The 114330-nt window shown below is 62.2% G+C and carries 106 protein-coding genes and 8 pseudogenes (1 of these 114 only partly in view); 60 read left to right on the forward strand and 54 right to left on the reverse strand.

Annotation, left to right across the window (positions count from 1 at the left end; translation table 11 throughout):
* Positions 1-59: 59 nt before the first annotated feature.
* Positions 60-245 (reverse strand): LysR family transcriptional regulator, encoded by a 186-nt coding sequence (locus tag FHW92_RS18280; RefSeq protein ID WP_168604730.1) that lies wholly within the window; start codon positions 243-245, stop codon positions 60-62.
* A 127-nt stretch (positions 246-372) separates the two neighbouring features.
* On the opposite strand from FHW92_RS18280, the gene FHW92_RS18285 reads away from it, so the two are divergent.
* Together FHW92_RS18285 and FHW92_RS18290 are read left to right on the forward strand one after the other, a co-directional pair.
* The gene (locus FHW92_RS18285; RefSeq protein ID WP_168604731.1) at positions 373-1710 is read left to right on the forward strand and encodes an aromatic ring-hydroxylating dioxygenase subunit alpha; all 1338 of its coding nucleotides are present in this window, start codon (positions 373-375) and stop codon (positions 1708-1710) included.
* Entirely contained in the window at positions 1707-2207 is a 501-nt protein-coding gene (locus FHW92_RS18290) for an aromatic-ring-hydroxylating dioxygenase subunit beta (protein WP_168604732.1), read from the forward strand. Before FHW92_RS18285 ends, FHW92_RS18290 begins: the two co-directional genes overlap by 4 nt.
* Before the next feature lie 39 nt (positions 2208-2246).
* On the opposite strand, the gene FHW92_RS18295 is transcribed toward FHW92_RS18290, so the two are convergent.
* The gene (locus tag FHW92_RS18295; protein ID WP_168604733.1) at positions 2247-2588 is read right to left on the reverse strand and encodes a MarR family transcriptional regulator; all 342 of its coding nucleotides are present in this window, start codon (positions 2586-2588) and stop codon (positions 2247-2249) included.
* Positions 2589-2644: 56 nt separating this feature from the next.
* On the opposite strand from FHW92_RS18295, the gene FHW92_RS18300 reads away from it, so the two are divergent.
* On the forward strand, positions 2645-2785 hold the full coding sequence (locus FHW92_RS18300; protein WP_168604734.1) for a hypothetical protein: 141 nt from the start codon (positions 2645-2647) through the stop codon (positions 2783-2785).
* A 77-nt stretch (positions 2786-2862) separates the two neighbouring features.
* On the opposite strand, the gene FHW92_RS18305 is transcribed toward FHW92_RS18300, so the two are convergent.
* The 7 genes and pseudogenes from FHW92_RS18305 to FHW92_RS18330 form a co-directional block, all read right to left on the reverse strand.
* Positions 2863-4191: an MFS transporter gene (locus FHW92_RS18305; RefSeq protein ID WP_168604735.1), complete on the reverse strand. Its 1329-nt coding sequence runs from the start codon at positions 4189-4191 to the stop codon at positions 2863-2865.
* Positions 4191-5435, reverse strand: coding sequence for an acetolactate synthase (locus FHW92_RS18310; RefSeq protein ID WP_349237708.1), 1245 nt, complete (start codon positions 5433-5435; stop codon positions 4191-4193). The genes FHW92_RS18305 and FHW92_RS18310 overlap by 1 nt, the downstream gene beginning before the upstream one ends.
* On the reverse strand, positions 5429-5728 hold the full coding sequence (locus FHW92_RS25840; protein ID WP_246870267.1) for a thiamine pyrophosphate-binding protein: 300 nt from the start codon (positions 5726-5728) through the stop codon (positions 5429-5431). Before FHW92_RS25840 ends, FHW92_RS18310 begins: the two co-directional genes overlap by 7 nt.
* Positions 5728-6639, reverse strand: coding sequence for a 2-dehydropantoate 2-reductase (locus FHW92_RS18315; protein WP_168604736.1), 912 nt, complete (start codon positions 6637-6639; stop codon positions 5728-5730). Before FHW92_RS18315 ends, FHW92_RS25840 begins: the two co-directional genes overlap by 1 nt.
* 25 nt (positions 6640-6664) lie before the next feature.
* A complete protein-coding gene (locus FHW92_RS18320; RefSeq protein WP_210428586.1) occupies positions 6665-6994 on the reverse strand; it encodes a hypothetical protein in 330 nt (109 codons plus the stop codon).
* Between the two features lie 381 nt (positions 6995-7375).
* Positions 7376-7489: pseudogene (locus FHW92_RS18325) on the reverse strand (pyruvate, phosphate dikinase); the annotation flags it as partial.
* Between the two features lie 71 nt (positions 7490-7560).
* Positions 7561-7862 (reverse strand): annotated as a pseudogene (locus FHW92_RS18330) (IS3 family transposase); the annotation flags it as partial.
* A gap of 43 nt (positions 7863-7905) precedes the next feature.
* On the opposite strand from FHW92_RS18330, the gene FHW92_RS18335 reads away from it, so the two are divergent.
* The gene (locus tag FHW92_RS18335; protein WP_168604739.1) at positions 7906-8961 is read left to right on the forward strand and encodes an IS110 family transposase; all 1056 of its coding nucleotides are present in this window, start codon (positions 7906-7908) and stop codon (positions 8959-8961) included.
* Between the two features lie 79 nt (positions 8962-9040).
* Here the strand turns inward: FHW92_RS18335 and FHW92_RS25845 are convergent, their stop codons facing one another.
* Entirely contained in the window at positions 9041-9289 is a 249-nt protein-coding gene (locus tag FHW92_RS25845) for a hypothetical protein (protein WP_168604729.1), read from the reverse strand.
* Positions 9290-9786: 497 nt separating this feature from the next.
* Here FHW92_RS25845 and FHW92_RS25850 point away from each other — a divergent pair.
* Both FHW92_RS25850 and FHW92_RS18355 read left to right on the forward strand, forming a co-directional pair.
* Positions 9787-10626 (forward strand): annotated as a pseudogene (locus FHW92_RS25850) (IS110 family transposase).
* A 280-nt stretch (positions 10627-10906) separates the two neighbouring features.
* Complete coding sequence (locus tag FHW92_RS18355) at positions 10907-11587, forward strand: plasmid pRiA4b ORF-3 family protein (RefSeq protein WP_246870268.1); 681 nt, start codon at positions 10907-10909, stop codon at positions 11585-11587.
* A 3-nt stretch (positions 11588-11590) separates the two neighbouring features.
* On the opposite strand, the pseudogene FHW92_RS18360 reads toward FHW92_RS18355, so the two are convergent.
* A pseudogene (locus tag FHW92_RS18360) lies at positions 11591-12437 on the reverse strand (IS630 family transposase); the annotation flags it as partial.
* Between the two features lie 157 nt (positions 12438-12594).
* Positions 12595-13974 (reverse strand): PLP-dependent aminotransferase family protein, encoded by a 1380-nt coding sequence (locus FHW92_RS18365; RefSeq protein WP_168604740.1) that lies wholly within the window; start codon positions 13972-13974, stop codon positions 12595-12597.
* Positions 13975-14321: 347 nt separating this feature from the next.
* Here FHW92_RS18365 and FHW92_RS18370 point away from each other — a divergent pair, with 347 nt between their 5' ends.
* The 9 genes from FHW92_RS18370 (at position 14322) to FHW92_RS18410 (ending at position 21824) form a co-directional block, all read left to right on the forward strand.
* On the forward strand, positions 14322-14804 hold the full coding sequence (locus FHW92_RS18370) for an MSMEG_0572/Sll0783 family nitrogen starvation response protein (RefSeq protein ID WP_168604741.1): 483 nt from the start codon (positions 14322-14324) through the stop codon (positions 14802-14804).
* A 14-nt stretch (positions 14805-14818) separates the two neighbouring features.
* Entirely contained in the window at positions 14819-15841 is a 1023-nt protein-coding gene (locus FHW92_RS18375) for a Nit6803 family nitrilase (protein WP_168604742.1), read from the forward strand.
* Entirely contained in the window at positions 15777-16901 is a 1125-nt protein-coding gene (locus FHW92_RS18380; RefSeq protein WP_246870269.1) for an MSMEG_0568 family radical SAM protein, read from the forward strand. The genes FHW92_RS18375 and FHW92_RS18380 overlap by 65 nt, the downstream gene beginning before the upstream one ends.
* A complete protein-coding gene (locus FHW92_RS18385; RefSeq protein ID WP_168604743.1) occupies positions 16901-17443 on the forward strand; it encodes an MSMEG_0567/Sll0786 family nitrogen starvation N-acetyltransferase in 543 nt (180 codons plus the stop codon). The genes FHW92_RS18380 and FHW92_RS18385 overlap by 1 nt, the downstream gene beginning before the upstream one ends.
* On the forward strand, positions 17440-18414 hold the full coding sequence (locus tag FHW92_RS18390) for a sll0787 family AIR synthase-like protein (protein WP_168604744.1): 975 nt from the start codon (positions 17440-17442) through the stop codon (positions 18412-18414). Before FHW92_RS18385 ends, FHW92_RS18390 begins: the two co-directional genes overlap by 4 nt.
* Entirely contained in the window at positions 18407-18694 is a 288-nt protein-coding gene (locus tag FHW92_RS18395; RefSeq protein WP_168604745.1) for an MSMEG_0570 family nitrogen starvation response protein, read from the forward strand. The genes FHW92_RS18390 and FHW92_RS18395 overlap by 8 nt, the downstream gene beginning before the upstream one ends.
* Before the next feature lie 23 nt (positions 18695-18717).
* Positions 18718-20007: an MSMEG_0569 family flavin-dependent oxidoreductase gene (locus tag FHW92_RS18400; protein ID WP_168604746.1), complete on the forward strand. Its 1290-nt coding sequence runs from the start codon at positions 18718-18720 to the stop codon at positions 20005-20007.
* An 88-nt stretch (positions 20008-20095) separates the two neighbouring features.
* Positions 20096-20944: a hypothetical protein gene (locus FHW92_RS18405; protein ID WP_168604747.1), complete on the forward strand. Its 849-nt coding sequence runs from the start codon at positions 20096-20098 to the stop codon at positions 20942-20944.
* Positions 20945-20948: 4 nt separating this feature from the next.
* On the forward strand, positions 20949-21824 hold the full coding sequence (locus tag FHW92_RS18410; RefSeq protein WP_168604748.1) for a Pnap_2097 family protein: 876 nt from the start codon (positions 20949-20951) through the stop codon (positions 21822-21824).
* A 17-nt stretch (positions 21825-21841) separates the two neighbouring features.
* On the opposite strand, the gene ccoG is transcribed toward FHW92_RS18410, so the two are convergent.
* The 6 genes from ccoG to hemA form a co-directional block, all read right to left on the reverse strand.
* Entirely contained in the window at positions 21842-23296 is a 1455-nt protein-coding gene (gene ccoG / locus FHW92_RS18415; RefSeq protein WP_168604749.1) for a cytochrome c oxidase accessory protein CcoG, read from the reverse strand.
* A 56-nt stretch (positions 23297-23352) separates the two neighbouring features.
* On the reverse strand, positions 23353-23700 hold the full coding sequence (gene cyoD / locus FHW92_RS18420; protein WP_168604750.1) for a cytochrome o ubiquinol oxidase subunit IV: 348 nt from the start codon (positions 23698-23700) through the stop codon (positions 23353-23355).
* A complete protein-coding gene (gene cyoC, locus FHW92_RS18425) occupies positions 23700-24275 on the reverse strand; it encodes a cytochrome o ubiquinol oxidase subunit III (RefSeq protein ID WP_168604751.1) in 576 nt (191 codons plus the stop codon). The genes cyoD and cyoC overlap by 1 nt, the downstream gene beginning before the upstream one ends.
* Positions 24272-26254, reverse strand: coding sequence for a cytochrome o ubiquinol oxidase subunit I (gene cyoB / locus FHW92_RS18430; RefSeq protein WP_168604752.1), 1983 nt, complete (start codon positions 26252-26254; stop codon positions 24272-24274). The genes cyoC and cyoB overlap by 4 nt, the downstream gene beginning before the upstream one ends.
* Positions 26255-26257: 3 nt before the next feature.
* Positions 26258-27142: a ubiquinol oxidase subunit II gene (gene cyoA / locus FHW92_RS18435; RefSeq protein ID WP_246870270.1), complete on the reverse strand. Its 885-nt coding sequence runs from the start codon at positions 27140-27142 to the stop codon at positions 26258-26260.
* A 165-nt stretch (positions 27143-27307) separates the two neighbouring features.
* The gene (hemA, locus tag FHW92_RS18440) at positions 27308-28531 is read right to left on the reverse strand and encodes a 5-aminolevulinate synthase (protein WP_168604753.1); all 1224 of its coding nucleotides are present in this window, start codon (positions 28529-28531) and stop codon (positions 27308-27310) included.
* Positions 28532-28630: 99 nt separating this feature from the next.
* On the opposite strand from hemA, the gene FHW92_RS18445 reads away from it, so the two are divergent.
* From FHW92_RS18445 to hisC, 3 genes are read left to right on the forward strand one after another with little or no spacing between them, the layout of a single operon-like run.
* Entirely contained in the window at positions 28631-30061 is a 1431-nt protein-coding gene (locus tag FHW92_RS18445; protein WP_168604754.1) for a PLP-dependent aminotransferase family protein, read from the forward strand.
* 11 nt (positions 30062-30072) lie between these two features.
* Positions 30073-30288: a hypothetical protein gene (locus FHW92_RS18450; protein ID WP_168604755.1), complete on the forward strand. Its 216-nt coding sequence runs from the start codon at positions 30073-30075 to the stop codon at positions 30286-30288.
* Between the two features lie 6 nt (positions 30289-30294).
* Entirely contained in the window at positions 30295-31356 is a 1062-nt protein-coding gene (hisC, locus tag FHW92_RS18455) for a histidinol-phosphate transaminase (protein WP_168604756.1), read from the forward strand.
* On the opposite strand, the gene FHW92_RS18460 is transcribed toward hisC, so the two are convergent.
* Positions 31340-32278 (reverse strand): LysR family transcriptional regulator, encoded by a 939-nt coding sequence (locus FHW92_RS18460; protein WP_172249396.1) that lies wholly within the window; start codon positions 32276-32278, stop codon positions 31340-31342. The two genes, hisC and FHW92_RS18460, sit on opposite strands and share 17 nt — an antisense overlap.
* 67 nt (positions 32279-32345) lie before the next feature.
* Between FHW92_RS18460 and FHW92_RS18465 the strand changes: the two genes are divergently transcribed.
* On the forward strand, positions 32346-33281 hold the full coding sequence (locus FHW92_RS18465) for a carbon-nitrogen hydrolase family protein (RefSeq protein WP_168604757.1): 936 nt from the start codon (positions 32346-32348) through the stop codon (positions 33279-33281).
* A 224-nt stretch (positions 33282-33505) separates the two neighbouring features.
* On the opposite strand, the gene FHW92_RS18470 is transcribed toward FHW92_RS18465, so the two are convergent.
* Positions 33506-33688: a hypothetical protein gene (locus FHW92_RS18470; RefSeq protein ID WP_210428589.1), complete on the reverse strand. Its 183-nt coding sequence runs from the start codon at positions 33686-33688 to the stop codon at positions 33506-33508.
* 90 nt (positions 33689-33778) lie between these two features.
* Here FHW92_RS18470 and FHW92_RS18475 point away from each other — a divergent pair, with 90 nt between their 5' ends.
* Positions 33779-35179, forward strand: coding sequence for an aldehyde dehydrogenase (locus tag FHW92_RS18475; protein ID WP_168604758.1), 1401 nt, complete (start codon positions 33779-33781; stop codon positions 35177-35179).
* Between the two features lie 243 nt (positions 35180-35422).
* On the opposite strand, the gene FHW92_RS18480 is transcribed toward FHW92_RS18475, so the two are convergent.
* Entirely contained in the window at positions 35423-37897 is a 2475-nt protein-coding gene (locus tag FHW92_RS18480) for a TonB-dependent receptor (RefSeq protein WP_349237709.1), read from the reverse strand.
* Positions 37898-38236: 339 nt separating this feature from the next.
* Between FHW92_RS18480 and FHW92_RS18485 the strand changes: the two genes are divergently transcribed.
* From FHW92_RS18485 to FHW92_RS18495, 3 genes are all read left to right on the forward strand, one after another.
* A complete protein-coding gene (locus FHW92_RS18485; protein WP_168604760.1) occupies positions 38237-38395 on the forward strand; it encodes a hypothetical protein in 159 nt (52 codons plus the stop codon).
* Between the two features lie 90 nt (positions 38396-38485).
* The gene (locus tag FHW92_RS18490) at positions 38486-40198 is read left to right on the forward strand and encodes a thiamine pyrophosphate-requiring protein (protein WP_168604761.1); all 1713 of its coding nucleotides are present in this window, start codon (positions 38486-38488) and stop codon (positions 40196-40198) included.
* Position 40199: 1 nt separating this feature from the next.
* On the forward strand, positions 40200-41327 hold the full coding sequence (locus tag FHW92_RS18495; protein ID WP_168604923.1) for an alpha-hydroxy-acid oxidizing protein: 1128 nt from the start codon (positions 40200-40202) through the stop codon (positions 41325-41327).
* A gap of 6 nt (positions 41328-41333) precedes the next feature.
* Here the strand turns inward: FHW92_RS18495 and FHW92_RS18500 are convergent, their stop codons facing one another.
* The gene (locus FHW92_RS18500; RefSeq protein WP_168604762.1) at positions 41334-42290 is read right to left on the reverse strand and encodes a helix-turn-helix domain-containing protein; all 957 of its coding nucleotides are present in this window, start codon (positions 42288-42290) and stop codon (positions 41334-41336) included.
* 475 nt (positions 42291-42765) lie between these two features.
* Between FHW92_RS18500 and FHW92_RS18505 the strand changes: the two genes are divergently transcribed.
* The 6 genes from FHW92_RS18505 (at position 42766) to FHW92_RS18530 (ending at position 50744) form a co-directional block, all read left to right on the forward strand.
* Entirely contained in the window at positions 42766-45558 is a 2793-nt protein-coding gene (locus FHW92_RS18505) for a TonB-dependent receptor (protein WP_168604763.1), read from the forward strand.
* A 79-nt stretch (positions 45559-45637) separates the two neighbouring features.
* The gene (locus FHW92_RS18510) at positions 45638-46552 is read left to right on the forward strand and encodes a hypothetical protein (protein WP_168604764.1); all 915 of its coding nucleotides are present in this window, start codon (positions 45638-45640) and stop codon (positions 46550-46552) included.
* Between the two features lie 68 nt (positions 46553-46620).
* Positions 46621-47637: a carbon-nitrogen hydrolase family protein gene (locus FHW92_RS18515; RefSeq protein WP_168604765.1), complete on the forward strand. Its 1017-nt coding sequence runs from the start codon at positions 46621-46623 to the stop codon at positions 47635-47637.
* A gap of 111 nt (positions 47638-47748) precedes the next feature.
* Positions 47749-48987, forward strand: a complete 1239-nt coding sequence (locus FHW92_RS18520; protein ID WP_168604766.1) for an MFS transporter — start codon at positions 47749-47751, stop codon at positions 48985-48987.
* Positions 48988-49043: 56 nt separating this feature from the next.
* Positions 49044-49697 (forward strand): MarR family transcriptional regulator, encoded by a 654-nt coding sequence (locus FHW92_RS18525; RefSeq protein ID WP_210428590.1) that lies wholly within the window; start codon positions 49044-49046, stop codon positions 49695-49697.
* A 222-nt stretch (positions 49698-49919) separates the two neighbouring features.
* Positions 49920-50744 carry an IS5 family transposase gene (locus FHW92_RS18530; RefSeq protein WP_168604767.1) on the forward strand — a complete coding sequence of 275 codons (825 nt, stop codon included), beginning with the start codon at positions 49920-49922 and terminating at the stop codon, positions 50742-50744.
* A 16-nt stretch (positions 50745-50760) separates the two neighbouring features.
* Here FHW92_RS18530 and FHW92_RS18535 read toward each other — a convergent pair.
* The 4 pseudogenes from FHW92_RS18535 to FHW92_RS18550 form a co-directional block, all read right to left on the reverse strand.
* A pseudogene (locus tag FHW92_RS18535) lies at positions 50761-51753 on the reverse strand (IS481 family transposase).
* Between the two features lie 339 nt (positions 51754-52092).
* A pseudogene (locus FHW92_RS18540) lies at positions 52093-52323 on the reverse strand (AAA family ATPase); the annotation flags it as partial.
* Positions 52324-52406: 83 nt separating this feature from the next.
* A pseudogene (locus FHW92_RS18545) lies at positions 52407-53596 on the reverse strand (helix-turn-helix domain-containing protein).
* A 350-nt stretch (positions 53597-53946) separates the two neighbouring features.
* Positions 53947-54054, reverse strand: a pseudogene (locus FHW92_RS18550) (IS5/IS1182 family transposase); the annotation flags it as partial.
* Positions 54055-54339: 285 nt separating this feature from the next.
* Between FHW92_RS18550 and FHW92_RS18555 the strand changes: the two are divergent.
* From FHW92_RS18555 to FHW92_RS18590, 8 genes are all read left to right on the forward strand, one after another.
* A complete protein-coding gene (locus tag FHW92_RS18555; protein WP_349237710.1) occupies positions 54340-54843 on the forward strand; it encodes a sigma-70 family RNA polymerase sigma factor in 504 nt (167 codons plus the stop codon).
* Positions 54844-55809: a FecR domain-containing protein gene (locus FHW92_RS18560; protein ID WP_349237711.1), complete on the forward strand. Its 966-nt coding sequence runs from the start codon at positions 54844-54846 to the stop codon at positions 55807-55809.
* A 79-nt stretch (positions 55810-55888) separates the two neighbouring features.
* Positions 55889-58333 carry a TonB-dependent siderophore receptor gene (locus FHW92_RS18565; RefSeq protein WP_168604768.1) on the forward strand — a complete coding sequence of 815 codons (2445 nt, stop codon included), beginning with the start codon at positions 55889-55891 and terminating at the stop codon, positions 58331-58333.
* Positions 58321-58611 (forward strand): hypothetical protein, encoded by a 291-nt coding sequence (locus tag FHW92_RS18570; protein WP_210428592.1) that lies wholly within the window; start codon positions 58321-58323, stop codon positions 58609-58611. The genes FHW92_RS18565 and FHW92_RS18570 overlap by 13 nt, the downstream gene beginning before the upstream one ends.
* The gene (locus FHW92_RS18575) at positions 58608-60113 is read left to right on the forward strand and encodes a PepSY-associated TM helix domain-containing protein (protein ID WP_168604769.1); all 1506 of its coding nucleotides are present in this window, start codon (positions 58608-58610) and stop codon (positions 60111-60113) included. Before FHW92_RS18570 ends, FHW92_RS18575 begins: the two co-directional genes overlap by 4 nt.
* Complete coding sequence (locus FHW92_RS18580) at positions 60110-60382, forward strand: DUF3325 domain-containing protein (RefSeq protein WP_168604770.1); 273 nt, start codon at positions 60110-60112, stop codon at positions 60380-60382. Before FHW92_RS18575 ends, FHW92_RS18580 begins: the two co-directional genes overlap by 4 nt.
* Before the next feature lie 539 nt (positions 60383-60921).
* A complete protein-coding gene (locus FHW92_RS18585; RefSeq protein WP_168604771.1) occupies positions 60922-61173 on the forward strand; it encodes a helix-turn-helix domain-containing protein in 252 nt (83 codons plus the stop codon).
* Positions 61173-62501: a type II toxin-antitoxin system HipA family toxin gene (locus FHW92_RS18590; protein WP_168604772.1), complete on the forward strand. Its 1329-nt coding sequence runs from the start codon at positions 61173-61175 to the stop codon at positions 62499-62501. Before FHW92_RS18585 ends, FHW92_RS18590 begins: the two co-directional genes overlap by 1 nt.
* 314 nt (positions 62502-62815) lie before the next feature.
* Here the strand turns inward: FHW92_RS18590 and FHW92_RS18595 are convergent, their stop codons facing one another.
* From FHW92_RS18595 to FHW92_RS18605, 3 genes are all read right to left on the reverse strand, one after another.
* A complete protein-coding gene (locus FHW92_RS18595; protein ID WP_168604773.1) occupies positions 62816-63139 on the reverse strand; it encodes a UrcA family protein in 324 nt (107 codons plus the stop codon).
* Positions 63140-63569: 430 nt separating this feature from the next.
* Positions 63570-64478, reverse strand: a complete 909-nt coding sequence (locus FHW92_RS18600; RefSeq protein ID WP_168604774.1) for a hypothetical protein — start codon at positions 64476-64478, stop codon at positions 63570-63572.
* A gap of 315 nt (positions 64479-64793) precedes the next feature.
* Positions 64794-66794, reverse strand: coding sequence for a TonB-dependent receptor (locus tag FHW92_RS18605; protein WP_168604775.1), 2001 nt, complete (start codon positions 66792-66794; stop codon positions 64794-64796).
* A gap of 385 nt (positions 66795-67179) precedes the next feature.
* Here FHW92_RS18605 and FHW92_RS18610 point away from each other — a divergent pair, with 385 nt between their 5' ends.
* Positions 67180-67986 carry a nickel permease gene (locus tag FHW92_RS18610; RefSeq protein ID WP_246870272.1) on the forward strand — a complete coding sequence of 269 codons (807 nt, stop codon included), beginning with the start codon at positions 67180-67182 and terminating at the stop codon, positions 67984-67986.
* Positions 67987-68226: 240 nt separating this feature from the next.
* On the forward strand, positions 68227-69057 hold the full coding sequence (locus FHW92_RS18615) for an aldo/keto reductase (protein ID WP_210428593.1): 831 nt from the start codon (positions 68227-68229) through the stop codon (positions 69055-69057).
* Between the two features lie 17 nt (positions 69058-69074).
* Here FHW92_RS18615 and FHW92_RS18620 read toward each other — a convergent pair whose 3' ends face one another.
* Entirely contained in the window at positions 69075-69902 is an 828-nt protein-coding gene (locus FHW92_RS18620; RefSeq protein ID WP_168604777.1) for a class I SAM-dependent methyltransferase, read from the reverse strand.
* A 65-nt stretch (positions 69903-69967) separates the two neighbouring features.
* On the opposite strand from FHW92_RS18620, the gene FHW92_RS18625 reads away from it, so the two are divergent.
* The gene (locus FHW92_RS18625) at positions 69968-70384 is read left to right on the forward strand and encodes a helix-turn-helix domain-containing protein (protein WP_168604778.1); all 417 of its coding nucleotides are present in this window, start codon (positions 69968-69970) and stop codon (positions 70382-70384) included.
* 364 nt (positions 70385-70748) lie between these two features.
* Here FHW92_RS18625 and FHW92_RS18630 read toward each other — a convergent pair whose 3' ends face one another.
* From FHW92_RS18630 to FHW92_RS18640, 3 genes are read right to left on the reverse strand one after another with little or no spacing between them, the layout of a single operon-like run.
* Positions 70749-72071, reverse strand: coding sequence for a nitrate/sulfonate/bicarbonate ABC transporter ATP-binding protein (locus FHW92_RS18630; protein WP_168604779.1), 1323 nt, complete (start codon positions 72069-72071; stop codon positions 70749-70751).
* Positions 72072-72088: 17 nt separating this feature from the next.
* Positions 72089-73834 (reverse strand): ABC transporter permease subunit, encoded by a 1746-nt coding sequence (locus tag FHW92_RS18635; protein ID WP_168604780.1) that lies wholly within the window; start codon positions 73832-73834, stop codon positions 72089-72091.
* Positions 73835-73856: 22 nt separating this feature from the next.
* On the reverse strand, positions 73857-75176 hold the full coding sequence (locus tag FHW92_RS18640) for a carbohydrate porin (protein ID WP_168604781.1): 1320 nt from the start codon (positions 75174-75176) through the stop codon (positions 73857-73859).
* A 275-nt stretch (positions 75177-75451) separates the two neighbouring features.
* Between FHW92_RS18640 and FHW92_RS18645 the strand changes: the two genes are divergently transcribed.
* The 3 genes from FHW92_RS18645 to FHW92_RS18655 all read left to right on the forward strand — a co-directional run bounded on the left by FHW92_RS18645 (position 75452) and on the right by FHW92_RS18655 (position 77679).
* Positions 75452-75730: a metal/formaldehyde-sensitive transcriptional repressor gene (locus FHW92_RS18645; protein WP_168604782.1), complete on the forward strand. Its 279-nt coding sequence runs from the start codon at positions 75452-75454 to the stop codon at positions 75728-75730.
* Positions 75731-75831: 101 nt separating this feature from the next.
* Positions 75832-76482: a DUF998 domain-containing protein gene (locus FHW92_RS18650; protein ID WP_168604783.1), complete on the forward strand. Its 651-nt coding sequence runs from the start codon at positions 75832-75834 to the stop codon at positions 76480-76482.
* Between the two features lie 33 nt (positions 76483-76515).
* Positions 76516-77679 carry a crosslink repair DNA glycosylase YcaQ family protein gene (locus FHW92_RS18655; RefSeq protein WP_168604784.1) on the forward strand — a complete coding sequence of 388 codons (1164 nt, stop codon included), beginning with the start codon at positions 76516-76518 and terminating at the stop codon, positions 77677-77679.
* A 37-nt stretch (positions 77680-77716) separates the two neighbouring features.
* On the opposite strand, the gene FHW92_RS18660 is transcribed toward FHW92_RS18655, so the two are convergent.
* The 3 genes from FHW92_RS18660 to FHW92_RS18670 all read right to left on the reverse strand — a co-directional run bounded on the left by FHW92_RS18660 (position 77717) and on the right by FHW92_RS18670 (position 79665).
* Entirely contained in the window at positions 77717-78604 is an 888-nt protein-coding gene (locus FHW92_RS18660; protein ID WP_210428594.1) for an AraC family transcriptional regulator, read from the reverse strand.
* A gap of 84 nt (positions 78605-78688) precedes the next feature.
* Positions 78689-79348 carry an SdpI family protein gene (locus FHW92_RS18665; RefSeq protein WP_168604785.1) on the reverse strand — a complete coding sequence of 220 codons (660 nt, stop codon included), beginning with the start codon at positions 79346-79348 and terminating at the stop codon, positions 78689-78691.
* On the reverse strand, positions 79345-79665 hold the full coding sequence (locus FHW92_RS18670; RefSeq protein WP_168604786.1) for a metalloregulator ArsR/SmtB family transcription factor: 321 nt from the start codon (positions 79663-79665) through the stop codon (positions 79345-79347). The genes FHW92_RS18665 and FHW92_RS18670 overlap by 4 nt, the downstream gene beginning before the upstream one ends.
* A 197-nt stretch (positions 79666-79862) precedes the next feature.
* Here FHW92_RS18670 and FHW92_RS18675 point away from each other — a divergent pair, with 197 nt between their 5' ends.
* Positions 79863-80273, forward strand: a complete 411-nt coding sequence (locus FHW92_RS18675; RefSeq protein ID WP_168604787.1) for a VOC family protein — start codon at positions 79863-79865, stop codon at positions 80271-80273.
* A 26-nt stretch (positions 80274-80299) separates the two neighbouring features.
* Here FHW92_RS18675 and FHW92_RS18680 read toward each other — a convergent pair whose 3' ends face one another.
* On the reverse strand, positions 80300-80893 hold the full coding sequence (locus tag FHW92_RS18680; protein WP_168604788.1) for a hypothetical protein: 594 nt from the start codon (positions 80891-80893) through the stop codon (positions 80300-80302).
* 96 nt (positions 80894-80989) lie between these two features.
* Between FHW92_RS18680 and FHW92_RS18685 the strand changes: the two genes are divergently transcribed.
* The 3 genes from FHW92_RS18685 to FHW92_RS18695 all read left to right on the forward strand — a co-directional run bounded on the left by FHW92_RS18685 (position 80990) and on the right by FHW92_RS18695 (position 84940).
* On the forward strand, positions 80990-81565 hold the full coding sequence (locus tag FHW92_RS18685; protein WP_168604789.1) for a TetR/AcrR family transcriptional regulator: 576 nt from the start codon (positions 80990-80992) through the stop codon (positions 81563-81565).
* 65 nt (positions 81566-81630) lie between these two features.
* Positions 81631-83523: a molecular chaperone HtpG gene (gene htpG, locus FHW92_RS18690; protein ID WP_168604790.1), complete on the forward strand. Its 1893-nt coding sequence runs from the start codon at positions 81631-81633 to the stop codon at positions 83521-83523.
* Positions 83524-83668: 145 nt separating this feature from the next.
* The gene (locus FHW92_RS18695) at positions 83669-84940 is read left to right on the forward strand and encodes a chloride channel protein (RefSeq protein WP_168604791.1); all 1272 of its coding nucleotides are present in this window, start codon (positions 83669-83671) and stop codon (positions 84938-84940) included.
* Here the strand turns inward: FHW92_RS18695 and FHW92_RS18700 are convergent.
* The 3 genes from FHW92_RS18700 to FHW92_RS18710 all read right to left on the reverse strand — a co-directional run bounded on the left by FHW92_RS18700 (position 84937) and on the right by FHW92_RS18710 (position 89777).
* Complete coding sequence (locus tag FHW92_RS18700) at positions 84937-88020, reverse strand: efflux RND transporter permease subunit (RefSeq protein WP_168604792.1); 3084 nt, start codon at positions 88018-88020, stop codon at positions 84937-84939. The two genes, FHW92_RS18695 and FHW92_RS18700, sit on opposite strands and share 4 nt — an antisense overlap.
* Positions 88017-89090, reverse strand: coding sequence for an efflux RND transporter periplasmic adaptor subunit (locus FHW92_RS18705; RefSeq protein ID WP_349237712.1), 1074 nt, complete (start codon positions 89088-89090; stop codon positions 88017-88019). Before FHW92_RS18705 ends, FHW92_RS18700 begins: the two co-directional genes overlap by 4 nt.
* Positions 89091-89162: 72 nt before the next feature.
* Complete coding sequence (locus FHW92_RS18710) at positions 89163-89777, reverse strand: TetR/AcrR family transcriptional regulator (protein WP_168604794.1); 615 nt, start codon at positions 89775-89777, stop codon at positions 89163-89165.
* Between the two features lie 106 nt (positions 89778-89883).
* Between FHW92_RS18710 and FHW92_RS18715 the strand changes: the two genes are divergently transcribed.
* Together FHW92_RS18715 and FHW92_RS18720 are read left to right on the forward strand one after the other, a co-directional pair.
* Positions 89884-91335 (forward strand): efflux transporter outer membrane subunit, encoded by a 1452-nt coding sequence (locus tag FHW92_RS18715; RefSeq protein ID WP_246870273.1) that lies wholly within the window; start codon positions 89884-89886, stop codon positions 91333-91335.
* Between the two features lie 23 nt (positions 91336-91358).
* On the forward strand, positions 91359-91793 hold the full coding sequence (locus FHW92_RS18720; protein ID WP_168604796.1) for a PaaI family thioesterase: 435 nt from the start codon (positions 91359-91361) through the stop codon (positions 91791-91793).
* Between the two features lie 74 nt (positions 91794-91867).
* On the opposite strand, the gene FHW92_RS18725 is transcribed toward FHW92_RS18720, so the two are convergent.
* Positions 91868-92512, reverse strand: a complete 645-nt coding sequence (locus FHW92_RS18725) for a hypothetical protein (RefSeq protein WP_168604797.1) — start codon at positions 92510-92512, stop codon at positions 91868-91870.
* Between the two features lie 35 nt (positions 92513-92547).
* On the reverse strand, positions 92548-92883 hold the full coding sequence (locus FHW92_RS18730) for a PepSY domain-containing protein (RefSeq protein WP_168604798.1): 336 nt from the start codon (positions 92881-92883) through the stop codon (positions 92548-92550).
* Between the two features lie 243 nt (positions 92884-93126).
* On the opposite strand from FHW92_RS18730, the gene FHW92_RS18735 reads away from it, so the two are divergent.
* From FHW92_RS18735 to FHW92_RS18750, 4 genes are all read left to right on the forward strand, one after another.
* Complete coding sequence (locus tag FHW92_RS18735) at positions 93127-93690, forward strand: NADPH-dependent FMN reductase (protein ID WP_168604799.1); 564 nt, start codon at positions 93127-93129, stop codon at positions 93688-93690.
* Between the two features lie 127 nt (positions 93691-93817).
* Positions 93818-93994, forward strand: a complete 177-nt coding sequence (locus FHW92_RS18740; protein ID WP_168604800.1) for a CsbD family protein — start codon at positions 93818-93820, stop codon at positions 93992-93994.
* 554 nt (positions 93995-94548) lie between these two features.
* Positions 94549-95094, forward strand: a complete 546-nt coding sequence (locus tag FHW92_RS18745) for an Hsp20/alpha crystallin family protein (protein ID WP_168604801.1) — start codon at positions 94549-94551, stop codon at positions 95092-95094.
* Positions 95091-95537: a CBS domain-containing protein gene (locus FHW92_RS18750; protein WP_168604802.1), complete on the forward strand. Its 447-nt coding sequence runs from the start codon at positions 95091-95093 to the stop codon at positions 95535-95537. Before FHW92_RS18745 ends, FHW92_RS18750 begins: the two co-directional genes overlap by 4 nt.
* A 42-nt stretch (positions 95538-95579) precedes the next feature.
* On the opposite strand, the gene FHW92_RS18755 is transcribed toward FHW92_RS18750, so the two are convergent.
* From FHW92_RS18755 to FHW92_RS18765, 3 genes are all read right to left on the reverse strand, one after another.
* Positions 95580-96899 (reverse strand): glycoside hydrolase family 130 protein, encoded by a 1320-nt coding sequence (locus FHW92_RS18755; protein WP_246870274.1) that lies wholly within the window; start codon positions 96897-96899, stop codon positions 95580-95582.
* Entirely contained in the window at positions 96880-99207 is a 2328-nt protein-coding gene (locus FHW92_RS18760) for a glycosyltransferase family 4 protein (protein WP_168604804.1), read from the reverse strand. Before FHW92_RS18760 ends, FHW92_RS18755 begins: the two co-directional genes overlap by 20 nt.
* Before the next feature lie 117 nt (positions 99208-99324).
* Entirely contained in the window at positions 99325-99471 is a 147-nt protein-coding gene (locus tag FHW92_RS18765; RefSeq protein WP_168604805.1) for a hypothetical protein, read from the reverse strand.
* 256 nt (positions 99472-99727) lie between these two features.
* Here FHW92_RS18765 and FHW92_RS18770 point away from each other — a divergent pair, with 256 nt between their 5' ends.
* Positions 99728-99967 carry a hypothetical protein gene (locus FHW92_RS18770; RefSeq protein ID WP_168604806.1) on the forward strand — a complete coding sequence of 80 codons (240 nt, stop codon included), beginning with the start codon at positions 99728-99730 and terminating at the stop codon, positions 99965-99967.
* Positions 99968-100139: 172 nt separating this feature from the next.
* Here FHW92_RS18770 and FHW92_RS18775 read toward each other — a convergent pair whose 3' ends face one another.
* Positions 100140-101600, reverse strand: coding sequence for a hemerythrin domain-containing protein (locus FHW92_RS18775; RefSeq protein ID WP_168604807.1), 1461 nt, complete (start codon positions 101598-101600; stop codon positions 100140-100142).
* A gap of 435 nt (positions 101601-102035) precedes the next feature.
* Here FHW92_RS18775 and FHW92_RS18780 point away from each other — a divergent pair, with 435 nt between their 5' ends.
* On the forward strand, positions 102036-102686 hold the full coding sequence (locus FHW92_RS18780; RefSeq protein WP_168604808.1) for a Crp/Fnr family transcriptional regulator: 651 nt from the start codon (positions 102036-102038) through the stop codon (positions 102684-102686).
* 4 nt (positions 102687-102690) lie between these two features.
* On the opposite strand, the gene FHW92_RS18785 is transcribed toward FHW92_RS18780, so the two are convergent.
* The 5 genes from FHW92_RS18785 to FHW92_RS18805 form a co-directional block, all read right to left on the reverse strand.
* Positions 102691-103404, reverse strand: a complete 714-nt coding sequence (locus FHW92_RS18785) for a Crp/Fnr family transcriptional regulator (protein WP_168604809.1) — start codon at positions 103402-103404, stop codon at positions 102691-102693.
* A 106-nt stretch (positions 103405-103510) separates the two neighbouring features.
* The gene (locus FHW92_RS18790) at positions 103511-103873 is read right to left on the reverse strand and encodes a DUF2171 domain-containing protein (RefSeq protein ID WP_168604810.1); all 363 of its coding nucleotides are present in this window, start codon (positions 103871-103873) and stop codon (positions 103511-103513) included.
* A gap of 29 nt (positions 103874-103902) precedes the next feature.
* Positions 103903-104448, reverse strand: a complete 546-nt coding sequence (locus FHW92_RS18795; protein ID WP_168604811.1) for an SRPBCC family protein — start codon at positions 104446-104448, stop codon at positions 103903-103905.
* On the reverse strand, positions 104445-105029 hold the full coding sequence (locus FHW92_RS18800; RefSeq protein WP_168604812.1) for a DUF4142 domain-containing protein: 585 nt from the start codon (positions 105027-105029) through the stop codon (positions 104445-104447). Before FHW92_RS18800 ends, FHW92_RS18795 begins: the two co-directional genes overlap by 4 nt.
* 104 nt (positions 105030-105133) lie before the next feature.
* The gene (locus tag FHW92_RS18805) at positions 105134-106321 is read right to left on the reverse strand and encodes a zinc-dependent alcohol dehydrogenase (RefSeq protein ID WP_168604813.1); all 1188 of its coding nucleotides are present in this window, start codon (positions 106319-106321) and stop codon (positions 105134-105136) included.
* Between the two features lie 307 nt (positions 106322-106628).
* On the opposite strand from FHW92_RS18805, the gene FHW92_RS18810 reads away from it, so the two are divergent.
* The 3 genes from FHW92_RS18810 to FHW92_RS18820 all read left to right on the forward strand — a co-directional run bounded on the left by FHW92_RS18810 (position 106629) and on the right by FHW92_RS18820 (position 109363).
* Positions 106629-106994: a PRC-barrel domain-containing protein gene (locus FHW92_RS18810; protein ID WP_168604814.1), complete on the forward strand. Its 366-nt coding sequence runs from the start codon at positions 106629-106631 to the stop codon at positions 106992-106994.
* A gap of 187 nt (positions 106995-107181) precedes the next feature.
* Entirely contained in the window at positions 107182-108432 is a 1251-nt protein-coding gene (locus tag FHW92_RS18815; RefSeq protein ID WP_168604815.1) for a divalent metal cation transporter, read from the forward strand.
* Between the two features lie 79 nt (positions 108433-108511).
* The gene (locus FHW92_RS18820) at positions 108512-109363 is read left to right on the forward strand and encodes an SDR family oxidoreductase (protein ID WP_168604816.1); all 852 of its coding nucleotides are present in this window, start codon (positions 108512-108514) and stop codon (positions 109361-109363) included.
* A 12-nt stretch (positions 109364-109375) separates the two neighbouring features.
* On the opposite strand, the gene FHW92_RS18825 is transcribed toward FHW92_RS18820, so the two are convergent.
* Entirely contained in the window at positions 109376-110794 is a 1419-nt protein-coding gene (locus FHW92_RS18825; protein ID WP_168604817.1) for a class II fumarate hydratase, read from the reverse strand.
* 198 nt (positions 110795-110992) lie between these two features.
* Positions 110993-111202 (reverse strand): hypothetical protein, encoded by a 210-nt coding sequence (locus FHW92_RS18830; RefSeq protein ID WP_168604818.1) that lies wholly within the window; start codon positions 111200-111202, stop codon positions 110993-110995.
* 364 nt (positions 111203-111566) lie between these two features.
* Here FHW92_RS18830 and FHW92_RS18835 point away from each other — a divergent pair, with 364 nt between their 5' ends.
* Entirely contained in the window at positions 111567-112226 is a 660-nt protein-coding gene (locus tag FHW92_RS18835) for a sigma-70 family RNA polymerase sigma factor (protein WP_168604819.1), read from the forward strand.
* A gap of 151 nt (positions 112227-112377) precedes the next feature.
* On the opposite strand, the gene FHW92_RS18840 is transcribed toward FHW92_RS18835, so the two are convergent.
* On the reverse strand, positions 112378-112818 hold the full coding sequence (locus FHW92_RS18840) for a response regulator (protein ID WP_168604820.1): 441 nt from the start codon (positions 112816-112818) through the stop codon (positions 112378-112380).
* A gap of 449 nt (positions 112819-113267) precedes the next feature.
* Here FHW92_RS18840 and FHW92_RS18845 point away from each other — a divergent pair, with 449 nt between their 5' ends.
* Positions 113268-114330 carry the 5' portion of a catalase gene (locus tag FHW92_RS18845; RefSeq protein WP_168604821.1) on the forward strand. The gene runs 1049 nt beyond the window's last position, so 1063 of the gene's 2112 nt are visible here — the first part of the coding sequence; its start codon is at positions 113268-113270; the stop codon falls past the right edge of the window.

Raw genomic sequence — 114330 nt, forward strand, 5'->3', positions numbered from 1 at the left:
CTGAAATGCCGCATTCAAAGGCCTGACAGAAGACCGCACTCGATCACAAACCCACCGGATCAGAAACTTCTTGCCTCACGGGCGGCAACCACAGAAAACAGGGGTTGGCCCGATTGCGCTTCCATGCGCTGCACGAGGCGGCTGAGTGAAGGTTGCGCGAGGTGGACATGCGCCGCCGCCCGCCCAAGACTGCCTGTTTCGGCAACCGCGACAAAGCACTGCATTTCGCGTTCGGAAAAAGTCATGCATAAAGTGTATGACTTTTGATAAAATATGCAATTGCGTTGATGCTCCGTCATGCCATCCATGCGGCCAGTAAAATGCCAATGACGCCCGATCAACCCGGCAGTATGGTGCTTTGGGGAGAGAAACATGGCACTCACTGACTATATCGATGACCGTCCGACTGACGGCGTGTTTCGCGTAAACCCGGCGATCTTCACCGATCAGTCTGTCTTCGATGCCGAGATCAAGGCGATTTTCGAAGGCGGCTGGGTTTTTCTGGGCCTCTCGTCACAGGCCGAACAGCCGCATGATTATTTCACCACCCAGATCGGTCGCTTTCCGGTGTTGGTCCAGCGCGATGGGCAAGGAGAACTTGGCGCTTTCATCAATGCGTGCCCGCACAAGGGCGCGCGATTGGCCCAGCTTCGCCAAGGTCACGCGCCGCTACATGTTTGCCCCTATCACAGCTGGAGCTTTGATAGTGCGGGCCGAAACAAGGCCATCAAGAGCAAGCGGGCCGGTTGCTATTCAGCCGCTTTCGATCAGGATGACCACGGTCTGGCTCGCCTGCCGCACTTTGGGCAATACCGCGACTTTCTGTTTGGCAGCCTGACTGCGGATGTGCCCCCGCTGGCCGAATATCTGGGCGGGGCGGTCCAATTGCTCGATCTGGTGGCCGATCAGGGTGAAGCGGGGATGGAACTGGTGCCCGGACAAGTCACCTTCACCTATGCCGCCAACTGGAAACTGCAGCTGGAAAACTGCTCCGATGCCTATCATTTCACCTCCACCCACCCATCCTATATCCGCGTGCTGGAGCGGCGCCAGCAGACCTTCAGCCAAGACGTGGTCGCCTCGGTCTGGGAAAACAGCGATTATTGGAAGGATGATGCCACCGGCATCGGCGGGGGCAGCTTCAGCTTCGCCAACGGGCACGTGTTGAATTGGGGCGTATTCGGGGTGACGCCAGCCTCGCCGCTGTTTGAACAGGCCGGTCCGCTCGCCGAGCGCCATGGCGAGGCAAAGCGCGACTGGATGTTCAACATGCGCAACCTCACCATCTTTCCCAATCTGCAAATCGCGGAAAACGCATCGAGCCAATTGCGCATAATCCGCCCCCTGGCCCCCAACCTGACCGAAATGAGAACATGGTGTCTGGCCCCCAAGGGCGAAAGCGCCGCCGCTCGCCGCCAGCGCATCCGGCAATATGAAGATTTCTTCAACCCGACCGGCATGGCAACGCCAGATGACACTGTGTCCTACGAAAACTGTCAAATGGGCTACGGTGGAGGCATGTCGAGATGGCTCCAAGGCTATGCGCGCGGCATGACCGCCAGCATCGCGGGGGGCAATCGGTTTGGCGATCTCATCGGCCTAGGGCCAGAGCGCAGCGTGCTGGCCGATCCCCAGCTTTGTGACGAGACGCTTTATCACAGCTATTACCGCGCATGGGCAAACCGCATCGCGCAGGAGTTGCAGGCATGACCACGACCATCACGCTCGACGCGGCACAAGACCTGCTCCACCGCGAGGCCCATCTGCTCGATACGTGGCAGTTTGACGCTTGGCTCGATCTCTATCTGCCGGATGCCGAATTCTGGATGCCCGCCTGGCGCGACGAAGTCTCGACCACGCAAGACCCGGACCGTGAACTCTCCCTGATCTACTACAGGGGACGGCGTAATCTGGAAGACCGGGTGATGCGCCTGACCTCAGGCCATTCCACCGCCTCTTGGCCGCCTGCACGGGTTCTGCACCTGATCAGCAATGTGCGCATAGCCCGCAGCGAGGGACAGATTGCCGATGTCTGTTCAGCCTTCGTATGCCACCGTCATGACACGCGGATGAACCGCACCGATTACGTGTTTGGCCGGTATGAGCATCGGTTGAGCTTTGAGAATGGCAACATCCGCATCGCCCGAAAGAAGATCATCCTGTTGAACGATGTCATCGCGACATCATCGGACATCTATTCGGTTTGATCCATCTGCCAAAGTCGACCAAAGCGCGGGGGCCGCCGTTCATAATTTCGCGGACAGTTCCTTCAGAATTGCCAGAACTATATCCCGATACTCCGGCCCCACGATGTCATCGATCCTGGCGTTGTGCGCATTGGCCTTGGCACCCAGCTCGGCCAGCAGCGCCTCGCCCGCAGCGGTCAGTGCCAGACGGAAGTTGCGCCTGTTCATTTCGTCGCGTTCGCGCAGCACCAGATCGGCCTTGCCCAATTCGCGCAAGGATGCCGTCAGCGTCGATTTGTCGCGCCCGCTGGCCGCGCTCAGTTCGGTCTGGTTGATGCCGGGGTTGTCATGGATGATGCGCAACAGCGCATACCCGCCCGGCCAGATATGAATTTCGCCCAAGCTGCGCGAATAGGCGGCAAACGAGGCCTTCCTGTGCCCGGCGCAAATGATAGGCGATGACGTCATTGAACCCGCGCGTCCAGTTGGGCGCTTCGACCGAAGCGGACGCGCCGCTACGCCGCTTCTTAGCGGCCATGGACCGCCCCTTGCCCCCGGCCAGCGCCAAGCATGTGATCAACCTGATAACGGCGGCATAGGGGCATCAAGGGTTCCAGATCAGCGAAAAGCCCGGATCGGTTGCTCAGGCAACCAGTTGAAAGCAAGCGGCGAACAATCAGCGGCGGGGCACATGCCTTGTCAACAGGCTCAGGCAGAGCACCACCACCGCCATCCCAACGCCAATCGCTCCATGAAAACCGGGCAGGCCCAACCGGCCTATCACCATCGCGCCCAGCAGCGCGCTGGCCATGGCGCCCAGCCGCCCGATGCCGGTGGCCAGCCCCACGCCGCGCGCGCGCAAGGCGGCAGGATAGACGTTTGCCGCCAGTGCATAGAGGCTGGTTTGCACCCCATTCACACAGCCGCCTTCCAACGCAATCAGGGCAAAAAGGCCCGCCGGCGGCAGCGCTGTATGCGCCAGCATCGCCAGCAAGGCCGCCACGCCCACCGCCAACAGCGCCATCCCCCCCATCACTCGAAGCGAGCCATAGCGTCCCATCAGGGCGCCACAAACCAGCGCCGTGATAACGCCGCCCATATTGAAGGCCGCCAACCCCTGCGCGGCCTGAGCCACGTCGAGCCCGTTTTCGGCCAGCAGTGTGGGCAGCCAGTTGAACGCCGCATAAACCGAGATCAGTGAGAAGAAGAAAGCGGTCCACAGCAGAAGGCTGTCTGCCCGCCATCCGGGCGCCAAGACGGTGGAGAGCGGCATTGAGCGCTCCTCTCCCGTACCGGTGGAAGGCGGGAGCAAGCTGGCTCCATCATCCAGCCCCATACGGCGCAGGCTGCGCGCGATCTGAACCGAATCTGCCCCGCGCGCGATCAAAAAGGTCAACGATTCCGGCAAGATCAGCGCCAAGACTACCGCCAGCGCCAGCGTGCAGCCCCCCGCCAGCACAAACAAGGCCTGCCAGCCCATCACGGGCAATACCGCCGCGGCCGCCATGCCGCCCACCACGCCGCCCAACGGCACGCAGACGATCGAGAGAATGACCGCAAGGCTGCGATAGCGCGTAGGCGTGAATTCCGCCGCCAAGGCCGCCACATTGGGGAAAGCCGCCCCCAGCCCAAGACCCGCAGCAAAGCGCAAGCCTGCCAGTTGCATCGGCGTATGGACAAACCCGATCAGCAAGGTGCCGACACCAAACAGCACGACGCTGGCGACCAGAGCCAGCTTGCGGCCGAACCTGTCGCCCACCATGCCGCCGCTGATCGCACCGATCAGCATACCGAACTGCGCGGCCGCCAGCGCCCCGCCCAGCGCCGCCTTGGCGACCCCCCAGTCCTTCATCAGCACAGGCAAGGCAAAGCCAAGCGATTGGTTATCAAACCCATCCAGCAGGATGGCCAGCGACACCAGCGCCAGCAGCAGCTTTTGCCGCAGGCCCCAAGAGCGCTCATCGATCAAAGTGGCAACAGCCGATGGTTCCTCTGCAAACGCCATTAGCCCAACCTCGCCTCAACAACCACGGTTCGATGCTCATTCGTCAACACGGCGAAAGCTTGGCTCAACACCGCATCAAGATCGCTGTCGTGGTCAACCACAAAGGTCGCCGCGCCGCCTGACGCAGCCGCGATCGCGCCATAATCGGGCGCCGGCGAAAAGCTGAGGTCAAGGTCATTGGCCTTGCTGGCATAGCCGTCGGGATGAACGGCCAAAGCGGAATGGCGCGGCGCGTTCCAGCCCAGCGAACCGCCGCCGCTGGCAAACATGCTGCCGGCGCGGGCGGTGGCCAGATGGTCGAACACCGGCCGATAGTTGGTGATCCCCTCGTCCATCACGATGGTCTGATCATCAAACTGGCCGCGCAAAGCCGCAATCGGGCAGGCAGTGGTCAAACCCGGGCCCTGCGTTTCTTCCTGCGCCACGCGGGCGCGGCGTGCGGCGCCGCGTGCGGCGTAGTGACCAGTCTTTTCCGCCAGCGCATCGGCATCGGGCGCCAGCGCGGCCAGCGCCTCGCCAATCGCCTGCAAGGCCTGAGCGGCATCGGCACGAAAACTGCGATGCGGCTCGATATACCACAATGGCATCTGCTCCTTCAGCGGGTCGTTGGCGATGTCATAGATCTCTGCGCTGTCTGACGGCTTGCTCTTGATCGGTATCCACGGCACGTCGCTGTCCACCACCAGCACCAGATCGGCGGCGGCAAGGTCTGCGTTTTGCTCAGGATTGTTCCAGTAATTGCCAAGATAAAACAGGCTGTCATGCGGCAGGTCGACGTAGCTGGGCACCGATTCCACCACGCCCAAGCCCGCTTGCGTACAAAGCACTTCCAGGGCCGCGACCGCCGCCGTGTTGCGCCCCCAATAGGAGGTGACGATCAGCGGTCGCTTGGCCGCAGCCAATCGTTCGGCCAGAAAACGTACATCCTGCGCTGCAAGCGCGGGCGGCGTCACCGGCTGCCAGCGATGTATATCGACGCTCACCGGCTCGCAAGGCGCTTCGAGCACTTCGCGCGGGGCCATCAGATAGACCGGGCCCTTGGGGTCCGACTTGGCGTATTGCATGGCGCGGTGCACCACTTGCTTCACGTTGGCGCCGGTGCGGATTTCATTGTCATAGCGCATATAGCCGCGCACCAGTCCTCGCTGGTCATGCACGTACTGAATCCGCTGGATGAATTCATTGCGGCTGCCCAACATCTCGCCTTGCTGCGTAAAAGGCGAGGAGCCTGCGAAGATCAGCACGGGAAGCGCGCCATGGCGGCATTGTGCACCACGCACGCCAGCGCCTGTGTGCCGCATTCAACGTGGATGATCACCGCCTGCGGCTGGCTTCTGATCTGGGTGTGGCCATGGGCGATGGTCAGCGCCACCATCTCGTTGGGGCAGGTGATCATGGTGGGCACCGGGCGCCCGTTGGCTCGCGCTTCTGCGATTGCCTCGACCAGTCCGGGATGGTCGCTGCCCAGATTGACGAAAGCGTGGGTGATGGCTTGCTCGACAAGGGCTTCGAGAAAGGCGGTGGCGGTGTTATACATCAAGAACTCCGGACGACGTGGTCGAGGCTGCGCAACAGCGCGGTGCAATGGGCAAGGGCAGGCGATGCCACGCCATGGCGATCGGCCGCAGCCAGCAAGCCGCCTTGAATGGCATCAACTTCGGTAGGACGGCTTGCCTCGACATCCTGAAGCATTGAGGGCTTGTGAGCGCGGTGGTTAGCCATGGCGAATTCAACGGATTGGCGCACCCTGTCACCATCGACAGCCACACCATTGGCTAGCGCGGTGGCGATCCCTTCCTCCACCACCTGCGATGCGAGATCGCGGGCGGGGAGGAAGTCGCCGACCTGCCCAACCGTCATCCGCGTCAGGGCGCAGATGCCGTTGAGAGCGGCGTTGAAAATCACCTTTTCCCAGATGGCAACGGTGACCGATGGCTCAGCCATCGCGCCAAGGTCGGCTTGGGCCAATGCCTCCGCAATGGTGTGGATCACCGGGATATCCTCACCGATGAGGCTCCACAGCTTGACCATGCCGTGGCCCGCCACATGGATGCGGCCATGACCGAGCAGATCGGCGGGCCAGTTGGTGATGCCCACCAGCACCCGGTCGCTCCCTACCACGCTGGCAATCGCCGCATCATTGCCAAGGCCATTTTGCAGCGTCAGCACCATGCCATCGGGCCGCAAAGCTCCCGCATTCTGCGCCATGGCGGCGGCGGTATGTTGGGCCTTGGTGAACAGGATCAGCAGGTCGGCCTCGCCCTGCACCACGCCGGGCAAGGCTGCCTCGCAGAGGGCGGGGCTGTCGTTTTCCCACACCCCATCGACGGCAATGGCGGCAACGCGGGCCGGATCGGTGTCCACAAACACCACCTGATGCCCGGCCCGTGCAAGACGCCCTCCAAACAGGGTGCCCATCGCCCCTGCACCCACAACCACGACCTTCATGCCGTTGCCTTTCGGGTCAGAACTGTCACAAGCCACTGGCCCACTGGCATGGCATGTCTTGACGGACCACGTTGATCTCAAGGATAAATGTTTTGTGCGTGCAGTTGGACTGCGATATCTTGGTATACTGGCCGCTGAATGAGGTGCCCTTGATCGCGGATTTGGCCTCACACGTCGCGCCAATATGCTGCGTCGGGATCGGGGAGTGGACTTCAAGATGCTTGAGGTTGGGGATTATTTCCAGGCCGCACCTCTCTCCGCAAAGTCCCCTCAGGCTCGCCTTCGCGCCAATTTTCTTAAGTGAGCGCATGCATTTGAGGCAGAGCCATTGCAGCAAACCAAGTGCCGTCACCATATGCAATGCACCTTGAAAACTAACGGCCGCTATCGATTTGACTGGCATGAGTTTGACTGTGTTGTGGGCAGCACCACGTGGAGCGATCGTTATCAGGCCCCGCAATGTAGAAGCGCCTTCCACATCCGTTACATTGCGTTGAGCCGAACCAACACAAGCCATGGCTCATTCACACCCATCGCAGACAGATTCATCGAGATTTGCCACCATCCCTGCAAGCCTCATTTCCCCAAACTCCTTATCGCCGGCGCTATTATAGCCTTAGCCCATCAATACGGCATTTTTGTTTTATAGCAAACTATTTTTATGTCTGTCGCCGAAACATTTGGCGCAAAATGGGCAGCACTGTAACGGAGAGCAGGCCTCGTCTGGGGTTGTCTTTCAGGCGGCGAGTTTGCGGTGCTGCAAGCGCCGATGTTCGATGGTCTGCTTCTTGCTGGCGGCGCGTTGGGCGTGGACCTGCCGATCGCGGCCGAAGTAGACATCGGCGGGCGTCCATTACCCCCGCACAGGATGCGGAAGCGCAGACCGCAGATCAGGCTGTCGGAGACGAAGTCGAACGATCACCGCTGGCTCGCCCATCTGGCAGCACCATCGACCTGCACGTACCCAGCGCCAGCTTGCGGCCGCCAAGACGTCGCACGCGCAATCCTCCCTCGCGGTAGATGCGCAGCAGTTTCTTGTGATTGGGCGTCATGCCCCTTCGCGCCAGCAGATAGCCCAGACGGCGACAACCGAACCGGCGACGTTCAGCCGCCAGTTCGCGCAACCGCTGTCTCAAGGGCCCATCGTCCGGTCTGGTGGAGCGATACCGAACCACTCTGCGGCTCACACCGCCCAGTTGGCACACCCGACGCTCGCTTAACCCGTGATGCTCACAGGCAGGGGCGACGGACTTCTGAAGTGATGCGATGGCTGGGCGAGACGGGGAGGTTCGCCTTATCGGCGTTATCCCCAACGAACCTGACGCGATTGCCAAATTGGCTCGGAAGCTGACGGGTCGCCATAATCGGATGGAATTTGTGTACGAGGCTGGCCCATGCGGGTACGGCGTATATCGCCAACTTGCGGATCTGGGTTTCGACTGTCGGATTGTTGCTCCCAGCCATACTCCCGTTCGTCCGGGCAATCGCCAAAAGAACGATACGCGTGACGCGATGATGCTTGCCCGTCTTCTTCGGGCTGGCGAACTGACGTACGTTTGGGTGCCCGACCCCACTCATGAGGCCATGCGCGACCTGGTTAGAGCTCGGCATTTAGCATCTCATGATGCCCGGAAGGCCCGTGCCCAGATTCAGATGTTTTTACTCAAACATGGCCTGCGTTACAAAGGGAAGCCGTGGTCCTGTCGCCACAGATCTTGGCTTGCAGATCGGCGTTTTGAGCACAGGGGCCAGCAAATCGCATTCCAGAGCTATCTGAATCGCCTTGCCCAGGCTGACTCACGCAAAAAAGAACTGGAAGATCAAATCGCGGCCATCATACCTGACTGGTCTCTGGGACCTGTGGTCCCTGCATTGCAGGGACTAAAGGGGGTCGGGATGGTTATCGCGGCGACTATCGTGGCGGAGGTCGGTGAGTTCTCCCGCTTTGCCAGCCCGCGCAAACTCATGGCGTATCTGGGGCTGGTTCCCGGCGAGCACTCTAGCGGTGGCTCCATTCGGCCCCGCGGAATCACAAAGGCAGGCAACACGGATATGCGGGCGCTGCTGTTCGAAGCCGCTCGGTGCTACCGAACGACGCCAAAGGTCGGCCAGTTCATGGAAAAGCAAAAGACAGACGTGCCGCAAGAAGCCAAAGACATAGCATGGAAAGCCCAGCTTCGCCTCAACTGCCGGTATCGAAAGCTGGTCGGCCGCGGGAAGAAGAGCAACCTCGCGGTCACAGCTGTCGCCCGAGAGCTCGTCGGCTTCATCTGGGATCTTGCGCGCCGGTACGAGCCGGCGCCGGGAGCGGCGCCCGCCTGAAAACGGGTGCATGCCGCCTTCGGCAGAGGAAGATGGTAAGGGAGCGGTGAAGGAGTCCTCGGGCAAGAATTTGGACGGGCTACTCCCATGTCCGCAGCCAGAACGAGGCAGCCTCGATAGCGTAAAGGTCGAGCAGCGCCGTGGTGAGCGGCATCGGGCTGGTCTGATGGTTCTCGAATATCTTGCGCCGGAAATGCGCCTTATGTCGAACTCGACATAAGGCGCATTTCCGGCGCAAGTTTACCGATATCCTGGCCAAGAACCCGTCGCCGGTCGCGGCAGAGGCCGTCGTGAGGATCGGCGAGTTGTTTGCGATCGAGCGCGACATCAAGGGCGCGCCACCGGACGAACGGCGGGGGGGGGGGGGGCGCCAGCAACTGGCCGCCCCGAAGCTGACTGCCTTGCGGCCATGGCTCGAAGCACAGATGCGCGGGTTGTCGTCAGACAGCGCGCTGGCGAAGGCATGCCGCTATCCGCTCAATCGTTGGGTGGCGATGACCCGCTATTGCGACAATGGCCTGCTCGAGATCTGCAACAACCTTGTCGAGAATGCCCTGCGTGGTGTTGCCCTCGGCCGCCGCAACTGGATGTTCGTGGGCTCGACCAAGGGCGGAGACGCCTCGGCGCTGTTCTATTCCCTCGTCGAGACCTGTCGCCTTAACGGTGTGGAGCCCGAGGCCTGGTTCACCGACGTCATCGCGCGTATCGGCAATCATCCCATCAACCGGATCGACGAATTGCTCCCTTGTTGGGGTGGACGGCTCCCAACGGCATCGCAATGTGCCAGAGTGAGTGCGTTGCAAGACTCAATCGAGGGAGCCGCCCGTGGAGCAAATTACCCGCATAGGCATGGATACATCAAAGAACGTTTTTCAACTGCATGGCGTCGATGCAGCGGATGCAGAAGCTCTCTGCGAAGCGGTAAGCCGCCCAACAATGCGCTTCGTTCCCGTCAAGACTGCAGAACAACAGGCGACGCTCATGTTGGTCGGGGTGCGCGAAAGGCTCATCCAGAAGGGCACCCAGCTCGTCAACGCTATACGAGGGTATGGCGCGGAGTTCGGCATCACCGCAGCGACGGATGCATGTCGCGTCGTACCGCTTCTTGACCGCATTGCGGCAGATGAAGCGATACCCGAATTGGCGCGCGAACTTTTTGCGCTGCAGGCAAAGGAATACGCGCAGCTCCAGCGCGAGATCGAACGGATCGACGCGAAGCTGATGGAATGGCACCGCAACGACGAATGCAGTCAGCGACTGGCCAAAATTCCCGGCGTTGGGCCTATCGGCGCGACCTTGCTCATGATGAAAACGCCCGATCCGCATCTATTCTAATCCGGTCGGGATTTTGCGGCATGGATGGGCCTCACTCCCAAAGATCACTCGACCGCCGGCAAGACAAGACACGGCGTTATCACGCGCGCTGGTGACGAGCTTCTCAGAAGCACGCTCGTGGTCGGAGCCACCGCAGTCGTTCAGCACGCCCGCAATGGGCGAGGCAGGAATCTCACACCATGGCTTATCGGCTTGATTGCACGAAAATCGCCTAAGCTCGTTGCGGTTGCCGTTGCTAACAAAGCCGCACGTGTCGCGTGGAAACTCATGGTGAGCGGCGAGCGATACCAGTGCGTCGCGTCGCCCGCGCTAACTGCGGTAGCAGCATAAGAATTAGCCAGGGACGATGAGCAAAATATCAATGCTATCGTACTGAGCTGATCCGTGATCTTGCATGAAGAGAGCAGATGGTGCGATCGATCGATCCGAGGCGTGTGACACTCCGTCAGTTCCAGTGGCCATCACAGGCCGCTGCCTTGTTGGGAACACACACCGCGGAAACCATCTTGGCCAGCGGTCACGTGCGACCGCACCGAAAGGCCGGACATATGGAAGCAAGCGATCCGATCAAATTTTCCGTTCAGCCCTTGCAAGAGGGAGCCGTCCACATATGGAACTGGCAGGCGGCAAACGGGATCCAGAACCTGGAGCAGGCCGCTTGAGCAACGCCTTCGTCGCACGGATGACGATCACGCTGGATGATGTGACGCCGGTGGTGAGCCGCGTCATCGAAGTGCCGTTGGGCATCCGCCTCGACCGGCTGCACAGCGTCTTCCAGGCAGCGCTGGCGTGGACGGACAGCCACCTGTGGAAATTGACCTTTGGCCATACGGGCTTCGGGATCCCCGATCCGTCTTACGGCTTTGACGGCCCGCTTAATGCCCACAAAACGACCTTGGCTCAGGCACTCGAGGGCATGCGAGGCAAGACCTTCCGTTACCTCTATGACTTTGGCGATACGTGGGAGCACAGCGTCAAGATCCAGGGCATCGCCCCTGCCGATCCCCATGGCAGCTATCCGCGTTTGATCGCCGCCACGGGCATGCGGCCACCAGAGGATTCAGGCGGTCCCTGGGGTTACGCCGAGAAGCTGGAAGCGCTTGCAGATCCGGCCCATGAGCATCACGAAGAGGTTCTCGATGCCCTGGGCGACGACCATGATCCAAATGCTAAGCCCAACATCGATATGATCCACGACAGCTTTGCGGCACTGGCAAAGAAATGGGCGCCTCGCACACGAAAGGCCAAAAAGGCCACGTCAACGCCGCATTCCATCGGCGCTTACCGTTGATCGGTGGACGCCTCGCTGCAATTGCTTGCGCGTCAGTTCGGCGAACCAGCGTTCGACCTGATTGATCCAGGATGCCGATGTCGGCGTGAAGTGCACGTGCCAGTGCGGACGACGCGCGAGTCAGGCCTTGATCCGGGGCGTCTTGTGGGTGGCATAGTTGTCCATCACGAGGTGGACCTCGGGACCTTCGGGCATTGCCGCATCGATCTGCTTGAGAAAGTCGAGGAACTCGGTCGCGTGATGCCGCTTGTAACATTTTTCGATCACGGCACCCGTGGCAATGTCGAGCGCGGCGAACAGCGATGTCGTGCCGTTGCGGATGTAGGTATGGGTGCGCCGCTCCGGGACGCCAAGCGCCATGGGCAGCAGCGGCTGTTCGCGATCAAGCGCCTGGATCTGCGATTTCTCGTCCACGCACAGTACCACCGCACGGTTCGGAGGCGACAGGTAAAGACCGACAATGTCCTGCACCTTGTCGACGAACAGCGGATCGCTCGACAGCTTGAACGTCTCCGACCGATGTGGCTGCAGGCCGAATGCGCCCCAAATCCGACGGATTGTTGTGTGCGACAGCGCGGCCTCGGCCGCCATCGACCGGATCGACCAGTGCGTGGTATTCTTGGGCGTGGTGTTCAGCGTGCGCTCAATCAATTGCGCCACTTGCTGACCGTGTGTTCGTGAACCACGAGTGACTCGGCAACCTCCTTGCTTTGCAACCCGTCCGCGCACAGCAGGATCATCCGGCAGCGGTCTGATAACAGCGCGGGGCTTTGTGACGCCGCACCTGCGTTTCAAGGAACGCACGATCGCCTGCACTCAACGCCAACACATCCGCCGGACGACCAACCATCCATGCCTCCTGCTACCACCAGAAAGCATATGCAATGTAGCTTGCTTCAGTTCCAGGTGACTAGCTTCAGGACCTGTCATTGCAGAGCTTGACCGTGCCAATCCTTGGAATGGAGGTGAAGTGCAGCAGCACCGTATCCAACCTCCTGCGCAGACGATCAGGCGAAGTCTACGCCTCCTTGCGTTTCATGCTCCAAAACATGGCTGACGAATTGCAGTGCGGTGCTCAATTCAGCCCGGCTTAGGACACCGCCGAGTGAGATTCGCACCGCTTCGACCGGCATATCGGCAACGGTGAAGGCATCGCTGACAACTACACTCAGATCCGAGGTCCGCATCCGCGCGGCGAAAGCTGAGCGTTGCCATGGTTCAGGCAAAGCCATCCATAGATGGAAGCCTTCCCGATTGGTAACATATGTGCCGGCGGGAAGAATCTCAGCAACGAGCTTCTGCCTTGCCGCACATTCCCTGCGTAAGGCATGAACTACTTGCCACGCCGTCCCGTCCTCGATCCACTGGGTCGAAAGCGCGGTGGTCAACGGCGAGGCCATGACGGCGGCGGTGCGCAGGATCGCGCTGACCGGCCAGAGCTGGCGCTGATCGGGCGCGACCAGATGGGCGATGCGCAACCCCGCCCCGATGCATTTCGACAAACTGGCCACATACCACGTGATATCAGGCGCCAGCTTGGCAAAAGCGGGCGGCGGGCGCAGCAAAAGCGAACTATAGGCATCGTCCTCGATGATCGTCACATGATGGCGCCGCGCCACCTCGATTATGGCCAGACGGCGCTCCTGCCCACAGGTCGAGGTGGTGGGGTTGAGCAGGGTGGGGTTGAGATAAAGCACCCGCGCGCTGCGCATCCGGCAGGCTTCCTCGAAAGCGTCCGGCTCGATCCCCTCATCGTCTATCGGCAGGCCGATCAGCTGCAGCCCCAGCCGCCCCGCCACCGCCTTGATGCCGGGATAGGTCAGCGCCTCGCACATCAGCCCATCACCCGGCTGGGTCAGCGTCTGGAGGATCGCCTGAAAGGCCAGATGCGTGCCGGGACAGATCACCAGTCTTTCCGGCGGGATCGTTAATCCGCGCTCCGCCAGAAAATGCCCGGCGACCTCGCGCTGAACATAGGTGCCACCAAAGGCCTGATAACGCAGCAGAGTGGGCAGATCGCGGGAAATCTTGACGAACCCGGCCTGCATTCGGTCCACCAGAGCGCGATCCTCAGGCTCCGGCGCAAGGTTCATGGTCAGGTCGGCCACCGAGGGGCGCTGGGCCGGACGCAACCTGCGGGGCTGACCAGCCACGAAAGTGCCCTGCCCAGTGCGCGATTCGATCAGGCCGCGCTTCTGCGCCTCGACATAGCCGCGCGCGACGGTGGTGAAATTGATCCCCAGCCTTTTGGCCAGATCGCGCTGGGGCGGCAGGCGATCAGACACGCGCAGGCGCCCCTCCTGCATGTCATGGGCGATGGCATCGGCAATGGCCTTGTAATGCGGTTTGCCAAAGCGTTCGAGATCGGGCGTCCAGGAATCGGGCATGGTCCCTCCTTGGGTGGAGACCCCTCATAACTTGCAGTCAAAATGCAGTCAATCCGCGAATCACGGACGATCGATGATTTCGCAACATATGCCCCATATTTATGCAGCCAGCTGTAGCGGGTGCCTATAAATTCAGCATTTTTCAACGAATTCGTCCTCTCATTCGCGATTTTATATTTCCACCAATTTCCATTCACCGCCCAAATAGAACTCTTTGCCGCGCAACAAAAGCGATATTGAATGCATTTTATGACTGCATTCACTTCGGCCAATTGACTGTAAAACTTCCTTTCGACAGCCTGTATCCATCCCGAACGGGACCCCGAAACAGAATCTGGAGAAAGACCATGCCCACCGTCACTGTCGCCCCCAACCAAAAGGGTGATTTCCTTGTCGATTACGAGGAGAAGGTCTTTGAGGACGTCAAGGCCGAGCCCGGTGAAAAGGCGCTGGTTACCTTCCACACCGTCGCGTTTGAAGGATCGGTCGGCCTTGTGAACCTGCTTCAGGCCACCCGCCTGCAGCGCAAAGGTTTCGAAACCAGCGTGCTGCTCTATGGCCCGGGCGTCACGCTGGGTATCCAGCGCGGCTTTCCCAAGCTGGGCGATGAAGCGTTTCCCGGCCATCTGGCCATAAACAACCAGATCGAAAAATTCATGAAGGAAGGCGGCAAGGTCTATGCCTGCCGCTTTAGCCTTCAGGCGCTCTATGGCCACGGCGAAGGCGCGCTGATCCCCGGCATCCGCCCCATCGCGCCGCAGGACGTGCTGGACCTCATCCTGCTCCACCGCCGCGACAACGCCTTCATCCTCGACACCTGGACGCTTTAAGGGAGATCGGGTCGATGGAGGAGAATGGCTACGACAAGCGGGTCGTCCGCGCCGCCGCGGTTCAGATCGCCCCGGTGCTGGACCACGCAGGGGGCACATTGGAACGCGTGCTGAACGCCATCGCCGAGGGCGCGGGCAAGGACGTGCAATTCATGGTCTTTCCCGAGACCTTCCTGCCCTATTACCCCTATTTCTCCTTCATCGATCCGCCCTATCGCATGGGCGCCAAACATCTGGTGCTCTACGATCAGGCCGTAACGGTCCCCGGCCCGGTCACACAGGCCCTATCCGCCGCCGCACGGCGCCATGCGATGGTGCTGGTGATGGGCGTGAACGAGCGCGATGGCGGATCGCTCTACAATACCCAACTGATCTTCGATGCCGATGGCACGCTGGCGCTTAAACGCCGCAAGATCACCCCCACCTATCACGAACGCATGGTCTGGGGACAAGGTGATGGATCGGGCCTGCGGGCTGTCGATACATCCGTGGGCCGGGTTGGCGCGCTGGCCTGCTGGGAACATTACAATCCGCTGGCCCGCTATGCGCTGATGGCCGATGGCGAACAGATCCACGCCAGCCAGTTTCCCGGCTCGCTGGTCGGTCCGATCTTTCACGATCAGATCGAGGCCGCCATCCGCCACCATGCCGCCGAAAGCGCCTGTTTCGTGGTCAATGCCACAGGCTGGCTGACCGAGGAACAGCGCACGGCCATCGACCCCACCGGCGCCCATCACAAGGCGCTCTCGGGTGGCTGCTGCACCGCCATCATCTCGCCCGAAGGGCAGCATGTTGTGCCCCCCATGACGCAGGGCGAAGGGCTACTGATCGCCGATTGCGACCTTGCTCTGGTGATGAAGCGCAAGCGGATGATGGACAGCGTGGGCCATTACGCCCGCCCCGAATTGCTCCGCCTGCATCTCGACAACCGCCCCGCCCCAGCCCTGCACCTTGCCACCACGGAGAACCAAGATGACACCGACGAAAACAGCAACGATGATCGCGCAGTTGCAGTCCTTCGGCATTCGGCTGTCTGATCCACGCGCAGGCGCATCGAGCCGTCGCGGCGGCGCCGGGCCATCGGATCATAAGGCTGTTACTATCGACGGCGTGACGGTCATGGTTCCGGTTCACACCCATGGCGCCTTCGACAGCCCCTTTGAGGCCGGGCGCCCCGATGCACAGGGTAACAGCGGGCTGAGCTGCGGCGGACAGGATCTGGGCATCATCGCCTTTCCGCCCCAACCCAAATTCTATGGCCTGACAACCGCAGACGGCATCCCCTATTCGCAGATCGCCACGCTGCATGGCCGCGATGTGCTGGCCACCACCGTGCTGCAAACCTGCATCCGCTATCAAAGCCGCGCCAAGACCTGCCAGTTCTGCGCCATCGGGCAATCGCTGGCGGCAGGGCGCACCATCGCGCACAAAACGCCCGCGCAACTGGCCGAAGTGGCCAAAGCCGCCGTCGAGTTGGATGGCGTCAAACATATGGTGATGACCACAGGCACGCCCGCCACGCCCGATCGCGGCGCCGGGGTTCTGGTGGAAAGCGCCCGCGCCATCCGCGCCGCCGTCGATCTGCCCATTCAGGCCCAGTGCGAGCCGCCCGATCATGATGGCTGGTTCACCACCATGCGCGAGGCCGGGATCGACACTTTGGGTATGCATCTGGAGGTAGTCACCCCCGACTTGCGCGCCCGCATCATGCCCGGCAAGGCCAGCGTGCCGATTGATCGCTATATGGATGCCTTCCGCGCCGCCGTGCCGGTCTTTGGCCGGGGGCAGGTTTCGACCTATATCCTTGCAGGCCTTGGGGACAGCCGCGAGGCGCTGCTCGCCATCGCGCAGGAACTGATCGCCATCGGCGTCTATCCCTTTGTCGTGCCCTTTGTGCCTATTTCGGGCACGCCGCTCGAAAGCCACCCCTCGCCCACGCCCGAATTCATGGCCTCGGTGCTCGAACCTCTGGCCGCGATGCTGGCCCAGGGCGGGATGGCGGCGGAAAAGGTCAAGGCGGGCTGCGCGCGCTGCGGCGCCTGCTCGGCGCTCTCCACCTTTGAAAAGCTGCGCCGGCCCGCAGCGCAGGTGGTATAATGGACCTGGCCTCCCCCGCCCCCTTCCGCTCGCCCGATTATATCGTGCGCTATGCCACGCAAAGCTGGGAACTGGCCGGGGCTGCCGCGCTGCGCCATGCCGTCTTCTGCGCCGAACAGGGTCTGTTTGCCCATCATGATCGCGACGATGTGGACGCGCTGGCCACGCCCATCGTTGCCCTCTCGATGATCGGCGGACAGCCCGACGAGGTGATCGGCACGGTGCGCATCCACTCGCCCGAACCGGGCCTGTGGTGGGGTTCACGCCTGGCCGTGGCCGCCTCGCACCGGACGGTGGGGACGATCGGCCCGGCCTTGATCCGTCTGGCTGTCAGCACCGCCCATGCGCGCGGCTGCACCCGCTTTCTCGCCCATGTGCAGGCACGCAACGAATTGCTGTTTCGCCGGATGAAATGGGAAAGGATCGACATGCTCGATCTGCACGACAGCCCCCATGCGCTGATGCAGGCCGATCTCTCGCATTATCCCCCCATCGCCGATGGCATCACGGGTTTGCGCACCGAAACAAGGCGCGCGGCATGAGCCGGGCTGCAGCCCTCGCAGCAATGATCCGTGACAGTCGGGGCATGGCCCATAAGGCTGACATCGCCCCGGTGATGCGCGCGCTGGGCCTGAACAGCGGCGGCGCCGTTCCGGTGGGTGACGATGCCGCCGCGATCCCCGATGGCGACGGCCACCTGTTGCTGGCCATCGAAGGGTTCGTCGAGGACTTCATCACGGCCGACCCGTGGTTTGCCGGTTATTGCGGCGTGATGGTCAATGTCAGCGACATCTTAGCCATGGGTGGCCGCCCGCTGGCGGTGGTCGATGCGTTGTGGGCCGATGGCGAAGGCTCAGCCTCCCCCATGCTGGCCGGGATGCGCGAGGCGGCGCGGCGCTATGGCGTGCCGATTGTGGGCGGCCATTCCAACTTAAAGGCCAAGGGCGGGCAATTGGCCGTCGCCATTCTGGGCCGGGCCGACCATGTAATCACCAGTTTCGATGCGCAGCCGGGCGATGCCTTGCTGATGGCGGTCGATCTGGCCGGGCGCTTTCGCGATCCCTTCCCATGGTGGGATGCCAGCACCGGGGCCGGCGACGAGCATTTGCGCACGCTCCTGTCGATCATGCCCGATCTGGCATCGCAGAGGCGCCTGACGGCCGCCAAGGACATCAGCATGGCGGGCCCCATCGGCACCGCCATCATGCTGGCTGAAGCGTCAAAGGTAGGGCTGGAGATCGACCTCGACGCCGCGCCCCGCCCGGTCGGCGTGGCATGGGAGCGCTGGCTCAGCGCCTTTCCCAGCTTCGGTTTTGTGATGACCGCGCCGCCGGACAATGCCCCGGCCATCATCGCCCGGTTCAAAAACACTGGCGTGGCCTGCGCCCGGATCGGCACGGCCACCGCCGCTGCGCAGATCCGCCTTCGGATGGATGAGCAGGAGGCCATCGTTTGGAGCGCCGATACGCCGCTGATCGGCTGTCATGCCTCCATGGAGAAAACCCATGCCTGAAATGCGTTTCCGCATCCGCTGGCCCGATGGCGCGATGGAGGAATGCTATTCCCCCTCCACCATCATCCGTGATCATCTGAATGCGGGCGAAGCCTATCCGGTCGGGCGCTTTGCCGAACTGGCCCTTGCCGGACTGGAGGCGGCCAATGCCCGTGTGCGCGCCCGCTTTGGCATGGGCTGTTCGCAGGCATTGATGCAAATGGCCGCGATCAGGGCCGGCGCCATCCGTTTTGCCGACCATCCCGAAGCGCTCGTCCATGTCGAAGCCTTCCTTCCCTGAACCCCATTTTGCCGGAGACAGACATGCTTACCTCCATCGACACTTCGCCCGCCCATGTTCCCGTCATCATCGTGGGCGGCGGGCAAGGCGGCCTCTCGCTCAGCTTTCTGTTGCAGCAGCAAGGCATCGAGCATCTGATCCTTGAAAAGCATCGCATCGCCCACGCATGGCGTTCCGAGCGTTGGGACAGTTTCTGTCTTGTCACGCCCAACCGCCAGTGCCGTCTACCCGGCTTCAGCTATGCCGGCGAATATGGTGGCAAGGACCCTCACGGTTTCATGCTGAAGGACGAGATCGTCGATTTTCTCGAAGCCTACGCCCGGCTAGTCAATCCCCCCATCCGCGAGGGCGTGGCCGTCACGCGGGTCAAGCCGCGCGCGCAGGGCGGCTTTGTAGTGGAAACCAGCGACGGCGCCTATACCGCCGACAAGGTGATCGTGGCGATCAGCGGCTATCACACGCCCATCGTCCCCCGCTTCGGGGCGGCGATGCCCGCCACTCTGCCTCAGATCCATTCACTTGATTACCGCAACCCGCAGGATCTGCCCGAAGGCGGCGTGCTGGTGGTCGGATCGGGCCAGTCGGGCTGTCAGATCGCCGAGGACCTGATGCTGGCCGGGCGACAGGTGCATTTGGCCGTAGGCGATGCGCCGCGCGCGCCGCGCATGTATCGCGGGCGCGATGCCACCGACTGGCTAGAGGAAATGGGCCATTATGACATGCCCATCACCGAACACCCCTCCAGCGAAAAGGTGCGACAGAACGAGAACCATTATCTGACCGGGCGCGATGGCGGGCGCGAGATCGACCTCCGCAAATTCGCGCTGCGCGGAATGAAGCTCTACGGCATGCTTGATGGCGTGGACGGCCAGAGGGTGCGCTTTCGGCAGGATCTGACACAACATCTCGACGCCGCCGACGCCACCTATCTGCGCATCCGCAAGACCATTGATGACTATATCGGCCGCGAAGGCATTGATGCGCCACATGAGGCCGATTACGCCCCCTGCTGGGCGCCGGAACGCGATCCCGAAAGCCTTGATCTGGCCGCGCAGGGTATTGGCAGCGTCATCTGGTCGACCGGCTTCCGCATGGATTTCGGCTTTATCGACGCGCCGGTTTTCGACGGGCGCGGCTATCCGGGGCATGATCGAGGTATTGCCGCGCATGACGGGCTTTATTTCATCGGCCTGCCATGGTTGCACACATGGGGTTCGGGGCGCTTTGCCGGGGTTGCGCGCGATGCCGCCCATATTGTGGAACATATCGCCGGGGCCATGGCGCCCGCCCTGCGCCAGACCGCCATGGCCTGAACCGATACGGGAGAGGATGCCCCAACGGCGCCCGAAGAGGCGAGGGCAAGCATCCACACCATCATCCATGCCATCTGGGGAGATTACCATGAGGCCATTCTTCGGGCGCATCCTTGCGCCCTCCATTCTCGCGCTTATGCTGGCCAATAGCGCTCATGCCCAAACCGCATCCGACGGGCCGGTGCTGAGCGGCGCTTTCGACACATGGGTGGGCAATGCCTATGTCACGCCCCACGGCCTTGTCGCCACCACGCGCGGCGCCTCGATCCAGACCACGGCCTCGGCCACGATGACCATGCCCAGCGGCGTGGCGATGACGGCGGGCGTGTGGACCGATTTCAACCCCGGCTATGACGCCATCGGCAATGCCACGCGCACGGTCAATGAAACCGATCCCTTTGTGGCCGTTACGGTCCCGGTGACAAAGCGCCTGTCGCTGACGGGCAAATATGTCGCCTTTGTGGGCAACAACCTGCCGCGCACGGCCAACAATGTCGCGCTGGTGGCCAGCTATGCCGATGGCAAGAGCGGGCAGGTCTTCACAATCAATCCCTATGCCGTGTTCTTCTATGAGTTCGACGGCAGTTCGGTGATTGGCGTGGGCAAGCCGGGCAACACGTGGGATGTCTGGCTGGGCGCAACGCCGACGCTAAAGTTGAAAAAGCTGACGCTCTCCGCGCCGAGCTGGATCACGCTGGCGCCCAAAAGCTTTTTCGGTCGGATTGATGATAGCAATCTGGGCCTTGTCACCACCGGGTTGAAAGCGGCCACGCCGCTCGATCTGGGGGTAAGGGCGGGCAAGTGGACGCTCTATGCCAATGCCCAATATTACCATCTGGCCAATGACAATCTGGTCGCGGTCAAATCCGCGATCAACCGGGGCGATCATGCCCGCGATCAGGTGCAATTCGGCATCGGCGTGAGCGTGGGGTTCTAAACCGATGGCGGGTGCCTTTGCCGATCTGGCGCAAGCCCCCGCCGCGGCCCGGCTCGAATGGCCTTCCTTCGAGCCGGTGCGCGCCGGTATGCCGCAATTGTGCCGCGCGGGTCTGTCGGAAAACTGGCTGCTCAAGGCCTGCGGGCATCGCCACTGGCTGGCGCTGGCCGCCGCGCATGGGATGGAAACGCCCGATTTTCGGGGAGCCAAGGGAGAAAGGCTCTATCCCGCCTTTGTCGCGGTGGATGTGGCGGGCCGGGGCGCGGGACTGGGCAGCGTGGGCGAGAATGACATGCTTGATTTCGCCCTGCGGCTGGAACGGATCGGGCGGACGCGGTTTCGCAGCCGGATCAAGGTTTTCGCCAATACGCGCCCCGTCGCCACGGTGGAAATGACCTCGATCTTTGTCCATCGCGCCGTTCCGGGGATGAACCGTTCGGCCACGCGGGCGATGGTGGCGCTGCCTTGCGGCCTGCTGCCTGCGCAAGGGCTGAAGGAGCCGCCCTTTCGCCCCGATGGCTGGGAGGCGATGCTGGGTTTTACGCGTGGCGAGCGGGCCGAACTGGCGCGACTGGTGCTGGACCCATCGCCGCATGAGGATTTCAACAGGGCGGAATTTCTCTATTTCTCCGCCTTTCAGGCCATGCTCGACCGGGCCGAATGGAGCTGGTTTCGTCAGCCCGCGCCGTTGTTTGTCACCGAAGGGCGGCGGATCTTCTATCTGGGCAATGCCGAACTGGGCGACCGGATCATCATGGTGCTATGCGGCACAAACATCCATGACAAGGGCCGCGACCATTGGGTAGAAATGCGGCGCGAAAGCGATGACAAGCTGATTGCGGTGGCCTTTTCCCTGCGCCGCCCAGGGATTGCGCGGTAAATGCTCGCTCATAGGGTCTATAAAGGCGGGCCATCCAGACGCGCGCCATAGACTGCCTCGCCGCCCTGTTTGTCCAACGCGTTCAGACGGAATTGCAGACTGTCGGTGCGGGTCTGGGCAGGTGACAGGACATAGACGCGGAGGGCCTTGCTCTGATCGGCGGGGATAACGCGCTCAAGGCTGGTCGAGGCTCTGGCCTTGTCCGCATCCTCGCTCCACATGACCATGCCGCGCGCGCCCGCAATGCTCAGGCGCATCGGGCGCGGGCGCCCTTCCATATTGCGCCATTTGACCAGATAGGCGTTGCGGATCGAACCGTCGCTCATCACCATGAAGGGCGGGTTGCGATCCTTGGCGACCGAGATGGCCAGACGCGGGCGCATGGCCAGCGCAAAGAGCAGCCCTGCCCCGATGGCCAGCCACAGCGCCAGATAGGCCAAGCTGCGACCCCGCCAGATGGTCGTGGAGGCGGCCAAACCTTTGCGCCCGGCCTCATCGGCCTCGAGCGTGGAATAATCGATCAGCCTGCGGGGACGGCCAAGCCGCGCCATCACCCCATCGCAGGCGTCGATGCACAGCGCGCAGTTGATGCAGGCCATCTGCGCCCCATCGCGGATGTCGATGCCGGTGGGGCATACCGCCGCGCACAGGCCGCAATCGACGCAATCTCCGCCCCCGGTTTTGCCCCGCTCCTCGCCGCGCCAGTCCTTGTAGGTGACGAGCAGCGAGCGTTCGTCGAGCATGGCCGACTGGATGCGCGGCCATGGGCACATATAGAGGCAGACCTGTTCGCGCATGAACCCGCCCAGCCACAGCGTTGTGCCCGTCAGGATCAGCACGGTGGAATAGGCGATGGCCGAGGCTTGCCCGACAAAGAACTCATGCCAGAGCCGGGGCGCATCGGCGAAATAGAGGATGCATGCACCGCCCGTGGCAAAGCTGATGGCCAGATAGATCGACCATTTGGCAAGGCGTCTGGCGATCTTGCCCGCATCCCACGGCTGCGCCGCCAGACGCATCTGGGCGTTGCGGTCGCCGTCGATCAGTCGATCAACATGCTGGAACAGATCGGTCCACACCGTTTGCGGACAGGCATAGCCGCACCATGCCCGCCCCACCATCGTGGTCAGAAAAAACAGGCCGATGCCCGCCATGATGAGCAAGCCCGCCACGAAATAGAATTCCTGCGGCCAGATCTCGATGGCGAACAGATAGAAGCGGCAGTTGACCAGATCGAGCAGCACCGCCTGATCGGGCGCGCCCGGCCCGCGATCCCAGCGTAGCCATGGCGCAAGATAATAAAGCGCCAGACAGGCCGCCATGATCGCCCATTTCAGCCGCCGAAAAGGACCGTCCACCGCGCGCGGATAGATGGTCTGCGGGGCGGCATGGAGGCGCTTTGGCGCGGCGGCAGGCTGCGCTTTCCCGGCGCGGCCCTTGGGGCCACGGGGCTTGAGGTCGATATTGGACATGGAAACAAACTCCACTCAAGCCCCGCGCGGGGGAGGGGGGCGGAAAGGATCAGCGGTCAGTCACGATTGCGGGCTGCCGCGATGGTCATCTGGGTCGGGCTCATATTGTGATTGGCGTTGTGCATCACCCAGAGCGAACCGCTGACAACGATGCCGATCAGCATGGCCGTGAGCAGAAAGATGGCGGTGTTGCCGCGCCGGCCCTGTCCGAGGCCAAGGTGCAGGAAGAACACCAGTTGCACGATCAGTTGCGCCACGGCCAGAAGCGTGATCGCGGGCAGGACGGCCCCGCGCGGCACCGCGCCCGCCATCACTGCGCCAAAGGCCAGCGCGGTCAGGACCAGCGAGAGCAGGAAGCCCCACAGGATCGAGGCGGCGCTGCCATGGGAAGAGGTATGGGCCATCAGACGGCTCCTCGCAGATAGACGAAGGTGAAGACGCAGATCCAGACCAGATCGAGGAAATGCCAGAACAGCGACAGGCAGGCGAGGCGGCGGCGCACCATTGCGTCGATGCCAAAGACCGAAAGCTGATGGATCATCACCGCCAGCCACAGCAGCCCCGCCGTGACATGCAGCCCATGCGTGCCCACCAGCGTGAAATAGGCCGAGAGGAAGGCGCTGCGCTGCGGCCCTGCGCCCTCGGCGATAAGGGCGGCAAATTCATGGACCTCCATCGCGATGAAGCCCGCGCCCAGCAGCCATGTCAACACCAGCCATTGGCGCAGGGCACGGCGGTCTTCGCGCTCCATCGCCAGCATGGCAAAGCCGAAAGTCGCGCTCGACACCAACAGCAGCAGCGTTTCCCAGCCGACATAGGACAGATCGAACAATTCGCGCCCCTCCGGCCCGCCCACTACATTGCCCGCCAGCACGGCGAAGGTGGCGAACAGGCTGGCGAAGATGAGGCAATCGCTCATCAGATAGATCCAGAAACCCAGCGTGGTCTTGGACCCGTCATCGTGGTGTGCGGCGCTCATGGGCGGGCCTCCTGCATCAGGGCGTAACGGGCCTTTTCGATCTGTTCGACCTGCGCGGCGGGCACCCAGTAATCGGTGTCGCGGTCATAGCTGCGCGCGATGAAGGTGCCGATCATGCCGAAAAGCCCCAGCGCGGCCAGCCACCAGATATTCCAGATGACGGCAAAGCCAAGGACGAAGGCAAAGGCGCTGATGATGAAACCGGCGCCGGTGTTGCGCGGCATATGGATGTCCTCATAGGCGGCGGGCGGCACCCATGCGCGGCCCGTTTCCTTGTCCTCCCAATGCTGCTCCAGCGAGGTGATCGTGGGCACATGGGCGAAATTGTAGAAGGGCGCAGGGGAAGCAGTGGACCATTCAAGGCTGCGCGCGTTCCACGGGTCGCCGGTGGTGTCGCGGTTCTGCGCGCGGTCGCGGATCGAGACGGCCAGTTGCACCAGGATCGCCAGAATCCCCAGCCCCACAAACACCGCGCCCACCAGCGCCACCAGCAACCATGGCTGCCAGCTCAGATCCTCGTAGTGGTTCATGCGCCGCGTCATGCCCATCAGGCCCAGCACATAGAGCGGCGTGAAGGCCAGCCAGTAGCCGATCAGCCAGAACCAGAAGGCCAGCTTGCCCCAGAACTCGTTGAGCGTGAAACCGAAGACCTTGGGGAACCAGAAGGTCATGCCCGCAAGGCAGCCATAGACCACGCCCCCGATGATGACATTGTGGAAATGGGCCACCAGAAACAGCGAATTGTGCAGCATGAAATCTGCCCCCGGCACGGCCAGCAGCACGCCCGTCATCCCGCCCACGGCAAAGGTGACCATGAAACCGATGGTCCACAGGGTGCAGGAATGGAGCTGGATCCGGCCCCGAAACATCGTGAAGAGCCAGTTGAACAATTTGACCCCGGTGGGGATCGAGATGATCGAGGTGGTGATGCCGAAAAAGGCGTTTACATTGGCGCCCGACCCCATGGTGAAAAAGTGGTGCAGCCAGACGAGGAAGGAGAGCAGGCCGATGGACGAGGTGGCATAGACCATCGAGGAATAGCCGAACAAAGGCTTGCGCGAGAAGGTGGCGATGACTTCGGAATAGACGCCAAAGGCCGGCAGGACCAAAACATAGACCTCCGGGTGGCCCCAGACCCAGATCAGGTTGATATACATCATCGCATTGCCGCCGCCTTCATTGGTGAAGAAGTGCATGTCGAAGATGCGGTCGACGCTGAGCATGGCGAGCGTGGCCGTCAGCACCGGGAAGATGGCGACGATCAGAATATTGGTGATGAGCGAGGTCCAGCAGAACACCGGCATCTTCATCAGATCCATGCCCGGCGCACGCATCTTCAGGATGGTGACGACGAAATTGATCCCCGCCAGCGTGGTGCCAAGGCCGGAAATCTGCAGCGACCATATGTAATAATCGACGCCTGTGGTGGGGCTGTATCCCATCTCGGACAGGGGCGGATAGGCGACCCAGCCCGTGGCCGCGAAATCGCCCACCCACATCGAGACCATCACCAGCACCGCGCCAAAGGCCGAGAGCCAGAAGCCCAGTGAATTGACAAAGGGATAGGCCACATCGCGCGCGCCCAGTTGCAGCGGCACGACCACATTCATCAGGCCAAGGATAAAGGGCGTGGCCACGAAGAAGATCATGATGACGCCGTGGGCGGTAAATATCTGGTCATAGTGATGCGGGGGCAGAAAGCCGGGATTGGCGCCCACGGCCATGGCCTGTTGCGCCCGCATCATGATCGCATCGGCAAAGCCGCGCAGCAGCATGACAAGGCCGAGGATGAAATACATCACCCCCACCTTTTTATGATCGACCGAGGTGATCCATTCGCGCCACAAATAGGTCCGCAGGCGAAAATGCGTGAGCAGCGCCACCATGGCCAGACCGCCCAGCGCCACGGCAACGCCCGTGCCCATGATGATCGGTTCGTGCCATGGAATGGCGTCGAGAGTGAGCTTTCCTAAAAACATGGCTCAGTTCCTTTCGCCCATGGTGGCGGGCGGCAGACACAGGGCGCGCTTGGCCTCCTGCGCCGACATGCGGCCGATCATGAACGTGTTGATCGTCCGGTCGAAAAGTCCGGGTTCGACATGGGCATAGAGCGCAGGCGGCGTGGCCGTGGAGGGCCGGCGCAGCGCGTTATAGGCGGCAAGGTCGAGGGGTTTGGGGGCCTTGGCGGCCTGCGCGGCCCATGCGGTGAAATCGCTTTGGCCCAACGCGCGGGTCTTGAAATGCATGTCGGAAAAGCCCTCGCCGCTGAAAGCTGCCGAGCGGCCGTCGAAATTGCCGGGCGCATCCGCGATCAGGTTCAGCTGGGTCTGCATCCCGGTCATCGCATAGATCTGGCCGCCGAGGCGGGGGATGAAAAAGGAGTTCATCATCCGCTCGGCCGTCAGGCGGAAATGGACCGGGCGACCGGCGGGAATGGTCAGTTCATTGACGCTGGCCACGCCCAGTTCGGGATAGATGAAAAGCCATTTCCAGTTGAGCGCGACCACCTCGACCTCAAACGGCTTTTGCGCGGATTTGAGCGGCTTATACGGGTCAAGCTGATGCGTGCTGACCCAAATGATCGAGCCGAGCGCGATAATGATCGCGCAGGGGATCGTCCAGACCACCAGTTCGATGGTCATCGAATGGGCCCATTTGGGCCTATAGACCGCGCGCTCGTTGGTTTCACGATAGCGCCAGGCAAACCACAGCGTCAGACCGATCACCGGGATCACCACCAGCAGCATGAGGCCGGTGGAGAGCAGGATCAGGTCGCGCTCCTGCGTGGCAATATGGCCCTTGGGGTCGAGCAAGGCCCAAGGCGCACAGCCGGAGAGCAGCGATAAAAGCGGAACCGGGGCCAGCAAGCACCATCGGGCAGACGGGCGGGACAGGATTGGCAAGGATCATCCCCTTTGCAAACGGCGCGCAAGGCACGTTCGGAATTGGAAGCAATTGTATGGACCTCCGGAATTGATGGCGGTGCGGTTGCCATCAATTTTCACAGAGTCAAGATTGATTGCATGCAATCATTAGGCGGCATGACGCTTCACATCCCACTTTAGCGCATCCCGAACCTCGATCAGCGCGGCGATCAGCGCCTCGACATGCGCCCTTGTATGGAAAGGCGTGGGCGTCAGCCGCAGCCGCTCCTGCCCCCTGGGCACGGTGGGATAGTTGATGGGCTGGGCATAGATGGCGTGGGCGCTGAGCAGCCGGTCGCTAATCGCCTTGCAAAGATGCGCCTCGCCCACGAGCAGCGGAACGATATGGCTTTGCGTGGACGCAAAATTGAAGCCCTCCTGTCGCAGGCGGTCGAGCAGATGGGCGACGATGGCCTGCTGACGCGCCCGCTCCAGCGAGGACAGCTTGAGATGGCGGATCGCCGCCACGGCCCCCTCGGCCAGATGCGGGGGCAGCGAGGTGGTGAAAATGAAACTGTCGGCGCAGGACCGGATCAGATCGACCACCGGAGCGCGCCCGGCAACATAGCCGCCCATCACCCCAAACGCCTTGGCCAGCGTCCCCTCGATCAGCGTCAGACGATGGGCCAGCCCCTCGCGCTCGGCAATGCCGCCGCCGCGCGGGCCGTAAAGGCCGACCGCATGGACCTCGTCCAGATAGGTCAGCGCATCGTAACGATCTGCCAGATCGCAGATTTCCGCGATGGGAGCCACATCGCCATCCATCGAATAGACGCTTTCAAAGGCGATGATCTTGGGTCGGTCGGGCGCGACCGAGGCCAGCAGTTCCTCCAGATGCGCAACATCATTATGGCGAAAAATGAACCTTTCGGCGCCCGAACGGCGGATGCCCTCAATCATCGAATTATGGTTCAGCGCATCGGAAAAAATCGCGCAATCATGCAGCACCCGGCCCAGAACCCCCAGCGCGGCCAGATTGGAAATCCAGCCTGAGGTGAACACCAGCGCGGCCTCCTTGCCATGCAGATCGGCCAGTTCGGCCTCCAGCGCGACATGGGCGTGGTGTGTGCCGGAGATGTTGCGCGTGCCGCCCGCCCCCGCGCCATGGGCGTCGATGGAACGATGCATGGCGGCCAGAACATCGCCATGCTGGCCCATGCCCAGATAGTCATTGCTGCACCAGATGGTGATGCGGCGCTGGTCCCCTGCCCCGGCGCGCCAGAGCGCCTGCGGGAATTCTCCGGCGAGTCGTTCCAGTTCGATGAAGGTGCGATAGCGCCCCTCATGCCGCATACGCCCTACAATTTGTTCGAATTTGCCGACATAATCCATACGAACGCCTCACATGTGCTATCGTGACGGGATGCGGCGCCCCATAATGCTTGCATCGAGCGCTTGCAACATACAATATACATATATATGGATATAAGCATGGCAGAGAACGAAACAGGCAGAGATATTGAATGGACGCCCCGTATGGTCAAAGGGGCCGGTCCGCTTTATCTGACCATTGCCGATGCCATTGAGGCCGACATTCGCGCCGGGGCGCTGCGCCATGGCGACCGCCTGCCCCCGCAACGCGCGCTGGCCGAACGGCTGGGGATCGATTTCACCACCGTCAGCCGCGCCTATGCCGAGGCACGGCGGCGCGTTCTGGTCGAGGGGCGCGTGGGCATGGGCACCTTTGTTCAGGCGTCCGGCGCCAAACCGGCCCCTGCCATGGCCGGATCGTCGGCCGCATCCGCCTCTGCGTCGGGCATCGTCGACCTGACGATGAACTTTCCGCCGCGCATGGCGGATGCCGCGCTGACCTCGCGCCTCTGGGCCGAGGTGGCCGGGCTGGAGGCCACCGGCGGCATGGACCTTCTGCTGCGCTATCAGGAGGTCGGCGGCACCCGCGCCGACCGCGAGGCAGGCGTGCAATGGCTCGCCCCATGCCTGCCCGATCTGGCATCCGACCGGCTTGTCATCACCCCCGGCGCGCAAGGGGCGCTGCTCGCGCTGCTCACCCTGTTCAGACATCCCGACCGGCCTGTGGCGGTCGAGGCACTGTGCTATCCCGGTTTCCGCTCGCTGGCGGGCCATATGGGCGCAGCGCTGATGCCGGTGGCGATGGACGGGGATGGGCTGATCCCCGAGGATCTGGCTGCGCAATGCGCCCGCCACCCCCCTGCCCTGCTTTGCTGCACGCCCAATCTGCACAATCCGACCACCGCCACGATCCCCCTGAAACGGCGCGAGGCGATTGCCGCAATCGCGCGCGAGTATGACCTGACGATCCTTGAGGACGATGCCTATGGCAGGCTGGCGGGCAATGGCTTGCCCCCGCTGGCCGCGCTGGCGCCCGAACGGACCTATCATATCGCCAGCCTTTCCAAGGCTTTGGCTCCGGCGCTGCGCATGGCCTATGTCGCCTGCCCCGATGCGCGCGGCGCCGCGCGGCTGACAGGCGCGGTGCGGGCGACGACCTCGATGGCCTCGCCGCTGGGCGCGGCCATCGCCACGCGCTGGATCGAAACGGGTTTGGCCGAACAGACCCTGAATGCCATTCGCGCCGAGACAGAGGCGCGTCAGGCCCTCGCCCATCGCCTGCTGGGTCAGGATGGCCTGCGCAGCGATCCGCGCGCCTATCATGCCTGGCTGCCGCTGGACCATGGCTGGAGCCGGGGCGATTTCGCCTCGCGCCTGCGTCATGCCGGGATCGGCGTGGTGACCAGCGACGCCTTTGCCATCGGCTCGGCGCCCGAGGCCCTGCGCATCGGCTTTGCCGCCCCGCTTGAACGCGCCACGCTGGAAACCGGCCTGCGCGAAATTGCCGACCTTGCCTGTCAGTCGCCCACGCTGGCCAATCTGATTGTATAGGACACCCAAACATGCCTGAAGACAAAAGCCTGATTGCCGCCCGCGCCGCCGCCGCCCAATATCTGCGCGCGCAGGGCTATGGCGCGGATGCCGCCTATGTCGAGGCGGGCCAGTCCGACGACACGCGCGAGGTGCAGATCGCGCTTGCCTTGCACAAGATCCTGTATGTCGCCCCCACCCCGCCCATCAAATACAAGGGTCGCCGCCTTGTCGGCGAGGAGTGCTGAAATCCCATGAGCCAGTTCTGGAGTCCGCTGGTCCACCGCCTCGCGCCCTATGTGCCGGGCGAACAGCCGCGCGTTGAGGGCCTTATCAAGCTGAACACCAATGAATTGCCCTTTGGCCCCTCGCCCGCCGTGGCCCCGGCGATCGAGGCGGCGGCGCGCGAGGGGTTGCAGCTCTACCCCGATCCGCAATTGGGCACGCTTTGTCAGGCTTTGGCGCAATATCATGGCGTGCCGCGCGATCATGTGTTCGTGGGCAATGGTTCGGACGAGGTGCTGGCCCATGCCTTTGCCGGTCTGCTCAAGCATGACGCGCCGTTGCTCTTCCCCGACATCACCTACAGTTACTATCCCACCTATTGCCGCCTTTTCGACATTGCCTATGAAACCGTGCCGCTCGATGGCGCGATGCGGGTGAATGTCGAGGACTATCGGCGCGAGGCCGGAGCCATAATCCTGCCCAATCCCAATGCGCCCACCGGGGTCGGGCTGGGGCTGGAGGCGGTCGAGCGACTGCTGGCCATGCATCCCGATGCGCCGGTGGTGATCGACGAGGCCTATGTCGATTTCGGCGCGCAAAGCGCTCTGCCCCTGATCGCGCGCCATCCCAATCTGCTGATCGTGCGCACCCTATCGAAATCGCGCGGGCTGGCGGGGTTGCGCGTGGGTTATGCGCTGGGCCGGCCCCATCTCATCGAGGCGCTGGTGCGGGTGAAGGACAGTTTCAACTCCTATCCGCTCGACCGTCTGGCGCAGGCCGGGGCGCTGGCCTCACTGGGCGACGAAGCCTGGTTTCAGCAAGGCCGGGCGGCGATCATCGCAAACCGCGCGCGGCTGGCGGCGGGGCTGGAGCGACTGGGCTTTTCGGTCCTGCCTTCGCAGGCCAATTTCGTCTTTGCCCGCCATGGCGCGCGCGGCGGGGCCGAACTGGCGCAGGCCTTGCGGGCGGAAAAGATCCTTGTGCGCCATTTCAACGCGCCCCGGATCGAGGATTTCCTGCGCATCACCGTGGGCGATGCCGATCAGGTGTCCGCGCTGCTGCAGGGGCTTGGGTCTATTCTGGCGGGTTAAGGCCCTGCCATACATCGGCCAGCAGGCCGCGCAGCCATTGCGAGATCGGATCGGCATCACCATCGCGCCGCCAGCACAGCCTCACCTCGTAGGGGGCGAGCGTCAGCGGCGGCGCGAATGTTGACAGTCCCGTTGAACGCGCCAGCGCCCGCGCGGCATGGCCGGGCAAGGTCGCAATCCAGCCCGAGCCCTGCAAAAAGGGCGGCAGGGCGGCAAATTGCGTCAGCGCGGTGATGATCCGCCGCTTGCGGCCCAGATCCTGCAATGCCTCATCAATGATGCCGCTGCGCCCGGAAAAGGACACCAGCACATGCGGCAGCGCGGTGTAGCCCTCCAGCGTCAGCGGCAGATGGGGCGCCAGCGCATCGCCATCGCCAAGGCACAGGTAGGAAGAGCGGCCGATGGCCTGATGGCGGATGGTTTGTCCCCTCCCCCTGCCGCCCGCGATCATCGCCATGTCGATCTCGCGCGATTCCAGCATCGCAGCGGCGGTCTGGCTGTTGCATTGGCGAAAGATCACCGAGGCTTGCGGCGCCTCGGCCAGCAGGCGGCGGACCAGCGCGGGCCCGCAAGCCAGCATGAAGTCATCCGACATGCCCACCACCAGCGCCCGCGCGATCCCGCCGGGCGCAAAAGGCGGCAGCGGGGCCAGCGCCTCGCTCATCCTGTCGAGCACGGCGCTCAGCACCGGGGCCATGGCGATGGCACGCGGGGTCGGCTCCATGCCCATGCGGCTGCGTACAAAGAGCGGATCCCCGGTGATCGAGCGCAGCCGCGCCAGCGAACCGCTCAGCGCCGACTGGCTCAGGTTCAGGCGGAGCGCCGCGCGCGACACGCTGCGCTCCTCCCATATCGCCAGAAAGCTAGTGGCGAGGTTGAGATCGAGACGAGCAATATCGTTCAGACCGATAATCTTGTTCATAAAATGCGGTTTGCCTGATGATTGGGCTTTACGTCAAATGGCGCCGGTCATCTGCAAAGGATTTTTCATGCCTCAACATCGCGTCGCCGTCGTTCAGGCCGGCAGCCAATTGTTCAACACCCCCCTCACCCTCGACCGCATGGCCGCCCATTGCGAGGATGTGAAGCGGGAGGGCGCGGAACTGGCCGTCTTTCCCGAGGCCTATATCGGCGGCTATCCCAAGGGGCTGGATTTCGGCGCGAGGATCGGCACCCGCACGGCCGAGGGGCGCGAGGATTATCTGCGTTACTGGCGGTCGGCCATCGAGGTGGACGGGCCGGAATGCCGGATCATGGGCGGTTTTGCCGCCGAGATGAAAGCGCATCTGGTGGTCGGCGTGATTGAGCGCGAGGGCGCGACGCTATATTGCTCGGCGCTGTTTTTCGGGCCGGACGGATCGTTGCTCGGCAAGCATCGCAAGCTGATGCCCACGGCCAGCGAACGGCTTGTCTGGGCGCAGGGCGATGGCTCCACCCTGCCCGTCATCGAGACGCCGATGGGGAGGATCGGTTCGGCCATCTGCTGGGAAAATTACATGCCGCTGCTGCGCCAGACGATGTATGCCAAAGGGGTCGATCTGTGGTGCGCTCCCACGGTGGACGAGCGCGAGATCTGGCAGTCCTCGATGCGCCATATTGCCTATGAAGGCCGCATGTTCGTGCTGAGCACCTGCCAGTATATGACGCGGGCCGATGCGCCCGAGGATTATGCGGCCTTTGCCGGATTGGCCCCGGAGGCCGAGCTGATCAAGGGGGGCAGCGTGATCGTCAACCCGATGGGCGAGATTCTGGCAGGGCCCCTGCGCTGGGGCGAAGGCGTGCTGGCCGCGACCATCGACACAGATGATGTGGTGCGGGCGCGCTATGATCTGGATGTGGCGGGCCATTATGCGCGGCCCGACGTGTTTTCACTGCATCTCGATGCTGCGGCAAAACCGCATCTGCATAAGGTCCCCTCAGCCTAAACGGTCGCCAAGCCGCGCGATCAGATCCATCTTTTCATGCAGGATGGCCAAAATAAGCGTTAGCGGTGCGAGAGCCCCACGTTGACGCTGCTGGTTATCGGATTTCGACGTTTCGGGCGCCGCCGATGCGGACGTGAAGCATCTCGACCAGCTCTGGACCGACCTTCCATGACTGAGCCAGGATTTCGCCGGCCTGGCCACGTAGTGCGTTCTGGCGTTGATCCTCAGGCATCATTGTCGTGCAATGGCCGAGGATGGGGGTCAATGGGTGGCCGATTTCCGGATTGGATATGCAGCAGATAGCGCGGGTACTCGGCCCGATCCTGCCCGGCCTCGAAGGCCACTTTCTCATGCTCGCGCGCGAAGGTGGGCAGCTTGAGGTCCTTTAGGTGGTTGGTCAGCAGCACAGAGGGCGGCAGACTGCGAGCATTTTGTTTGACATAAAACTATAATTGGAGCAGCGTGGGGTTAAATGGTTTCGGGAAGAGGTCAAACCAATGAATTTTGAACGCAAGAACCCAATCACAGGTGAAGTGGCGTCTATCGCGCACGCCATGCAGGCCGCCGACATCCCCGCCATCGCGGCGCGTGCTGCGGCGGCGCAGCCTGCCTGGGGCGCGATGGGTCCGAACGCGCGGCGCGCGGTGCTGCAGAAGGCGGCCGATGCGCTGGCAGCCAAGAAGGATGACTTCGTTGCCGCGATGATGGGCGAGATCGGCGCGACGGCCGGTTGGGCGATGTTCAACCTTGGCCTGGCCGTTTCCATGGTGCGCGAGGCCGCGAGTCTGACCACCCAGATTTCGGGCGAAGTGATCCCCTCGGACAAGCCCGGCTGTCTGGCGATGGCGCTGCGTGAACCGGTGGGTGTGATCCTGGGCATTGCGCCGTGGAATGCACCGATCATCCTTGGCGTGCGCGCGATTGCCACGCCTTTGGCCTGCGGCAATGCGGTGATCCTGAAGGCGTCGGAACAGTGCCCGCGCACCCATGCCCTCATCATCGAGGCCTTTGCCGAGGCCGGTTTCCCCGAAGGCGTGGTCAATGTCGTGACCAATGCTCCGGCGGACGCTGCCGATGTGGTGGGCGCGCTGATCGACGCGCCGGAAGTGAAACGCATCAATTTCACCGGCAGCACGGCGGTGGGCCGCATCATCGCCAAGCGCGCGGCCGAGCATCTCAAGCCCTGCCTGCTCGAACTGGGCGGCAAGGCGCCTTTGGTGATCTGCGCCGATGCGGATCTCGACGAGGCGGTCAAGGCGGCAGCGTTCGGCGCCTATATGAACCAGGGCCAGATCTGCATGAGCACCGAGCGGATCATCGTGGTCGAGGATGTGGCCGATACCTTTGCCGAGAAATTCGCCGCCAAGGTCAAGACCCTGACCGCAGGCGATCCGCGTTTGGGCAACACGCCGCTGGGCGGGGTGGTTGATGCCAAGACGGTGGCGCATTGCCACAGCCTTGTGGACGACGCTGTGGCCAAGGGCGCGGTGCTGCTGACGGGCGGGGAAACCACGCTCAATGTCGTGATGCCCGCGCATCTGGTGGACAAGGTGACGCCGGAGATGAAGCTGTTCCGCGATGAGAGCTTCGGCCCCGTCGTCGGCATCATCCGCGCGCGCGATGAAGCCCATGCGATCGAGCTGGCCAATGACACCGAATATGGCCTCTCGGCGGCCGTCTTCACGCGTGACATCGCCAAGGGCCTGCGTCTGGCCAAGCAGATCAAGAGCGGCATCTGCCACGTCAACGGCCCCACCGTCCATGACGAGGCGCAGATGCCCTTCGGCGGCGTCGGCGCCTCAGGCTACGGCCGCTTCGGCGGACGCCAGGGCATCGACAGCTTCACCGAGACACGGTGGATCACGGTGGAAACACAAAACGGGCATTTCCCCATCTGATGCAGGACGGCGCGAAACAGCGCAATTGCTGACATCAGCTTGTTCCCAATACCGCAAGCTGATGTCAGCAAAGCCATCGCAGGCCTCGACCATCCTATACGGGTGGTCGAGGTCTTTTCTTTCGATGCAGGCAGAATTGCGCCTCGCACCATAGGCACCGAGGCGGAACTATCGCCAAGTTATAGAAGTTTAACGACAAATCGAGAAGGGCACAGCGGCCCCTCTCTGTTATGCTTCAAATGGTCAGCCCTTGACCCGCAGCGTCAGATACCATTGGCGCGGCGGGCTGTAGGTGGCAGAGACGAAGCCGATCTGGCCAACGCCCGATTGGTCGAAGCCGCCCGTGACATAGCGCTTGTCGGTCATATTCTGCACGCCAAAGGTCAGCCCGATGCGGTCATCCTTGGCGGTGTAAGAAATCGAACCATTGAGCAGCCCGACATTGCCCGACTGCAAATAGGGCGAGTTTTCAGCGTCGGGATGGCTGTTGCTCTTATAGGTATAATCAAGGTTCGTCGAAATGGCCTTGCCATCACCCAAATCATGATGCCAAAGGCCGCCAAGGGTTGCCGACCACTTGGGCGTATTAACCAGCGCGCTCTGCACCGAATAGGTCACGCCCGGTGCCAGATAGGTGTAATGGGCATCCATATAACCAAGGCTGGCATTGATCGAGAATTCGCCGAATTGACCTTGCGCCTCGGCTTCCGCACCGCGGATCAGCGCCTTGCCGGCATTCTTGATGACCGGCGAAATCCCGACAAACTGGGTCACCTGAATATCGGTGTAATCGGTGTTGAAGGCCGCGATGTTCAGGCGCAGTTTGCGGCCGAAAAGAGTGCTTTTCAGTCCGATTTCATGCGTTTGGGCCTTTTCCGGCTTGAATGTCAGTTGCGAGATGTCGTTAGGCGGGCTGATGACATCGGTCAGGCGCGCGGTCCATCCGCCCGACTTGAAGCCTTGCGAATAGGAGTAATAGGTCATTATCGCCGGGGCCAGCTTGTATTCCAGGCCCGCCTTGATCGAGGCATTGGAGAAGCTCTGGCGATTGACGCCCAGCGGGAAGATCCGCGTGGGATCGTTGGGATCGGGCAGCAAAGCCTTGGCCGACAGGGGCAGCGGCAGATTGGGGTCATAGCCGCGCGAACGCAGGAAGAAGGAGTTGAGATCCTTCTGCTGTCCTTCAAACCGCTTGTCTTCCTTGGTGTAACGCAGGCCAAAAGTGACCCCGAGACGATCGGTCACATCAAAATGCTCATGCGCGAAGGCAGCATAGGCATCATTGCGGAAATAATTGCGGCCATAGATCTGCACCAGACCTTCGCCCAGCACGGGCATATCGGTCAGATTACCGGTTTCGTTGAAATAATAGAGGCCCACAACGCTCTTCAGGCGGTTGTCAAAGGCAGAGCTGATGAACTGAATTTCCTGCGAAGTCTGCGCCTGATTCATGGTAAAGGACGCATCGCCTGCGCCAAAAGGCGTGCCTGCGTTTTCACTGCCAAACGAGGAATGCAGTTCGCGATAGGCCGAAATCGACTTGATCGCGGCATTGGGCGAGAGTGTCCAGTCGACCGTGACCGAGCCACCCCAGGTCTTGAGCTTGTCGTAGTTGCTGCCGCGGGCATAGGTAGTGTCAATGTTGCCCGTTACGAAGGCATCGCTGATGAACAGCCGATTGGTGGCGCCATAAAAGCTGGTACCCACAGTGCCGCGCTTGCTGCACAAAAAGGGCGGCGCGGCACCGGCGACGCAACCGTTATAGGCTGAAAACAGCGTACCATCGCTGCCCCCGGCAAATGTCTTGATCAACGTGATCGGACGAGCGCCCTGATCGACATGCGTGTAATCGGCTTCCAGCAGCACATTCAGGTCCGGGTTGACGATCCACTTGAGCTTTCCGCGCAAATTGACCTGATTTTCATCACCGCGCGTGGTGCCGCCGCTCTGATTGCCGGCGGTGACATAGCTGCCCAGATCGTTGACCGTGCCCGCAGCGCCCGGAAAGGCAATCTGCCTTTGATAGCCGTCCCGCTTTTTGACCGAGAACGACACCTGCGAGAGCAATTTGTCCGCCACAAGCGGCAGGTCAACCGAGCCGCGCACGTCGGTGCGGCTGAAGCTGCCCACGGTGGCATCAAAGGCATAGCGGAAGTTTTTGTCGGGCGCGCGCGTGGTAATATTCAGCGCGCCGCCGATCGTGTTGCGGCCAAACAGCGTGCCCTGCGGGCCTTTGAGCACTTCCATCTGCTGCAGATCGAGCAGGTCGACCACCGCACCCAGCGAACGCGCGAAATAGACGCCATCGATATAAACCCCAACGCCCGGCTCGAGGTTGAAGGAAAAGTCATTCTGGCCGATGCCACGGATCGATGCAGCCAGAATCTGGGAGGAGCCGGCAAAAGCAGCGCTGGTCTTGATTTCGACATTGGGTGTGAACGCGGCCACCTGACTGATTTTGCCCAATCCGCGCCGCTGCAGTGATTCCCCGCTGAAGGCGCTGATAGCGATGGGAACCTTTTGAATGTTTTCAGTGCGATGCTGCGCAGTTACAACGATCTCGCCGACATCGGCTCCCTTCCTGGGCGCTTCTTCCTGAGCTTGCGCTTGCCCAGCCAAAGAGCAAAGACCACCGAGAATTGAACACATTAGCAGTGTGTGCTTCCTCATAAATCCCCCTGAATCATAGTGCAACCGTCCATGCGGCGGGGCGATCATGAGTGATAATGCGGTCCGGTAATTGCTCAGGGCGAGGCTATTTTTTGACTGCAAAGGAACAGGGATTGCGGCGCCTGCCCCCAATGCCTCTTTCGACGCAATGGCTCAGCCAACATGCGCAGCCTTCTTCACGGACTAAAAGCGAGAAAATCATAAAATCGTTCGTTATCTTGCATTTCAGCAATTGAGATTTTGATTTTGAGTAGGGTTTTTGTTAAATACAATCAAATGTTTATATTAATATTAGGTGCGCCCTATCGGCAAAATCGAGATGATAAATCGGCCTTGATATAGTTTTGTTTCAAACTATATTGGCGCAGAACGCCACAGGAAAACACTATGAACCGCGAACCCGCGCAAAATGCGCCCGCTGTCACCGAGGTCGATGGTTTTGACGCCCATACCGCGATCCGAACCCAGCCGCGAAACGGCAAGCTCTGTCTCTATGAACCGAGCATTTGTCCGACGCCCATTACCAAGGGCTCAGGATCGCTCTGAGCGGCGACCTACCCAGATTGTCTAGTCACGCCGCTTCACACAGGCACCTCGGGCATTGTTTGAAACGCGCATCAAACTTCAGGATTTTCTATGTACACCACGTCCAGCGCTTTTCTCGACGCCCTCATTGAACATGGGGTTTCCTATATTTTCGCCAATCTGGGCAGCGATCACCCTGCCCTTGTCGAGGCGATTGCCGAGGCGCGCGCTGCCGGACGCAAAATTCCAGACGTGGTGACCTGCCCCAATGAAATGGTAGGCATGAGCGCGGCGCATGGTTTCTGGCAGGCCAGTGGCGTAGCGCAGGCTGTGGTTGTACATGTGGAATGCGGCACGCAGGCTCTGGCCGGCGCCGTACACAATGCAGCCAAGGGACGTGCGCCAATGCTGATTTTTGCCGGCGCATCTCCCTTTACGCAGCATGGTGAAATGAAAGGGAGCCGGAATGAATTCATCCAGTGGATTCAGGATGTTCACGATCAGCGCGGACTGGTCCGCGGCTATATGCGCTATGACAACGAACTGCGCACGGGCAAGAATGTGAAGGAACTGGTCCACCGCGCGCTCCAATTCGCCAATTCCGATCCCAAAGGGCCGACATATCTGATGGGCGCGCGTGAGGTGATGGAAGAGGAAGTCACGCCCACCCCCGATGATGCCGCGCGCTGGAAAGCGATCGAGCCGGCCGCGCTTGGGATGTCATCGCTCGACGCTATCGGATCGGCCCTGCTGTCGGCCAAGCGCCCACTGATCGTCACCTCTTTTGTGGGCCGTAATCCGGCAGCGGTTGCGCCATTGGTCCGCCTTGCAGAGGCGCTTGGAATTGGCGTGCTGGAGTCGGTGCCCAACGCCATGAATTTCCCCCATGATCACCCGCTCTATCTGGGCAATCAGTGGAACCAGCCCCGGCAAAATCAGGATCTTGCCGAAGCCGATGTCGTTTTGGTGATCGACAGTGATGTCCCCTGGATCCCCACCGTGTCCAAACCGGCCGACGATGCCCGCATTTTCCACATCGACGTGGACCCCTTGAAGGAACAGATGCCATTGTGGCGCATCAATGCGGAGGCGGTCTGCCGCGCGGATGCGGCCACGGCGCTTGAGCAACTGTTGCATTGGCTGGACAGCAAGATAGTGGACGCGGCGCAAGTAGAAGAGCGCCAGCAACACTACGCGGCCCGTCACGCGGAACGCGATGACGAACTGGGCGTGCTGGAAGTGATGCCGGTCGGCACGATCACGCCCGAATATTTTGTCTCCCGTCTGCGCGCGGCTCAGGATGACGAGATGCTTTTCGTGAACGAGGCGATCTCGAATTACCACACCGTGTTCAACCATCTCAGCCTGAACACGCCAGGCCAGATCTTCACCAGCGGCGGTGGATCGCTCGGTTACAATGGCGGCGCGGCCATTGGCGTCAAGCTGGCCCGCCCCGATGCGACCGTGGTGGCATTGACGGGCGATGGTTCGTTCATGTTCACGGTGCCCAGCTCGGTGCACTGGATGGCGCGGCGCTATGAGGCGCCTTTCCTTCAGGTGATCTTCAACAATCGGGGATGGAAATCGCCCAAGCTTTCAACACTGGCGGTTCACCCGGACGGCTTTGCGGCGCATGCCAATGGCCTTGATACTTCATTCGATCCCGCACCCGATTATGTCGGCATTGCAAAGGCCTCTGGCAATGCGTGGGGCCGCCAGATCGTTGACCCGGCGCAGGTGGACGAAGCCATTGCCGAAGCGCTCAGGGTGGTGCGTGAGGAAAAGCGCTGTGCCGTGCTTGACGTTTGGCTGGATCACCACTGAGATGGCCCTGCCACGCCCCCTTCCGACGATCAACGACTATCGTCGTGAAGCCAAGCGCCGCCTGCCCCGCATGGTTTATGACTATGTGGAGGGCGGCGCGGGATCCGAGCGAGGTCTTGACCGCAATCGTGACGCCTTCGCCAAATATTTGTTAAGCCCGCGCCGGCTCGTCAATGTGCAGCAACGCAGGCAAAGTGTTGCTCCGCTGGGTTCTTCCTGGGCAATCCCTTTTGCGGTTGCCCCGATGGGGCTGAATGGAGTCGTGAGGCCCGGCGGCGATCTGACTTTGGCAAAGGCCGCAGAGCGGATGGGCATACCCTTTTGCCTTTCGACCGCATCGACGAGCACCATTGAGGAAGTGGCAGCAGCGACCTCGGGCGAAGTATGGTTCCAGCTCTATGTGGTCCAGCGCAAGCTCGCGGAGGATCTTGTCCGTCGGGCCGCGGCGGCCGGTTGCACCACGCTGGTGCTGACGGTCGATGTGGCGGTCAATGGTGAACGCATTCGCGACAAACGCAGCGGGTTTGGCGTGCCCTTCCGCTATACGCCGCGCATTATGTGGGACGCGGCCACCCATCCGGTGTGGAGCCTGCGTCAGGTTTTCGCCGGATTGCCCGAACTGGCGCATTTCCGCGCTGCGGGTACGGGCGATGTCGAGGCACAGGCAGCATTGATGGGCCGCCAGATGGATGCAAGTTTTGATTGGGAAGCACTCGCCGCGCTGCGAGACGCCTGGCAGGGCAAGCTTTTGGTCAAGGGCATTCTTGCTCCTGACGATGCCCGCCATTGCGAGAAACTGGGTGTGGACGGCCTCATCATTTCAAACCACGGCGCCCGTCAGATCGAGGATGTGATGGCCCCCGTCGATGCATTGCCCGCCATTCGGCGCGCTTGCCGACTGCCCTTGCTGCTCGACAGCGGGATCCGCCACGGCGCAGATGTGGTTAAGGCTATGGCGCTGGGAGCGGCTGGGGCGCTGATCGGCCGACCTTTGCTTTACGGTCTGGCGGCGCGTGGCGAACGCGGAGCAGACGAGGTGCTTGCCTTGCTGCGTCAGCAAATCGACAATACGCTGGCGCTGATCGGATGTCCCGACATCGCAATGCTGGATGAGACCTATATTGCGTAACGAGGTCTAACCCTTGATCCGCTGATTGCGGAATTCACGCGGACTCATGCCAAAACGACTGCGAAAAGCCCGGCTGAAATGGGCGGAATCCTTGAAGCCGCACTCATAGGCGATGGTCGTGACCGATTTTTGCACGGTCACGACTTGACCCAACTGCCTTTGCGCTTCGATCAGGCGGCGGTCCCAAATCATATCAGACAGGCTGGCCCCTCGCTCGGAAAACAACTTGCGCAGATAGCGGTCCGAAATACCCAGACGGCGGGCGATATAGTCGCAATTGAGTTCTTCATTGCCCAGCTCATCCTCCACCAGGCGGATCACACGCTGAACCAGCAAATGGCGAGGTTCGCTCATCCGGTCGACCGGACGCTCGCCCGCCGCCTCGGTCAAAGCTGCCGCGATCAAGGCAAGCATGGTAGTGTTGAGCTGGCGCGCTCCATGATCGCCGATATCCTCAAACTGGGACAGCGTTTCCTCGATCAGCATCGATGCAATGCGCCCCGTCCCGCGTCGACCGGACACTGCCAAAGCCGTCAGATTGCTGATGTCGCTGACATGACGGGCAAAACGGCTGCGCTCGATCCGCACGACATTCATTTCAAAGGGCCGGTCAAGCACCATCTGATAGGGCGTGGTGGTGTCATAAATGGCAAAATCACCGGCCTGCAAACGCGCCTCGCGCCCGCCCTGAACCAAGGTCGAGCTGCCTGAAACGACCTGACTGAGCAGGACGAATTCCTCAGTCGCTTTGCTTGCTCGTTGCCGGTCGCGTGTAACCTGATGCGGGGTGGCGGCTACCTTGATCATGCGCAGATCGCGCATCGGAAGGGACAAGATCGTACCGTGAAACGGGGAATTGCTGGGTTTGGCGCAGTCCAGATCAACCACAGCATCGCACACCGCATCGCGCCAATGAGAGAAATCGGACGACTCGTTACGGAATGTATCTGATGCCAAGCCCATTTTTCACTCCCTGCTACGCACACGTATTTCACTTCAAAACCGCCAAAGTTCTGAAACAAATGTCATCCGCCTGCGAAGCTTATCATTTGGGTTGCCCCGACCACCTCATTTACCGGATGGTTTGATAACCAACATAACCGCAAGGTGCCCGCAACGCAATCTTTCCGGCATTGCAATGGTGCAACACAAAGAACATTTCCCGATTGCATGTGCTTAAGCGCCGCATAGGTGTGATGGCGCCCCTCATGCCTCATCGGCGCCTCTGCATAGGTAGTGGGTCAGGCCCTGTGCCGGAATAGACCAAATTTCGTTCCGCCTGCCAAAATCCCTCCGTCCAGTTCCACGTTAGACCTGCTCGGAGAAAAGCCGCGCGCGGATCTCAAGCAAGACGCGGCGTACAAGTCTGTGTCCCCATTTCCGCCAACCGGGGGCGCGGAGCGGGAGTGATAATGGCTATCCGAATTGAGGGATTTTTATGAAGCAGGCCTATATATTTACGCTGCTTGCAAGCAGCGCGCTGGCATTCCCGGCGACGGCGGCCATGGCGCAGGAAATCACGGCTGCTCAGGGTGCTGCGGCATCGACGCCTGGTGAAATCGTTGTGACGGGCACCCGCCTGGCTACCGATGGCATCAAGGCGCCAACGCCGGTTACCGCCGTTTCCACCGAACAACTCCTCAAGGCATCGCCGGGCAGCCTGGCCGACGCTCTGAATCAGCTTCCCCAGTTGTCGAACTCCTCCAGCTCGACCAGCTATTTTCAGACCAACGCCGATTCCCCCTCGAACGGCAATTATCTCAACCTGCGCGGTATCGGCACCTCGCGTGCGCTGATCCTGTTCGATGGTCAGCGCGCCATCCAGACGAGCTCTTCGGGCGGTGTGGACGTGAACACCTTGCCGCAAATGCTGGTCAAGCGCGTTGAAATCGTGACCGCCGGCGCCTCGGCCACTTATGGTTCGGACGCGGTCAGCGGCGTGGTCAATTATGTCCTTGATCGCAAGTTCAAAGGGCTGAAGTACGAGGCCAACTCCGGCGTTTCGACCTATGGCGATGCGCCGAGCTGGAAGATCGGCGTCGCAGGCGGCACCGATTTTGCGGAGGGCAAGGGCCACATCATCGCCAGCGTCGAGCATTATCAGCAGGACGCGATCAACAACCGTTCGGCCCGCCGCTATGGCGATGGCATCTATACACTGGTGGGCGCGGGCACGGCGGCTGATCCGCTCAAGACCTATGCCAACGCGCGTTTCAACTTTTCTTCGTTCGGGGGTTTGATCCCGGCCTTGGGTCAGACCTTCAAGAATGGTCAGCTCAGCTCTTTCAACCCCGGCACCCCCATTGGCAACACCGGCCAGTCGGTTGGCGGCGATGGCGCGCATTTTGACGGTTTGGGCCTGACCGGCAGCGTCAACACCACGCAGGCCTTCAGCCGCATCTCCTACGACATTTCGCCTGATGTCGAAGGCTTTGTTCAGGGCAGCTTTGCCCGCGCCGAAAATGGCAGCCAATATGGCTATGACTTCAATTTCGGCGGCCTGCTGATTTCGCCCACCAACGCCTTCCTCTCCACCGTTGATCAGGCCAAGCTGGCCGGCGTCAATGGTGGCAATGCGGTTGCCATGTCGCGCTATAACCGCGATCTGGGCCTGCGCACCTCGAAAGCGGTCAACACCAACTACAACATCACGGCGGGCCTGTCGGGTTCGTTGGGCGGGTACAAGTGGAACGTGAGCTATGAGCACGGCCGCAACACCCTCACAATGAACGCCAACGAAATCGACAACCGCAAGCTTTACGCTGCGCTGGACGCTGTCAAAGACGGCAGCGGCAATACCGTTTGCCGGGTTGCGCTGACCAACCCCGGCCTTTACCCCGGATGCAGCCCGCTCAACCTCTTTGGCGAGGGCGCACCTTCAGCCGCCGCAGTAGCCTATGTGCGGGGCACCTCGACCTACAAAATCGTCAATCAGATGGACGATATCGTGGGCAGCATTTCCGGCTCGCCCTTCTCTTTGTGGGCGGGTCCGGTGTCCTTGGCGGTGGGCGGCGAATATCGCCACCAATCGCTTAACCAGTCCAGCAATTCCGACCCCGCTTTGCCAGTGGACTTTACCGGCATCCGCAACGTTCCGGGCGGGGCCACGGCCTATGACTGGACCAATGTCGGTTCAGCGCATGGCAGCTATAATGTGAAGGAGGTCTTTGGCGAAGCCGAGGTGCCGCTGATCAAAGAGGGCCCGCTGGGCAAGTCGTTGACCCTGAACGGCGCGGTCCGCTTCACCGATTATTCGACCAGCGGCAGCGTGGTAACCTGGAAGGCCGGGCTTGTTTACGAGCCGTTCAGCGACTTGCGCATCCGCGCAACACAGTCGCGCGATATTCGGGCGCCCACGCTTTACAACCTCTTTGCCACCGGCTCGGTCAGCGCCAATGCTGTCACCACCGCATCGGGTTCGGTCAACGTGACCCAGACCACCGTTGGCAATCGCAATCTCAAGCCTGAAAAGGGCGACACCACCAGCATCGGTATCGCCTATACGCCGCATCAGGTGCCGGGCCTGCGCATGTCGCTGGACTTTTACCACCTGCGCCTGAAGGATGCGATCTCGACCAACGACGCGCAGACCACCTATAACGACTGCGTGGCCAGCAACGGCACATCACCGGTATGCGCCCTCATCAGCTATGGGCCTGATGGCAAGACGCCTACCGCCGTGGCGCTCTCGCCGGTCAACAGCGCTTCGCTGATGACCGAAGGTTATGACTTTGAAACCAGCTATCGCCATAAGCTGGGCGCGGGCAATATCACGTTCCGCGCGCTGACCAGCTACGTTCCGCACATCAAGCTGAAAACGAGCGCGCTGGCCGCCGAAGAAGAACTGGCGGGCACGGCCAACACGTCGGTGGACGGCAATGCGTCGGGCTATCCCAAGTGGCGCGGCAACTTCTCGATCAATTACAACCTGAACAAGTTCAACCTCTTCATTCAGGAGCGGTGGATCGGCAGCTATCAGCGCTCGACGCGCCCGACCTATGTGATCGACAGCGCCTCGAACAAGATCCCTGATGTGTTCTATACCGATGTGACCATGAGTGTGGATGTGGCCGATGGCCGCTTCCAGCCCTTCCTCAATGTTTCGGATCTCTTCAACCGTCAGGCCCCGCTTTACGCGTCCTACTTTCCGGGCGTGCTCTATCCCGCCGCTCAGTCGGTCCATAGCGTGATGGGTCGCTACTTCACCGTGGGTATCCGCGGCAAGTTCTAAAAAACCCTGCCTAAGGCGGGCGGGATGGCTCTGTCGTCCTGCCCGCCGCTTTTTGAATACAGGTTGAAAGGATCAGGGCATGAAAAGATGGATCCTGGGGGCGATCCCTGCGTTGGGATGCCTGATGGGGGCACTGCCGGTTGCGGGCAAACCTGTTGCCGCCACGGCTGTGGCCTGCGACAGGGGATGTCTGCTCGACAAAGTGCATGAAGTTCTGCTTGGGCTGGAAGCGCATGATGCATCAAAGCTGGTTTTCACCCCCAACGCTCTGATCTATCGCAACGGCAGCAAGACCGATCTCAAGGATGGGATATGGCAGGATGCGACCATCATCACCGGCCGCTCCACTTTTGTCAGTCCCGTTGATAAGCAGGCGGTGTTCATGGGCGTGGTGCGTCGGCGCGATGCCGATCCTGCGCTCTATTTTCTGCGCCTGAAGATTGAAGGCCGCAAGATCAGCGAAATGGAAGAAGTGGTCGCTGGTCCCAAGGATCTGCTCTACGATCCGACGGGTGTTCACACGCCAAAACCGATGTGGAGCGATGTACTGCTCCGGAACGAGCGGGTGCCTGCGCATGAACTGCGCCACATCGCCGATCTCTATTTCCAGTCGATACAGGAACATAATCCCGCGATTGTGCCCTTTCATCCCGATTGCAACCGCACGGAAAACGGCACCCCCACGACCAACACCAACAAGCCGGGCGTCATCACCTCGGACAGTTGCGATATTGGTGTCACCAAATTCGGCTGGATCCCTCATGTGCGCGAACGCCGCTACCCGCTGACCGATGAAGCGCGCGGGATTGTGGTGGGCATCAGCCGCCTTGATGTCGAGCCGGGTTTGCAAAGCAACAATGGCCCCAAGTCCGACCACCCCTTCAGCTTCATCATTTATGAGATTTTCAAGATCGTCGACGGGCGCATTCTGGACATCGAATGCTTCATGATCACCCCGGAAGGTCACCCAGCGGTCTGGCCTTTGAGGAAATAGCAGGACAGCGCGGCCCGAAAGACAGGGATCGCCACATATCAAGCGCAGATTTTTGGGTGGGAGCGAACATGATCAATAATTCCGTCAAGCTGGCCGTTGTTCAGGCTGCGCCTGTTTATCTCGATGCCAATGCCACGGTCGACAAGACCATCACTCTGATTGAGGAGGCCGCGGCCAATGGCGCCGACCTGCTGGCTTTTCCCGAGGTGTGGATCTCCGGCTATCCATGGTGGGCCTGGCTGGGCGCGCCTGCATGGGGCGCACGGTTCATGCCGCGCCTCTATGCCAGCGCCGTGGCCATCGACGGACCTGAGCTTGAGCGCGTGCGGCAGGCCGCCTTGGCCAACAAGATCCATGTTGTCCTTGGATTTAGCGAAAAGGCTGGCGCCAGCCTCTATATATCGCAGGTAGCCTATAGCGACGGAGGCGAGTTGCTCTTCCACCGCCGCAAGCTCAAGCCCACCCATGTCGAGCGTACCGTCTATGGCGAGGGCGACGGCTCCGACCTGACGGTAGTGGACACCAAACTGGGCCGCCTTGGCGCCTTGTGCTGCGCCGAACATGTCCAGCCCCTGTCGAAATTCGCTCTGTTTGCCCAGAACGAACAGATCCATGTCGCCTCTTGGCCGTCCTTCACGCTGTACAAGGAAATTGCCTATGGCCTGACCGCACAGGCCAATCTGGCCGTCAGCCAGGTGCATGCCATTGAGGGGGGCTGCTATGTCCTCCACTCCACCGCGATCACCAGCAAGGAGATGATCGATCTCCTGTGCGACACCGAGGACAAGGTCCGGCTGCTCAACGCCGATGGCGCCGTTGCCGGAGGCGGGTGCAGCATGATCTTTGGCCCCGACGGCAAGCCGCTCGCCGAGCATTTGCTCGAGGATGCTGAGGGCATTCTCTATGCCGACGCTCATATCGACGCGATTGTCGCGGCCAAATCTGTTTTCGATCCGGCAGGGCATTACTGCCGTGCCGATGCCACTCGACTCTTGCTGAACGTCGAGCCGCGTCAGGCGATGGTGAAAATGGGCGGCACTGTGCCATCCGGCGGAGAGCCGGGCGGCGATCCTGCTGCGGCATGACGCCGGGGCGCGTGCCGTTCAAGCTGCTCCCTTTGAAATCCCATTTGCTGATCTGCCATATCCATTTCCGCCCATCGTTGCGACACGATGGCGCATTCAGGGGCGACGACTATGCCATCAATTTCAGCAGCGTCTGGAACGCCGACAGGAAATTTCAGTTACGAACTGCGCGCCGTGGGGCTGCTGGCGGCGGGCTTTGGCCTCGTCGGTCTTGATCGCTGGCTGATCATGCCGCTCGCCCCGCAGATTATGCATGATTTGCGCCTTGATTATCAGGATCTGGGCAATCTGGGGGCGGCCATCGGCCTCTCATGGGGTGTCTTCGCCATCATCATGGGGCGGCTATCCGATCGGATCGGTCGTCGCAAGATCATCATTCCTGCCGTCATCGCCTTTTCGCTGTTGTCGGGTATCAGCGGTTTGGCCACCGGCTTTGCCGGACTGTTTATCGCACGTTTGCTGATGGGGGTCGCCGAGGGCGCCTATTGCCCGACCAGCTATGCCGCCGCGCTTGACGCGTCGCCTGCAAGCCGCCGAGGGATCAATCTGGGCATCATTCAGGGTGCTTTTGCACTGGGCGGCCTCGCACTTGGCCCGATCATCGCCACGCAACTGGCGGCCATCCTGCCATCATGGCGCGATGTCTTTATGCTTGTTTCAATTCCGGGTCTGATCCTTGCCTTCATGCTTTGGCGTGTTCTGCGCGATCCGGTTAACCCCGGACAGTCGGCGCACCACGAGAGCGCTTCCGCCAACTGGCTTGCGCTTTTTGCCTATCGCAACATCTGTGTGGCCATTCCCGCCATCTTTTGTTCGATGAGCGGCATCTTCGTTCTTGGCGTGATGGCTCCTGTCTATCTGACGGACGTGGTGAAGCTGGACAGCGTGACCATGGGCTTCGTGATGTCGGGTTTTGGACTGGGTGGCTTTTTGGGCCAGATCCTGCTGGGTATCCTGTCGGACCGCATTGGGCGCAAGCCTTCGCTCTTTATCGCTTTTATTGTGGGCGCGGCGGCTTTGGCGGCGCTTGTTCTATGGGTTCAATCGCCAACGGCAATCTTTGCCGCGCTGTTTATGGCCGCATTCTGCTGCTGCGGCGCCAACGCTCTTCTGGCCGGGCCCATTTCAGGCGAATGCGTGCCGTCAACCATGGCGTCCAGTGCTATGGGTCTGGTCATCGGCCTTGGCGAGATTTTCGGCGGAGGCGTTGCCCCCTCGATCGGCGGCGCTATTGCCATGGCTGGCGGGCTGAAAATGACGCTGCTGACGGTTGATGTGGTGTTGGTGGCAGGAGCTGCGGCGACACTTTTTCTCAAAGAAACGGCGCCGCAAATCGTGGCTAGGCGTTAATGTGCTGAGCCGCAAAGTGCCGTAGCCATGCTAATTTGCTCCAACCCCAAAAAGGCATGCAGTATGAGCGCGGCCACCGCGAGGACTTTCGCGGTGGCCGCGCTCATTACCCCGTATATCGGTTGCAAAACCCTTGCGCTTCATTCGGAGATGACCGACAGCAATTTTCAGATCAGGCACTCAGGAAATTTTCAGAAATGGCAAAGCGCCCCGCTAACCGCGCCCGGCTCAAAAGCCCGCAGGCACATCACGAGCTTACAAAAAGCCTTGACGGAGTACTCGCTTTTCAACTGCGCAGAGCGCAGGAAGCGTCGTTTGCAGCCTTCGCCCAAAAGGTGGGTGAATCAGACATCTGGCCTGGGTGGTATGCGCTGCTCACCATTGTCCATAATAATCCCGGTATTACCCAGACCGAATTGAGCAAGGCCAGCGGGCGGGACAAATCCACACTCACAGCCTCGCTTCGCGAACTCAGCCGCAAAGGTCTTATTGTAAGAGATCGCGATCCGGGGGATCAGCGCCGTATTCGCCTTTCGCTCAGCCAGGAGGGGGAAAGCCATCTGCAAACATTGCGCGCCCATGCAGAAGCGCATGACGCCCAGTTTGAAGCCATTGTGGGCCAGGAAAACCGCCAGGCACTTCTCGCAATTCTGAAGGATATCGCGGACCAGTTTACAAGGTTTGCCGAACCGACCGCAACGCGAGACTGAAGCAAGGCAATACGCGTTAGCTTTAATCCCCGACAGCTTGACCTGTTGAGACATGGCATGCCAGCCGACTCCGGATGAAAATATAAAAGCAGCGGGCCTAGTGCCAAGCCCGCTGCATTGATGTGCAATTCAACCTGCGGTCGAATTACCAGCGCTTAGAGTCTGTTTGGAAAATTGGCTTTTGGGGTTGTCACGTTGGGGTTGGTCTGATTCAGGCTCTGGATGTGGACACAGCAGAGCCGGGGGCGAATGGCCCAGATTGCCAAGAAGACGAAGCGCTACCCCAGCGACCTGACCGATGAGGAATGGGAGCGCATGGCGCCGCTGATGCCCAAGCCGGGGCGGCGGGGCCGCCCTCGCGAAGTGGATTTTCGCGAGGTCATCAATGCGGTGCGCTATCTTGTGCGTTCGGGCTGTGGCTGGCGGATGCTGCCGATCCATTTCGGGGCGTGGCAGACGGTCTATGGCTGGTTCCGGGAATTGGCGCGCAGGTTCCTCTTCCAGACGATCCACGACATCGAATTGATGCTCGATCGCGAGCGCTGCGGGCGGGAGCAAAGCCCGAGCGCGGGTGTGATCGACAGCCAGTCGGTCAAGGCTCCATCGGCAGAAAAGCGCGGGTTTGACGCGGGCAAGAAGGTGCTCGGGCGCAAGCGGCACATCGCCGTCGATACCGATGGCAGGCTGCTGATGGTCAACCTCACCACGGCGGATATTTCCGACAGTGCCGGTGCACAGGCCATCCTCGAGGGTATCCGCAAGCGCTGGCCTTGGGTCAAACACCTCTTCGCCGATGGGGCCTATGATCGCCTCAAGCTCATGGACAAGGCCAGCTATCTCGACTTCGTCATCGAGGTCATCCGCCGCAGCGACAATCAGCAGGGTTTCAAGGTCTTGCCCCGGCGTTGGGTCGTCGAGAGAACCTTTGGCTGGATGACCCGGTGGCGCAGGCTTGTGCGCGACTATGAAAAGCGGATCGACGTTTCACACGCCATGATCCTCGTCGCCATGGGCGGTAACCTCCTACGCCGAAACGCTCACACCTGATTTTCCAAACGGACTCTTAGCTGTCTGGTTGCGACACATCATTGGCATAGTACAAGATGTCGTCGACTTTAGTCATAAGATCATCGGGTGCCGGTGGTTTGTAAAGAGGATTGGAGAGCGTGGGTATCGATGCGATCCGCTCCTCCACCTTCTGGTGGTGAGCTTCCTTGAAGCACGCGCTGTCGTCGTCGATTGTACGCGCGGTTGAAGCCGGTCAGCAGGATTTCGAGATCGGCGTGGCCGCCAACATTGATGCCCAATACCTCGCTGGCAATACGGCCATTGAAGCGTTCGACCATACCGTTGGTTTGCGGCGTATAAGGCTTTGTCGCGCGATGAATGACTTTGAGCTGCGCGCAGATGCGTTCAAAATCATCAGCTGTGAAGCAGGATCCCCGGTCCGTCAGGACATGGGTGATGCGGAACGGGAAGGCCTTTCTGGCAACCTTGAGGAAGGTGATGGCGTTTGCGGCATTTTCGGCGTCGTAGACGCTGAGATGGACGAACCGTGAGCAGCGATCGATGGCCACATAGAGGAAGCGCTTGCGGATCTCGCCATCCGCGGTGCGCAGTTTGGGCAGATGTTTTACATCGATGTGCACGAAGCCCAGATCATCGTCTTTGAAGCTGCATTGTCCTTTGCGCGACTGCTCACCGGTTTGGGCGGGCGGCGGTTGAGCCCCTCGGACTTAAGCACCCGATAGATGCTGTCGCGATTGAGGTGTGGCAGAAAATGCCGGAGCACGAAGGTGAGATCGTCCAGGGGGAAACCCGTGGCTCGGCGTACCGCGCAGATAATCGCGCGCTCTTCCTCGCTCATGCGCCAGGCCAGTCGTTTGGGCCAGCTCGAGCGATCCTGGATCGCCTGTTCTCCACGTTTGCGCCACTTGCGCACGGTTTCGTCACTGATGCCATAGCGCTTGGCCACAACACTGGCGGGCTCGGCCGAACGAGCAATTTCCGCCCGTACAGCAGGTGTGGTCCGGCCTTGGGGATGTATTTGCACCATCACGAAGCCTCATCAGCAAGTGCGGAAAAGCGCCACGCATGATCTGCGATAGCCTCATTTACCATGTCCCAATGATGTGTCGCAACCAGACAGCTAGGCCGTGAACCCATAAACGGGAAAACCGGGGCTTGATTGGTTTGCCGCCGCTTGCCGGTTCAGGCTCGAACCTCAAGACCAGTCATCAGCGTCAGCGTTCCGCCGCGTTAGGTGTAGTCGGTTGGAGTTTCAGTGCGGATCCATTCCAATCCGCGTGATGGTTTTCATCGTTTCCTCCTATCAAATCCTCCGGCGTCGCCGCGCCGCAGGTTGAACCTTGATCGCAGGGTCGTCCACACCAACGCCTTGAGCCTTAGCGGCCTCGACCTTGGCCTGGATGCGTGGCGGCGCGCTGTCGATGACCTCCGGAGGCTTGTCTGCGCGCCACGCGCCCCATTGGCTGGCCGTTGCCTGGGGATCGGTGTCGATGATAAGCGCGATGGCGCCAGCGGCTTCAGCAGCAGCGGCGAAGTTCACCGAAAGCGTGGTTTTGCCTGAGCCGCCCTTCTGGCTGACGATGGCGATGATGGTCATGGAGATTTCCTTGCCCGTTCACATGTGGACGTGTGGGCTTGTGAGTGTGTGGACGTGCGGGCTGGTTGGGTTACCAAGCAGCATCACCCGTCAGGTTTGACGCGCCGCTCCATACTGGCCAGTAGCCTCGCGGTCAGATGGGCCAGTGGGCCAGCCTGCGACTCCATAGGTGACCAAGGCACTGGGATTGTGATGGTGCCTGCTGGACGTTGCGCTCGGTGGCCCGGAACAGACCAGCAAGGTTCACACCTGCCGAGCCCGCCCGCCGCACCATGCCCGCCAGACACCTTGCCGGTGAGCCAACTCGATAGGGGGGCCCCAGCGGTAGTCCGGCATTCCGGTCGATCAGCAGCACATTGAGCGCCGCCCGTTCCCGACCGAACTGCTGGCAAGCCCGACCCCAGGTGCTCTGGGAGATCCCAAGCCGTCCACAACTGCGCCACGATGCCTCGGCAAGGTTGGGCCAGTTCGGCCCACCCAGCGCTTCGACGATGCCACAATAGCTCTCGGTGGCCACCATCAACGCGGTCACTGGCCGGATGCAATCGAGCGGATCGCGGGCTGGCGCTGTACATCTTCGTGGTGAGTTTTGGTTCTGTATATTGGGCGCGCAGTTTTCTTCCGGCGCGTCGGAAGTTTTCAGTGCACGGGGATCGGGCTCTGGCCCGGATTCCGGATGGTGTTCGATGGCGGCGAGCATGGCGGACAAGGCCTCGCGGATGGCGATCAGGCGGTCGATATTGGTGATCCGCGCCGTGCGGCCATCAGGCAGGATGGTTTCGGCGCGCTCAGATCTTCGTCGCCCGCCTCGCGGATGCGCTGGCCCAGTTGACGGATCTCGGCGCGGCACTGCTGGATGGCACGGGCTTGAAATTGCCTTGGCCTGCATCTCGGCAAAGCGTTCGACCAGCGAGGCCAGATTGATGCCTGCGGCCCAGACCACGATCCCATCCTGTCGGTCGCCAGCGCGTTCGCCGTTGATCCCGGCATTGCGGACGATGAAGCCGGCCTGCTCCAGTTCCCGCTCGGCCGAATTGATCGAACGTGGCGTCAGACCCAAGGCCTCTGCAAAGCGACAGGCTTGGGTCCAGACAGCACAGATCCGGCCTGACAGATAATCGCCGTCCATGGTCTTGAGCACATAATGCCGGACCAAAGCCACTGCCGTCGACGACAGACCAAATCCCGGCATCGCCACCTGCTCAAACAGACGCAGCAGGTCGAACCGGCCAACGCCCGTTGGCAGCCCCCTATGGGCAAGGGTGGTGCTCATGTTGCCCCTCCCCTCGATGCAAATTTTGCCCCTCCGCGCGAGGCAGGATAATCACCAGCCGTAGCCTTGCAGCTACGAATAGGGCCGAAGGCAAGGGTGGCAGACCTACCAACGGTTCGCCGACGGTCGTCACTGCGTGTCTTGCGCGTTTGGTGTCAAAACAACGGTTTTCAGCATGGCCCAAGGGGGCAAAGGAGGTGTGCCGACTTTTGTGACGGAAGGTGTTGCGCTTCGATGCGTGTCTTGCCCGTTCTGCGCAGGCCTTAACGCCATAAAAACAGGCGGTATTCCCGGAAATAGCCGCTTCGAACGCGTTCTGGTCGTGAATTCCCAGTCCTTGGCCAGGCGGCGGCATCGCGGACCCTGTCGCCCGTCCAGTCGCCATCGGCAAAGACATGGTGCAGCCAGGGAAAGCGCCGGCGAAGGGCTTTGAGGACATCGATCGCGCCATCACGGTCCATTCATCGCCTTGGTGCGCTGCGTGATGGCCTGCGCCATGCGGCGGCCTGTCCTGCTCCCACTAACGGGCAATGCCCCAACTTCAGTCGTCTGATGACCATCGCCGCCGGGCGCACGCGCGAGGCGAAGGGCAAGCGCTGAACGGTGTTGGGTGGGTTTGATCAATATCGATAAAGGACATCAAAATATGCTATTGCGACTAATTTGCATTTATGTCAGAAAGTCCCATATTTCAACGCGCCGTAACGGACCGATCCCGTCGGCCTGTGATCGGGGAGTTTCGCGTGCCCGCCGTTGCAGCAACCATGGATGTCGGGGCGCTTTATGCCTCGCATGGCGATTGGCTAAGGCAATGGCTGAGGCGCCATACGCGCTGTTCGCAAAGGGCGGCCGATCTGGCGCAGGATACGTTTTGCCGTGTGCTGGAAACCCAAGAATCTGTCCGCGATCCGCGCAGCTATCTTTCGACCGTGGCGCGCCGCATCCTGATCGATGATATTCGCCGCCGCGAGGTTGAACGGGCCTATCTCGCGGTCCACGCGGCCCGGGTATGCGAGGCCGACCACCTGACGCCCGAGCGTGTGACCGAGGCAGCGCAGTTTCTCGATGCGATCCTGCGCCTGCTGGAAACGCTGCCGGCCAAAGCGCGGCAGGCTTTCATGATGGTCCGGTTCGACAGCCTGCGTTATTGCGATGCGGCGCAGGCGTTGGGCGTATCGGAACGCATGGTGAAGCGCTATGTCGCGCAGGTCTATGCCCATTGCTATGCGCTGGCTTATCCTGACTAAGTGACCGATCCGCGCCCCACCCCCGATATGATCGCGCAGGCCGCCTATTGGGTGGCCCAGTTCGCAACCGACGAAGCGACACAGGATGATCGCGATGCCTGCGAGGCATGGTGTCAGGAAAACCCTCTGCACCGGCTGACTATGGAGCGGATGCGCGGGCTCGACGTGCGGTTCGAAGGCACGGACGATATCGGCCGGGAAGTGATTGAAACCATGGTCGAACGCCGATCGCGCAAAACCGGCCGTTGGGGCGGGTTGGCCCTTGGACTGCTGATGCTGGGCGGCGGATGGCTCGCGGCACAGACCATGGCGGTGCGCGCATGGTTTCCCGACTATGAAACGGCGCGGGGCGAGCAGCGCCGTGTGACGTTGGCCGATGGCAGCGCGATCACCATCGACACGGACGCAGCGCTGAGCTTTCGCCGCAACCATGCCCGCAGAACCATCACCTTATTCCGGGGGCAAATTCTGGCGCGCGTGGCCAAGGATAAGGCGCGACCCTTCATCGTGGAAACAAGCGACGGCAGCGCCACCGCAAAAGGCACCGCCTTTGTCGTGCGCCGCGAGGGCGATGCGACGACTGTAACCGTCATCGAGTCCCATGTGCGGGCATGCCCGGCAAAAGCCAGCGCCGCCGATTGCGCCGATCTCTCGCCCGGTGATCGCGTGCGCATGACACAAGGAAAGCTGGTCCGCCTTGGCCCGATAGATCCGGAGGAGGCCGCCGGTTGGGCGCAAGGCTGGCTCGCCGCCGACGATCAGCCGGTCGTGGGCGTGCTGCGCGAACTCAACCGCTATCGGGCCCATCCGGTGGGTTTTGACGCCGCCGCGCTTTCCGGCGTCCGGGTCTCGGGCAGCTATCCCTTGGTCGATCCCGATCGCGCGCTCGAAGGCATTGTGCGGTCGACCGGGCTTCGTCTGTCGCGCGCGCCTGACGGAGCGCCAATCGTGAGCCGGGCAAAATAATTTTCCGATTTCAGGTTCCCGATTTCCAAACTCGCCCGTCCCCATTGTGAAGCGGTTTTGCAAAGGGGTTTTCCAAGTGGTGAAGTTCAGGGAAATGTGTGGCGCGGCGGCTGTTGCGATGGTGGTGATGGGCCTTGGCGCGGCGCCGATGCAGGCGCAGGCGCAAACCCCGCAGATGACGCAAAACATCGACATTCCCGCCGGTCCGCTTGGCAATGCCATCGCCCAGCTTGGCCGGAAGGTGGGCGTGATGATCGCCTTCGATCCGGCGCTGCTGCGCGGCCAAAGCACGGCGGGCCTGCGCGGCGCCTATACGCCCGCGCAGGCCCTTGAACGCCTGCTGCAAGGGAGCGGCGCAGAGGCCCGCCCGGATGGCCATGGCGGATTTACGCTGGTCAGGCGCGCGGCGCGGGCGACGCGCAAACCCGCCTCAGTGCATCCTGCGCCCCGGACTCCTGAGAAAATGGAACCGGCGCAAAGCGATGATATTGTCGTGACCGCCATTGGCACGAAAACAAACACCCCGCTGCGCGAGACGCCCCAGTCGATTTCCGTGGTGTCGATGGAGCAGGCGCGCGAACGCAGCATCCTCTCGGTCGGCGATGCCGTAACCTACAGCGCGGGCGTCTTTGCCAATACCAAGGGCGTGACTTATGGCGGCGATGCTCTGGCCATTCGCGGTTTCGGCAATGATGGCACAACCGGCACGGCCACCAACAGCTATATCGACGGATTGCGATTGAGCGGCACGGGCTATGCCAGCGGCGCTCTCGATCCCTATCTCTATGAGCAGGTGGAGGTTGTGAAAGGCCCCACCTCGGTCCTCTTTGGCCAATCGACGCCCGGCGGCCTCATCAACATGGTCAGCAAAAGGCCGCAGTCCAAGGCCGGGGGCGAAATCCTGCTGCGTTACGGCACCTTTGATCGCAAACAGGTCGCCGGAGATATCACCGGGCCGCTGACACAGGATGATCGCCTGCTTTACCGCCTGTCCGGCACCTATTTCGATACGAACGGCATGACCGCCTTTTCCAATCGAAAGCGCGTGATGGTCGCGCCTTCGCTGACGTGGAAACCGGGCGAGCGAACCACCCTCACCCTGCTGACTCATTATCAGAAGGACAATTTCAAAGGGTCGACACTGAACTGGCTGCCCACCATCGGTACGATCATCGCCAATCCCTATGGCAATATAGCCGCCAACCTGTTCACCGGCGATCCCAATTATCAGGGCTGGCGCCGCGAAGTTGCCTCGGCAGGTTATCAGTTGGAGCACCGCTTTAGCGACGCGATCACATTCAACCAGAATTTCCGCTATACCAACAACAGGCTGAACAACCAGAATATCTATATCGCCGCCCTCGCCGCCGATCTGCGCACCGCCACCCGGCAGGCTTTCGGACTGAATGAAAAGTCCGACGATTTCACCATCGACAATCGCGCCACGTTGAAATTTGACACGGGCGCGGTTGCGCATCAGGTGCTGGTCGGGCTGGACGCGCAATCTTTCCAATACAGCACGGTGCGGGAATTTGTCACCGCGCCGACACTCGATCTGTTCGCGCCGGTCTATTATCAAACGATCCCGGCTCGCGCGCCCTTCCGCAATCAGAAGTATAACAACCGGCAGATCGGCCTCTATGCACAGGACCAGATCGCCTATGAAGGCTGGCGGTTGCTGGTTGGCCTGCGGCAGGACTGGACCCGGTACAGGCTGACCTCCTATCTCCCGACAGGCGCCACCGACAACAGCAATGCGGCGCTGACCAAACGTGCGGCATTGCTCCATAATTTCGACAATGGTCTGGCGCCATACTTCAGCTATGCCGAGAGCTTTACGCCGCAATATGGATCGGATTATTCGGGCAAATCCTTCGACCCGGAAATGGGACGCCAATATGAAATCGGCATAAAATTCCAGCCTCGCGGCAGCCAGAGCTTCGTGACGGCGGCCATTTTTGACTTGCGGCGAAAGAACTATCTCACCGCCGACAGGGATCACTCACTCTATTTCGTGCAGATCGGCGAGGTACGGATGCGCGGGCTGGAACTGGAAGGGCATGTCAAGCTTCCGGCCGGGTTCAACGCGATCGGCGCCTATACTCTTCTCGATTCCCGCGTCACCAACAGCAATGACACCGTATCGGGCATCGACCCGGCCGATCTGACCGTAAAAACCCGCGCCCAACAGGGGCTGCGCTTGATGGCGGTGCCGATGCACAATGCCTCACTGTGGCTGAAGTATGCCAACCCGATGGGCGTAACCCTGGCTGGCGGCCTGCGGTATACCAGTGAGACCTTTGGCGATGCCGCGAATTATTCGCGTGTTCCCGCTTTCACGCTGGTGGATGCCTCGCTGCGTTTCGATCTCGGCGCGTGGCGGCCCGGACTGAAGGGTCTGGAACTCTCGGCCAAGGCGAGCAATCTGTTCGACAAGCGCTATATCGCCTCCTGCGTCGGCACCAACCGTTGTTATTATGGCGAAGGGCGCCATGTCATCGTCGATCTGGCGTGGCGCTGGTGAAACGGGCCGCGCCGGGGCGAAAGGCTGTCCTGAACCGTATTCTGGCCGGTCTGGGCGGCGGCTATCTGCTGGCCGCCGCTGCGGCGGCAGGGCTGGCCGCGATATTGCCGATGCCGCGGATCGAGGCCGTGGTGACGGCGCAGATCGCCGCCTATGTCCTGTTCGTTCTGGCGGCACTGACGGCATTCCTGCCGCGCAGGGGTGCGACGGCATGGGCGATTATCCTGCTGCCGACGGCGATGTTTGCGATGGCGGGATGGCTGGGAGGCGCCCGATGAGAGACGGGTTTCGCCAGACCATGGCCTTTCTGCACAGCTGGGCCGGCCTGTTTCCGGGCTGGCTGCTCTATGCGATCTTCCTGAGCGGTTCGCTGACCTATTACCGGCAGGAAATCACCCTGTGGATGCGGCCCGAATTGAGCGGCGCGGCGGCCGATCCGCAGACCGCCATCCATGCCATAGACCGCCTGCGCCAGACAGCACCCGATGCGCGTCTGTGGCGCATTGATCTGCCCAACGCCCGCAACCCGGTGACCGAAATTTTGTGGAAGGGGGAAAAGGGCGGCTTCCGCTCCGAATATCTCGACCCGCGCACCGGCGGGCAGATGCGCGGGCGCGAGACGATGGGCGGCGACTTCCTCTATTACTTCCACTTCGACCTTCACGCGCCATTCCGGCTGGGGCGCTGGCTGGTCTGCTTTGCCGCCATCGCCATGCTAGTGGCCATCATCAGCGGGATCATCACCCACCGACGGATATTCGCCGACTTCTTCACGTTCCGCCCGCGCAAGGGCCAGCGCAGTTGGCTCGACGCCCATAATGTTGCGGGGGTTCTGGCCCTGCCCTTCTGCCTTATGATCAGTTTTACCGGCCTCATCACATTGGCCACCATGTTCATGCCATGGGCCATCCAGCGGGCTTATTCAGGCGATGCTGCCGCCTATGCCCGCGATCTGAAAGGGCAAGGGGTGGTCGCGGCGGCGGTATCCTCCGCCGATGCGCCGGCGCTTTCCGGGCCAATGGTGGACCATATTGTCGGCCGGGCCGAACAGATGTGGCCCAAGGGCCGCGCCGGTCGCATTCTGGTGGACAATCCATCGTCAAAACACGCGACGGTGACGGTGGAGCGGCGGGATGCGGACAGCACATCCTATGATCTGGCCTGGTTGCGGTTCAGCGCCGATGGGCGGCTGATCGCGCGCTATGACGGCAGCGGCCCGGCTGTGACAACGCATGGCTGGCTCTATGGTCTGCATCTGGCCCGTTTTTCGGGTGGGACATTGCGTTTCCTGTTTTTTCTTTCGGGATTGCTTGGCACCGCGATGATTGCAACCGGGCTCATCCTCTGGGTGGTCAAACGGCACCCGAAAAACCAGGCGTCCCCGCGCCCCATGGCGGCGGAGCGCGCCAATGTCGCCGTGATCGCGGGCCTGCCGATCGCCATCGCGGCTCTGCTGCTGGCGAACCGGCTGCTGCCTGCGGGAATGTCAGGGCGCATGGGATGGGAGGCCTCGGCCTTTTTCCTCTCATGGATCGCAGCGCTGATGAATGCATGGATGATGCCGCCCAAACGCGCGTGGACAGGACAGCTGCGCTGCCTTGGCCTGCTGTGCGTCGCCGCCCCGATCCCGCAGATGTTCGTGCCTGACAGCGGGCTGTTCGCATGGTTGCGGACCGACGACATGGCGCGGACCGGCGTCGATCTGGCTCTGTTCATTACCGGCCTCGCTGCCTTGGCGGCCGCGAGCAAGGCAAGCGCAAGCCGGAGGAGGAAGGCATGACCCTGCTGCTTATATGTGGCGGTTTGCTCTGCCTGTGTCTTTCGATGGCGCGGCATCAGCGTGACCTGCTGGCGCGCTCGTTGTCAAAGCGGTCGTCGCAAGCTCTGCGATGCAGCGGCTGGGCTGCGCTCTGCCTGTCCCTGGGTCTGGCCGTGTACGGCGGGCCGCTCGCGATCCTGTTCTGGATCGGCGAGTTGAGCATGGCAGCACTCCTTGTGGTGGGGGCATGCACTTACGCTTCAACATGGAATAAGGGCTCCAGCCGATAAATTTCGAAAGGTCATTCAGCAAACGGAGCGGAGACGAAGCGCAGAACTGAGATCGCCGGGATCGTCGCGAAGCAGCCAGCCATCCCCCAACTGATCGCGACCGTCGTCATGAAACAGTCAGATCAATGGGCTGTTCTGTGCGGACGCCACATGTCTCTTGAAACCATCGCCCCGGTGAGCGGCAATCCCATCGCCATGCTCTCGACCGTGCCCGGAACATGACCTGCCCTAGCTGACGCCGGATAACGCGGGGATCAGCCCCAGTTACACCACGCAGGGGGACACGGTCGCGTGGAACTTGCTCAGGCCACTGCCGAGGTCATATTCCCTCGGGAAACCGGGCAAACGGCGTTTACGGAGACGGTCGATCTGACGGCGTGATAGCCTTGCCCAAAGGGAATCCTGAGCCCAAGCGGCATTTTTATATAAAATTTCGCATAAATCTTTTTATGCTCAAAATGAAATAATGCCAACATATGCTCGAAATGACATATTGTCGTTTTATGTTGTTTAGAGCATAAATAGCTTAGGAGATTCCTATGCCTCATATCGCACGTTCCCCCCGCCAGCTAGGCAATATCATACAGCGCACCCGTAAACAGCGGGGGTTGACGCAAACCGACCTCGCCAATCTGGCAGGACTGCGCCAGGAAATGATCTCAAAGATTGAGACCGGGCACGAAGGCACCAAGCTTTCTTCGATCTATGCCCTGTTTGCCGCGCTTGACCTTGAGCTGATCATCGACATCCGATCACAGCGACCTGCCAAGGATATCGAGGATATCTTCTGATGGGACGCCGTAAGACGCATGCCCCTCTCAACGTCCTCATCAACAATCATCTGGTCGGGCAACTGCACAAAGAGGCAAGCGGTGCGGTCAGTTTTAAGTATGACCAGAGCTGGCTGGACTGGGCTCCGGCCTTTGCCATTTCCCTGTCTCTACCCCTGCGCGAAACAGCATATAATGGCGAGCCCGTCATGGCGGTCTTCGACAACCTGCTGCCCGACAATCCGCATGTCCGGACGCGTGTGGCCGAACGGATGGCGGCTCACGGAGCCGATTATTTCAGCCTGCTGGAAGCCATCGGGCGCGACTGCGCCGGTGCCATGCAGTTTCTGCCCGGTGATGATCCCGCTGATACCGAGTTCTATGTGAAGGGGGAACACCTCAGAGACGAGGAGATTGAAGGCATTCTGGCCAGCCTTGCCACCGCACCACTCGGCGTCGACAAGGAACAGGAGTTTCGTATCTCGATCGCAGGCGCGCAGGAAAAGACAGCGCTCCTGCACCATGAAGGACATTGGATGCGGCCCATCGGAACGACCCCGACCACCCATCTTCTCAAGCCGCAACTCGGCGAAATCCCGACCGCCTTCGGCCCGATCGACATGGTGGCCAGCGTCGATAACGAGCATTACTGCCTGAAGCTTCTGGAAGCCTTCGGTCTCGACGTAGCGCAGACAAAGATCGTCACGTTCGGCCAGCGACGTGTGCTGGTCGTCGAACGCTTTGACCGCCGCTGGCGCAATGCGCAGTATCTGCTGCGCCTGCCGCAGGAGGATTGTTGTCAGGCGATGGGCATCCCCTCGGCGCAGAAATACCAGAACAACGGTGGTCCCGGCATGATCGACATCCTGAAACTCCTGCAAGGCTCGGACGAGCCGCAGAAGGATCAGGTAGATTTCTTCAAAAGCCAGATCTTGTTCTGGTTGATTGGCGCGACAGATGGACATGGCAAGAATTTCAGCGTCTTCCTGAAACCCGAAGGTCGCTACAGCCTGACACCGTTCTACGACGTACTCTCCGCGCAACCCGCGTTCGACAAACGCCAAATCCCAAACAACAAATACAAGCTGGCCATGTCTGTTGGCAGCAATCGTCACTACCGCGTTCTCGATGTCGTCGGAAGACACTTCATCCAATCCGGCAAAGCGGCAGGCCTCGGGCCTACGCTCATGAAAGAAGCTATTACGGACATTATGGATCGAGCCAAGAATGCGCCGAGCAAGGCACTTGCACAAATGCCCGAAGATTTCGCGCAGGAGGTGCATGACAGCATCGTGGCCTGCATGCCCGTCCGGCTCCGCCTGCTCGAAACGGCCTTTGAGGAACTATGATCCCAAGCCTAGGAGGTCTGCCATGATTTCTGCCATGATTTTTCTTTGGGTTATTGCCGGAATGGCATAAGTTGGCGAAAGCCGCAGATTTCTGCGTCTCTCGACTAAGCTGGGATGGTGCCTCCGGGCGGGCATCAAATTTTGGTACCGCCATGCGGAGGTTCGAATCCTCCCGCCCCAGCCATTCTTCGATTATCATCGAAAATCAAAGCGACGGGTTCATTTCCCGGATACTATGCGGCTGGCCCCTATGCCTGCTATGCACAGGTCCGAACCGAAGAGCGGTTGGTCAGCAATGTTCAGCCCAGCAGCGATCAATGCGACATAGGCGCTCCGCGCGTTGCCAGTTTGATTTCCGCGCCCGACATCGCGCGGGCGCGACATGCTCGCTGTTCATACACCGCGCGGGGTGTACTCAATCCGTCACCGGCATTCAGGCAGGCTTCGGTGGCGGCGTGGGCGATGCGTTGGTGCAGTGCGGCCTGTCCGGCGGCCGAGCCCAGATTCAAATCGGCATAGGTCACGGCGACTGGCGCGGGTTCCGCGGCGGGATCACCCGGATTCATGGTGCCGTGGGCCATGGCGGGAATGTTGGCCAAAGCGGCGGCAAACGTGGCGATGATGAAGGTCTTGGCCATGGATCTGCTCCTGCGTTGTGCTTGTCCAACGGACAGGCGGGTGCGCCCGCGACCTCGCGGGGGGCGGGCGCGTGGGTTGACGGGGAAATTGTGTTTATCGGAGGGGCAAAATCGCCGATCCGCGCTTGATCAATTGGACGGCTGAAACACTATGCCGCCCGGCCATGGCATGAAACGCGCGGTCCGCAGACGGAGAGCAGGCGGACAATCGCGAACCACCCGGCCGGGACGCATGAAAAATGCCTTCATTGCGAAAACCAATCTTCTGGTCAGCGGGCAGGAACCCGAATTTTCCGGCGCGATCGGGCGATTTCATCCTCGGTTGTGATCGCGTGGAAAACGAACCTTTGCCCGTCTCGATGATTGGATTAACGCGAAAGTGCCGATGCCCCAATGGCACATTTTTGACCGGGCATAGACGACGGCCTGTTCAGGCGGCGATGTGGCCCACGGCGGCGGCCCGGTCGCGCAATGTGCGTGCCGCCGCGCCCAGATAAACGATCATCTTGGTTGCAAAGACCCATTCCACCGCCGTCCGCCCCGCAGGGGTGAACAGGACCGCCCGGTTTCTGACCGCAATCAGGCCCGCCGCCTCGCCCGCCGCCAACATACGGCGGACATGCATCCGCGACACTTTGAATCTGCGCGCCTCCGTCGCGATCGCGAAGGGAACGGGCGCATCCGGCGGGAAGACGTGATCGGGCGCCGCATCAAGAAGCCGATACAGGATCTGGGTGCCGGCATTCCGGTGCAGGAACACATGGTGATAAGCATCGACGTCATGGCCCTGCCGGGTTTCGTAGAGGAAACCGTGCATGAGGTGCCGGATGAAGCTGTCGAACACGATGGGATTTTCAATATCCGATGCGATTTCCCCCGCCGCCGGGGCAAGGACCGCCAGTGCTTCGGCCAGCAGCGCCAGATGCCTGCGATAGGTGGCCAGAAACTTTTCCGTGGCGAGATAGCGTGCCGGTGCACCGGTCTCCCTCAACGGTTTCGCTTCCACAAAGCCCAGATAGATCATGTAGAGGAGAAGCGCGCGGGCACGGCCGGGACTGGCCAGTCCAAACTCCGCCATCAGGGATTTCAGGCGCGGCAGGGATATCCCGCCCGACATGTGCAGATGCGCAGCCGCCAGCGCGGCGACCTTGCGCCCGGCATCCTTGAAGATGCCGTCCAGCGACGGATCGTCGGCGGCGGCTTCGAGCATGGTTCGGATCAACCGGCGGACCGCGCGCGGATAGGCGGGATCCTGGCGCAGGCGGGCATAGCTTTCAGGCAGGATCGACGCTCCCGTATCCCATGCGAACAAAGCGGCCAAGGAGACGTCCGCGCTCATTTTCGCTTGCGGGCCCGGCGGGTATTCCGGGGCATGGGAGGGGCCATCCGCGCCATCAGGCCGGATGCCTTTCATCGGGAAATCGGTCGTATGGATGCCCGCACTGACCATTCGCTGCCCTCAGACCGCGATGCAAACGGCACCCGGTCGATGTCCTTGCCGCAAGCTATCATCGAGCCCGCAGGGAAGGAAGGCCTTCCGCAATGACAGCGAGGCCGGGCCGCCTGCCCCGCTGCCGAACAGGTAAGATCCCGCCCGGCAGCGTGGCGAAGCGGCCCCAAATTCACCCGCCCAAACGATACGGGCCCGCCATCATCAAAAGCTGGCGATCCTTGCCACAATCCGAACCGAGCGGCCCGGCATCACCACCAGATCCTTGTTGAAGGATGTGGCATAGCGCTGAACGTCATTGGTCAGGTTCTGCCCCACCAGCGAAAATTCCACGCCCTGCCACTGTTTGAAAGGGCGCACCGCCACATGGGCCGAGAGCGCGTTGTAGCCCGCCGTGGCCGTGTCAAACAGGCCATAGTCATTCTGGGTGCCATAGCGGGTATAGCTGAAACCGGCATCCCAGCGCGGGCTTTGCCAATCCAGCCCGCCGCCCAGACGCCATGGCGCGATACGCGGCACATTGTTGCCGTCATCCAACGTGGCCCGGGTCAGATCGCCCATCACCCGCGCGGTCAGGCTGGTGTGGGCGGTCTTGACCAGATCATAGCGCGCCTCGCCTTCCAGCCCCCGGAAATGGGCGCCCTGTTGGCGATAGAACACTTCGCGCAGATCATTGGTATCGCCCGCCACGCAATTGCCGTTATCATCGCAGGTGCGCCCCGTCAGCTCGCCATAGATGTAATTGGAAAACCATGTGGAATAGAGGCTGCCTTCAAAATGAAAGGCGCCGCGATTGGCGCGCAGGCTCAGCTCCAATGCCTTGGCGCGCTCGACCTTCAGATTGGGGTCGCCGGTTTCATAGGTCTGGGGGCCATCATGCCCGCCGCGCGCAAACAATTCCGTCAGCGCGGGCGCACGCCCCGTGGTCGAAGCCGTCAAGCCAAGCTTGATCCCCGGCGCTGCGGTGTAGAGCATGCCCAAGGCAGCGCTGACCGGTGTGTAATTGCGGCTGGTGAATTGATCCGACAGCGGTGTGCCGGTGACGGAGACATGCTCCACGCGGGCGCTGGCCTCCAGATGCAGCGGCTTGGCCAGTTCGACCTCGCTGAACACATATCCGGCGATGTTTTGCGAGGTGGCAGGCTGAAGATAGGAACTGTCCGCGCCGACGGCCGAGAAATCACGGTGCTGATACTCCACGCCCAGCGCCGAATTGCTGATCGCGCCCAGACGGTTGAACAGCAGTTCGCCGCGCAGATTGGCTTCCTTGTTTCGGAAAGTGGTGTTGACCGAGCCGTCGGGATTCTTTTCCTGATGCTGATAATCGCCATAGCTCCCGTCGATATTGACCGACTTGAGCAAAGGCGAGGCAATCTCGATCACATTGCGGCTGATGACCTTGGTCTGGCACATGTCGATATAGGTCGTGTCGCTGGGGATGCCATATTGGGCGTCATAATGGGTGACGGCCAGCCCGGCATGGCTGCCGTTGCCAAAGAAATAGGAGCCGCCCAGCGATCCGCCCCAACCATGGAAAAACGAATTGTCCTGTCGCCCCAGCGGCGTGTCATAATCACCGGTGCGCCTGTAATAGGCGTCGGCATGCAGCGCCAGATCGCCCGCCTTGCCATCCACCAGCCCGGCGACCTCGCCACCGCGATTGACGCTGGTATAGGATGAGGTCAGTTCGCCCGACAACGGCGTCTTGGGCAATTCAGTCGGCACGCGGTTGTTGATCGTGTTGATCACCCCGCCGATCGCCTGGCTGCCATAGCGCAGAGTGGCCGCCCCGCGCACAACCTCGATGCTGCGCGCGGACAGCGGATCGATCGGCGTGCCGTGGTCGGGGCCGATGTCGGAAACATCCGAGATGGACGTGCCGTCTTCGAGCAGGCGCACGCGATTGGAATCCATGCCGCGAATGATCGGCCGCGAAGCCCCCTGTGCAAAGCCGGAGGCCGAGACGCCCGGCACGTCCTTGAGAGCGTCGGCGATGCTGGTCCCGCCCGCCTGCCGGATCTGCTGCGTGTCCACTTTGGCGGGGATGGACGGCGTTTCATCCTGGGTATGCCGAAAGGGCGTTGCCGTGACCACGATGGCCGGTCCCGATCCATCATTAGGGCCGGCATCGGCGGCCCATGCGGGAGCAGCCGCCATCAAGCTGGCCACAAGCGAGGTGCTTGCCAGAAGCGAGGGCAATTTCATGGTTTCAGTCCTTTTTATTCCGATCCGATAGTGTGCCGCCCCCTCAGGCACGGGGTCTGCATAGACGAGATCCTGCAATGTAACAAGATAACATATCATTTTCTCCGTTTGCGGGGATGGAGCCCCATTTCCTCCGTCGGAAAGCCATAAAAACATGTCGGATCAAAGGGCCTGACAGTGTTTCCGTTTGCCCGCCCGCAAGGGGCCGGAAAGGGCAGCAACAGAAGGGGGTTCACAAAAAAACTTAGATTATTATGTTATGTTATACCATATCAAACTGCCATCAACCCGCGCTCAGGCGTCACAGCCTCACGCCCAAAGGAAATGCCATGATATTCTCAATCACCCTCCTGCCCCAAACCGGACAGCCATGGTGGCCAAGGCCATGATGCAATCCCTGCCGACCGGACTGGATCTATCCGCGCTCGGGCTCATGTTCATGCTGGGCCTGCGCCATGGTCTTGATCCCGACCATATCGCCATGATCGACAATATGGTCTTTTCCGTAAACCAGCGCAGACCGCGCCTGGCTGCGTGGATCGGAACGCTTTTTGCCCTTGGCCACAGTCTTGGCGTGGCCGTGGTGGCGCTTCTGGTGGCCGCTGTCGCCCACAGGCTTTCGCCGCCCGCGTGGTTTGCCCCGGCCAGCGAGGTTATGGTGCTGGCCATGCTGTTGGTGGTCGGCATCGCCAATCTCCACGGGCTTTTAAAGCCCGCACCCTTTCGCCCGACCGGCTGGCGCTCGCGATTGCTGGCGGGCTGGATCGACAAGCTCGACCGGCCGGTGTCGATCCTCGGCGTAGGGCTGATGTTCGGACTGGTGTTCGATACCATTACTCAGGCTGCGGCATGGGGTGCGACGGCCACAACGCGCGGCGGCCCTGCGGCTGTGCTGGCGCTGATCGGGGTGTTTTCGGCGGGCATGATACTGGTCGACACAATCGACAGCCAGATCGTGGCCCGCGTCCTGCGCTCGATGCGAAAGCAGCGCATCGAACGGTTTCGCCGTCTGGTCGGCTGGCTGGTGGTCACGCTGTCGCTGGGCGCGGCGGCCTATATCATGCTCGACGCCCTGACGCTGGTCGGCTCCTTGCCCGGTCATGCCGCCACCACCATCGGCGTGCTCACCGTGATTGCCATGCCTGTACTGGGCCTGCTGGCCGCCCATTGGCGCGGGCGCCGGGCGCGGTGACCGCGCAAAGGACCGCAAGCCGCCTATTGAGGGCCGGTTTGGCGCGCCGTCGCGATGTGGTGATACGCCCCATGATTGCTTTGCTGATCGCTGCTTTATGTCCCGCGCTTGCCAAAGGTATCGCCGCGCTGCAATCCATCGCAAAGAACTGGATCAGGCGCTGCAAAAAACAGTCAGTATGCGTCTGCAGCCCTATTGAGGAGCCCTAGGGCGATCTGCGCGAAAGGCATGGCAAGGATCATGAAGACAATCCGCTTTCCCGATGGCACCGCCGTTCCTGCGCTGGGACAAGGCACATGGATGATGGCCGAAAACCCCGCGCGGCGCGGCGACGAGATCGCGGCCCTGCGCGAGGGGGTCGAGCTTGGAATGACCCTGATCGACACCGCCGAAATGTATGGCGAGGGCGAGGCTGAAATTCTGGTGGGTGAGGCTATCGCAGGCCTGCGCGACAAGGTCTTTCTGGTCAGCAAGGCCTATCCCCATCATGCCTCCGCCCGGCTCCTGCGCCGATCCTGCGAGGCCAGCCTGAAGCGGCTGGGAACCGGCCATCTCGACCTCTATCTCCTGCACTGGCGTGGCGCGGTCCCGCTGGGCGAAACGGTCGAAGCCATGGAGAGGCTGGTCGAGGCGGGCCTGATCGCCCGCTGGGGGGTCAGCAATCTGGATATGGCCGATATGGAAGAACTGATCGAGGCGGGCGGCCATGCCTGCGCTACCGATCAGATCCTATATAACCTCACGCGCCGCGCGCCGGAACTGGATCTTCTGCCCTGGCTGGCGGATCGCTCGATGCCGGTCATGGCCTACAGCCCGGTCGAGCAGGGGCGCCTGCTCTCGCACAAGGCTCTTGCCGAAGTGGCCCGCCGTCATGAGGCAAGCCCGGCCCGGATCGCGCTGGCATGGCTGCTGAGCCGCCCCGGTATCCTGCCCATTCCCAAGGCGGGGTCGGTCCGGCACGTGCAGGACAATCGCGCAGCAGCCGATCTCAAGCTGAGCGACGAGGACATCGCCCAGCTTGAGCGCAGCTTCCCCTGCCCGACCGCGCGCCGAGGGCTTGAGATGCTATAGCCGCTCCGGCGCGACCATCATCGCTTGGCTTGAACCACCCAGCACGCCGCCTCGAACCGGGCGACGCCGTCGACCACGAAACCGGCGAAGCCGCGATCCAAAGCCGCTTCGAGGCGGCCCCATTGCGCCTCGTCCAGATCGGCCGCGATGGCGTCCATCCCGCCCATGCGCCGGGCATAGACCGGCAGATCATCGGCGGACAAGGTGCATAGCACATTGATCGGCCGAATGTCGATGTCGCTCCATCCGGCATCGGCAAGAATGCCCCTCACCCGCCCGTCATCAGCAAAGGCGAACTGGCCGGGCGCATCGGGTGCAGGATCGCCCTGCGGCCCCAGCACTTGGGCGATGGCCCGGCGCTGCACCGTCATGAAAGGATTGTCCGAAGCGCTGCGCCAGGCGATGCAGGTCAGCGCGGCTCCCGGACGGGCCGCCGCTCGCAGATTGGCGAAAGCGGCGACCGGATCATCGAAGAACATCACCCCGAAGCGCGAGACAATCGCGTCAAACTGCTCCGGCGCGAAGGCGTGCCTTTGGGCATCGGCACACAGGAAGCGGACGTTGCCCATGCCCTCCGCGCGGCGGGAGGCGGCATCGACAAGGTCCTGCGAAATGTCGAGACCGGTGCAATCCACCTCGCCCCCGAACTGCTGCGCGATGGCCAGAGTCGTCGCCCCCGCCCCGCAGCCTATGTCGAGCACGGCGCGCGCGCCCTGAGCCTCCACCGCGTCGACCAAAATGCGTTCGAAGGGCGAAAACAGTCGGTCGAGCATGGGCTGCAATTCAACCCACACCTGACTGCGCTGTGTGTTCCACCCCGTGGTTTCCGGTTGCTGATCCGTCATATGCGCTCCTTGCCTAACCTGTCGATTCGCGCCATGTTGCCACTTCAAGTCCACTTGAGGTCAAGATGGCATTGATCGATATTGCCGAACTGGCCCGTCGCAGCGGCGTACCAGCATCGACGCTCCGCTTCTATGAGGAGAAGGGGCTGATTGAATCGCTGGGCCGTCGCGGTCTGCGCCGCACATTCGATGCCGACGTAGTAGAGCGTCTGTCGCTCATCGCGCTGGGCCGGTCGGCGGGTTTCTCGCTGGATGAAATCGCCGATATGCTGGGGGATGGCGGCGCGTCGCATATTGATCGGGCGATGTTGATGAACAAGGCCGAGGAGATCGACCGGACCATTCATCGCCTTGTCGCGCTGCGCGATGGCCTGCGCCATGCGGCGGCCTGTCCCGCGCCCAGCCATGCGCAATGCCCCACCTTCCGCCGCCTGATGACCATCGCCGCCGAGCGCACGCGCAAGGCAAAGGGAAAAGGCTGAACGGACCGGGGCGGGTATCCGCAAAGGAGGTCCAAACCGGCCATTGCGAATGGTTCGTATTTCCAGCGGGAGAACCCGTAATTCAACTCGCTGTCACGGACCAATCCCCGTCGGCTTGTGATCAAGGAGTTTTCGTATGGCCGCCGTTGCAGCCGCCATGGTTGTCCCGGCCCATGCGCGCATCGCGCATGGACATGGCAGGTCCGCCGCCTTGGCCTGCTGTGCCTCGCCGCCCCGATTCCGCAAATGCCCCTGTCAGAGAGCGGACTGTTCGCACGGATTCGTACCGGCGAATTGAGCATCGCGGCCCTCATTGTGGCGGGCTCCTGCACTCTTGTTTCGGCAAGGCGCCCATGAAAGCCGGTCATTGCGGATCGTCCAGACTGAACTGATCGGCATCCTCATGATAGGTGAATATCTCGGCATAGCGCCCCCAATTGGTGACGGTCCGCAGCGTTTCGCTGGCGAAATCCTCGCTCATGTGGTCTTCCAGCTCGTCGCGGAAACGGCGCGCGGGGGCCTTGTGGCTGGCGCGCTCGTCAAGGATGCGGCGGATATGGCCCGCCAGCGGCACATGGGCCAGCAGCGCCTCGCCAAACATCGCCTTGCGCTGGTCAACGCCTGCCTGCGCATAGCCCCGCGCGGATGGGGTGAGCAGCAGATCGGCCCCGCGCAATTCGGCAAAGCGCAGCAATTGCAGCGTTTCGGCCATCGGGAACAGATCATCCACCTCGAAATTGAGCGTGGCGGCCAGTTCGGCCATACCGGCCTTGCCGTTGAAGGGTGTGCCGTCCACCTCCTCGATCAGCCCCGCCAGCGTATTGGTGGAAACGCGCGGCAGGACCATGGCGATGCCTGTGCCGGGAAACACGCCATCGCGGGTGGGCCGAACCTGATCCGGGCGCGCGGTCATACGGGCGTAAATATCATCAACCAGCGCGCGAAACGGCGGATCCAGCCGGTCGCGCGGGCGGGGAATATCCACCCTGATCTCGGCCACCACGCGGCCCGGATTGGAGGAAAACACCAGAATGCGGTCGCACATCTGCACCGCTTCCTCGATATTGTGCGTCACGATCAGGATCGACTTGATCGGCATCCGCCCTTCCGACCACAGATCGAGCAGATCGGTGCGCAAGGTTTCGGCCGTCAGCACATCGAGCGCGGAAAACGGCTCGTCCATCAACAGCAGGGACGGATTGACCACCAGCGCCCGCGCCAGCCCCACCCTCTGCCGCATCCCGCCAGACAGTTCCTTGGGATAGGCGTGTTCGAACCCGTCGAGGCCGATGAGGTCAATGGCGGCCAGCGCGCGGGCGCGGCGTTCCTCGGGCGGCACTTTCTGCGCCTCCAGCCCCAGTTCGACATTTTCCTGCACCGTCAGCCATGGGAAAAGCGCGAAGGTCTGGAACACCATGGCCACGCTGGGGTCGGGGCAATCCGGGCCGGCGACGCGCTCCACCGTGCCGTGGCGCGGGCGGATCAGCCCCGCAATCGAGCGCAGCAAGGTGGATTTGCCCGAACCGGAACGCCCCAGCAGGCCGACGACCTCGTTCTGATACAGCGTCAGATCGACATTTTCGAGCACCAGATGGCCGCCCGGCGGCGGGCCGTAATAATGGTTGAGACCATTGACCTCGATCAGCGGGATGGCGGGCAGCGGGGCGGCAGGAGCGATGGTTGCCATGGGAAATACTCCGAAAATCAGGAAAGCCGCAGGCGGCGCTCGCCAAAGGCATAGAGCGGGCGCCAGACCAAGCGGTTGAAACCAAGGACGAACAGGCTCATCACGGCGATGCCCAGCGCGACCTGCGGATAATGGCCCGCCGCGGTGGCATCGGCGATATAGGCGCCAAGGCCATGCGCTTCGAGGCGATGGCTGCCCCATGTCACTACCTCGGCCACGATGGAGGCGTTCCACGAGCCGCCCGAAGCGGTCAGCGCGCCGGTGATATAATAGGGAAAGACGCCGGGCAGCGCGACCTGACGCCACCATTGCCAGCCCCGCACGCCAAACATGTCCGCCGCTTCGCGCAGGTCGTTGGGGATCGAACTGGCCCCCGCGATCACGTTGAACAGAATGTACCATTGCGTACCCAGAATCATCAGCGGCGAGAGCCAGATGTCGGGCAGCAGGCCGAACCGCACAATGCCCATCACCGCAAAGGGAAACAGCACATTGGCCGGAAACGCGGCCAGAAATTGCGCGACGGGCTGAACCCTCTCGGCAACGCGCGGGCGCAGGCCGATCATCACCCCAAGCGGCACCCAGACCGCGCTGGCCAGCACGATCAGCACCACGACCCGCACCAGCGTGATCGCCGCATAGCCAAAGGCCAGCAGGATGTCATGCAGGCCGAGCGAGGTCAGCACATAATGGCCGGTCCAGCCCAAGGCCGCGACCACCACCATCCAGACCGACGCCTGCCATATCCGCTCGACCACGGCATTGCTCGGGCGAGGTTCGGCCCCGAAGCGTCTGGATCGACGCGGCTCAAGCGCCAGCAGCAGCCCGATCATGGCCCCGATAGGCACAAACAGCAGCGGCAGGACGCGGGTGCGGCGAAGCAAATTATAGATCCGGCTCTGCGGAGCCTCGGCGCCGGCCGTCTGTTCAAAACGGAACCGGTCGGCCCAGGCCACGATCGGGCGGAAAAACAACTGGTCATACGCGATGATGACCAAGGCCATCATGCCCACCGCCCAGCCCACCGCGCCGAAATCCTGATGCGCGATGGCCAAGGCCAGATAGGAACCGATCCCCGGCAAGGTCACGGTCGTATTGCCCAGAGTGATCGCTTCGGAGGCCACGACAAAGAACCACCCGCCCGACATGGACATCATCGCGTTCCACACCAGCGCGGGCGTAGCATAGGGCAGGTCGAGCCGCAGGAACCGGCGCAGCGGCGAGAGTTCGAAGCCTTCGCACACTTCCTCCAGATCGCCGGGCAGATTGCGCAGCGACTGGTAGAAGCTGAAGGCCATGTTCCATGCCTGCGAGGTGAAAATGGCAAAGATGCTGGCCAGTTCCACCCCCAGCACATTCCCGGGAAACAGGTTCATGAAAAAGGTGACGGTGAAGGTCAGGAAGCCAAGGATCGGCACCGATTGCAGAATATCCAGCGCAGGCACGATGATCTGTCCGGCACGCCGACTGCGGGCGGCCAGCGTCGAGACGATCAGCGTGAACAGCGTGGAGGCGAGAAGCGCGGCAAACATGCGCAGGACCGTGCGCAGCGCATAATAGGGCAGATGCGTCGGATCGAGCGTCACCGGCTCCAGATGCAGGCTGGAAAGCGGCTCGACCATCCCCTCACCCGCGCGGAACACCAGCAGCGCCAGACCCGCGAAGATGACAAAGGCCATTGCATCCTCGCGGCTGGGGCGCGTCAGGCGCAGCATCCGCGAGAAGCTGGGCAGGACGGGGAGCGGTTTTTTGTCAGGGCTCATGGAACGACCCTCTCACAAGGCTTCAGAAGCCTGCATGAACGCGAAAGGCGATGATATCGGCCGGGCCGCGATCGCGGTTGTAGCCGGGATTGGCGATATGCTGATAATCGAGGGTGAACGAAGCCCAGCCCACAGGGCGCAAGGCGTAATAAGCCTCGATGATTCGTTCATCCCCCGGATGGGGCAGCGCGCCATCGCCCACCAACACGCCCATGCCGCCCGCCGCCAGCCAGCGCCTGTGTGCATCGGAAATGCCGTTGACCACGCCCGCCACGGCCAGCGTATCCTGCGGCCGCCCCCATGCCTTGCCCTTGAGCGCTCCGCCGAAAGCAAGGCTGCGGTCGATGTCGGTGAAGTCATAGGTCTCGATCACACCGTCGCTGGTCCCGGCGCGCAGGAACAGGCCAAGGGCATCGGTCACGTCCTGCTCGGCATTGAGCGCGATGCCGAAGCGATCCTGCCTGCGCCGCACGGGCGCCAGGTCGAGCGGCGCGCCCCTGGCCAGCGCCTCGTCAAACCGCGCGAACAGGCCGCGATTGCGAAAGCCCGTCACCCGCAATGCGCCCTCGCGCCCTGCGATGCGAAAGCGCCGCTCGCCCTCGATCATCAGGGCGTTCTGGGAGAAATCCGCCTCCAGCTCGATGCCGTTGGGAATCTTGGACAGATTGTACAGCCCCGCACGCAAGGTCCACGGCCCCTGATACCATTCCGCCGCGATGCCATAGGTATAGCCCCAGGCATTGGCCGCGTAATCGAAGCTGCCCGTGTCGACCAACGCCCAGTTGAGGAAATCGCCGCGCGGGTCATGGGCGAATTTGTTGGTGTCGAAAATATCGCCTACGCCCATCTTGCCCGCGGTGATGACGATGCGGTTTGCCGTGGTGGTCGCGCGCAACTGGTTGATCCCCGCCTCCAGCCCGACCGTATCCCCGCCCAGCGCAATGGTCTGGCGGGCAAAGGCGCGCTGCAGTTTGAAATAGGGCGCCATCTTTCCGACCTTATAGGCCTCGGCGCTGGGGAAACCGCCCGCGCCCAGCGTGTTTGACAGGCCAAAGCCTTGATCCACCTCGGGATTGATCCAGATCTCACCGCCTTTCCAGAGACGCAGGCCAAAATAGAGCGTGGCATCATTGGTGGCCTTGACCTGATGGGGATCGAGGCTGTTGTCGGCGGCATAGGGTGAGGCGAAGCCGCCAACGCCCTGTACCACCCCGGTATATTGGCCATGGACGGCATAGCGCTGATCGGGCGGCGGGGCCTCGTCGGCAAAGGCGGGGACGGCCGGCATAGCCAGCGCGAAAGGCGCGGCGCACAGGGCGCGCAAAGCAGTCAGATTGATCATTATCGGGTCCTTGAACGGAAAGGCACACCTTCCGTCCCGACCCATCGCGCATCAGATTACACGCATGGCTTCCCGGTTCGGAAAGATGCCGACCGCCACGCAAGCGTCAGCAAGGCGTTGAGCCTACTGTCGCCCTCGTCGGCGGAATGGTTGCAACTTCGCGGCATCGATTGATTCCCTCGGAACGTCGGTCATGGCTGCCGGTTGCAGGCCGACTCGACTTGGGCGGGCATATACCCTAGGGGGGTATGGTATCAAGGTGAAAAGGTCAGAGCATGAGCCATGTTGCGGCTGAAAAGCAAAAGCTCCTCAATCGGCTGAAACGGCTGAAGGGACAGGTTGATGCGCTGGAACGCGCCGTCAGCGGCGATGTCGAATGCGCCCGCGTGCTGCAACAGGCCACCGCCTGTCGCGGCGCGCTCGAAGGTTTCATCGCCGAGGTGATCGAGGATCACATCCGCGAACATATGATCGAGCCGGACCTGCCCGTCAGCGACCCCAAGGTGCAGGCCGCCGAGGAACTGGTGGCGATCGTCAGAGCCTATCTGCGGTAAAGCGCCGTCCGCCCTGCCCCGTCATCGGGCACATGAGCGGTTACTTGCAGACGCAGCTTCATGCTCTAAACTGCGCGGGGCAAGCAAATGGGAGGCGGCAGATGGCCGAGTCCAACCATGATGGAAAGCACTCTGGGTCCACCATCCTGCCCAGGGCGGCGACGGGGTTATTTGCGTACTTCCTGACTGCGCTGTTGCTGATGCATGTGATCCGGCCCGATTACACGGTCATCGATCATATGATCAGCGATTATGCGGTCGGCCGTTTCGGCTGGATCATGACGACGGCCTTTGTCGCCTTGGGCGCGGGCTGCCTGACGCTGGCCTTGGGGCTTTTGCGGGATGGGCCGGGATCGTGGCCGGGCCGGATCGGGGCAGCGCTTCTGATCGTGGCGTTTGTCGGCCTGCTTGTGACAGCGCTCTATCCGACAGACCTTGAAACCGCGCCGTCAACGCGCACCGGCGATATTCACGCGATCAGCTTTCTGGTGAATATCGTCAGCATCCTGCTCTCTACGATGTGTCTGGCATGGTCCTATGCTCTCGATCCCCGCTGGCGCGCCCATCGAGCTACGGCGCTGGCATGGGCCGGACTTTTGATCGCCGCCTTTATCGCCCAGTATCTGACCCTGCACAGGGGCGCGCCTTATGGCATCACCAACCGGTTCTTTGTCGCTGTCCTGATCGGATGGCTTATGTTGAACAGCCGGTGGCTTCAGTCATCTGTGAACCGGCGCTCCACCTCCGATTGACAGGTGCGGCGTCGCGCCGCCAGACTTGCGGCCATGACCCTTGAGCTTTCCCTTCGCGACGCCCGACGCATTGCGCTTACGGCACAGGGTTTCGGGGGGCGACAGTCCGAGCGTCCGGCGGCGGGGCAAATGCGCCGCGTGCTGGACAGGCTGGGCCTGTTTCAGATCGACAGCGTGAACGTGTTGACGCGGGCGCATTATCTCCCGGCCTTTTCGCGCATCGGGCCGTATGATCGTGCAGATCTGGAGCAGGCGGCGTGGGGCGCCCGACGGCACCGCCGCATGTTCGAATACTGGGCCCATGAGGCATCGCTGCTGCCGCTCGATCTCCATCCGCTGCTGCGCTGGCGCATGGCGCGGGCGGAGCGCGGCGAGATCGGATACTCTGCCTTGCGGCGCTTTGCGACCGAGCGCCGTGAGGAAGCCCAATTTGTGCTCGACAGGATCGCGGCGGAAGGCCCGCTGACCGCCGCCGATTTCGAGAATGGGGCCAGCAAAAGCGGATGGTGGGAATGGAGCCAGACCAAGCACGCCCTCGAATGGCTGTTCTGGTCCGGGCAGATCACCACCTCCACACGGCGAGGAAGTTTCGCGCGGGTGTATGATCTGCCGGAACGGGTTTTGCCGCAAAAGATTTTGGCCCTGCCCACACCGGACGCCGCAACCGCACAGCAAGAGCTTATCGCCCGCAGCGCCATGGCTTTGGGCGTGGCGACCTTGGCCGATTTGCGCGACTATTATCGTCTCAAACCGGATGAGGCCGATCACGCCATCGCGGCGCAGGTCGATGCGGGCCTTCTCGTGCCGGTACGGGTCGAGGGCTGGACGCAAAAGGCCTGGATGCACCGCGATGCCCGTCCCCCTCGCAAGATCACCGGCGCCGCGCTGCTTGCACCTTTCGATCCGCTGATCTGGGAACGTGGCCGCGCCGAAAGGCTGTTCGGCTTCCGCTATCGCATCGAGATTTATGTTCCGCAGGAAAAGCGCGCGCATGGCTATTATGTCCTGCCCTTCCTGATGGACGAGGCTCTGGTCGCGCGCGTTGATCTGAAAGCGGACCGCGCGGCGGGGCTCCTCCTTGCCCATCGCATAACGCTTGAACCGGATGCTCCGGCCGAGACCATGGTGCGGCTTCGGGCCGAACTTGAACGCATGGCATCGTGGCTTGGCCTCGCAGGGGTGCGTGTGGCGCCATAGCGCGGAAGCGAGCAGAGCCGTCCCGCGCGCTCCGCCCCTATCGCAGCGGCAGGAACAGATCGGTGATCGCCTCCTGCTCGGGCACATCGGGAAAAAAGCGGATGCGTTGGGCGTAGAGCGGAAAGTCGCGCAATTCCTCGCCGCTGAGGGGCAGCCATGTGCCGTAGAGAAATTCCGCCGCCGGGCGCAGATCATCGCTGTTGCCCATCACGCGCAGCACCGCGCAACGCCCGCCCGGAATGACGCCCGCCTCAACCCCGGCATCGGCCGCTGTCAACGGACGGCGGATTTCGGTGGCCAGATCGAGATGATAGGCCTCGGGTCCGCTGATCTCCGGGTCGGTGTGAAAGATCGTATAGGTGGCATGATCGGCGGCACGCGCGCCATTGCCCTTGCGCCACGCGATAAAGCGCCTGATCGTTTCGCCAAGGCGCTGCGGATCGCCGTGATGGCTCATCAACGCGATGGTTACATCGGACACCTCGCGCAGGGATACATCGTTGCTGGAAAACTGCTGGGTCATGATACGGTTCCTGGCTCGGGAAAGCGGCGCCATTGCCGCCTCCCATGCCGCCCAGTCCGGTTGTTCCCGAAAGGCCAGAGGCGCCTGCCCGATGCGCTGTCGAAAGGCGCGGGCGAAGCTGTCGGGCGCTTCATAGCCGGCCTCGAACGCGATGTCGGTCACGGTGTCTGCGCGATAGGCCAATCGCGATGCGGCCCGTTTCATCCGCGCCATCTGCACATAGCGGTGGAGCGACATGCCGAACATGGCGCTGAACTGCCGGTGGAAATGAAAGGGCGAAAAGGCCGCAACCCCGCTCAGCACTTCAAGCCCAAGATCGCCGTCGAGATGGCGGTGGATATGATCGACCACCCGCTGCATTCGCAGCAGATAGCGGGCCTCGGTCGTGTCGGCAGCGGTCATCGGGAACTTCCTTCGTGGTGGCCCCGCCACTTAGCCATGAAGGCAGGATCCCCGCTCGACCGTTCTTGCGCAATGCCCCAGCACTTATGAACGCCTCTTGCGGCTTTGCCGGAACCACCAGGAATAGATCGTCGGAACCAGTGCGGCAAAGAGCGCCGCGCCCACCAGCAATCCGCCGCGCAAGGCCATCGGCACCGGCAAGACCGAAGCCAGCATCACGGCAAGGCCCGCAAGGATGAAAAGACGCGCGGCAAGCCGGTGCGTGGCAATCCAGTTTTCGGTATCGGTCAGCGTCCATGGCGTGCGGATGCCGACGAAAAAGCCGGGCCGCGACTTGGGCAGCACATTGCCCAAAGCGACCAGCATGGCGCCCGCGCCAAAGCTTACCAAAGAGACGGGGAGCACAATGCCGAAGGCCGGACCCGCAATCTGCGCGAACACCAGCGTCATCAGCATCAGCAGCGAAATCCAGCCGACCCGCAGCACTTGCGCCGATTGCGCCATCCGGTCCTGCAAGGGCTCGATGCTGGGCAGAACGGCGAACAGCGCGCCCAGCAGCGCAACCATCAGCGGCGCGATGAACAGCGCACGCGCCGCAGGCATGGAGCCGTTGGGCCTGCCGTCCGCCGCCCAATGCGTGATCAGCCGCGCGCCTTCGGGCAGCCGCATCAGCGCCAGCGCCCCGATCGCGGCCATCAGCGCGGCAAGCAGCAGGCTCGCCATCAAAAGGCCCTTCACTTTCATGCTGTTTCTCCCTTTGGCGGACAGGTTTGGGCCGCAGCGCCATGGCCCGAAGTGCTTTGGCCGGTGCGCACCCGGTTCATGAACCCCATCACCGCCTCTTCGAGCACCGAGAGGTTCAGTGTGTAGATGATGGTCCCGCCACGGTTTTCGCCCAAAATCAGGCCTGCGGATTTCAGCTTGGCGAAATGGCCGGACATGGTGGGTTTGGAAACCGGGAAATGTTCGGCCAGCTCGCCTGCGGTCATCCCGCCGCGCTTGAGCAATTCCAGCACCTCACGGCGAATCGGATGGGAGAGAGCGTCGAAGATAGCGTTCATAGCTATTTAGCTAATACGCTAAACAGCAAATGACAAGCGGTTTGCAAGGCGGCGTGCGGGGCTGGCCTCCCATCGGTCCTTGGCGCCGCTGTCCCCTCTCTGCGCGCCTCCATTCTCGTCGCATGGGGAGAGCAATTCGTCTGTGGACACGGAACCGACCCGGAGGGCATGGGTTTGGACGCCAAGGGAGAAGCAGCATGACAAAAATGATCTTCGTGAATCTGCCGGTGACCGATCTGCCCCGCGCCATGCGCTTTTACGATGCGCTGGGTTTCACCAACAACCCGCAGTTCAGCGACGACAATTCCGCCTGCATGGTGTGGAGCGAAACGATCAGCGTAATGCTGCTCACCCATGACAAATGGCGCGTTTTCACCAGCCGCCCGATCCCGCCCGCCACATCAAGCGAAGTGATGCTGGCCATTTCCTGCGAGAACCGCGAGGCGGTGGACCGGATGAACGAGGCGGCCGATGCCCATGGCGGTCAGGCGGACGTCAATCCGGTGCAGGATCTGGGCTTTATGTATAACCGCAATCTTGCCGATCCCGACGGGCATGTCTGGGAAGCCTTCTGGATGGATATGAGCGCCATGCCCGCCGGGGAGTGAAGCGGAAAGAGCGGAGCGCGGCCTGATTATGACGGCTGCACTCCGCCGTTAATGCCTCCGGTCCACATAAGACCGGCAACGGCGCTCGCCCATGCGCCCATGATCGCGCAAAGGGTGATCGTGGCCTGCGCGGACTGCGCATCCGGCCGCCGCAGGGCCGCGAACAGATCGGCAAAGCCCAGATAGCCCACCCCCGCCACCGCGATATGCGCCGCCGCCAGCATGGCCAGCCCTCCCCCGGACAGCAAGGTGCCGAACATGCCGATAGCCTTGGGCCGTTCGGAGCGATGCATAAGCGCAACCGACCAGAGCAGTAGGGCCAGCAGGCAGGAGAGAACAAAGGTCAGTTCGGCGCGGACAGTCACAAGAGGTTCGGGCACGATCAGCATCACCGTCCGCGCCACGAACCCCACCTCCAGCATGATGACGCCTGCCCGGTTGAGCGGACGGCGCGCGCCCAGCTCATCACACAGGCAAAGCGCGCCGAAAACCAACAGCAGCCATCCCGCATAAGCCCACGGCAGATTGACCCGGCCCAGCAGGCCGGCAGCCATTTGTGACGCCGCGCCAAGGGCGAGCGCAACAGCGCCGGTTCGTGCATTGCGGCTGGGTGAAGACATAAGGGCGGGCTCCAATGGTGACGATGGCCGGGTGTTTAATGGGGGCGGATCACGGCCGATATGGACAAGTCGGCCGTAATGTCCGAACCATCATGCATGACACGCCCCACACCCCATTCAGGCGAAACACATTCCGGGGCCGATGCCCGCCTCGCCCTGCTGCGCAGCTTTGGCGAATTGGTGCTGACCCGCCGCTATGCCGATTTCGGCGTGAACAGCGTGATCCGTGCGGCGCAGGTGGCGCGCTCGACCTTCTATTACCATTTCAGCGGCAAGGACGATCTGCTGCTCGCCAATCTTCAGCCTTTCGCCAAGGCTCTGGCCTCCACGCTGGAGAGCCGTTCCGTCTCGCCCGAGCTGGAGCAATGGGTCGCCCATATCTGGCAGCATCGCGGCACGGCGCGCCGCCTGTTCGCCGGTCGGACCGGTGAGAAAATCCACGCGATGCTCGTCGACCATTTTCAGGAAAGCCTGCGCACAGGCCCCGCAACCCGGCGGCAGGAGACGATCCCCATGCTGGCCGAACAGATCGCCGGGGCCATGGGCGCGCTCCTGCGAGGCTGGGTGGAGCACCGCTTTTCCGCCTCCGCTGTGTGTCTGGCCCAAAGCCTGCATCATTGCGCCACCGCGCTGGCGGGAGAGGATCCGGCTTTATCGCCCGCCCGCTCTTGAAACTGGCGCTGCCGCGCAACATCTGAGCGCCATTATTGACCAACAGCAGGGAGTTTTGCCGACCCATGACGAACGAAGTGCTGGACGGGGCGCGTCCGCAAACCCATGCATTCGAGGCCGACGTGGCCAAGCTGCTGCACATGATGGTGCACTCGGTCTATTCGGACAAGGATGTGTTCCTGCGCGAACTGATCTCGAACGCTGCGGATGCCTGCGAGAAGCTGCGCTATGAAGCGATTGCCCGGCCCGACCTGCTGGGCGAGGACCCGGCCCCACGCATCACCATCACCATTGATGCCGACGGCAACCGCCTGATCCTTGAGGACAATGGCATCGGCATGAGCGCGGCCGACATGGCCGAAACGCTGGGCACGATTGCGCGCTCGGGCACCAAGGCCTTCATGGACAGCATCGCGGCGGCCAAGGGCGATGAACAGACACAATTGATCGGCCAGTTCGGCGTGGGCTTCTATTCGGCCTTCATGGTGGCATCCAAGGTCGACGTCATCTCGCGCCTCGCCGGACAGGATGAGGCGGCGATCTGGTCCTCCGACGGTTTGGGCACCTACACAGTCGGCGCCGTCTCCGCCGATGAAGCGCCTGCGCGCGGCACCCGCATAGTGCTGCATCTGATGGAAGAGGCCAAGGATTACGCCCAGCGCTATCGCATTGAGCAGATGGTGCGCGCCCAGTCCGGCCATGTCCCCGTGCCCATCACGCTGAAGGACAAGCCCGATGCCGAGGGCGAGCAACTGGCCGACGGCACCGCTCTGTGGACCAGGCCCAAGAGCGAGATCAGCGAAGAGGAATACCAGGACTTCTATCGCAGCGTGGCGGGCCAGTGGGACGCCCCGGCGCTGACCCTGCATTACCGCGCCGAGGGGCGGTATGAATATAACGTCCTCGCCTTTGTGCCCGAAAGCCGCCCGTTCGACCTGTTCGACCCGGACCGCAAGGGGCGGATGAAGCTCTATGTCCGCCGGGTGTTTATCACCGATGAGGCCGAATTGCTGCCGCGCTATCTGCGCTTTGTGCGGGGCCTTGTGGATTCGGCAGATCTGCCGCTCAATGTCTCACGCGAGATGATTCAGGACAGCCCGATCCTGACCACGATCCAGAAGGGCCTGACCGGCAAGGTGCTGGGCGAGTTGGAAAAGACCGCGAAGAATGATCCGGCGGCTTATGCCAAATTGTGGGACACGTTCGGCGCGGTCCTCAAGGAAGGGCTCTACGAGGATTTCGAGCGGCGCGAGACCTTGCTGCGTCTGGCCCGGTTCAAGACGACCACCTCGGGCGGCGAATGGCGTTCGCTGGAAGACTATGTCGCGGGCATGAAGGAGAACCAGACCGCGATCTATTACGCCACCGGCAGCGACATCGACCGCATCGCCGCCTCGCCCCAGTTGGAAGGCTTCCGTGCACGCGGGATCGAGGTGCTGCTGCTGCCCGATCAGGTGGACAGTTTCTGGGTGCGCGGCGGGATCGACATGGGCGGAAAGCCGTTCAAGTCGGTGACGCAGGGCGCGGCTGATCTGAGCCTGATCCCCCTGCCCGAAGGCGCCGAAACACCCAAGGCGGAGGCGAGCGACGATGTTTCCTCCTTCCTCGTCTTCATCAAGGACACGCTGGGTGAGGCGGTGTCGGACGTGCGCGCCTCGGACCGCCTGACCGACAGCGCGGTGTGCCTTGTGGCCAGCGAAAGCGGCCTTGACCGCCAGCTTGAAAAGCTGCTGGCCAATGCGGGTCAGGCTCCGGCAGGCACCAAGCCCGTCCTGGAGGTCAACCCCGCCCATCCGCAGATCGCGCGCCTTGCCGCCCTGCCCGCGCAGGATGAATTGCGCGCCGATGCCGCCCATCTGCTGCTGGACGAGGCGCGGATTATCGATGGCGAACAACCGCTCGACCCGCGCGCCTTTGCCGAACGGCTGGGCCGGTTGATGGCGCGGGCTACGGACTGACCGGAATGGGGGCCGAGGTCCAGACCCGGCCCCCTTCCCCATGGAAATCCGGCGCATCGGTCCACCGCACCGCCCATAGACGCCGCCGCGTTCCGCGCCTAAGGGACATGAACTTTCAGGCTGCAACAAGAGGCCCGCTGTGTCGATGGAACGACAAGCCAAAACCGGGCTCGCCCGCCTGCGCTGGACCCGAAATTTTGCATCGCGTATTGCCGCCATCCTTGGCGCGATGGCGCTGGCGTTGGTCGCCATCGCATTTGCGCAAGGCGGCGAATGGGCGCAACGCGCTTTTCTAGCGCTTTATCACCGTGCGCCGTGGTCGCCGCTGATCCTGACCCCGGCGCTGTTCATGACGGTCGTCTGGTTCACGCGCCGGTTCTGGCCGATGGCGCGGGCCTCGGGCATTCCGCAGGTGATGGCCGCCTGTCATAAACCCGACGGGGCCAAAGCCGCAGCGCTGCTTTCGCCGGCAACGGCTGCGGCCAAATTTGTCGGCACGCTGCTGATCCTGCTGGCGGGCGGATCGGCCGGGCGCGAAGGGCCCACCGTGCAGATCAGCGCCTCGATCATGATGGCGGTCAATCGTATGCTGCGGGTGCCGATCACCTCGGGCGTGGTGATTGCGGGCGGCGCGGCGGGCGTGGCGGCGGCGTTCAACACGCCGCTGGCCGGGGTGGCCTTTGCCATCGAGGAACTGGCCGCCGCGTTTGAGCAGAAGGTCGCGGTGCAGGTGATGGCGGCGGTGATGATCGCGGGTCTGGTCAGTCTGGGCCTGTCGGGCGATTACATCTATTTCGGCGCGATGAGCGCGGCGCTGGATCTGCGCACCATGCTGATGGTCGTGCCGATGGCCGGGATCGGCGGCGGGCTGCTGGGCGGATTGTTCGCCCGCGCGATGGTGGCCATGGCATGGTCGGGCGCGCCCTGGCTGGCCCGGATCAAGGGGCGGCCGCTGGTTCTGGCGGGCGTCTGCGGGCTGATTGTGGCGATCACGGGCGTTGCCAGCAATGGCCTCTCATGGGGCACGGGCTATGAAACCACCCGCGCGCTGCTCGAAGGGCATCAGGTTTCGCTGGCCTTCGGCCCGGCCAAGCTGATCTCGACATTGGCCACGGCGCTGAGCGGCGCGCCGGGGGGCATCTTTGCCCCCTCGCTCTCGGTGGGCGCAGGTCTGGGGCAGGCTCTGGCGATGATCTTTCCCACCCATGCCAGCGGGGCGATCGTGGTGCTGGGTATTGTCGGCTATTTTTCCGGCGTGGTGCGCGCGCCCCTGACAGCGATCATCATCGTGATGGAGATGACCGCCGACCGGTCGATGATCCTGCCGCTGTTCGGCACCGCGCTGATCGCGGATTGGGCCAGCGCGATGGTGTGCCGGCCCAAACTCTATCACGCGCTGTCGCTCAGCTTCCGCTAGTGCTCTGAGGCAGGCGGCAGGATACGGAACCACAGTGCGTAGAGCGCGGGCAGGAACACCAGCGTAAGCACCGTTCCGCCCAGCGTGCCGCCGATCAGCGTGATCGCCATCGAGCCCCAGAACACCGAACTGATGAGCGGCACAAAGGCCAGCACAGCGGCCAACGCGGTCAGGATCACCGGGCGCGAACGCTGGACGGTGGCCTCGACCACCGAGTCATAGGGGCTCATGCCCGCGTTCTGGTTATCGCGGATCTGGCCGATCAGGATCAGCGTGTTGCGCATCAGAATGCCCGCCAGAGCGATAAGGCCAAGGATGGCGTTGAACCCAAAAGGCGTACCCGTGAGCAGCAAAGTCGGCACCACCCCGATCACCCCCAGCGGCGCGGTGAGCAGCACGATCCACATGGCCGAGAGGCTGCGCACCTGAAGGATGATGACGATCATCATCGCCGCGATCATGATCGGGAAGATCGGCGCCAGCGCGGCATTGGCCTTGGCGGCCTCTTCAATCGAACCGGCCATGTCGATCCGGTATCCGGCAGGCAGATTCTTGATGATCGGCTGCAGCTTGGCCAGCATGGCGGTGGAGACATCGGGGGGCTGAAGCCCGTCGGCAATATCGCCGCGCACGGTGATGGTGGGCACGCGGTCGCGGCGTTGCAGGATCGGGTCCTCCATGCGGACCTCGATCTTGCCGATCTGGCTGACAGGGATGCGCTCGCCATGGGCGCCGGTCAGCGTGTAATCACCGATGCGGGCCGGATCGAGCCGGTCGCCGCCCGCCGAACGCGCCACGACATCGACGGTGCGAATATCCTCGCGGGCCTGACTGACGGTCACGCCGGTCAGCAGGAATTGCAACTGATTGGCCACATCGCCCGAGGTCAGACCCAGCGCCTGCAACCGATCCTGATCCAGCACGAAATGCAGCGCCGGGACGCGGTCGCCCCAATCGGCATTGACCGTGCGCATCATCGGATCGGCCTGCATCACCGCCTGCACCTGCGCGGCAATACTGCGCACCGTGGCCAGATCAGGTCCGTTAACGCGAAACGCCACGGGGAAAGGCGATGGCGGACCAAACACCAATTGCGTCGCCCGCACCCGCGCAGCCGGGGCCAGACCATCGGCCGCCGCCTGACGCAGGCGCAGTTTCAGCGCGTCGCGGTCAGCTTCCTTGGCCGTGCGCACGATGATCTTGGCGAAGGAAGGATCAGGCAATTCGGGCGAAAGCGGGACATAGAAGCGCGGTGCGCCCTGACCCACATAGGTGGTGACGATGCGCGATTCCGGTTGCTTGCGCAGCCAGGTTTCCACCTGCCGCGCGGCCTCGCTTGTCTGGCCGATCGCGGTGCCCTTGGGCATCTGCACCTCGACCAGCAGTTCAGGCCGGTCGGAGGTGGGAAAGAACTGCTTTTTCACCGGCCCCATGCCGACCCCGGCAATCAGGAAAGCCCCGAAGGTCGCCCCCGCCACCAGCTTCTTGCGCCGCACCGCCCAGGCGATGACGCCGCGCACTTGGCTGTAGCGCGGCGTCTGATAGATGGCGGCATGGCCGCCCTCCACCGGTTTAATCGCGGGCAGCAGTTTCACCCCCATATAGGGCGTAAAGATCACCGCCACGAACCACGAGGCGATCAGCGCGAAGCCCACCACCCAGAAAATATTGCCCGCATATTCGCCCGCCGTGGACTTGGCAAAGCCCACCGGCATCAGGCCGATCACCGTGACCAGCGTGCCCGCCAGCATGGGCGCGGCCGTATGGCTCCACGCATAGGCCGAGGCGCGAATGCGATCATAGCCCTCCTCCATTTTGACCACCATCATCTCGATGGCGATGATCGCGTCATCGACCAGCAGGCCGAGCGCCAGGATGAGCGCGCCCAGCGTGATGCGATCAAAGGCGCGGTCCGTCGCCCACATGACCATCAGCACCACCGCCAGCGTCAAAGGCACGGCGGCGGCCACCACGATCCCCACGCGCCAGCCAAGGCTGATCAGGCTGACGATCATCACGATGATCAGCGCCTCCATGAAGGTATGCATGAACTGATCGACGGCATCATGGATGTTGACCGATTGATCGGTCACATTGCTCAGCGTCATGCCCAGCGGCAATTGCTGCCGGATCGTGTCGGTCTCGGCGGCCAGCGCCTTGCCCAGATCTAGCCCGTTCCAGCCCTCGCGCATCACCACGCTCAGCATCAGCGCAGGTTCGCCCTCGCTGCGGATCAGGAAAGTGGCGGGGTCTTCATAGCCGCGCTCGACCTTGGCAATGTCAGACAGGCGCAAGGTGCGGTCATTGGCGATGATAGGCAGGTCGCGGATTTTCGACAGGTCATCAAACGCGCCATCCAGACGGACCACCACCTGCTGCGCCTTGCTTTCGATCGAACCTGCGGGGGTCATCAGGTTCTGCTTGGCCAGCGCGTCAAAGATCGCGCGGGGGGAAACACCCAGCGTGGCGAGCCGTTCCTGCGCAAATTCGACATAGATGCGCTCAGGCCGCTCGCCCAGAATCCTGACCTTGTCGACGCCGGGGACATGCAGCAATTGCTGGCGCAGTTTCTCAGCCTCGCGCGCCAGATCGCGCTGGGGCACGCCTTTGGCCTTAAGCGCATAGAGACCGAAGCTGACATCGCCAAATTCGTCATCGATGAAGGGGCCAACCACACCTTGCGGCAATTTGCGCGCCTCATCGCCAATTTTCTTGCGCGCCTGATAGAACTGCTCGGGCACGTCCTTGGGCGGCGTCTGATCGCGCAGGGTCAGCGTGGTGAAGGCGAGGCCGGGCCGGGTGAAAGTCTCGCTGCGGTCATACCAGCGCAATTCCTGAAGCCGCTTTTCCAGCGGCTCGGCCACCTGATCCTGCATTTCCTGCGCGGTCGCGCCCGGCCATGCGGTGACCACGGTCATCACCTTGATCGTAAAGCCGGGGTCTTCAGCGCGGCCCAGTTTCAGAAAGGCAAAGACCCCGGCCAGAATGATCGCGATCAGAAAGAACAGCGTCACCGATTTTTCGCGCACGGCCAGCGCGGACAGGTTGAACCGTCCGGACGTTTCCGACCCGCCGCTCATTGCGCGGCCACCCGGACAGGCTGGCCTTCATGCAGCATATGCGCGCCCATGGCGACAATGCGCTCGCCCGGCCTCAGCCCGGCATCAATGGTCGCGGTCTCCTCGGCCAGAGCGGCAATATGGACCGGGCGCCATGTGACTGCAGGTTGCGCGCCATCGCGCAGAACCCAGACCCCCGCCCCCTTGCCCACATCGCGGATCGCACCAAGCGGCACCTGCGTCGCCCCGGCATGGCCCTGCTGCGCCAATGCGATGGTGACGGTGGCCCCCAAAGGAGCCTGTGCGGGCGCGCCATGCAGCACATAGCGCGCCTCATACGTGCGCGTGGCCGGATTGGCCGCATCGGACAATTGGCGCAGCGTGGCCGTGCCATTCGCGCCGTCATAGGTCCGTGCCTTGGCCTCCGATCCAATCGCGGGGCGCACGGTTTCGGGCAATTGCACCAGCGCCTCACGCGGGCCGGAACGGGCAAGGCGCAGGACAATCTGCCCCGCGCTCACCACCTGCCCCGGTTCGGCCAGCGTTTCGACCACCGTGCCATCGGCATCGGCGACCAGCAGGCTGTAGCCCGCCGTATTATGCGCGACCTTTGCCTGCGCCTCGGCAGCGGCCAGTTGGGCGCGGGCGGCATCGGCGGCGGCCTTGGCCTGATCATAGGTCGAGGCGGACACCGCCCCCGCCGCGATCAGATCGCGCAGGCGCCGTTCATCCGCCGAGGTTTGCAAGGCGCGGGCGCGAGCGGCCTGCACATTTTCCCGCGCGGCGTTTGTGGCCAGCGCAAGATCGGTGGGATCAATCCGCATCAGGGGTTGTCCCCGTCGCACGGTCTGCCCGGCCTGCACCAGCCGCTCGGTGATCTTGCCCCCGACGCGAAAGCCCAGATCGCTCTGCACGCGGGCAGCGATGATGCCGGTGAATTCATGCGCGGCATCGCCCGCCGCCACCGGCGAGAGCACCCGCACCAAAGGCGGCTGGGCGCGCGGATCAGGGTCGGCGCCGTGGCAGGCCGAAAGTGCAAACGCGGGCAGAGCCAGCAGGGCGAGAGCAGATTTGCGATACCGATTCGTCACGCACGATTCCTCCAACGAGAGAGGGATCATGTGTGTTCATGTGACTATAATGTCAAGTAGTCACATTTTGCATCACGGAGCCAGGCTGCGCAGGATCAGACCGCATACCTCGACCTGCGCATCAGGCAACAGGTCCAGATTGCGCTCCAGATGCAGCGGATCGATAAAGGGCATCATCGCGTAGAAAATCGCGCGGCAGGTCTCATCCAGCGGGGTTTTGCGCTCGAACTCGCCGCTTTCGCGCCCTTCCCTGACGATCTCGATCAGCATCGCCTTGAGCGTCGCTTTATAGGTTTTGGCCGAGTTCCACTGCTCGGCCGCCGAAAGCGCCGCGATCTCGTAAATCTTGCGGTCATGAAAGAAGAGCTGCAGGCTAAGCGCTGTCAAACTTTTGAACATACGCCTGAATTTTTCCGTCGCACTGCCCCCTTCGTCAATCGCGGCGCGCGCCTCGGACACCAGTTGATCCAGCCGGTCGGTGCAGATCGCCTCGCCAATGGCCTGCTTCGATTCAAAGAAGCGATAGATATAGGCCTTGGAAAAGCCGATCTCCTTGGCAAGGTCGGAAACCGTTGTCTTGCCATAGCCATAGCGGGCGAAACATTCATGGGCCGCCGCGATGATCTGGTCGCGCACGGTGTGTTCGGCCGGGCCGCGCGGGGCGGTATCGGTGGGTGCATTGGTCATGGCGCAACCATAGTCCTCGCCCCGCGCATTGACAACGTGTAACCAAACAATATATTGGTCACACATCATCCATTGGCGCTGCGAGGAAAATATGCGGCCTTTGACCTTGATCCTGCCTGCCCTTGGCGCCCCTCTGCTGCTGGCCGGTTGCTCCGTCGGCCCCCGCTATGACCGGCCTGTCTCCGCCCTGCCCCCCGCCTTTCACGGCGAGGCCGCCGTGGCCGCGCGCCATGGTTCGGCCCAAGATGGTTCGGCCCCAACCGCCGATCTGGCCGACTGGTGGCGCTCGTTCAACGATCCGCTGCTGACCAGCCTTGTCGAACGGGGGCTGGCGCAAAATCTCGACCTGCAGCAGGCCGCCGCCCGTGTGTTTCAGGCCCGCGCCGCGCTTAAAAATGCCAATGCCGCTCTGCTCCCCTCCGCGCAGGTCAGCGGTCAGGCGGGGGAAACCTATCAATCGCTGCAAACGCCCATCGGCCGGATCGGCAGCGCCTTTCCGGGGTTCCAGCGCTCCAGCGAAACCTATGAGGTTGATCTGGGCGCAAGCTGGGAGATCGACCTGTTCGGGGGCCGCGATGCCGCGCGCGATGCCGCGCGGGCGGATTGGCAGGCCAGTGAAGCAGGCGCGGTGGCGGTGCGCCTGTCGGTCGCGGCGCAGATCGCCGACACTTATGTCGCGATCCGCATGCTTCAGGCGCGGCTCGATGTCGCCCGCGCCCAGCTTGATACACAGCAGCGCCTTGTCGATCTGGTGGCCCTGCAATATCGCAAGGGCGTCGCGGCTGAATTGCAGTTGCGGCAGGCCGAAGGCGCGCTGGCGCAGGTGCGCGGTTCGATCCCTGCGCTTGGCAATCAACTGGATATGGCGATGAACGCGCTCGACGTGCTGATCGGCGCCCAGCCCGGATCGACCCGCACCGAATTGTCGGCGCAGGCCCCCATCCCCGCCCCGCCTGCGGTGGCCACGGCGGGCGGCCCCGCCGCCTTGCTGCGCCGCCGCCCCGACATTATCGCGGCGGAAAGGACACTGGCCGCCTCCAACGCGCGGATCGGGGTGGCGGTGGCCGAATATTACCCGAAATTTTCGCTCAGCGGGCTGGTGGGCAGCGCCACCACCACCACGGGCGGCCTGTTCACCGGCGGCGCGACGCAGGCCAATGGCGTGATGGGCCTGCGCTGGCGGCTGTTCGACTTTGGCCGGGTGGATGCCGAGATCCGCGCGGCCAAGGGGCGCAACACCGAGGCGCTGGCCGCCTATCGCCTTACCGTGCTGCGGGCGTCTCAGGATGTCGAGGATGCTTTTTCCACGCTGGTGCAGCAGGAGGCGCGCGCGGCATCGCTCCACGATGGCGAAGCCTCGCTGACGCGGGCGCGCGACGCCTCGATGGCGGCCTATAAGGGCGGGATGGTCAGCCTGATCGAGGTGCTCGATGCCGACCGGCGCCTGCTCGAAACCAGCGATGGCGCGCTTCAGGCGCGGGCGGCGGCAACGCGCGGAGCCATCGCCTCCTTCCGCGCGCTGGGCGGCGGATGGAACCCGCCCGCCACCGCACAATGACGCGCAACACCGGAGACACGAGTATGACCAAAACACCGACTGGCCTTGAACAGGTGCAGGCCCTGCTGGCCAAGGGAAAACAGCCGCCGCTGGGCGAGAAACTGGGCATCGCGCTGGTTGAGGCCGATCATGGCCATTGCATCTTTGAGGCCACGCCCGACGCCAGCGCCTATAATCCGATGGGCACGGTGCATGGCGGCTTTATCGCCACCATGCTGGACAGTGCCTGCGGCATTGCCGCCCACACAGGGCTGCGGCCCGGTTATGCCTATACCACGCTGGAGCTGAAAGTGTCCTATCTGCGCCCGCTTCATGCCGACAGCGGGACGGTAAGGGCCACCGGGCGCCTGCTCTCAATGGGGCGTCGGGCCGGTTTCGCCGAGGCAAGCCTGCACAATGCCGACGGGCAATTATGCGCCACCGCAACGTCCACCCTGCTGGTTTTTGAACAGAAATAGCGCGCGAAGAGCGCCGGGGGCAAACATGCCTGCTTGCCTCCCCGCGCTCTCCTTCACCAATGCCGCACCCGCGATCAGTGACGCAGCATCCACCGGTCGCGTTCGGCGGTGATGTCCTCGGCCGAATAGGACGGCGCGCTTTCGTCAAACCGCGTCCAGCCCGAGCCTTCATACAGACGGCGGCGCTCGACCGCATCGACAGAGCCGGAATCGGCCAGCACCCGCTGTGCGGTCTGCGCCATGTCATCGGGCACTTTGGCGCTGACCAGCGTGCCGCCGCGCCGGACACTTTCGGCGTAGAATTCGGCCTCCTCGCGGCTGACGCCCGCGTTGGAAAGCGCCCCGACAATGCCCCCTGCGCCCGCGCCGATCACGCCGCCCGCCACCGCGCCCGCCGCCGCACTGGCCAGCCAACCAGCCGCCACGACCGGTCCGATGCCCGGAATCGCCAACAGGCCCAGCCCGGCCAGCACGCCCCCGGTCGCCCCCAGAATGCCGCCGAATGAACCGGCCGCCGCCGCATCACGGCCTGCGGCCTGCGCGGCGGTCATATCCTCGGGTTCGCGCAGGTCGGCCGGGGCGCCCTTGACGCCATGGGCGGCAAACCGGTGCGAAACCAGGCTGATATCGCTCTCGGGAATACCGGCAAGTTCAAGGTCGCGCACGGCGTTCTCGGCCTGCTCGAAACTGTCGTAAAGTCGGGTGACGATCGTGCTCATGGTCAATCCTCTCTCATCGCATCAAGGGTTGGGGGTTATCGGTGCGCAACATTGCCCTTGTAATCGAGGGCCACATGGACGGGCTGTCCGTCGAGCTGGGCGCGGGCCTGCCACAGGCCGTCCTTGTCCAGCTTCAACTGGTCGACACGATTATAGCCCGCCTTTTCCAGCCGTGTCCGGGCCTCGCCCTCGGTGAAGGAATTGCGCCCCTTGCTCAGTTGGCCCCATGTGATCGCATCGGGCGATTTGACGGCCGGATTGGCCGGAGCATGATCGCTGGCGGCGGGCTTCTGGCCGCTCTGTGCAAGGGCATGCGTGCCCAAGGCCATACTCATGATCAGCGCGAACGAAGTCATTATCCTGTGGGTCATGTCTCGATCTCCTGCTTTGTTCAGGAGAAAGAGCAGCCAAGGGCCAATGTTCCATCCGGCCACGTTCCGATGCGCGCGCGACGCAAACAGTTGGTCCGATTTTGCGGCATGCGGGGAACCGGGCCGCGCGCTGGCCGTCTCCACCATACTGTCTTGCGCAGGAAGCGGGCGGGCGCCCATGCCGGATCTCTCCCGCGCCCGTCCGCTTCATCCGCCATCCCGGCAATGAGGAAAGGACATGTCATGACCCAATACAGGATAGGCTATCTGATAGGCAGTCTGGCCACGGCCTCGATCAACCGCAAACTGGCCAAGGCGCTGGTAAGGCTGGCGCCGCCCGAACTGGTCTGCACCGAAATTCCCATCCGCGATCTGCCGCTTTACAGCTATGACCATGACGCCGATTTCCCCCCGGCGGCGCGGGCGTTCAAAGAGGCGCTTGAACAGGTTGATGCGGTGCTGTTTGTCACGCCCGAGTATAACCGTTCGGTTCCCGGCGGGCTGAAAAATGCCATCGACTGGGCCAGTCGTCCCTTTGGCCGGAATTCCTTTACCCACAAGCCCGGCGCCATCATCGGCACCTCGCCGGGCGAAATCCGCAGCGCCATCGCCCAGCAGCACCTGCGCGCCATTCTGGCCTCCTGCGATTGTCCGCAAATGAACGCGCCCGAGGCCTATATCCATTTCACGCCGGGGCTGATTTCCGACGACGGCGAGGTCAACGATGTGCGGTGCAAGGAATTCCTGCGCCGCTATATGCAGGCCTATGCCAGGTTTGTGGCGCAGATGGCTTCGCTGCGGTCATAGGGCGTTCCGCTCGCCGTGCGGGATGGGCGCTTCCCCGCAATCGGCCCGGAAAGCGGCAAGCCAACACGGAACATGCCCGCCCGCCCCCGCTTTCATCCATACCGAGACGGAAAAAAGGAGCTGTACCATGGGTGAGATCAAGGACCGGGCCAAGGGCTTTATGGACGAAACCATCGGCAAGACCAAGCGCGCAATCGGCGAGGCGGTCGACCGCCCCGATATCGAGGCCGAAGGCGACATTCAGGAAGCCAAGGGCGACGCCGAAAAGGCCAAGGCCCGCCTCGAAAGCAAGCTGAAGCCCTGAAGAACACCGGGCCGTTTGTCCGTCGCGCAATCGGTAGAGCGATGGCGGCGGGAACCGAAACTGTCGGGATCGGACCTTTGGGTCCGGTCCCGATTTTTGTTGGGCGGCCATCCCGCCATAAAAAGCGCGCCGGTCATGGCAGCCTCATCGCTAGGACCGGCGCGCTTCCCCTGCGGATGTCTCGACAGACGTTGTCTGAACAGACAGAGCCTCAGGATAGATCCGCTTTGACCATGATCGACGTGAACCAATGATTTAAATGGTCGATTAACATCCGGGCAATGATAGCAGGATGACAGGGACGAACCGGACGCTCCCGGCCCGAAACGGCTGAACGGCAAAATGCCCCGTTTCATCATATTCGCACGGAACATCCCCCGGCCCCGCCTATTACGCTGGGGATCGCGTGGACCGGGCCGACAAAGCCCGCCCAAAGGACCTGTTGGACCCATGTTGGTACAATTCCCTCCGGCTGACACCTTCGACTTTTGGGCTCGCCCACGAGCCACGGGCCACGCGGTCACTTAGCCAACCAGCAAGCCCGGAGAGATGACATGACCTCCCACCCCCTGGCCTATTATCATCCCCGCTCGGTCGAACCGCTGCGCCCGCCCAACCCCTTCCTTTCGTTTTACCGGCAGGCGAACCGGATGTTCGAGGACATCTTTCGCGAATTTGACGAGGCGCGCGAAGCCTTGGGAGGAACCTTTACCCCCAATGTGGACGTGACCCAGGACGATCACCAGATCCGCATCACGGCCGAATTGCCCGGTATCCGCGAAGAAGACATTGATGTGTCCATCAAAAACGACCTGCTGACGATCCGCGCCGAAAAACGGGTCGAACAGGATGGCGCGGGTGAAAACCGTCAGGTCAAGGAACGTGCCTTCGGCAAATTCGAGCGGACCTTCCGCCTGCCCGAAGCGGTCGAGCCCGACCGGATCCGCGCCCATTTCACACATGGGCTGCTCACCATCATCCTGCCCGGGGCCGACCAGGAAAAAGGCGAACGCAAGATCGCCATCGACCCCAGCCCCGCCCCGGCCAACCGGCCCGAGGCAAATGCCAAACAGCCCCAATCCGGAAAGGACCGATCATGAAAACCTGTGAATGCATGACGCGCGAGGTGCGGATCATGGACCCGGCCGAGACGCTTCAGGACGCCGCCCGCATGATGATGGATATCGATGCGGGTTTTCTTCCCGTCGGCGAGAATGACCGGATCGTCGGCATCATCACCGATCGCGACATCGCCATCCGGGGCGTGGGCAAGGGAATGGCCCCCGACACCAGAATCCGCGATGTCATGAGCAAGGACGTGCGCTATTGCTATGAGGACGAAGAGGTCGAGCAGATCCTCTACAATATGGGCGAGCAGCAGATCCGCCGCCTGCCCGTGGTTGACCGTGACAAGCGGCTGGTGGGCGTGATCTCGATCACCGATCTGGCCGCCGGCGGAGAGATCGCGCGTTCGGGGGCCGCGCTGCGCGAGATCACCCGGTCGAGCGGCCTGCATTCGCAAGGGGACAGCACAAGGCCATGAAGGCGCAGAGCCCGGCGGGCGCAGCCGCGCCCGCCGGATGCATCAGCTCATCACCGCCATAATGTCGCTCAACGATCCCAGCGCAAAGCCCACGGCGATATCGGAAATGCCATAGGGCAGCAGCAATTGGTTGCCCCCCGTCAGCATCCCGCCGCAACTGTAAACCACATTGGGCACATAGCCCGCGCGGTCGGCATTTTCCGCCGTCAGGATGGGTTCGGCGGAACGGGCGATCACCTTGCTGGGATCATCCCGGTCCAGCAGGCAGCAGCCAAGCGCGTATTTGCGCATCGCCCCCACCCCATGCGTGATCACCAGCCAGCCTTCGGGCGTCAGGATCGGGCTGCCGCAATTGCCGATCTGGATGAACTCCCACGGAAAGCGGGGCTCCATCAGCAGGATGCCTTCATCATCCCATGTATCCACCCAGTTGGAACGCAGGAGATAGAGGTTCTTGCCGTCCTGTCGGCCGATCATGCAATATTGCCCGCCGATCTTTTCCGGAAACAGCGCCATGCCCTTGTTGCGCCCGGCGCGCCCCTGAATAGGGGTCAGCTGAAACTGGCGGAAATCGCGTGTGCGCAACAATTCCGACCGGATAGAGCGGCCCGAATAGGCAGTATAGGTGCCCAGCCATTCGAAATCGCCGTCGCCATGGTCCATCCGCACCAGCCGCAAATCCTCCAGACCATTGGCCTGCTGCTCGGTGATGGGAAAGATCACCGTGTTCGACAGCGTGCTTTCCGGGTGGCACTGGACGGTGACGGTGCAATTGGCATCGTTGCGGGCGCAGGTGTCGGTGCGCTGGACGCTGGTGGCAAAGGCGGATTCCGGCCAGAGCAGGAAACGCCCGTCCGGCTCGATGATCCCCTCGCGAAAGGCGATCGAGCTGATATGCCCCTCGCCCACCGCGCGCAGCGACAGGATGAAGCGCATGGCCCCGTCCTCCATGCCCGACTGGTTGGGGCTGGGCACGATGGACGGGTTCATCAGCGCCGCCGCCGCATAGGTATATTCATGGCAGAAGAAGGCGCCGATCAGACGGCACCGTGCTTCCGACAATCCATGACCGTCCAGATGCAGGCTTTCGGCCACTTCGCGATAGCGCGCCTCGAACAGATGCTCGGTTTGCCAATGGCGATTGCCAAAGTCGCGGATCACCACATCATATTCATGGGCCACCTGCTCCTCGCTCAGGCCCATGACATCGCACACAAGGCGCAGCGCACGCCCCTCGGGCGCGTTGGTCGCCTGCCACCCTAAGTGAAACGGCCTCAGCACCACCCGGGACGGGTCGGCGTGAAGTCTTTGTTCAAGTATGCGCAGCGGACTGCGGGCGAGACTATCCGATGGAGTTTCCAAGATCGGTTCCAGCTTTAGCATAAGGCCTTGCTTCCCGGTTCATTGCGGCAAGTGCGTAATGGCTCAGTTGAAACGCGAGGATGGATTCCGCGCCGCTGTTTTCATTGCGGCCGCGCGGCGTCACACCATCGCAGCAGCGTCCGCTGGCCAGATCAGCCATCACCACGCCGCGGTCATTCGCGCCAAAAAACCACTGATAGGCCTGATGGGCCTGACGGACCCACATCTCGTCGCCCGAGGCCATCCAGGCCGCGCGCGCCGCCTCGATGGCCGCCTGCGCCTCCAGCGGTTGCTGGTCGAACGGCTTCCAACCCCCATGCTGATCGAAACTTTCCGATCCCACCGGGCGAAAGAAACCCTGGGCCGAGGTCTGGCAATCCATGATCCATGCCAGCGTTTCCAGCCCGGTGTCGATCCAGTCCTGCCGCCCCATCATCAGCCCCCCTTCGATCAGGGCCTGACACAGGCGCGGATTGTCATAGGCCAGCCCCGGCTCGAACCAGAGCCATCCGGGCCGACGAAACATCGAGACAAGACGGGTCAGGGATTCGCATGTCTCAACAACCAGTTCACCCGCGAGCGCATTCGACCATCCGCTGCGCAGCAGGGCGCAGCAGCCCAGCGTGCTGAAGGCAAGCGCGCGTGGGGAATCCAGATCCGTCATGCGCGGGATCATCTCGTCCAGCAGGCGCCCGGCCCACATCCGCAATTCCCCAATGGGGCTCTGTTCGCAGGTGTGACCCAGAGCCCACAGGGCGCGCCCGTTGGAATCCTGCGAACCGATGGTTTCGCACCATTGCCGGTCAAAGCGCATGAAGTTGCGAAAGCGTCCCGCATCCGGGTTCCACGCATGAAAGAGGAAACCGCCGTAAATGCCGCTCCACCGCATCCGCTCGGCCTCGGGCAGGCCCCGGGCCACATTCATCAGCATCAGCGCGCGGGCATTGTCATCGGTGCAATAGCCATGGCGACGGTCGGGCACCGGGCCCACGGCATGCTGCAACATGCCGGTGGCATCGCTCATGTTCCATACGGCCGCCAGTTCGGGCACCACGGTCGGCTCCACCCGCTGCGGGCGCGCGGCCAGTGTGTTGCGGACGAGATGCGCGCTGGCCCGCGCGAAATGGGGCCATGTGGTGCGCCGCCCGCGTTCATAGGCCCGGCGCTGCAATTCCAGCAGGCGCTGCGGGCTGGAAAGCAGGTCATTGACCGCCTCGGCAATCGCGTCGGGCGCATTGGGCTCGATCAGGCACCCCACCCCATCGGCCAGCAATTCGCGCGCATGGACATAGGGGGTCGAAACCACCGCCTTGCCCAAGGCTACGGCGTAGCTGAGCGTGCCGGATGTCGATTGGTCCAGACCGGGATAGGGACTGAGATAGATGTCGCAGCATTCGAGCTGTTCGAGCAGATCCTCGATAGCCAGAAAGCGGTTTTCCCATAAGATCGCGTGGGAAACGCCCAAAGCCTCGGCCTGCGCCATCAGCCCCTGGCGATAGCTCTCGCCATCGCGCGCGACCAGCACCGGATGTGTGGCGCCCACGATGCGATAGACCGTTTCGGGATGTTTGCGCAAAATGGCGGGCATGGCCGCGATGGCGGTTTCCAGCCCCTTGCCCGGCCCCAGCAGGCCAAAGGTGGTCAGCACTTTCCTGCCCGCCAGCCCCATGCGCTGCTTGGCCTTTTGGGCGGTGCGGAAAGGGCGATCGGGCGCGCCATGCTCGATCACTTCGATGATGCCGCCCGGCGCGCGATAGGTGGACATCAGCAATTGCCGCCCCTGCTGCGACATCACCATGACGCGCGAGCAACGGCTGAGCAAATGCTCCATCACCGCGCGCTGTCCCGGCGAGGGTTTGGCCAGCACGGTATGGAATGTGATCAGCACCGGCGCGGCCAGCCTGTCGACCAGTTCGGCAATCAGCGCCCCGTCGGTCCCGCCGAAAATGCCGAATTCATGCTGAATCCACACCACATCGACCTTGCTGTCATTGATGGCGCGGGCCGCACGCAGATAGTCCTCGCGCCTTTGCGCGCCGATGACATGGACATCCGCGGCATAGACCAGCCCGGAATCCGGCCCGTCCAGGGCATAGACGTCAATGTCGACCCCGCCTGCGTGGCGCATCAACTGTTCGCGTACATCGGCGGAAAAGGTGGCTATGCCGCAGCTGCGCGGAGCATAGGTGCCCACAAGCGCCACGCGAAGGCGTCTGGCCCCCAGCGCATGGCGCAGCATGAAAGGGACAACTTCGTGGTTGGCGCCCTGTTCGCCCAAAGATGGTGTGCCGGAATTTTCCTCGCCCATCGCAGATACCTCTTCCCTGTCAGGAGTTCAAATGGGCCGGCAACGGAAATGTTCCATCACAGCGCAAACAACAATTGGAGCGGCAGAAGTCGGGCGCACCCGTCACCTGTGGCCCCGTCACCCGCGGCCGATCCACCAGATCAGCCCCATGCCGATGATCGCCAGCGCCATGCTGACCATCAATATGTAGCGCACGATATGGGGGGTTGATCCGGCGCGCACCTTGTTCGTTTCGATGATTACCGGTTCGCCATCCTCTTTCATGATCATTCTCCTGATGCTCCGCCAGAGCGGCGATCAGGGCGAATTGTCCGTCGCAATCGGCATTCGCCCTTTGGCGCATGAGAGGCTCGTATGGCGGGCTTACGCCGCAGCATCCGGCCTGTTCCCATCCCCGGCCTCCTGGCTGAGGCCAGCTGTGCAATATTCGGGACATGTGCCCCGAATTCTGCCGAACATCCCTTTGGGCCAGGTCTTTCTTTTCAGAACGAACCCAACAACCCGCTACGGAGATGCTGTCATGCGATGGATTAACACGGCTCTGAGTATCGTTGGCCTTTACGCCCTCTATCACTGGCTCCGGCCCAACGCGCAGAAGGCCCCCGCCGCCTTTGCCCCGGGCGAGGAAGCGCCCGAGAATTTCGTGCAGGTCCGCAATGCCGGGCCCGACGCGATGCGTTCGCCCCATGACGATTGGGACAAGGTCGATCAGGCCTCCGACGAAAGTTTTCCGGCCAGCGATGCCAGCGCGAAATATTGACGCGCATGAATAAACCGGCGCCGTCCGCCCACGCGGGCGGCGTTGTGTTGCACCGGCCGCATGGCCGACCGTCCCTGCCCATTCGCTTTTGCCCGATCCGACCAGCAGCCCGACCAACAGCAAAGAGGGCCGGCTCCCAAAGGAACCGGCCCGATTGTTGAGCGCCGCCATATCAGCGACGATTTTCCCAGCCGCGCCTTGCCGCCTCGGAATGCCCGCGCGGATCGCCCGACCATCCGCCATGACGGCCCCGGTGATCATCATCGCGATCATCGCGCCCGCCGCGTGAGGAATAGCTGCGATCATCGTGATCGCGCGAACGGGAACGCCCGTAGTCGCGGTCATCATAATCCTGACGGCGCGAGGATCCCCGCTCATCCCAACCCCGGCGCGAAGCTTCCGAATGGCCTTCGGAATCGCCATACCATCCGCTGCGGCCATGATCGGGATTTTCCCAGCCACGGCGCGACGCCTCCGAATGGCCTTCAGAATCGCCGTACCATCCGCTGCGGCCATGGTCGGGATTTTCCCAGCCACGACGCGAGGCTTCAGAATGGCCTTCGGAATCGCCGAACCAGCCGCCGTGACTGCGGCCCTGACGGCCCGAATCGCGGTCGTCATCCTCATCGCGCCGATAGCGCTGTTCGCCGCGACGGCCATAATCGCCATCGCCATTGTCATCCCGGCCCGATCCGCGACCGCGGCTGACGAAACGCCCTTCCTCGTCGCGCGGCCGTTCATTGCCGCGGCGCGATGAGCGATGGTCATCCTCGTCATGGCTGACAAAGCGGCCGCGGTCGTCGCGATCTCGGTCGCGATATTGCTGATAACTAGCCATTTCCTTCTCCTTCGTGTAACGGGATTGACCCCGTTCTTCTTCGTCGCGCCGGCTCTGGCGCGGTTCATCCCGGCGGGAGCCTTGCTGGGCAAAGCGACCGAGGGATATGGGGGGTGGGGCCGAAAACGGTCCGGCATCCTCAAGCTGCCTGCGTCTTTCCGTTATCCGCCGGGCCAGATCGGGCGTGTCGATCCCGCAGGCCTGCGCCTTTTGGAAAATGCCGCCCGATTGCTCTTCTTCGCAGACATGGTGGCGCACCTGTTCAGCCAGCACGCGGAATTTCGCATCGCGATAGGGGTCGTCGGTCCGGCCATGCAGCAGGTCGCCGATCAGGATCTTGACGCTGTCATGCTCAACCTGGGCCTCATCGAGCGGATCTTCTTCGGAGAAGTGCTCGCGGCAGGCGGGATAGAAGATTTCTTCTTCAAGGATCGTGTGAATGATCAGCGCCTGCGACGCCCGTTCGATGATGTCACGCCGGCGATTTTCGTCGGCATCGTCATATTGCGCGAATAGCTTTTCAACGGCGCGATGGTCGGCCATCAGCAGCGCGCTGACGGCTCCTGCGGATTGGGGCTGCGCTTTCTTCTTCGCTTCCTCGTCGCCGCCTCGGGCCTGACCGGATGCGGAGGAAGCCTTGGCGGCGGCCTGCGCATTCTCTTCCTTGTCGCGACGTGGGCCTTCTGCCGGGTCCTGCGCCGTATTGGCATTGGGCTGCTTGCGACCGGCGTTCTGCGCCTTGGTCGCCTCGGCGGTCTTGCCGGCTTCCGATTGTTCGGGCGTGCTGGTAGCCATCAGGCTCTCCTCCTTTTGGATCTGGCGGATCCGGAACCGGCAGAGGTTTTTTGCTCTGCCGTTGTGGGGGAGAACAGCGCGGGGTCGGGTTCGATCCGCGATCCTTGCACAGGTTAGCATGATCCTTTCGTGCCCGCCCGAAAGTCAATGCACCGGCAATTAGGCACGGCTGAACGCCTGTTTTGCCCCTTCTTAACATATGTGAATCCGCGCGTGATATTTCGCGTCCACACAGCAATCCGAACGATGTGCCTTGCCGGGACAGATGTTTCAGGAGGCAGACAATCCGACAACTGAGACGATCCAAAGTCTAAGCCAGTCCGATCATCTCCCTTCTGAAATATTTCTTCGACTTGTCGCAGGATGATCTTTGCCCCGGTTCTGAGGCTGACATCTTTTCATCAGGAAACATCTTCAGGCACGGGGGTGCTGATCATGATCTCGACAACTGCGGAAATGACGCGCGCGCGCTATGAAATCCGCCGCCACAAGCATCTGGCGCGTCGCCACGAACACACCGACCGGCTCTTTCGCATAGAGGACGGCTGGGCGTGCCAATATCGCCTGCTGCCCGACGGGCGACGGCAGATCATCGCCCTGTTCCTGCCCGGCGATTATTGCGAGGCGCAATGGGTGCTCACGGGTCAGGCCAACTGGCCGATTGTGGCCCTGACCGACATGTTCGTGACGGAAATCCCGTTTCACGACATCCGCGCCCGTCATGCCGCCCATAATTCCCAGGAACCCGATGGCATGAAGAGCCTACTCGGATCGATCATGCACACATTGAAGAGCCATGAGAAATGGATCGTCAATCTGGGCCGGATGAGCGCCACCGAGCGGATCTGCGCGCTGCTGCATGATCTGGTCGAGCGCCTGCGGCCCAGCGGCAAGGTGGTTTCCAACCATTGCCCGATGCCGCTGACGCAATATGATCTGGCCGATATCGTCGGCATCTCTTCGGTTCACGTCAACCGCGTGCTCCAGATGCTGCGCGGCGAAGGGGTGATTTCGCTGGAGGCCGGGCGCCTGGCCCTGCTCAATCCGGTGGAATTGCGCAGGCTGGGGGGCCCGGCCCATGTTTGACGGATCAAAAGGGCATTTGCAGATAGCTGGGGCGAAACCCGCAGGCCTGGGCCAGACGGAGCGGATCGGGAATCTCGATGAATTGCTCGCGCCACTGGATCAGGTCGGCGCGGCGCATCTGTTTGATCACGCGGTTGACATGCACCGTGCTGACCCCCGCCGCCTCGGCCAGGTCGATCTGGGTCAGCGGACAGAAATATCCGCTGCCCTCGGTCATGCCCACGGCCTTGAGCCGCAGGTATAATTCGCAGATCAGACAGCCGATCCGCTCCGGCGCGGCGCGCGCCCCCAGATTGACGGTCCATTCGCGCTGAATGGCCAGCGAGATCTGGGCGTCCATCGCCAGAGCCCGGCGAATATTGATCGATTCCTGTTCGATGGCATCGAGCTGTTCGGGGTGGACCATCGCGCAATGCAGATCATCAATCGCCGCGATCGAATGATCCAGCCGCATTGTCATGATCGCCTGTGGGATGCACAGATCACCGGGCAAAAGAAAGCCGACGATCTGACGTCGGCCATTCTCCAAAATCTTGTACCGCGCAGCCCAGCCTTCCATGACGATCTTGACAAAGGTCGGACGGGTGCCTTCGCGGATCATGTCCTGCCCCGCCCCGACAAACAACGTCTGCGATCTGAGCATATAGGCGAGCAATTGTTCATCGCGGTCGGTAAGATCGACAAAATGCCCAAGTTTGCGGCCCATCATCGAACGCATCGCATCACCCTAACTGGCAAAGACCGGGCGCCGGGTTGCCGGCCCCGACACTCCGGCCCCGAAAACCCCGGCCCCGATACCCCGGCCCCGATACCCAGGCATGGAATCAGGCGTCGCCGCCCAATGCGATGACATCCGGGCCGCCCTTTTGCTGCCCCTGATCGGCCGATCCGTGCCGGTCGGCCAGAGACTCTCCGCCTTCCTCTTCCTCCAGCAAGGCGGCATTGGCCGCATTGGCCGAGAGCCGGACGCGCTGCCCCTCCACCGCCGCGACCAGCCCGACCGAGATATAGTGATGATGGCCGCCCGAACCCCGCGAGGGGGCCGCCCCCTCCTGCCCCGCATGGGATCCGCTGTCGGCCAGCGTCAGCTTGATCCGCTTGCCTTCAACCCGGTCGACCGTGCCAAGATGGACCCCATCGGCGCCCACGATTTCCATATGTTCCCTGATTGCGCTGAGATCGGTCATGTCCTTCTCCTTCACTGTTTGCCCTCGGCCTATTGCGAGGGATTGTTCAGCAGACGGCGATGACGAGCGGCCGTGGCAATTTCATGGGCCTCCATCATCTGCTTGAAACTGCGCAAAATTCGTCTGACATGCGCGCGGACCTGACGGTTCAGATGCGATGTCATGATCCTGCCGAGACTGCGCGCGGACAAGGTAAAGGCCAATGTCACGCGCACCACCGCCCCGCGCAGGCCGCCGTCCAGAAAATCGATCCGGCCGCCGCTCTCGACATCTCCGCCCTGCTCGGACTGCCAGAAAAGAGTGCTTCCCGGCCGGTCCTCGCTGATGGCGGACACCCAGGTGGCGCCGGCGCCTGTCGGCCCGATGATGGTCCAGCGCACCCGGTCATCCTCCAACGGAACGATCGAGGCCATCGGCCCCACCAGCAAAGCCACATTGTTCGGATCGCGCCAGAAAGCGTAAAGTTCCCCGGCGGAGCGGGCAATCGTCACCGTTTCGGCGAAAAGCTCGCGGTCCGGTTCTATATCGCGCGAGGAGGTTACGGGGGCGTCATCCTTTTCAAAGGCGGGCGTCACGCGCCATCCCCCTGCCTGCCCAGCTTGTCCAGCTCATCCAGATGCTTTTGCACCACTGGCGCGATACCGGCGGCAACCGTCTTGAGCGCGGCTGTGTCGCCATCGGAGGCATAATGCTTGTGCAGGTCAAGCGCGTCGGTGTGAATGCTGCGCTGGCTGGCCAGATAGAGTTCATCCACATGGGCCGCATCGGCCGCCTTGATCCCGTCCAGCTTCTGTTGCTGATCGGGCGAAAGCGTGGTCGATCCCGCGGCGATCTTGAGCTTGTCGGCGGCGGCCTGCAATTTGCGGCTCGATTCCTGATGCGCCGATACCATCATCTTGGCAAAAGAGCGGACCGCCGGATTCTTGCTGGTCTTGAGCAAAGCCTGCGAGGATTCGATCTCGAAACTGTCGCCTGCCGCCGCCTTGTCGAGATAGCCGCGCGCATCCGAAGGCTGAAGCGTCAGATGCGGCAGCGTGATATCGGGCGCGGCGGCGGTGGTGGCCTCATTGTCGACGGCCGGATTGCCATTGTCCGCCTTATTGTTGCAGGCACCCAGCGCCAGAACAGAGGCGATCATCAAGAGACGGTATTTCATGGATTTTCTCCTTTCCGACAGAATGCGTTCGGCCCATTTCCGTCCGGCGGAAAACCATCGGTTTCCGCATTGACCCAAAGGCGCAGCCCCGCCGCGCATCTCGATCAGGACGCAGAATTGCCCTCCATGCTCAGCACCACCTTGGTCACTTCATTGCGGGCATAGTGATACTGGAGATAGGCATCGGCGGCCTGCTCCAGGCCAAACCGGTGACTGACAAGGAAAGTGCAGTCGATCCTCCGGTCGAGGACCAGCCGGAGCAATTCGGGCAGATAGCGCTGAACATCGCTCTGGCCGCTGCGCAGGGTCAGCCCCTTGCGCATCACGGCCCCCAGCGGGAATTTGTCGACCATCCCGCCATAGCATCCCGGCATCGAGATCCGCCCGCCCTTGCGGCAGGCCATGATCGCCTGATGAATGACATGCGATTGATCCAGCGCGGGGAAAACCGAGCTGTTGACCGGATCGGCAATCACCTCGAAAAAAGTGCCATGCGCATTCATGCCCACCGCATCAATGCAGGCATCAGGACCGATGCCGCCGGTCATGTCGGTCAGCGCTCCATGAACATCGGTATGGCTGAAATTGACCGCCTCGGCGCCAAGGCCGCGCGCCAGTTCCAGCCGGTGCGCATGATGATCGACCGCGATCACCCGTTCCGCCCCCAGCAGAAACGCCGCCCGCACCGTGCAAAGCCCGACCGGGCCGCAGCCCCAGACCGCAATCGTGTCGCCCGGTTCGATGGCGGCATTGCGCGCGGCCTGCCATCCGGCGGGCAAAGTGTCGGCCAGCAAAAGCAGGCTTTCATCCGCCACATCCTCGGGCACCCCGATCGGGCCGAAGTCGGAAAAGGGCACGCGCACATATTCGGCCTGTCCGCCCGAATAGCCGCCGCCCATCTGTCCATGCCCGAACCGGGCCGAGGTGGGCATGCCATAGATCAGGCTGGCAAAATCCTGGTTTTCGGGGGGATTGCCATTGTCGCAGGCCGAATATTGCTGCTTCGCGCAGTGATAACAGCCCCCGCAGGCAATGGTTGAGGGCACAACCACCCGCTGTCCGCGCCGCAGCGTGGAGGCCGCGCCCACTTCGACCACCTCGCCCATAAATTCGTGACCAAGGATGTCTCCGGCGCCCATGGCGGGAAACAGGCCGTCGTAGATATGCAGATCCGATCCGCAAATGGCCGAGGAAGTGACCCGGATGATCGCATCGCGCGGATTGACGATCCCGGGATCCTCCACCGTCTCGACGCGGACATCGCGTTTGCCATGCCAGGTCAGCGCACGCATGATCGGTCCTCCTGTCGGCCCGCCCCGGCATGTCGCGCCGTCACGGGCATGTCGCGAAGGGGAAACATCGCGAAAGCCGGAATGGATGCCGCAGGCCCTTTGGCGGCCCCGTTGCGACCCCCGCTGCGGCAGAGAAACATGGTCTGACTAACGTGCGGCAGGACGAGATGATCCATGCCGAGATCCTAACCTGGATTAGGATCAAGCCTGCCTGCGCGCGGAACAAGCCGCGTCCGCCCCTGTTCCGATTATGTCAGGCAACCGCCGCGGTGCCTTGGCTTGTTTCACACCACGCAGGAGATTCACCATGCCCGAAACCACGGACAGCTATGAAACGCACGATCTGATTTCCTCTGATCGGGTCGAAGGCACCATCGTCTACAATCTGGAAGGCGAGCGATTGGGCACGATCAGCCGGTTCATGGTCAACAAGCGCACCGGCAAGGCCCAATATGCCGTGCTCCAATTTGGCGGCCTTTTTGGTCTGGGCAGCGACTATTACCCCCTGCCCTGGCAGATCCTGACCTATGATCCGGCGCAGGGCGGCTATGTCGTGAACATCGACAGGGAGCAGTTGGAAAACGCGCCCCATTACAGCGAGAACGACACGCCCACCTATGACAATGACTACAACTGGCGGGTCTATTCGCATTACGGCCTGACCTATGCCTGATGGCGGCCAACGGCCTGCAACCAAACGCCAAAGGGGCTGACGCCCCCGGCGTGACAACCTGACGGGCAGGAGCCGATGAGGGAAGGAAGCGCGCTGCCAAAGCCGCTTCCTTCTTTGCATGGCCCGCTCTCCCCCCTTTTTAAGGGAATGCCGATGCATCACGCGCAACCATCGCCAATGACCGACCATGGCTAAATCCAGGCTGGTCGACCGGCTTGGCCCCGGATTGATAACGGGCGCCGCCGATGATGATCCCAGCGGCATTGCCACCTATGCCATCGCGGGCGCGCAATTCGGCACCTCGCTGCTGTGGACCATGCTGTTCACCTATCCGCTGATGGTGTCGGTTCAACTGGTCTGCGCGCGGGTGGGCCGGGTCACGGGCCATGGCCTTGCGCACAGTCTGGGCGCGGTTTTGCCCCGGTGGATCATGGCCGTGATCCTCGTGCTGCTGTTTTGCGCCAATACGATCAACATCGGCGCCGATCTCTCGGCCATGGGCGAAGCGGCCGCGCTGATTGCAGGCTGGGGGCGCCATGGCTTCACCATAGGTTTTGCGGTGCTCTCGCTGCTGCTGCAACTGTTTGTGCCTTATGACCGCTATGCCCGGCTGCTGAAATGGCTGACGCTGACCTTGCTGGCCTATGTCGCGCTGGTGTTTATCGTGCGGGTGGATTGGGGCGCGGCGCTGCATGATCTGGTCGTTCCCCGGATCAGCGGCCCTGCGGCCATCACCGCCATTGTCGCCATCCTGGGCACCACGATCAGCCCCTACCTCTTCTTCTGGCAGGCATCGCAGGAGGTGGAGGAGATCCGCCAGGTCGAGGAGCGCCAGCCCCTGCGCCGCGCGCGCGGTCAGGCCGCCGACGCCTTTGCCCGGATCCGCATCGACACATGGAGCGGCATGGCGGTGTCGAACATCATCGCACTGGCCATCATGCTGGGCACAGCGGTCCCGCTGCACAATGCGGGCAAGACCGACATCAATTCGGCCGCCGATGCCGCCCGCGCGCTTCAGCCGGTGGCCGGGGATCTGGCCTTTGCGATCTTTGCCCTTGGCATCGTCGGCACGGGACTGCTGGCGATCCCGGTGCTGGCGGGCGCATCGGCCTATGCCATTTGCGAGGCCACGGGGCGCAAGGCCAGTCTTCAGGATATGCCGCAGCACGCCCGCGCCTTCTATCTGATCATCACGCTGGGCATGATGCTGGGCATGGCCATGGACTGGCTGGGGCTCAATGCGATGAAGGCGCTGTTCTGGAGCGCGGTGATCAATGGGGTCGTGGCCGTGCCTGTGCTGGCCGGGCTGATGCATATCGTGTCGCGGTCCGCCATCATGGGATCATTTGTAGCCCCCCGCCCGCTGCGGATTGCGGGATGGATAACCACGGGCGCGATGGCGGCGGCGGTGCTGGCGATGCTGATTTCGCCCGGTTGAGGCGCAGGCACGACAGCCCACCTTCGGGCCGCCGAACATCCTTCTCTGCCCCCCATTTCCCCTCAAAAGGAGAATTACCATGGTTGAGACCCAGAGCATGATCCACGAAGACGCCCTGCCCGGCAATGAGCACGCGCTAAATCCCAAGCCGGAGTGGCAGCCGCGCTATCCCGGCTCGGGCCGGTTGCAGGGCAAGGTGGCCGTCATCACCGGCGGCGACAGCGGCATCGGCCGGGCCGTGGCGGCGCTCTTTGCCCGCGAAGGGGCCGATATCGCCATCATCCATCTGATGGAGGACGAGGATGCGGCAGAAACCCGGCGCATCGTCGAGGCCGAAGGGCGTCGCGCACTGACCATCCGGGCCGATATCGGCGACAAATCCGTCTGCGAAGGGCTGGTCCGCCAGATCATCGCCGATCTGGGCCGCATCGACATTCTGGTCAACAATGCGGGCGAGCAGCACCCCGACACCGACATCACCAATATCACCGAAAGCCAGTTGCTTCGCACCTTTCAGACCAATATTTTCGCCATGTTCTATATGGTTCAGGCCGCCCGCCCGCATCTGGGCCAAGGCGCCGCCATCATCAACACCACCTCGATCACCGGCTATCACGGCAGCAAGAACCTGCTGGATTACAGCGCGACCAAGGGAGCGATCACGGCTTTCACGCGCTCGCTTTCGGAAAATCTGGTGAAGGAGGGCATTCGCGTCAATGCCGTGGCGCCGGGGCCGATCTGGACCCCGCTCAATCCCTTTGGTGGCGCGGACAAAGAGAAGATCAAGCATTTCGGCGAGTCCACGCCGATGGGCCGCGCCGGACAGCCCAATGAGGTCGCGCCCGCCTTCCTGTTCCTGGCCTGCGAGGATTCCAGTTATATGTCGGGGCAGGTACTGCATCCCAACGGCGGGACGGTGATCAATGGCTGAACGGGTGGGCAATCAGCCTTCAGGCTGGTTGCCCACCATATCCTGCGGGCGGACGATCCGGTCGAAGGTTGCCGCATCGACATGGCCGCTCTCCAGCGCCGCCTCTCGCAGGCCGATGCCGCGCTTATGGGCGTCTCTGGCAATCGCGGCCGCCTTTTCATAGCCCAGATGGGGTACCAGCGCCGTCACCAGCATCAGCGAACGTTCGACCAGACTGCCCAGCCGCGTGTGATCGGGCTGCATTCCGACCAGAGCGTGCTGGACAAACCCATCCATCGCACAGCCCAGCAGCGTGACCGAACGCAGCACATTGGCCCCGATCTGCGGCATGAATGTGTTGAGCTCCAGATGCCCCTGCATTCCGCCCACCGTGGTGGCCGTGCCATTGCCGACCACCTGGGCGCAGACCATGGCCATCATTTCGCATTGGGTGGGATTAACCTTGCCCGGCATGATCGAGCTGCCCGGTTCGTTTTCGGGCAGCAGCAATTCGCCCAGCCCCGCGCGCGGCCCCGATGCCATCAGGCGGATGTCATTGGCCATCTTGGTCAAAGCCACCGCCAGTTGCACCAGCCCCCCCTGCAGGCCCACCAGCACATCGCGGCTGGCCAGCGCCTCGAAACTGTTGCGCGCCGGGCGAAAGGGCATACCAACCGATTGGCGGATTTCCTCGATCACCGCCCGGCCAAAGCCTGCCGGAGCATTCAGCCCGGTTCCCACCGCCGTGCCGCCCAGCGCCAGTTCCCAAACCCCGTCCATGGCATGGGCGATGGCCTGGCGCGCGCGGGCGATCTGGGCGGCATAGCCGGAAAACTCCTGCCCCAGCGTCAGCGGCACGGCGTCCTGAAGATGCGTCCGCCCGATCTTGACCACATCGGCCCAGGCCGCCCGCTTGGTCATCAGGTCTTCATAGAGCCGCCCCAGCGCGGGGCTGAACTCGCGCACCATCGCCCGCTGGATCGCGATATGCAGCGCGGTGGGAAAGCTGTCATTGGAGGATTGGGCGCGGTTGACGTGATCGTTGGGATGAACGGGCGCCTTGCCGCCTCGCACGCCGGTCAGGATCTCGTTGGCGCGCCCGGCGATCACCTCGTTGACGTTCATGTTGGTCTGCGTGCCCGACCCGGTTTGCCAGATGGCCAGAGGAAACTGACCGTCATGCGCGCCCTCGATCACCTCGCGCGCGGCCGCCTCGATGGCATCGGCCAGGGCCGGGTCCAGCCCATAGCGCCGATTGACGCGGCAGGCCGCCAGTTTGACGATCCCCAGCGCATGGATAATGGGCAGCGGCATCCGCTCGGTGGGCGGAAAGGCAAAGTTGGTCAGGCTGCGCTGCGTCTGCGCGCCCCAATAGGCATCGCGAGGGACGGCAACGGACCCCATGCTGTCGCTTTCCATTCTTGTGGGGACCGATGGGTCGGCTGCGCTCATGACAGAGCCTCCGCAACGGCAGAGGTTGTGCGGCCATGGGCCATCATAAAGAACCGATCCTTGTCGAAAGACATCTCGTCAAACCTTCGCGACCGATCATTGTGGGGGAGCATATCGTATTTGCCCTGCTGATGCGAATGATGCGCAGGCCAACAGGCGGCCGGCGGGGGGCAACACGCCCGATGCAAATGGCGCGGATCATTCGGAGTTGTGGGCGCCGGTGCCTTTCGGCTCCCTCAGGTCCTCGGCCTCATCTGTGTCCTGTTCTTCGGCGGGCGGTTCGGTTGCGCTGTGCGGCGGTTCGCCCGAAGACTTGACCCAGCCCATCATCTCATTTTCCACCTCGCGGTTTTTGGGCCGCTTGCGCGGTTTGAAATCGGGGGGCGAGCGCGGATCGGTTTGGGCCATGACATCCTCCTGACAGCGGCAAAGACGCCGGACAAAGACCGAGCAAGCAAAGATGTTCCCCCGCCCATGGCCGGGACCAAGGCGACCCGTTGCAAAAACGCGATCACTGACAACCATGGCGGGAGCAGGCAAGCCGTTCATTTGGCCCCAGTAAAATTCCTGATGAAATTGAGATAATTTCCAATATTACCAATTCATTCTATAATACTTCCTGTTTTTAAATTGAAATTTGAAAATTAAATTTTCAAATCATCCCAAATCTAACCCTACTCAACGCTGATAGTATATTTAAGCAGGAACTTAGGCAAAGCCCGGATCTTTCTCCCATAGATTTTCCGGAAAAATACCTTTGTCGGGGAAAAACATGGCCAAGCGAAACAAATTCGAGAAGGCTGATATATGTGGTTCAGCGCTTCCCGAAGCCGAATTCCGCAAGGAGCTTGTTGCGGCCATGCCTTCTTTGCGCGCCTTTGCCCGAAGTTTGTGCAGCAACCGGGACAATGTCGATGATCTGGCGCAGGAAACGGTGATGAAAGCCTGGGCCGCCCGGGACCATTACATTGCGGGAACCAGTTTTCGGGCATGGACCTTCACCATCCTGCGCCACCATTATTTCGGACAACTGCGCCGTCAGCGCATTGTCGGCGATTATGACGAGGCGGCGGCCGAGCAGATTCTGGGCCGGGAGGGCGATCAGGAAACCCGCCTTGAAACCATCGACGTGCTGCGCGCCATCGAAACGCTGCCCCTTGCCCAGCGCGAAATGCTCATTCTGATGGCCATCGGTTCGGTCAGCTATGAGGAAATCGCGCAAGGCTGCGGCGTGACCATCGGCACGGTAAAGAGTCGGATCTCACGCGCCCGTGCGGCCCTTTCGGCCGCGCTGGAAAAGGGGCTGCTGCCCGGTTCGCGGCGCAATTTCGTGGTGGAAGGCGAAGTGGTCGACGCCTTCTTCGCCAGATTCAAGACCATCGTGCGCCCCAATCTGGCGCGGCTTTCCCGCCATCTGGCATGGGCCGCCTGAACGAGGGTCTTGGGGCGATCCCAGTTTTGAATGTTTCAGAGAAACTGTGACTGATGGCTTGACCTTCCCCCCACCGGAGCCACCAGAACACAGTTCCTTCGGCGGCGCTTTCACCCGCGCCGCCGAAGGCCCCTGATCACGCGTGTGTCGTTCAGCCCTGTATCTCAGGTATCTGCATAACCGAGATGAACAGCCCCAACTGGCGGATGGCTTCGGAAAAACTATCGTAATTCATCGGCTTGGTGATATAGACGTTGCAACCCAGATCATAGCACCGCTCGACCTCCTGCGCGTCATCCGTGGTGGTCAGAATGATCACCGGCACCGGGCTCAACAAAGGCGTTTCCCTGATCCGCTTCAAAATCTCCACGCCATTCATATCGGACAGATTGAGGTCGAGCAGGATGAGCGCCGCCCCGCCCTGATCGCGCAAGGCCGAACCATCGCCCAGATATTCGAGCGCCGCGCCGCCATTGTCGAAATGGGCGATGTTGTTGGCGATCCCTGCCCGCCGGATGCTCTTTTCGATCAACAGGGCATGGCCGAAATCATCCTCGATCATGATGATCGTTACGGGCCGGGGATCGCTCATAAACTGTTCCTTGATGACGGAAACGGCCATGCACGGAATTGCTGCATGCCCACCGCTCGGATTGCATCGCGATCCAAAGGAGAAAATAATAAAACAACGCGAATTGATGCACCACCCGGCGCCCTTCGGTCCACCGGCGCTCAGCACCGATTCATCGTAATATTTCAGAAACAAACATTAGGTGTTTTTAATATTTATGCAGTTTTTATCTCTTGGAATCCAAAGAATGCGTACTTACCCATAACGCCCTGTTCTGCCTGATTTTCTGAGCAAAAATGCCGGATATCTGCGCGCCGCTCCCAAACACCTGTTCAAGATGCCGCGCACTTCATCGCGCAAAAAGCACATGTCGGGAAAAGGCGCGGAACAATGCCCCCCGATTTCCTTTCCGCAGAGGGTGAGAATGGGGGGCGCCCAGCCTCCTGTCAGGTCGCACAAAACAGGAGGCAATGTTGGCCAACGCAGATCCCTCGTTTGAAAGCACCACCGGCGATGCGGGCGAAACCCATCAGCAGGTGCCGGTCAACGGCCCGCACGGAACCCGACACGAGGCGGCGCAAAACCATCTGACCACCAATCAGGGCCTGCGCATCAGCGACAATCAAAACAGCCTGAAGGCAGGCGCGCGCGGCCCCACGCTGCTTGAAGATTTCGTCCTGCGCGAAAAGATCTTTCATTTCGACCATGAGCGCATCCCCGAAAGGATCGTCCATGCGCGCGGATCGGCGGCCCATGGCGTGTTCGAATGCACGCAGGCTATCCCCGAACTGACCAGCGCGGGCCTGTTTGCCGCCGTGGGCAAGCAAACGCCGGTATTTGTGCGATTTTCAACCGTCGCGGGCGGCGCGGGCAGCGTCGACACCCCGCGCGATGTGCGCGGCTTTGCGGTCAAATTCTACACCGAGGAAGGCAATTGGGATCTGGTGGGCAACAACATCCCGGTCTTCTTCATTCAGGACGCGATGAAGTTCCCCGACCTTGTCCATGCCGTGAAAATGGAGGCCGACAAGGGCTATCCCCAGGCCGCCAGCGCCCATGATACCTTCTGGGATTTCATCAGCCTGATGCCCGAAAGCATCCATATGGTGCTTTGGCAGATGAGCGACCGGACCATCCCGCGCTCTCCCCGTTTCATGGAAGGTTTCGGCATCCATACCTTCCGTTTCGTCAACGCCGAGGGCGCGTCCAAGCTGGTCAAGTTTCATTGGAAACCGGTGCTGGGTCTGCAATCGACGACATGGGACGAGGCGGTCAAGATCGCCGGGGCCGACCCGGACTATCACCGCCGCGACCTGTATGAAGCTATCGACACCGGCGCCTTTCCGGCATGGGATCTGGGGATTCAGGTTTTTGAGGAAAGCTGGGCCCATGAACAGCCCTTCGATGTGCTGGACGCCACCAAGCTGATCCCGGAAGAACTGGTGCCGGTGCGGATCATCGGGCGCATGACGCTCAACCGCAATCCGGACAATTTCTTTGCCGAAACCGAACAATCGGCATTCTGCCCCGCCA

This window comes from Novosphingobium sp. SG707, assembly GCF_012275515.1.
Taxonomy (GTDB): Bacteria; Pseudomonadota; Alphaproteobacteria; order Sphingomonadales; family Sphingomonadaceae; genus Novosphingobium.

Bases quoted from the DNA above. Each gene is read 5' to 3' on its own strand.
- FHW92_RS18575 (WP_168604769.1), top strand. From the start codon at position 58,608: ATGAGAGACGGGTTTCGCCAGACCATGGCCTTTCTGCACAGCTGGGCC.
- FHW92_RS18625 (WP_168604778.1), top strand. From the start codon at position 69,968: ATGGCATTGATCGATATTGCCGAACTGGCCCGTCGCAGCGGCGTACCA.
- FHW92_RS18600 (WP_168604774.1), bottom strand. From the start codon at position 64,478: ATGAGCGCGGACGTCTCCTTGGCCGCTTTGTTCGCATGGGATACGGGA.
- FHW92_RS18660 (WP_210428594.1), bottom strand. From the start codon at position 78,604: ATGACCGCTGCCGACACGACCGAGGCCCGCTATCTGCTGCGAATGCAG.
- FHW92_RS18300 (WP_168604734.1), top strand. From the start codon at position 2,645: ATGACGTCATTGAACCCGCGCGTCCAGTTGGGCGCTTCGACCGAAGCG.
- FHW92_RS18760 (WP_168604804.1), bottom strand. From the start codon at position 99,207: ATGGGCGAGGAAAATTCCGGCACACCATCTTTGGGCGAACAGGGCGCC.
- FHW92_RS18500 (WP_168604762.1), bottom strand. From the start codon at position 42,290: ATGGGCTTGGCATCAGATACATTCCGTAACGAGTCGTCCGATTTCTCT.
- FHW92_RS18815 (WP_168604815.1), top strand. From the start codon at position 107,182: ATGGCTAAATCCAGGCTGGTCGACCGGCTTGGCCCCGGATTGATAACG.
- cyoD (WP_168604750.1), bottom strand. From the start codon at position 23,700: ATGGCCCATACCTCTTCCCATGGCAGCGCCGCCTCGATCCTGTGGGGC.
- FHW92_RS18615 (WP_210428593.1), top strand. From the start codon at position 68,227: ATGAAGACAATCCGCTTTCCCGATGGCACCGCCGTTCCTGCGCTGGGA.
- FHW92_RS18725 (WP_168604797.1), bottom strand. From the start codon at position 92,512: ATGAGCACGATCGTCACCCGACTTTACGACAGTTTCGAGCAGGCCGAG.
- FHW92_RS18800 (WP_168604812.1), bottom strand. From the start codon at position 105,029: ATGAAATACCGTCTCTTGATGATCGCCTCTGTTCTGGCGCTGGGTGCC.
- FHW92_RS18590 (WP_168604772.1), top strand. From the start codon at position 61,173: ATGGGACGCCGTAAGACGCATGCCCCTCTCAACGTCCTCATCAACAAT.
- FHW92_RS18290 (WP_168604732.1), top strand. From the start codon at position 1,707: ATGACCACGACCATCACGCTCGACGCGGCACAAGACCTGCTCCACCGC.
- FHW92_RS18375 (WP_168604742.1), top strand. From the start codon at position 14,819: ATGGAGGAGAATGGCTACGACAAGCGGGTCGTCCGCGCCGCCGCGGTT.
- FHW92_RS18475 (WP_168604758.1), top strand. From the start codon at position 33,779: ATGAATTTTGAACGCAAGAACCCAATCACAGGTGAAGTGGCGTCTATC.
- FHW92_RS18765 (WP_168604805.1), bottom strand. From the start codon at position 99,471: ATGAAAGAGGATGGCGAACCGGTAATCATCGAAACGAACAAGGTGCGC.
- FHW92_RS18735 (WP_168604799.1), top strand. From the start codon at position 93,127: ATGACCCAATACAGGATAGGCTATCTGATAGGCAGTCTGGCCACGGCC.
- FHW92_RS18695 (WP_168604791.1), top strand. From the start codon at position 83,669: ATGGAACGACAAGCCAAAACCGGGCTCGCCCGCCTGCGCTGGACCCGA.
- FHW92_RS18305 (WP_168604735.1), bottom strand. From the start codon at position 4,191: ATGGCGTTTGCAGAGGAACCATCGGCTGTTGCCACTTTGATCGATGAG.
- FHW92_RS18740 (WP_168604800.1), top strand. From the start codon at position 93,818: ATGGGTGAGATCAAGGACCGGGCCAAGGGCTTTATGGACGAAACCATC.
- FHW92_RS18720 (WP_168604796.1), top strand. From the start codon at position 91,359: ATGACCAAAACACCGACTGGCCTTGAACAGGTGCAGGCCCTGCTGGCC.
- FHW92_RS18810 (WP_168604814.1), top strand. From the start codon at position 106,629: ATGCCCGAAACCACGGACAGCTATGAAACGCACGATCTGATTTCCTCT.
- FHW92_RS18370 (WP_168604741.1), top strand. From the start codon at position 14,322: ATGCCCACCGTCACTGTCGCCCCCAACCAAAAGGGTGATTTCCTTGTC.
- FHW92_RS18775 (WP_168604807.1), bottom strand. From the start codon at position 101,600: ATGGCTACCAGCACGCCCGAACAATCGGAAGCCGGCAAGACCGCCGAG.
- FHW92_RS18790 (WP_168604810.1), bottom strand. From the start codon at position 103,873: ATGACCGATCTCAGCGCAATCAGGGAACATATGGAAATCGTGGGCGCC.
- FHW92_RS18830 (WP_168604818.1), bottom strand. From the start codon at position 111,202: ATGGCCCAAACCGATCCGCGCTCGCCCCCCGATTTCAAACCGCGCAAG.
- FHW92_RS18450 (WP_168604755.1), top strand. From the start codon at position 30,073: ATGCCTGAAGACAAAAGCCTGATTGCCGCCCGCGCCGCCGCCGCCCAA.
- FHW92_RS18390 (WP_168604744.1), top strand. From the start codon at position 17,440: ATGAGCCGGGCTGCAGCCCTCGCAGCAATGATCCGTGACAGTCGGGGC.
- FHW92_RS18685 (WP_168604789.1), top strand. From the start codon at position 80,990: ATGACACGCCCCACACCCCATTCAGGCGAAACACATTCCGGGGCCGAT.
- FHW92_RS18595 (WP_168604773.1), bottom strand. From the start codon at position 63,139: ATGGCCAAGACCTTCATCATCGCCACGTTTGCCGCCGCTTTGGCCAAC.
- FHW92_RS18825 (WP_168604817.1), bottom strand. From the start codon at position 110,794: ATGAGCGCAGCCGACCCATCGGTCCCCACAAGAATGGAAAGCGACAGC.
- FHW92_RS18385 (WP_168604743.1), top strand. From the start codon at position 16,901: ATGGACCTGGCCTCCCCCGCCCCCTTCCGCTCGCCCGATTATATCGTG.
- FHW92_RS18640 (WP_168604781.1), bottom strand. From the start codon at position 75,176: ATGATCAATCTGACTGCTTTGCGCGCCCTGTGCGCCGCGCCTTTCGCG.
- FHW92_RS18680 (WP_168604788.1), bottom strand. From the start codon at position 80,893: ATGTCTTCACCCAGCCGCAATGCACGAACCGGCGCTGTTGCGCTCGCC.
- FHW92_RS18460 (WP_172249396.1), bottom strand. From the start codon at position 32,278: ATGAACAAGATTATCGGTCTGAACGATATTGCTCGTCTCGATCTCAAC.
- FHW92_RS18335 (WP_168604739.1), top strand. From the start codon at position 7,906: ATGGCTGGGCGAGACGGGGAGGTTCGCCTTATCGGCGTTATCCCCAAC.
- FHW92_RS18495 (WP_168604923.1), top strand. From the start codon at position 40,200: ATGGCCCTGCCACGCCCCCTTCCGACGATCAACGACTATCGTCGTGAA.
- FHW92_RS18380 (WP_246870269.1), top strand. From the start codon at position 15,777: ATGACACCGACGAAAACAGCAACGATGATCGCGCAGTTGCAGTCCTTC.
- FHW92_RS18315 (WP_168604736.1), bottom strand. From the start codon at position 6,639: ATGAAGGTCGTGGTTGTGGGTGCAGGGGCGATGGGCACCCTGTTTGGA.
- FHW92_RS18750 (WP_168604802.1), top strand. From the start codon at position 95,091: ATGAAAACCTGTGAATGCATGACGCGCGAGGTGCGGATCATGGACCCG.
- FHW92_RS18515 (WP_168604765.1), top strand. From the start codon at position 46,621: ATGATCAATAATTCCGTCAAGCTGGCCGTTGTTCAGGCTGCGCCTGTT.
- FHW92_RS18480 (WP_349237709.1), bottom strand. From the start codon at position 37,897: ATGATCGCCCCGCCGCATGGACGGTTGCACTATGATTCAGGGGGATTT.
- FHW92_RS18530 (WP_168604767.1), top strand. From the start codon at position 49,920: ATGTGGACACAGCAGAGCCGGGGGCGAATGGCCCAGATTGCCAAGAAG.
- FHW92_RS18285 (WP_168604731.1), top strand. From the start codon at position 373: ATGGCACTCACTGACTATATCGATGACCGTCCGACTGACGGCGTGTTT.
- FHW92_RS18510 (WP_168604764.1), top strand. From the start codon at position 45,638: ATGAAAAGATGGATCCTGGGGGCGATCCCTGCGTTGGGATGCCTGATG.
- FHW92_RS18400 (WP_168604746.1), top strand. From the start codon at position 18,718: ATGCTTACCTCCATCGACACTTCGCCCGCCCATGTTCCCGTCATCATC.
- FHW92_RS18520 (WP_168604766.1), top strand. From the start codon at position 47,749: ATGCCATCAATTTCAGCAGCGTCTGGAACGCCGACAGGAAATTTCAGT.
- FHW92_RS18405 (WP_168604747.1), top strand. From the start codon at position 20,096: ATGAGGCCATTCTTCGGGCGCATCCTTGCGCCCTCCATTCTCGCGCTT.
- FHW92_RS18635 (WP_168604780.1), bottom strand. From the start codon at position 73,834: ATGAGCCCTGACAAAAAACCGCTCCCCGTCCTGCCCAGCTTCTCGCGG.
- FHW92_RS18655 (WP_168604784.1), top strand. From the start codon at position 76,516: ATGACCCTTGAGCTTTCCCTTCGCGACGCCCGACGCATTGCGCTTACG.
- htpG (WP_168604790.1), top strand. From the start codon at position 81,631: ATGACGAACGAAGTGCTGGACGGGGCGCGTCCGCAAACCCATGCATTC.
- FHW92_RS18665 (WP_168604785.1), bottom strand. From the start codon at position 79,348: ATGAAAGTGAAGGGCCTTTTGATGGCGAGCCTGCTGCTTGCCGCGCTG.
- FHW92_RS18675 (WP_168604787.1), top strand. From the start codon at position 79,863: ATGACAAAAATGATCTTCGTGAATCTGCCGGTGACCGATCTGCCCCGC.
- FHW92_RS18745 (WP_168604801.1), top strand. From the start codon at position 94,549: ATGACCTCCCACCCCCTGGCCTATTATCATCCCCGCTCGGTCGAACCG.
- FHW92_RS18650 (WP_168604783.1), top strand. From the start codon at position 75,832: ATGGCCGAGTCCAACCATGATGGAAAGCACTCTGGGTCCACCATCCTG.
- cyoB (WP_168604752.1), bottom strand. From the start codon at position 26,254: ATGTTTTTAGGAAAGCTCACTCTCGACGCCATTCCATGGCACGAACCG.
- FHW92_RS25845 (WP_168604729.1), bottom strand. From the start codon at position 9,289: ATGTCGCGCTCGATCGCAAACAACTCGCCGATCCTCACGACGGCCTCT.
- FHW92_RS18645 (WP_168604782.1), top strand. From the start codon at position 75,452: ATGAGCCATGTTGCGGCTGAAAAGCAAAAGCTCCTCAATCGGCTGAAA.
- FHW92_RS18700 (WP_168604792.1), bottom strand. From the start codon at position 88,020: ATGAGCGGCGGGTCGGAAACGTCCGGACGGTTCAACCTGTCCGCGCTG.
- FHW92_RS18820 (WP_168604816.1), top strand. From the start codon at position 108,512: ATGGTTGAGACCCAGAGCATGATCCACGAAGACGCCCTGCCCGGCAAT.
- FHW92_RS18410 (WP_168604748.1), top strand. From the start codon at position 20,949: ATGGCGGGTGCCTTTGCCGATCTGGCGCAAGCCCCCGCCGCGGCCCGG.
- FHW92_RS18505 (WP_168604763.1), top strand. From the start codon at position 42,766: ATGAAGCAGGCCTATATATTTACGCTGCTTGCAAGCAGCGCGCTGGCA.
- FHW92_RS18620 (WP_168604777.1), bottom strand. From the start codon at position 69,902: ATGACGGATCAGCAACCGGAAACCACGGGGTGGAACACACAGCGCAGT.
- FHW92_RS18630 (WP_168604779.1), bottom strand. From the start codon at position 72,071: ATGGCAACCATCGCTCCTGCCGCCCCGCTGCCCGCCATCCCGCTGATC.
- FHW92_RS18585 (WP_168604771.1), top strand. From the start codon at position 60,922: ATGCCTCATATCGCACGTTCCCCCCGCCAGCTAGGCAATATCATACAG.
- hemA (WP_168604753.1), bottom strand. From the start codon at position 28,531: ATGGATTATGTCGGCAAATTCGAACAAATTGTAGGGCGTATGCGGCAT.
- FHW92_RS18580 (WP_168604770.1), top strand. From the start codon at position 60,110: ATGACCCTGCTGCTTATATGTGGCGGTTTGCTCTGCCTGTGTCTTTCG.
- FHW92_RS18490 (WP_168604761.1), top strand. From the start codon at position 38,486: ATGTACACCACGTCCAGCGCTTTTCTCGACGCCCTCATTGAACATGGG.
- FHW92_RS18365 (WP_168604740.1), bottom strand. From the start codon at position 13,974: ATGCCCGATTCCTGGACGCCCGATCTCGAACGCTTTGGCAAACCGCAT.
- FHW92_RS18605 (WP_168604775.1), bottom strand. From the start codon at position 66,794: ATGAAATTGCCCTCGCTTCTGGCAAGCACCTCGCTTGTGGCCAGCTTG.
- hisC (WP_168604756.1), top strand. From the start codon at position 30,295: ATGAGCCAGTTCTGGAGTCCGCTGGTCCACCGCCTCGCGCCCTATGTG.
- FHW92_RS18805 (WP_168604813.1), bottom strand. From the start codon at position 106,321: ATGCGTGCGCTGACCTGGCATGGCAAACGCGATGTCCGCGTCGAGACG.
- FHW92_RS18670 (WP_168604786.1), bottom strand. From the start codon at position 79,665: ATGAACGCTATCTTCGACGCTCTCTCCCATCCGATTCGCCGTGAGGTG.
- FHW92_RS18485 (WP_168604760.1), top strand. From the start codon at position 38,237: ATGAACCGCGAACCCGCGCAAAATGCGCCCGCTGTCACCGAGGTCGAT.
- FHW92_RS18525 (WP_210428590.1), top strand. From the start codon at position 49,044: ATGCAGTATGAGCGCGGCCACCGCGAGGACTTTCGCGGTGGCCGCGCT.
- FHW92_RS25840 (WP_246870267.1), bottom strand. From the start codon at position 5,728: ATGTATAACACCGCCACCGCCTTTCTCGAAGCCCTTGTCGAGCAAGCC.
- FHW92_RS18445 (WP_168604754.1), top strand. From the start codon at position 28,631: ATGGCAGAGAACGAAACAGGCAGAGATATTGAATGGACGCCCCGTATG.
- cyoC (WP_168604751.1), bottom strand. From the start codon at position 24,275: ATGAGCGCCGCACACCACGATGACGGGTCCAAGACCACGCTGGGTTTC.
- FHW92_RS18785 (WP_168604809.1), bottom strand. From the start codon at position 103,404: ATGCGTTCGATGATGGGCCGCAAACTTGGGCATTTTGTCGATCTTACC.
- FHW92_RS18835 (WP_168604819.1), top strand. From the start codon at position 111,567: ATGGCCAAGCGAAACAAATTCGAGAAGGCTGATATATGTGGTTCAGCG.
- FHW92_RS18770 (WP_168604806.1), top strand. From the start codon at position 99,728: ATGCGATGGATTAACACGGCTCTGAGTATCGTTGGCCTTTACGCCCTC.
- FHW92_RS18355 (WP_246870268.1), top strand. From the start codon at position 10,907: ATGGAACTGGCAGGCGGCAAACGGGATCCAGAACCTGGAGCAGGCCGC.
- FHW92_RS18465 (WP_168604757.1), top strand. From the start codon at position 32,346: ATGCCTCAACATCGCGTCGCCGTCGTTCAGGCCGGCAGCCAATTGTTC.
- ccoG (WP_168604749.1), bottom strand. From the start codon at position 23,296: ATGTCCAATATCGACCTCAAGCCCCGTGGCCCCAAGGGCCGCGCCGGG.
- FHW92_RS18710 (WP_168604794.1), bottom strand. From the start codon at position 89,777: ATGACCAATGCACCCACCGATACCGCCCCGCGCGGCCCGGCCGAACAC.
- FHW92_RS18840 (WP_168604820.1), bottom strand. From the start codon at position 112,818: ATGAGCGATCCCCGGCCCGTAACGATCATCATGATCGAGGATGATTTC.
- FHW92_RS18395 (WP_168604745.1), top strand. From the start codon at position 18,407: ATGCCTGAAATGCGTTTCCGCATCCGCTGGCCCGATGGCGCGATGGAG.
- FHW92_RS18610 (WP_246870272.1), top strand. From the start codon at position 67,180: ATGATGCAATCCCTGCCGACCGGACTGGATCTATCCGCGCTCGGGCTC.
- FHW92_RS18280 (WP_168604730.1), bottom strand. From the start codon at position 245: ATGACTTTTTCCGAACGCGAAATGCAGTGCTTTGTCGCGGTTGCCGAA.
- FHW92_RS18320 (WP_210428586.1), bottom strand. From the start codon at position 6,994: ATGGTGACGGCACTTGGTTTGCTGCAATGGCTCTGCCTCAAATGCATG.
- FHW92_RS18730 (WP_168604798.1), bottom strand. From the start codon at position 92,883: ATGACCCACAGGATAATGACTTCGTTCGCGCTGATCATGAGTATGGCC.
- FHW92_RS18780 (WP_168604808.1), top strand. From the start codon at position 102,036: ATGATCTCGACAACTGCGGAAATGACGCGCGCGCGCTATGAAATCCGC.